This is a genomic window from Vibrio sp. JZG120 (genome assembly GCF_053890955.1).
The window spans coordinates 576,712-692,054 of record NZ_JBSRRK010000001.1 but is presented as its reverse complement, the minus strand read 5'-3'; the positions used below and the strand labels follow the sequence as shown (position 1 = coordinate 692,054).

Below are 115,343 nucleotides of genomic sequence, written 5' to 3'. Positions count from 1 at the left end.
CGTATTTTCTGTGTTGTTAGGCATCATTTTCTTCGGCGAAATCCCGCTCATCTGGACGTACATCGGTGGTGCACTAATTGTAGCGGGCGCACTCATTAACGTATTTGGCCACCATTTGCGATTGCCATTCGTTAAGCGCAGCGCTTAACCCTTCAGCCCCAAAGCGAGATAACACTAAAACGTAAAAAGCCAGAGTCGACTCTGGCTTTCTTTTTTATGTTTAACCTGACGTTAAGCGGATAATTTTAATCCAGCGATACCAGCTACAATAAGCAATAAACTCAGCAATTTTATTAGCGTCGCGGGCTCGTTAAATATGTAGATACTGACGATTGCCGTTCCAATCGCTCCTATACCTACCCAAACGCCGTAAGCGATACCGAGTGGTAGCGTCCTTAATGCAATTCCAAGTAACCAAAAGCTCAACACCATAAACGTAACGGTAAAGCCAGATGCCGCCAATTTGGTAAAACCTTGTGAGTATTTTAGTCCGACAGCCCATGCCACTTCGCATAAGCCAGCAATGAAGAGAATTCCCCAAGCCATGTCATATTTCCCAACGAGATGGGGTCGTCCCCGAGAAAAGATAGAGCGGTGAGGTCGTCCTCACTTCTTTGTAACTCGCTATTATATACAGAAAATTGAACGTAAAAAAATAAGGCCCTGATATTTCAGGGCCTCTTTACATAAAAATCGCTAGGGCTTAGCGATGATGAATACGGTACCATCCGTCAACGTAAAGCTAACCTCACTGGTTTTCTTTCCGATACCGGATAAACTGCACTCGTTATCGTTATCACACGGCGTATTTGAAATAACATTCCACACGCCATTCATCAAGCCAGAACCAGTAATAATCGCCGTCCATGTTTTACCATTGTTGATTGATTGTGTAGTAACTTCATCAGATGGTGGTGGCGCTTCTTGTCCTACATAACTTGCTTCCACATTCAAATTACTGTAACTGCTGTAAGCGTACACGCCAATGTGCCACGTTCCTTCATTCGGAGAAGTAATACTACATGCTTCATTACTGTTGCTACTGTATGAGCGACAATCGTAGCTGGTTAAACTTGGTTCACTTCCCAGCTTAACGTAAAGATCCGCATCGCCGTTTGCTCCCGATGTGGTAACAATAAAGTCTGAACTGTTGGTAGGCACATCAATCGTAAAACAATGCCACTCACCAGTAGATGAAGAGTCTATGTTGCTGGAAACACCATTGTTTAGGGCGATAGCCTCACACGTGCTAGATGGTGGCTCGACGACTCCGCCATCAACTGAAACACCGACCTGAGCAAAAGCGTCGGCTACATCATTCGCCGCCACGTTTAAGCTTTGGGCGGCCGCCAATACACCCGCAGCTGCAGAGTCAAACGTTTCGCTTGGCGTCCAGTAGTTCTGGTTAGCGTACGCAAAAACCTCGAACGCCTGTCGCGTTCCCCAATTGTACTCAACCGCCAATAGATAAAACGCTTTGTTAAACACACCACTTGAATAATGCACATCCATGCCACTCACATACTGAGACGCGTGATCAATTGAACGACCATCAAGGGGCGGATTATCCATGTAACGCAACGCCGCATTGGCAGCCTTTCTAATATCGTACCCAACTTTCCAGTCGTTAGAACCACGTGAATAGAATTCAGCCGCCTCACCTGCCATATCTGAGAAAGCCTCATTGATTCCGCCAGATTGCTCTGAATAAATCAGATCAGAGTTTTGTTCTGTAAATCCATGGCTAACCTCGTGCGCTGAGACATCTAAACTCACTAAAGGATAGAAATAACTCGCACCGTCGCCAAAAGTCATGCTTGAGCCATTCCAAAAGGCGTTTTCATAGCGTTTGCGGTAATGCACTCGCATTTGAAGCTGAAACGTTAAGGGAGCAGTATTCAGCCAATCTTTGTACATGTCGTATACCACTTTGCCAAAGTAATGCGCATCATTTAACGGGCTGTACGCTCCATTAATTTCTTTAACACTATTGGTTGGACAAACGAACGTATGTGTATTGCCAGACGTCCTACCATTCAAGTTAATGGTTTTGACCACGCCTGGAATATCCATCAAACACGTATCACCAGATTGCTGGACTAATAGAGACTCAAAATCCACACCATAGTGATAACGACCAATTTTTTGGTTTCCTCCCGGACCATTCGCTTCTACGTGCGCTAACCCCTCATATTGCAGCAAAATGTTTCCTGTTTTAGCATCAACAAGAAAGGTGGGACGCGTAGGCTTACCATCATGCTCATTATCAGCAAAAAACTGGACAATATAAGCTAAGTGCGCCACGTCACTTTTATCGACATAAATACGTAAACCTTGGCGCTGATTCTCTATTTGGTATCCGTTTTCTCGGTACGGCTTTTGCGTTGAAGACATTGCTTGAGAAAGCGACAATTTAGGCACCATATCATTGATGTCTCGGGCAATATCCTTTACGAGAGTGCCGTTGATATGCTTGATTTTGCCCTGTTTATCACGATGTACGACAATTTGCTTGCCCCAAATCGGGACGCCTTTAAACATCTGCTGATAACGACTATGCGTACCGCCGTTTTTACCTTGGTTGGTTTTCAGCTCTTGTAAACGATTTCCATTTTGTAAACCTAACACACGATCTATATTTTGCGTGGCTGCAAGGTTGCGTTTTTCTAAAGCAACAACAAGACCATGGTTTTGCTCTAGCCGTTCGGACTGAGCGGCGGATAAAGATGTTGAAAAAAGAAGTGGTGAAGCAAGCATTGCCGTGACAAATAGCCTGCTCTGATAGTTTGATACTGAACCCATCGGTTAGCCCCCTATTTTGCATCAATAGCAAAGCCAAACTGACCAGTTCTTATTTGTTTGTTTCTCACCCAAAAGTGAAGTCAAACTTATCGTAATCATCCCGCTCATTGATTTTAGCACACACAATCATACAGCTTATGTTTTAGTGCCATTTCATCTATTAAAAACGACACCGTTTTTTAACAATTTGCATATAACCTTTTGGTGTTGAAAGTGTTGCGTTTATTGCACAAATCACACAAAAACTAATTGAACATGTAAATATGAAAACGTTTGTGTGATTGATATCGCTTAAAACAATTACTGATGACTTTAATATTCAGCCGAATCAATTATAAGGTATGACGTACCCATGAAAACAATCAAAACCTCTATCGCTCTCCTTGTTGGCGCCGCTCTATTATCTGGATGTAATGACGACACTGAATACGTCAATGTTCAGCCTAAAGAAGTAAAAATAGCGACTTACAACCTCTCTTTTGACCGTGCAACTTTTGAAGCTTTAGTGAGTGAAATGCAAATTGAACCAGCGCAGCAAACTGTATTGGTTACTGCCTATTTAGACGGTTCTATCGCCGCTGAAGACAAAACCACTGCGGAAAAAGTCATTCAAATTCGGAACGTTGCTGCGATTATTCAGAAGAATCGCCCTGACGTTCTTATGATGGCGGAATACAACAACGACGGAACAGGCGAAAATAAAGCTGCCCTTGAAGGCTTCCAGAAGAACTACCTGTCTGTCGCGCAAAGCATCAATGGTGCAGGCGGTGAAGCGAACCTTGAACCTATCGAATATCCTTACGCGGAGTCTTACTCTACCAACACAGGTTTGCTAAGCGAGTTTGACCTCGACAACAATGGAACAGCAGGTCAAATGCCGGGCGATGCATGGGGCTTTGGCATGTACCACGGTCAATACGCCTTTGCCCTAATGTCTAAATACAAGATTGATACGGCAAATACGCGCACGTTCCAAGCGTTTAAATGGAAAGATATGGAAGGTGCGAAGATTCCAACCATTACTATCTGTGACGGCTCACAAAAAATTCCAGATGGCATGAAGTGTGGTGATGAGTGGTACTCTGCAGAAGAATGGGATCAAGTACGCCTATCTTCTAAAAACCACGTAGATGCACCAATTATCATTCCGACTCGCAATGGCGAGGAAGTTGTGCATCTACTGATGTCGCACCCTACTCCACCAGTATTCGACCCAGGTAAAAACAAAGCGCAAAACGCAGCCGAAGTAGAGTTCTGGCATCACTATATTCAAGGTAAAGACTATTTCTACGACGATGCTGGTAAGAAAGGCGGCTTAGCGAGCGGGGCTAAATTCGTAATGATGGGCGATCAAAACCTTGATCCAGTAGCCGGTGACGGTATTAGCTCTGTAATGCAAGAACTGCATAATGATCCATTGGTTAACCAAACCGTGATGAATGGCGAGCTTTATCCGACAAGCTTTGGGGCAGCCGAACACGCTGTTGACCGCAGCTCCACTCACCCATATCCGAATCGCATCACTTCGACGTTTGGCTTAGGTGTAGATTATGCCTTGCCTTCTGCAAACCTAAATGTGGTGGACTCTGGTGTATACTGGTCAGCTTCTTATGAAGAAGGTCGTAAGCTATTTAACGATGCGCGTATTGGTAAGTATGGTGATGGCAAAGATGTGTCTTCCGACCATCGCATGATCTGGATTAAAGCACAGTTCTAAACTGTGCCATTTAAATAAAAAAAAGCCAACCACAAGGATTCGTGATTGGCTGTATATATTTGTGAACAAAGTAGTTCACTAACAACGTCAGTTGGCTAGGTGACCCTCGGCTTAGAAAGGGTCACTCATACTAAAGCATGAGACGTGCCAACTTTGCAGCGCACAAAACAGGTTGTTATTTAACCACTTTCATTAAAACTTCACCAATAGCCACTGTTTGCTCGCGCAATGAATTGCAATTTGCAAATTATAATTGGCATTTCGCAATAGACTCTACCATTAACTTTTGTTCTATGGCTTCCTAGCCAAATCACGTGCGAGGATTAATGCGAGTCCGAATACTTGCAAGAAGAGCCCAATATTCTTGTACCAAGCGATCTTTTCATCTTGCTTTGCCATTACCTCATTGAGCTCTACATTCTCAATGTAATAGTCATCAATGCGATCTCTATACGAAGCTTGTGCTTGGTTTATCTTTGACATTAGCTGAGGGAGTTTATCTATTTGTATTTCATCCGATTCGTGATGAGTCCAAGAGGATAAGTGCCCTTCCAATATCTGTTCTATCTCCGAAGGTATCGCTGCGCTCTGACCTATGTGCAAGTGAAGCAGCAACGCCTCTCTTTTTCTTTCTAGAGTTTCAACGCTATTCCACGCGAGTTGGATGGAATACAAGTTTTCCGCCTTTTGCTCTGCGAGTTGCGAATACTGTTTGCCAAGCCTATCAAGGACCAAGCTAGTAAGAACGATAGCGCCAATATTCAGTACTAACCCAATCAGAACGAGTACCCATGACGGCGGGATATAGCTACGAAGACTTACCATAACTTATCGTACGGAAGATAAATCATATTCAGCACAACCAGAGAAAGTATCACTAGGAATGTCACCTGCATGCCCCTAACACGCCTTTTTAAGTCCTCTTTCAATATACCTCGAGCATGGATAATCCGACCGATCACGAAAATAATGCCTGTGAGATGTATCCAGGTTGGGTAAGTGCTATTGAATTCTAATAGTGCCATTAGAATCAGAGTAATGGGGATATATTCTGTCGCGTTACTCTGTGCACTACGAGCGATTTGGAGAGCCTCTACTCCTCCGTCAGCATAAGCAACCTGATTTAAGCGACGCTGCTTAATCACTTGAACGGCCAACCAAATAATCAGTATTGCAAGAATGCTAGCGTATAGAGCTGTGATCATATGTCGTCCTTTTTGATCCGGTTTTCATTATATAGCGTGTTACTTGGCTATAAATATAGCGGTATCCTAATGATAATGCGTCAGTTAACCTCAAATTATGCTTTGACTCGAATATAGAAAACGAGTAAGAGAATACTTTATGGAACTAAAAACGCCCTCGAATAGAGGGCGTCAGAGTGAAATCGTGAATATTCAAGAATGGTGCACTATAAAGGATGATTGGCCAGCTTTTTACGCTTATGCCCTTTGACAATACTTTCAAAGATTGTAAATAACAGCCCCACCCAAATAAAGGCAAAGGTCACTGCTTTAACTTCATCAAACAGTTCACCGAAAAACATCACAGCCAAAACAAATTGCAAGCTTGGTTCAATGTATTGCATTAAACCAACTGTCGATAAGTTTGTTATACGTATCGCGATAGAATAAAAAATCAGTGGTAAAAGCGTGATCGGTGCGCTGCCAAAGTACAAAAGCAATGTTGTGATATCTACGCCTGAAGCCAGCTCACCCACTGTCCATTGTTTGTAAAACAAATACGCTACGGCAACTGGAGTCAATAGTAGAGCTTCAACAAATAAGGTGGTGCTCCAGTCATATTTTATCTTCTTTTTGTACAACCCATACAAAGCAAAGAACAACCCCATCGTTAGTGCGATAACAGGCAACTGGCCATAATGAATCACTTGATACATCACACCAATTGTTGCTAGCACAATTGCGATGAGTTTGCCTTTTGATAGCTTATCTCCAAGAATAAACACGCCTAGTGCCACAGACACTAACGGTCCAATAAAAAAGCCTAAGCTTGCATCGATGACTCGATGGTGAGTCAAAGCCCAAGTGAACGCACTCCATGAAATACACATCAAGCTGCTCGCGACAAACGTGTACCACAAAGATTTTTTGTCACACCAGATTTCTTTCCAACTCGGTCCTCGACGGGTTATACCAAGCACAATTAAGAAACCGACAGGAACTGAGCCGATGATTCGCCATGCCAGCAACTCATCCATTGAAGCATTCGGTAAATAACGATAATAAATGGGTAGCAGCCCCCAAATTACAAAGGAGAATGCTGCCATAAAAGTGCCATAACGAGTGTTATTCATAAAACTATCGCTCATCTAAACGAATAAGTCAGCGCAAACAAATCGCGCTATGCATGATAAAAGGAACGCGATATCCCTGTGAATTTAAGATGCTGAGGGCATTATTGGTTCAACGCTTGTACTACTGCTGTAAACCCACTCACAAAACACAACATAAGTGCTCCAAATCGAATTTTTTCTTTTGGTAACGATTGGGTGGTTTTCATCGCGAGCCAATACCCAAGTGCTGCCGCAGGTAATAGCGGAATAGTAATCACCAAATGGTGTAATGTGAAGAAACCAGCGGGAATTTGAACAACGAGCGAAATGATGGAACTGAAAACAAAAAATGCCGATAGGTTACCACGTAACTGATTCGCTTCTTGATGTTGCAACAACAACGCCATCGGTGGGCCTCCAATCGCCGAACTGGTACCAAACAATCCAGAAAAGAATCCTGCTAATGTCATACGCGCAGGTGTGGGTTCAACCCGAAACGGTAAAACACTCACCACAACCGCGAATAACACCAAAAAACCAATCCAAAGTGTAAGGGCTTGAGTCGAGACAAAAAACAGTAGCAAGCCGCCAGCGACCGATCCGGGCACACGCCCAATCAATGCCATTTTTAAACCGCCGATTTCAACACTACTGCGGTGCTTCATCGCATTCATCAACGAAATAAATAACGCGACTAAACAGATTGGTGCAGGCACATACTCCGGCGCCCAAAGAATCAGTAAAGGTGCGGCAACAATTGCCAAGCCAAAGCCTATTGCGGTTTGTACATAAGAGCCAAGAAATATTAGCCCTATCGCAAGCAAGTTTATCGAATCGAATTCCATCTAGATTATTCTTATATTTGAAAGCCAAACACGAAAGCAAAGCACATTCGCACGATGAATGCGTCGAGTGTGTTGTGATATGAATCTCGCGTAGCATTCATCAAAGTGAACAAAAAGACAATCCATTTGTGCGGTTTGCCGTCACTTCTTTTCGTCTTTCATTCAGCCGATGTACGCGTATGCTTATATCTAGGCGAATTCATGCTCGACTGTTCATGCAGCATTTCTTCCACGGAATTAATGACTGCTCAAAAACGGCCGCATTAGATCTTTGAATCCTCCTCCCGCTCTATATAGGCGTAACCGATTCTCACTACGTCGGTATAGCACTTTATGACTCATCGCTTTATACTATTGATCATTTTGTCATTACCGTACTTATTTACACAACAACAAGTGTACGGTCAGTGTTACTTTTTCTACCTTTAACTTGCTGTGAAAATAATATGAGAAAACAAACTGGATTTACTCTAATAGAGTTAGTCGTAGTTATTGTCGTGCTTGGCATTCTTGCTGTCACTGCCGCACCACGCTTTTTAAACCTTCAAAGTGATGCGCGTGAAGCGCGTTTAGAAGGCATGAAGGGCGCGATTGCATCAGCGCTCGGTGTCGGTTATGGGAAAATGGCGATTGCAGGGTTGGAGAGCAAAGCATATGTTGCAAATTTTGATAATAAATTCACCAAAGCAGAGCTGCCTTTCGAAGGCTGTACTATTGGCGCCAACAAGCGATGCGTCTTCTTATACGGATACCCTGATGCAGATGAGACTGCTTTGGGGTTGCTTGTTCATGAACTTGAACATCAGTACGGTACAACAGATTGGAAAATTGAGGCTTTTGAAGATAAAAGGCTCGTAGCGATAATGGCAAGAGATGACAAGAGTGCGTCAAAAGAGAAGTGCAGTATCATTTATGGTCCACCACTTAGAGAAAACCAAGACTATACTCTAGTAATTAATCATTGTTCTTAAAACAACAGGGCTGCCCATCGGCAGCCTTATTTTTAATCTTATCGGGTTTGTTTACGCAAAGTTAAACACGTATTTATCCATCATATTCACCATACGGCCAATCTCTGGCTTGGTAATCGTATCATTTGCGCCAAGAGACAGTGCTTTGGCCCGGTTATCCTCACTCATCAATGATGAGAACATAATGATCGGCATTTCATGAAACGCTTCAGTATCGCGTAGTCTCTTCACTAAGTGCATACCATCCATTCGAGGCATTTCTACGTCTGTAACCACCGCATCTAACAGCTCTTTAACTGGCAAGTTTTCTTCTTTCGCGACCTCGATTAAGCTCATTAATTTCTCATGAGCCTCACCACCGTCTTTACAAGTGATCACATTGTAACCTGAAGAAGCTAATGTATCTTGAATCAAAGAGCGAATAAATGCTGAGTCATCCACCACCATGATCGTTTTAGCATTACGCTTACCCACCATTCTCTGGTTTAGATCTACCGACTTATCCCCTTTCACATCGTATTTTTCCATACTCAGCTCTGGGTTAATATCCGCGATGATTTTTTCAAAGTCGAGAATCATGATCAGGTTGCCTTCTTTGCGAACAACTGCCACTACACAATCTTGTTCGCCCGCTTCCAAAAACTGACTTGGTGATTCCACATCATTCCAAGAAATACGATGAATACGTGAAATACTATCAATCAGAAAGCCATTGGTCATTTTGTTGAAATCAGTAACGATAACAAACTTACGCTCTAGGTCCTGACGTGTTGGTACACCTAACCAACCAGCTAAATCAACTAAAGGCGTCAATACATCTCTGGACGAAAACACCCCGATCATGTGAGGTTGTGCGTTTGGATAATCGGTTGTCTCTGGTACGCGAATCACTTCTCGTACTTTCGCAACGTTGATGCCGTAATAACAAGTTTTTGTGCTGCCATCCGGCAATGTTTTTTCTAAATGAAACTCGATGATTTCAAGCTCATTGGTACCACTTTCTGTCAAAATGGTGCTGGTTACGTTACTCATAAAGCCAATTATCCAACCAAAATACGCATCAGAAAAAGTTTGATGCAAACGCCATGAGAAGCCATTCTCAGGCTAAAAATCCAAGAATCCTTTTTAGTCGTTACAACAAAGTTTGTAAACCACCAAAAGGACGGCCAACGCACATTTCCATATCAAACTGTGAAAAAATGTCTCATTTTTGAACAGGATAACATGAGTTAACTTAGTGCGAACTTACCTTCCCACTTTTAGCGGCCATTTCGATGAAAAGTTTAGGGTTAATATTGATGTTTTTCGTTGGCCTATCACTATACCCACACATATGAAATCCCTCGTGTATTGGCGTATTCGACAGTATCTTATTCAATTGTGCTCAGTGAATTTCAATTATAGAAAATGTCATTTTCCTTTCCATCAGAAAGGTTTTTCCTACAATCCCTCTTAATACAATCATATTGCGTTGGGCGGTATGACAGTTCGGATAGTAGTGAGGCTCCATTTGAATAGTGTTCTTATCATTGATGACCAACCACTTTACAGCGAAGCACTGACTTCTCTTGTTGAGAGCGTAATCAACACAGCCGAAGTCATTCAGTCGAAAGACAGCGCAGAAGTAATGGACTTAGTTCGAAATACAAAAATTGATTTTATTATTCTAGACGTTGTCCTTGGTGATCGAGATGGTATGCGTTTGGCGAAGAATATTTTAGCAACGGGCTATCAAGGTAAATTACTTTTCATTTCTTCACGCGACTATTCCAGCCTTTCTAAAGCGGCTTACGAGATGGGAGCTCATGGTTTCTTGAATAAAAACGAGACAAAAGAAGCGATTGCTGACGCGATTGTGAGTGTCTCACGTGGGTACTCTATGTTTAAGTCTACTCACGCTCCTTCTACTGGTGATGTCACGCTATCCAATCGCGAAGCCATGGTGTTCCACTACTTAGCTCAGGGCTATTCAAATAAACGTATTTCAGAACAACTATCGCTCAGCGCTAAAACCATCAGCACTTACAAAACTCGTATTTTGAAAAAATACCATGCAGATTCATTGATTGAATTACTGCATACGATCCCAAGCGCTGAAAACATTCAATGCGATCGTTAGTTCTTCATATATTTTGCAATGGCATCGGTTAATATCTGGTGCATTGCGTCGTGACGATGGCTTTGCTTCATCTGAAGTACAACCTTTGGCCAGCCATTGGGGTAATAAGATTCAGGAATACAAATAAAACGATATCCTTCGATTGGCGCCTGATACTCCAGAAAAACCGTCGCCGCCTTTTTTTGTTTGAGCAGCTTTAGCACACTGCTCACGTTATCTAGCGCTGCAATTCGATTGATCACCATACCGTGATTCTCCATTGCTCGTTTTGCAAGCTGCTCTTTCTCTTTCCAACCGATAATTTCAAGCATAATAAATGGCAGTTTGGCAGCCTCTTCAAGAGTGGTGATCCCAAGCTCTTCCGGAACAACAACCACAGCAGGCGCGTAGCCAATAAATTTCTGATGGATAGATTTTGGCAATTCATCATTGAAGTAATGAAGCTGGGCATCCACTTTGCCTAAAAGGATTTCGTCCACCGTATATTCCGTGATGGTTGCGACAGTAATATGAGCTTTAGGAAACAGCGTCATTAAATCCATCGCCAACAAGTGTCCAAATGAGTACTGAGCCGTTTGGGGTAAACAGACCGTTATATCCTTACTGTATTTTTCTGGTTTGAATTCTGATCGAACTAGGCATGTTTCTAAGTTATCTAATGCATCTGCAATTTTGGGTAGCTGACGCATCAGAAAGTTGGTGGGTTCTAAATGATGTGGGTGACGAATGAATAGTTCATCACCAAGCTGGATGCGTAAGCGAGCAAGATATTTACTGATCGACGCCTCACTCTTGCCCAAGGCTTTCGCTACGGGTTTAAGCTGACGATGCTTTTCTAGCAGAACCAGTATTTTTAATAGGTTTAGATCAAGGTCTTTGTTCACGATACAGTACCAGTTGGGTCTTATGCTAATCAGCAATCAAAGGAGCATTATGCATTGCTCGACTAATATAAAAGACCAAGGGTACTGCTTGGTCAAATTTATCAAACAGTTATGTCATGGTTATGTATTGTTGTCCTCAAACACGCTGTTTTTTCATTTCATATAACTCTTCATCTGCTCTCACGATCACCTCTTGCAGCGTTTCATCCTCTTCGCGCACAGCAACACCAGTACTAACGCTGATCTCTATATCTAATGTATTTAAACGATTGTGTTTAACAACGCCACGGAGCTTTTTCGCTAACATGGAAGCTTTGCTCATGCTGCATCCGGGCAAAATTACAATAAACTCATCACCACCAGTCCTGACTAAGTAGTCACTGTTCCGAAAAACCTTTCTCATTGAGTCTGCAATAATAACAATGACTTCATCGCCAACATGGTGTCCATAACGATCATTAATCTTCTTGATACGATTTCCGTCAATCGCAATGATAGAGTATGGTTCAACCTCCATTCGATGTTTAAACCGCTCTTCTTTAAATACTCGCCGATTTAATAATCCGGTCAAGTCATCTTGCGTTACATCACTCAGAGCATTTTCTAATTGAATTTTGCTCTGTTTAGATTCATTGGCTTTTCGATAATAGGCGAACGCTACGACAGAATAGATGACAAGAATAAAGCTGTAGTCCACCACTATTTTACTAAACGGATATTGGTAAATAACAAGATTATTATTGTCGGCAACATAGGATTGAGTGTAAGCAAAATGAGCTAAGGGGTAGCTCGGAAAGTAAATAATTATCTGCTTATTTCCGTTACTAACCTCTACGTCAACGGCTTTGCCTTCATTATAAAGCGATGATAAATACAGTTGTTCCGAGAATTCGCCGACAAGCTTCCCTCTATAGTAGACGGGACTCATGATACTTAATGCCATCTCATCTGAATACGTGGTTTTGAAGGGCTTAGAGATAAGAACTCGGTCGGAGAGCTGCTCTTTCCACGCGGCAAGAATACAAGCGGAATTCACTCTGCACCATTCTATATCAAACGTCTCTTTAGATCCCTCTAGAGCTGGGATTGGTCGTTCTAAGATGAGTTTGTCACTAGTGTAAGAACGAAAGTACAATATGGCGTCTTCTCTATCGTAGACATTGGACAAATGTGCTTCTGCTTGGTGTAGGGCTTTACGAGCAACAGTTTCTACATAATCTAGGTTTTTATACGGCCTTAAAGCATAAATTGCATCTTGAAAACTGAAGTCAGTCAGTACTTCTATTTGTTCGATGCTGAAGTTTTCATACTGCGCCAATTGAGCTTCGGTCAACAAGCCTAGCAGAATGACCTTCTGCTTTGTTTTTGCTAAATTGTTAGCGTACGTATTAAATTGCTTCTCCTCATAAGAGATGAGAACAGCACCAATCATGGTCACCGATACAATAAATAACAACATCGCAACCGCAAAAGAAGAAACAAAACTTCTTACATTCATAACACTTTATGTTCCTACTACTTTTGCAAGTTCAATAACATTATTCACATTAAACTTGTCTAGAAATCGACGTTTCTTGGTACTCACGGTTTTATCACTGATAGCCATACAGATAAGCATTTGATCATCAAAGATCAAACAGTTCAATTTTTTCATATCTTTACTTCAAAATAGTGATTACCTCTAACGGCATGGGCTTATCAATGTAAAAGCCTTGGCAGATGTCTATTCCACATTCGCGCATGGTTTTATAGGTTACTTCGTCTTCGACACCTTCGGCGACAATACGAATATTTAGGTTTTTCGCTAAAGCACAAATGGCGATGACAATGCTTTTCTTTTTCAGGTCTTCACTCGCTCCGTAGACAAAAGCGCGGTCAAGTTTGATCTCGTTAAAAGGTAACTTTGCCAACTTTTCAAATGTAGATGAGCCCGTACCAAAATCATCAATTGATACCGTGACACCTTTCATTCTGAGCTTGATGAGGTTTTTGTAGATAGATGTGCTAGCTTGGAAAGCTTCTCGCTCTGTAATCTCAATGGTGATTTGTGACGGGTCGACACCGCTCTCCGAGCATTGTTGAATAAAACGATGCGAGAAGTCAGGGTCGTTCAAGTTTTCGTGGTCGACATTAATCGAGACCTTTTGGGTTAATCCCCTATTTTTGATGTCATAGATTGTATTAATCAGCACTGATTGAAAAAGTTCAGAAGACAAATGGCATCGTTTTACGATCGGAAGAAAGTGGTTTGGTAACAACACGCCATAAATGGGATGCACCCAACGCGCTAACGCTTCATAACCTAAAAGCTCACCACTGTGTGCGTCTACCAAAGGTTGGTAATAATTCTTCACTCGCCCTTCACCCAAAGCAAATAAAAACTCCCGGTCTTGCAGTACGATAGGTTGAGCAAACGCTGTTTTTCGCGTTCTTTCATCTTTTATTTGGTTGAGGAGTTTAACCACTTGCATTTCGTCGTACGGCTTAGGCAGTTCTCCTAATATCTCAAAACTAAACCCTTCGCACATTTCTCGTACTGCCGAGATGATGCTCTGCTCCAACAAACTGACTAGCACGACTTGCCCGTGATACTGAATTTGGTCGAATACTTCCAAGATGTCGATACCGCCTTTTCCCGGCATCTGGAGATCGCAAAAGATCACATCAAAATATTGCTTTTGTGCACATTGAATAGCAGTGTCCACACAATTGAATGTACTGACTGACGCGCCACTATGACCCAATATTTGGGTAAGTATCTTGGTTTGTAGAGGATGACCATCAATCACCATCACATTAAGCTGTGTATTCATTTATCTCTATCCAGTAGTCTATATTTTCGATCTCCTGCTCGATTGGTTAAATTAATCCTGCCACTCGCTGATCAAAATCGACCAGCATTACTCAGCCTCAATGTAAAACTCCGTCCGCTTATCAGTTCTCAATAACTCTCACTATCAATGAGTTAAAAAAGAAACCACTGGCAAAAATGTGGCAACGGACAACGCTGTAATACGACTTATCGTACTGAGCATAAAGCCTTACTCAGATTGGGCAGTCAGATTAATTTGTGTCGGCTAAATGTCAAATTTCGACTAATAGCGAAATGAAATATAAATTACTGATATAAAGATAAAAATTTAAAATAAGTCAGAAAAAACCGACAAAACAATCCACCTTTGACTACACAATATTTGCGCTCAATATCTCACCAAAGTGAATACTTGTTGTAAGTCCGTTGGCGAGCATACTCAACAAATGTTTGCTTGCTCGTTTGTAAACCGTGGCTTTTTGTCTCCATCTTGAATGCTTCGCCTTCATTCCGTGATAAACTAGCTCATTAACACGAAAGAAACGCTCAACTTTGCGGTACAGAGCCACAAAAGTAAGTACGGTTTTAACACACTCTGTCTAAAACTATGCTGCTCGAAGCTCAAATTACTACTCGTACGCCCGTTGGAGCAGTAAGAAAATTAAGGTATTAAATTCAAATGGTTAATAACTCAATCCAGTGGTTTCCTGGCCACATGCACAAAGCACGTAAAGAGATCGAAGAAGCAATCCCACAAGTGGATGTGATCATCGAAGTACTGGATGCTCGTATTCCTTTCAGTAGTGAAAACCCTTTGATTTCTCAAATCCGTGGTGACAAGCCGGTCGTTAAAGTCTTGAATAAGCGTGATTTGGCCGATCCTGAGTTAACTCAATTATGGATTGAGCACTTGGAGCAAGAGCAACACGTAAAAGCAATGGCGATCACGACGTCAGAACCGCAAGAAGTGCATCGAATCATGGAGCTTTGCCGTAAACTTGCCCCACACCGTGAAGAGATCGGTAAAAACATTCGTACCATGATCATGGGGATCCCAAACGTTGGGAAATCGACAATCATCAATACTCTAGCTGGTCGAACGATCGCGGTGACTGGTAACCAGCCCGCGGTAACACGTCGTCAGCAGCGCATCAACCTGCAAAATGGCATCGTTTTATCAGATACTCCAGGGATTCTGTGGCCAAAAGTGGAAAACCCACACAGTGGCTTCCGTTTAGCTGCTACAGGCGCTGTAAAAGATACTGCGATGGAATACGACGAGGTTGCGTTTTACACCATTGAGTACCTAGCAGCCCACTATGCAGACAAGCTTAAAGAGCGTTACCAAATCGAAGAGCTTCCTGAATCAGATATCGAGATCATGGAAGAAATTGGTCGCCGCCGTGGCGCACTACGCGCAGGTGGACGTGTGGACTTGCACAAAGTATCCGAGATTTTGTTGCACGAACTTCGCCAAGGCACACTAGGCCAAATTACACTAGAGCGCCCAGAAATGATCACTCAAGAGCTGATTGAAGTCGAGATTGAAACCGCTCGTAAAGAAGAAGAAAAAGCGAAGCGTAAAGAAGAGCGCCGCAAGCGCTATCTACGTAATAAGCGATAAACTGATATTATCTTTTTCCAATCATATTTTAAGGCGCGATTTTCGCGCCTTTTTTGTTATCTAATGCGCCCATTTTTTCACTTTTCAAACTTTATATTCCTCATACAAAATCCAGATATGAAGCACGAAAAAAACACCGCAAAATCGCCGTATAAACTTTAAGCACAAACTAGTTTAGACCCCGGGCCCCTATAGAGTTACAGCCACCATCCAACCCTCAAATGTCGAGTTTGCAAGGGTCTGCAAACTTATGCAACCTGGTTAGTGACACTCTCCCCAAAATCCGCAATATGAATAAGTGTCAGCGCTGGCGTTTTTCCATATGAAGAAGAGATTTATTATGAGTGAAACTATACAAAGCAAACCACTTCCTTCCTTTATTGAGGAACGCCTAGATTTTCATATTCAAGATCTAATTGAACCGAACGAGAACAAAAAACACCTTGTTCTTGGTAAACGTCCACCATGTAATGCTATTGTTATGCAAAGCAATGATTACCTTGCACTGTCTCATAACAAGGAGATTCAAAACGCGCATCGTGATGCGATTTCTCAACACGATGACAACGTCGTGATGTCCGCGATTTTCTTGCAAGATGATGAGTCGAAACCTGCATTTGAAACTCAACTAGCCAGTTTTGTCGGCATGCCTAGCTGTCTGCTTTCCCAATCGGGATGGGCAGCGAATGTCGGTTTATTACAGACTATTTGTGCACCGAACATACCTGTGTATATCGACTTCTTTGCGCATATGTCTTTATGGGAAGGTGCACGTATCGCAGGAGCACAAATTCATCCGTTCATGCATAACAACACCAACCACTTGCGAAAACAGATTTCACGCCATGGTTCGGGAATTATTGTTGTGGATTCGGTTTACAGCACTATCGGAACCATTGCTCCTCTACGTGATATCTACGAAATAGCACAAGAGTTTGACTGCGGCTTAGTTGTGGATGAATCGCACTCGTTAGGTACGCACGGTCCGCAAGGCGCTGGGCTACTGCAAGAGCTGGATTTGACTCATATGGTGGATTTTGTAACCGTAAGTCTTGCAAAGACATTTGCTTATCGTGCTGGCGCAATTTTAGGGGCAGAAAAGCTGGCGAAGACGCTTCCATTTGTCGCGTATCCTGCCATTTTCAGTTCTACCGTGTTACCGCAAGAGATCATTCGGTTAGAAAAAACACTGGACGTCATAAAAAAAGCCGATGACAAACGGGAGATTTTGTTTAAAAGAGCGAAGTCTCTAGCCGTTGGTTTAAAACGTATTGGGTTTACTATTCGCAGTGAGTCGCAAATTATCGCGCTAGAATGTGGCAACGAAAGAAACACTGAGCGAGTTCGCGACTTTCTAGAAGAAAGGAATGTCTTTGGTGCAGTTTTCTGTCGCCCTGCAACAGGAAGAAACAAGAACATCATTCGTTTTTCTGTCAATGCGGACATGACTGCCGCCGAAGTCGATCACGTTCTTTCCGCCTGCCAAGAAGCGTTTGTTCATCCCGATCTAGAGTTTGTATAAGCTAGAGTGTAGGTAAAAATAAAGAGCTCAGCAGTTTTGCTGAGCTCTTTATCCGTATTCGCGTTATGATCAACTCGTCTCAAGATAACACAGTTGCGAGTGATTAAATCCAGTTTGCGATTTTGTCGAATAAGCGATTTTTATCCGCTGGTTTTACGATAAAGTCAGACATGCCAGAAGAGCCTATTTTGTCCAGCGTAACAGGTGAGCTATCCCCAGTATGCGCAATAATAGGTACCGACGCATAGTTTTTATCCGAGCTTCGAATTCGCCTTGAAGCTTCTACACCATCCATGATAGGCATCTCGATATCCATAAGAATGAGGTCAACGTTCTCTTGCTCTAATGTATCCAGTGCTTGCTGCCCGTCTTCTTTCTGAATCACTTCAAAGCCCTGCTTTTCGAGTAACATCGCGGTAAATTTTCGCAAAGATTCGTTATCATCCACGACCATAATTGTCCGCTTATTTGACGTATCCAAAGCCACTGAGGCCGTTGGTGTCGATACATAGCTTGAATCATACAAGAGACGGTCAATGGTTGGCTTAGTATTCAATAACCAGGCTTGAGTCTCGACCCAAATAGGCTCATATGCCGCTTTGCATGCTCTCTGTGTCGGGTGATGCTCAAAAAGATAAACGATACGAGCTTCCGTGAAAGACAAAAGAGATTCTAATCTATCCAATTGGTTTGCTCTTGCATCCAAGCTCTCAAGATCGATAAAAATCAGGTCGAATTCGAACTCATACTCTTTCTTTTTGAGCACTTGATTAACATCTAAGATCGTTGATTCAAAACCCATAAAACGGCTAATGTCCGTCACTTTCGACACAAGAATATCTTGATTAGTCACCGTTAGGATGGTTTTGAGTTTGGTCAAATCGTTTTTAATTTCAGTCACGATATCAGATGTGATCGGCGGGAAAGTTAACGTGAACTGAGACCACTCACCTAGCTGAGACTGGCATTCAATGTTACCTCCGAAAGAACGCATCACTTTTTTACAAAATGGCAAACCCAAACCATAGCTGCCTGACTTACCAGTTGTGTAAAAGTCCTGAAATATATTACGTAGGACATCAGGAGCAATGCCTGCACCATTATCGGTTACAACGATTTGGTTTGAGTGCTCCGTACTCGTCATGGAGACATGTATGTGGAAATCTTCAGATGTGCGATGATGGAAGGCGTTCTTGAAAAGGTTATACATAACGTATTTGAGTAAGGTATCGCTACCAAGAAAATCAAACTCACTTCTCGCATCTAGGGATATAGCAAAGCGATCCGTCGCACGCTTATAACTAAAGCTTTCAATCGCTTTTTCAACCACTGAGTGAGCAGAATGCTTTTGGAAACTGGATCGCGAGACACGGTTTTCGTCTATCGATGTCAGAAGTAAATCTATCGTCTCGTTGCCCGACTGGATGATGTTCATCGCATCCTCACTAACTTCGCGCAGCAGGGTGACATCCTCTCCGCTCATCAGATATTGGTCTTTCTCGGCTTCTTTTTTACTGGGTAAGACTGATTGGATAACATCGATTGACGTACAAAGGCCACTTAAAGGGTTACGCATTTCATGCGCAATTCCGGCCCCGAATGACTTGGCCAACGACACTTTCGCTTCGTGCTCTACTTGGTTCCGAAAGTAGAATAAATTGCCAAATACATAAATAAAGAGAAAGATTGGCACATGCGTCCAGTCCATTGTTAAATCGAGATGAAACCCTTTCGCTACCCAAGCAAAGAACGTCGCTAAACCTATTCCGGCAAAAGTTTGAGCGAACATAACTCTTGTGACATGAACCAATAGAATGTGCAAGAAAATCGCGGACATAAAGGACATGACCCAAACATTGGACCAGTCATTCATCAATAACATATAGAAAAAGAAAAACGGTAAGCAGATCGTTATCGTCACTTGGTAGTAAATATGGATATATTTTCGCCACGTTGACGACAAGCGGTTTCTAAAAATGATGCCAAAGAACAATAGTGAACAAAACAGTCTGAGCGGCAAGTTTTCATAAGCCTGTGGGAAAACAAAATCCCAAACAAAGTAGTACAGCGGAAAGCCAAGAAACCCCATCCAACCAACGAGAGTCAGGTTGGGTTCTGCATATTGATAAACCTTACGTATCGAGTCCATATTATCTATTTTGCCTACTCCGCCTGACGTCCCAATAGTGTGATTTGCATTCATTCTTATCGTTTTATTATTAAGTAATTATATATTACTTAACGCTTATAAGCAGCGCGAAATGGCGCAAATATTTCGCGACGCTTGTCTTTAATTTCAATCTTTTAAGATAGCGACACTTGATTTACAACCAAATAAATGAAGTTGCATATAGTTTAGTGTAATTTTGCGATAATCGCGTTGTATCCTAAGGGATGTTAATCTCATATACGTTCGAGACGTTTAAACAGCGCCTTTAGCTCGAACTTCCAAAGATTTAACGACAGCATTCACTGTGGATGTAACGCGGTGATGAACAATTGGCTTGGAGTGTGTTATGGAACCTTTACAAATAAAAAACGTAATTTTTGATGTGGGAAATGTATTAGTACGCTGGTCTCCGGTAGAGATTGTTCGCTTAACATTTGGTCACTCAGTAGAAGCGGAAAAAATGGCCCAGTTGCTGTTTTCATCACAAATCTGGAAAGACTTAAACAAAGGAATCATTTCCGAAGAGGAAGCCAAACTGTGCTATCAACGTGAGCACAAAGTGACAGCGGAAGAAATGGACCGCTTTTTTTACTACGTAAAACATACACAAATATTACTTTACGGCAGTGTCGAACTGCTAAAAAGAATAAAAAGTGCAGGATATCGCGTTTATGCGCTCACAGACAACGTCAACGAAATTGTTGAGCATCTTCGTGCTACCTATGAATTCTGGCCGCTGTTTGAAGGTGCAATCATCTCTTCTGAAGTGCAGTTACTAAAGCCACAAGCTGAGATCTACCAAGCCCTACTTTCAACATATCAGCTTCAGGCCGAGGAAACGGTATTTCTTGATGATATGCCATACAACGTCGAAGGGGCCCGAGCGGTAGGCATGGAAGCCATTCAATTTGAAAATGCTCAGCAATGCGAGTCAGAGCTAAAAGCCATGGGGCTTTGCTTTTGAGTCGCCCACTGAAACACAAAACTTTAGGGCAGGCACAAAAAAGAGCAGCGTTGATGCTGCTCTTATTGCTAAGCTAAAACGTCAGACTAGGAGTAAATAACGTTTTCTTCTATCCCACTGACTAGTGACTGAGCATTCTTCCAACGGAATACCTTCTCCAATACTTCTGTACCACCTGGCGCACGCCAAGTTCGCTCTTGACATTCTTGACCTCCAATATGGCGGTAGAATTCAATTGCAGAAATGTTTTGCGATACGACTTCTAGATAAAGACCAGTGTCTTTAAAATACTGTTGTTGCCATTCTGCGACAGCAAGTAATAGCTGCTTGCCAATACCACGACCGCGGTAGCTGTCATCAACATGCAGTGCGTCAATAAAGGTTCCACGCTCGAAATCATGGTTGCCAAACACACAAACGAAGCCGAGCAACAAACCACCCTCTTCCGCCAAGACAATGTGCTGGTTGAATGGTGGGTTGGTCAGACGGGTTTGCCAGATCAGTAGTTTGTCGTCAATCGCCTCTTTATCAAGATAGTTATCACTAAGAATGCCACGGTAATGACGCTTCCAACTATCCGCATGAAGATGCGCAATGCGCTCGTAGTCCTTATATTCCGCTAATCGTAAATCCATTACGTATTCCTATTTTCTTACATTTTTTGCTTCTTTATAGAGTCTCGGCATATTCCACCTTTATAACACTTGTTTCTTGGCAGATTTTATACACCTTAAGCCAGAGCTCATTTTTTAATACTACTCATTATTCAATTAAAAGCAAAATATCCCATCAAGTTCCTTAATGTACATCCAAAGGAACAGTCACATTTGTCTAACTTTAATTTGACTTACACGTGTACGCTGATATTCTGGCGAACAGTTGTTAGCTCAAAGTTAGGAATACACCTGTGACTCAAAACAAACCACCCATTATCTGGTTGAATACGTTGATATTTTCTTCCAGTTTTGTTCTGACTTTTATTGTAATGCCTTGGTATGCATATCATTTTGGACTGGGTTGGGAGCATCTAGTTTGGGGAGTGATGGCATTCAGTTTTACGAATCTTTCTATTACAGCAGGCTATCACCGACTCTGGAGCCACAAAACATACGAAGCTCATCCAATTTTACGTGCTATTTTTGCGATTGGAGGAGCATTTTCTTTGCAAAATAGTGCATTACACTGGTCTTCTGATCATCGTGTACACCACAAGCATGTCGACAATAACGACAAAGATCCTTACTCAGCGAAACGTGGCTTTTGGTATTCTCACATTGGCTGGATGTTACGCGTCTACAACAAATCGCAGGAAAACGAATACACCAACTGCCGCGATTTAAAACGTGACAAAATCGTCATGTGGCAACATAAGTACTATGTTCCACTTGCTCTACTCACCAATATTGGCTTTCCGGTCGCTCTTGGAATTATCTACGGCGATATTTGGGGTATGTTATTAGTAGTTGGTGCCGCTCGACTATTTATGAGCCACCACACGACCTTTTTCATTAACTCACTTGCGCATGTTTGGGGAAAGCAGACTTTCACGGACAAAAACACCGCTCGCGACAACGGCGTGTTAGCGTTTTTCACATTTGGTGAGGGCTACCACAATTTCCATCATATCTTCGAGAATGACTATCGTAATGGTGTGTATTGGTGGCATTACGACCCGACCAAGTGGTTGATTAAGTCTTGTTCTTGGCTTGGACTCACATCTAAGTTGCGCACAACGCCTACATTTAGAATTGAAAAAGCTCGCGCAACTCAACTCTTGAAGAAAGCAAAAGAAAAACTGGGAGCAAAACCGAATACGCAGACGATTCTCGATCAGTTACAACACGAGTTTGATGCGCTAGTTCATCACATGCAGGAATATTATGAGATGCGAAAGGAAGTACTCGGTGCAAAAACAGCCAGTGTGGTAAAAAAATACGAGTGCTCTGTGACAAAGATAAAGTATCAGCAAATCAAAGCGGAGTTCGAGCGGCAACAACGCAGTTGGAACCTCATGGTGCGCCGATACGCTTAACTTAACCCATCCTTACGATTTAGCTTCGCTTCGGCGAAGCTTTTTTGTTGCAAGGATTATTACCCTCTTCCAACTCACTGAGTTGTTTCTTTTTCTCATTTTGAATCAATTCCCTCACTATTTATTCAAATTTCTGGTCATATTTTCCTTCCTGCAAACAGCTTCAAACCAGCACATAACACTTAGAAAACCAAATTCCAACAATACAATCTAACGAAATTAATTATTAAATTATTATTTGTCTCAGATCATACAAGCCCCATATTTGTCTCGTGCCACAGTTAAGAATTCTGTAAATTCCTTGTCATAAACTGAAACAGTTTCTTTCTTTTTTTCATAACATTCGGAGATCCCTATGTTAGAGCTCTTAATTGGCTTAGTTGTCACCATTGCTGTGGGTTACTTTATCGTCAAAGGCTATAAAGCAGCGGGCGTGTTACTGACGGCTGGTATTGCTTTACTTCTTATGACTGGCGTATTGGGGCATGACGTGCTGCCCTCAAAAATCACCTCAACCGGTAACATGGTGACAGACGCGCTAGAATACGTGAAATACATGCTACAATACCGCGGCGGCGGCCTTGGTATGCAAATCATGTTGCTATGTGGCTTCGCTTCCTATATGACTCACATCGGCGCGAATAACGTTGTAGTGAAACAGTTCTCTAAACCGCTTTCTGTTATCAAGTCTCCTTATGTCCTTTTGGTAGCGGCTTACATTGTGGCGTGTTTGATGTCTCTTGCGGTAAGTTCTGCAACTGGCCTTGGCGTACTATTAATGGCGACATTGTTCCCAATGATGGTCGCGATGGGGATCTCTCGTCCAGCAGCGGTTGCAGTTTGTGCCTCTCCTGCGGCAATCATTCTTTCTCCAACCTCTGGTGATGTGGTGATCGCCGCCGAAAAATCTGGCTTGGCGCTTGATGTGTTTGCGGTACAAACAGTGTTGCCTGTTTCTATTTGCGCAATCATCGTGATGGCTGCCGCGGCTTTCTTCTGGAACAAATACTTAGATAAGAAAGAAAATACGCCAATGGAAAAAATTGACGTATCAGAGATCAAAGCCGATGCACCAGCGTTTTATGCGGCACTGCCATTTCTACCTATCATCGGCGTGTTCCTATTCAACGGTCGTACCATTCCAGGACTTAGCCTAGACATTTACACTATTGTGGTCGGTTCGATTTTCCTTGGCGCTCTGATCCATTACGTTGTAAATAAGTTTGATGGTAAGAAATCACTGGAAGATTTAGATTCTTGTTACGCTGGCATGGCTGACGCGTTCAAAGGCGTTGTGATGCTTTTGGTTGCAGCGGGGGTTTTTGCTCAAGGTCTAATGTCTATCGGCGCTATCGATAACCTACTTCACCTTGCAGACAATGCAGGTGCAGGCGGTGTTGCTTTAATGCTTATCCTTACTGCATTGACAGTTGCAGCAGCAATTGCAACGGGGTCTGGTAACGCGCCTTTCTATGCATTTGTAGAGTTGGCACCATCTTTGGCTGCGAAAATGGGACTAAACCCAGCGTTCCTAATTATCCCGATGCTTCAAGCATCAAACCTAGGTCGTACTATCTCACCAGTGTCTGGCGTAATCGTTGCGACATCCGGTATGGCGAACATCAGCCCGTTTGAGGTTGTAAAACGAACATCTGTTCCGGTTCTTGCTGGTCTTATCACAGTTATAATTGGTACTATGGTGCTTGTTCCAATGAGTGCCTAACGGCATCGCCAATATTGCTTATCGACAAGGCCCGGCTTCTAGCTGGGCCTATTTCTTTCATCTCTCCAGTGCCATTATTCTTTCTGTATTGCTTTGTAAATGCATTTTAATTGTTACTCAACTCGTGACATATTTCTCGGTTATTACATCGCTTCTTCAGAAGCATTTGCTTAATATCTCAACAGTTTATATAAGAACTGAATACATTAAGAAAATGGGATTTATTATGACTGCATTTATTGTCTTTATCGTTATTGTCCTGCTCATTGTGGTGTACGCCGTCAGTATCTACAACAAGCTCGTTACTCTACAAAACCGTTTCAAAAACAGCTTCGCTCAAATAGAAGTTCAATTAAAACGTCGATACGATTTGATTCCAAACTTAGTTAATACTGCAAAAGGCTATATGGAACACGAAAAAGAAACATTTGAACGTGTCATCCAAGCTCGTAATCAAGCAATTGCTGGCCTGAAAGCAGCCAGTGACGCGCCTGGTAGTGATGCGGCAATTAGCCAACTAAACCAAGCAGAAGGCATGCTGCAAAGTGCGTTGGGCAAACTGAATGTTGTAGTGGAAGCCTACCCTGAGCTTAAAGCGAATGAAACCATGAGTCAGCTTCAAGAAGAATTAACCAGCACTGAGAACAAAGTTGCGTTTGCTCGCCAAGCATTTAATGATGCGGTAACCAGCTACAACACATACAAACAAACGTTCCCGCCCGTGTTGTTTTCCAACGCATTCGGATTCCAAGATGGCAAACTGTTAGAATTTTCTGACAGTGCTGAAATACAAGCGGCCCCGAAGGTTGAGTTCTAATGAATTTCTTTGACCATCAAGATACCGCGCGTCAACGCACTGGGCTTTTGGTGTTCCTGTTTTCCTTAGCAGTTGTCACCATCACTGGTTTGGTAAGCGTATTATCGATTGGTATCTATTACGGAGTAACAGGCGAACACTTTGATCAAGAAACCGCACTTACCTACGTCTTGTTGTGCTTTGCCGGTGTATTGCTGGTTGTTGCGATAAGTTCAATGGTTCGCTTGTCCGCCCTCACCTCCAATGGAGGCCGAGGTGTTGCTGAGAGCATAGGCGGCAAGCTGATTTCCTCAAACACCTTAGATGCAAAACATAGACAACTGCTCAACGTTGTGGAAGAGATGGCAATTGCATCTGGTATTCCGGTTCCTCCCGTCTATGTGATGCAGGAAGAGCGCGGTATCAATGCTTTCGCAGCAGGCATGAGCATTGATGATGCCGTCATCGGCGTCACACAAGGCGCACTGGATAGCTTCACGCGAGATGAACTACAAGGTGTCATTGCTCATGAATTCAGCCATATCTTAAACGGAGATATGCGTTTGAATACGCGTCTTATCGGCGTACTGTTTGGCATCACTTGCATTGCACATTTTGGACACTTGGTCATAGATAACACTCATCATACGAGTCGCGTATCAAGAAGTTCTTCCGATTCCGATAAAGGCTTTGCGGTTATCATGTTGATTGCGATTATCTGTTTGGTTCTGGGCTGGATTGGCACCTTGTTTGGCTCGATGATCAAAGCTGCAATCTCTCGTCAACGTGAATTTCTCGCTGATGCCAGTGCCGTTCAATTTACTCGAAACGATCAAGGCATTGCTGGTGCACTCAAGAAAATTGGTAGTCATATTGCGGGTTCTTCATTGAATACAAAAGCAAGCGATGAGATGAGCCATATGATGTTTGGTCAAAGCAAACTCTCCGGCTTTTCTGGCCTATTTGCGACTCACCCTCCACTAGAAGAACGGATTCGCCGAATTGAACCTGGTTGGGATGGAAGTTTTTCTCAAAGTTCGCATCGTCCAACAACAAGCTTTGAGAATGATAACGTTAGTGGATTCTCATCAGGGACGTCGACACAACCTGAGAAACCAACCACCGCAGAACTCAGCGAAGTAGGTCAACAACTACTTAACCAACTTCCTTCCGAACTTGTCGACATCGCTCGTGAACCATACAGTGCGCGCTTTATTGCTTTTGCCTTGATATTTGATGGTAGTGAACTCCAGCGAGAGATGATAAAAAGTCATATCCCCAATGTGTCTCAAGCACAATTATTACCATGGCTGGATTATGATTTGCCTCTTCATCTACGCTTTCCATTACTCGAACTCTCCATCCCTGCCTTGAAATCGCTAAGTGAGGGTCAGAAAAACAGACTGTGCCAGGTGCTACGTGAACTCTCTCAAACTGATGACCACTACTCACTCGCAGAATGGTGTGTCATCAACTTATTGGAGAAGCAACTACTCGAATCGTATGGATGTACAAAACAGATCCAATCTTTAAAGCAATTAAAAGAGAGTGTGTTTTGGCTACTGCGCGAATTGGCTTGGGTTAGTCACTCTCAACCGGAAGACGCTCAACGTGCATTTAGCAGCGCCCTAACCTGTTTGGGCTTTAATGATGCAGAGTTACAACCCGCAAATAAGAACTGGGGCCTAAATCGCGCCGCTTTAGAGCTCCTACTGCAACTCAAACCGAAAAGTCGTCGCTTGTTCGTAAAAGCGTGTCGATTAGCGATTGAATCGGATGGAAAGGTTACCGTTGCGGAAGGAGAACTCTATAGAGTAATCGCCTGCTTCTTAGAAGTTCCAGAGCCGCCACTAACAGTATCAGTCAATACAGGACAAACCCTACCGAGCCAAACACAACAAGCTAACTGACTTAGCTTTAAACAAAAACGCCAGCACTTTTGCTGGCGTTTTTTCATTATGTTTTCTTATTTGACGATTTACGCTGACTTAAATCGATCAGGGATCTTAGTAATACTCTCTCGATAACTAAACCATAAGTAGGTCACGGCGAGGGAGAAGAATAAATACGAAAGTGCGAATACGATTGGAGACGTAATTAATTCAGCCGACATTCCCCACATCACACCAACAACCGTTATCGTCAACTTAGAAAGCATGCCGCAAATTAGTAAGAATAAAGCAAGCTGTGGAAAGCGCGAGCTACGGAATGCAAAGAAATAACAGCTCCCTACCGCTAGAGAAGCAATAGATAGACCCAACATAAATGAATGGATGTGGTCTGCAGATGCGACACCAGCAGATACCGAAGCCATGAGTAATAGGAACAGTTTCATAAGTCACCTCACAACAAGTCTAAAAAAGCATCCCTTCATAAATGAAATCTCATTTTTCGCTATATTCTGCTCCTATAATCTGCAATTACAAGTGACTTTTTTGTTCACTTAATGCACAAAAAACCTAATCAGCTCTAGTTATTACAAAAGGTTAACAATTTAAATTTAAGAAACCCTTTACATCCAATACTTACGGCGATAAGACGATATTTCAGTCATTTTTGTTACAGAGAGTTAACACGGTAACATTTTGAAATTTTTTATATGAAATGTGAGCTGTGCACCCAACTGCGCACTGAATTCTCTGTTTTGACTAGTTCCTCGTTCCTTACAACAAAAATCATCACTTTTTGATAACACTCCAACCACATACAAAACCATGAATTCACATCCGCTTTTAATGTTTCAAATTATTTTATCAGTAACGGTAAAAAGAGATTCCAATCACATATTTATTGGTTATAATCCGCGCTCATTGCGTTAATCGTTGAAAAACGCAAACTAATTTTGAGAAAAAACATCTTTAAACCAACCCTCTTTGCGGCATTGCCAACAAGAGGAAAAACTGAGAATGAAAATGAGCAAGATTGATAAAGCTATGCGCATCCTGTTAGCAGGGTTCTGTATCAACCTTTGTCTTGGCATCCTGTATGCTTGGAGTGTATTCAACAAGGCACTGGTAACTGAATCAGGCTGGAGTGCTGCAGAAGCTTCTGCACCTTATGCAACTGCAACCATCACTTTCTCTATCTGTCTTCTTGTTGCAGGTATTCTTCAAGACCGCATGGGTCCACGTATGATCCTTATCCTAGGTACTGTTCTTACAGGTCTAGGCATGATCGCGTCTGGCTTTGTTGACACTCCACTCATGCTGAACATTACCTTCGGTGTGATCACAGGTGCAGGTATCGGTTTTGGCTACGCATGCCTATCACCTTCTGCAATGAAATGGTTCCACGCTTCGAAGAAAGGCATGGTTAACGGCATTATTGCGGCTGGTTTCGGTCTAGCGGCTATCTACCTAGCACCAGTAACATCATCATTGATCGACAGCATGGGCATTCAAACGAGCTTTATGGTTCTTGGTGTTGGTATCCTAGCAATTGCAGTTCCTCTTGCAGCAACCATCAATAACCCACCAGCAGACTACACGCCTGCAGAGCCTAAAGTAAAAGAAGGTCAAGCACCTAAAGCGGTTAAAAAGTCAGATGACCTAACTTGGAAAGCAATGCTGAAGACGCCACAGTTCTACTCTCTATGGATCATGTACGCGTTCGCAGCTTCTGTTGGTCTAATGATCATCGGTAACATCACGACCATCGCAAGCGTTCAAGCAAACTTGCCAAACGCGGTTTACCTAGCGTCTATTCTTGCTGTATTTAACTCAGGCGGCCGTGTTGTTGCGGGTATGCTTGCAGATAAAATCGGCGGTGTTCGTACGCTCCTACTTGCGTTCGTCCTACAAGGCGTAAACATGGTGTTGTTCGCAACGTTCGACTCTGAGTTCACTCTGATCATTGGCACTGCGATCGCAGCGGTAGGTTACGGTACACTTCTAGCGGTATTCCCTACTCTAACGGCCGAGTTCTACGGTTTGAAAAACTACGGTACTAACTACGGCGTGCTTTACACAGCATGGGGTATCGGTGGTGCAATCGGCGCAGCAGTTGTTGGCTTCTCTATGACGAACGGCGAAGGCTACACCTTGGCTTACACTATTTCATCAGCAATGATGGCAGTATGTATCGTACTTGCGTTCATCACTAAGCCACTGTCTGAAGCGAAAGTAGCGCAGCTAAAAAACGCATAATTGCGAATTGATTTGATAGCGAAAAGGCTTAACCTATGGGTTAAGCCTTTTTTGTTACAGGTCGTTTATGGAAAGCCCTATCGAACTTGCACCAGACTACTATCTAGAAAACTTCTTTAAGCTGACTCACCACGCAGTAACCTGGTACAGCGATTTACTGGCCGAGGATGAACACGCTTGGCTTTGCTCGTTTGATTCCTTGAGCAAACACGCCCAATGCCTGTTGGTGCGTTTATACAGCCGAAAAGGGTGTTGGTTTCGAAGTGATAAGCTGAGTTATCAAGAAATACCTTCTATCAATGAAGCACTGGCAGAATTGAGTCAACATGAGTTTGTGGCCCTTTCCCCAACACTCTCTCATCAAGAGTTAGCGTCTAACTTACTGACGAAACCGGAGATCTCTGCACTTTACCCAGAGCTACCGAAGTCATTAAAGAAAGATGCCCTTGTAGAGCGTTTAAGCAACACGGAATTTGATCGTTTTGAGCAGCTTGAGTTTACGATCATCAAACTCAATTCAGCTCACATGATCGACGTATTACTCACCCTGTTTTTTGCCAACACTCATCAAGACTTAAGTCAGTTTGTGCTTGATGACTTAGGTCTACATCAGTTCGAGCAATACCAATTGAGTAAAGTGCGCCGTTTCTTTGATTCACGTGAGCAAATAGACCGCTTAATTGAACTAAGCCAACTGGCCAACCTGTACTGGCAATTTGATCGAAAAGACAAAGCGAACCTCGACTTATTAATTGAGGCAATGCCTCATCCAGTTAGTCACCATTACGTAGATCGTAAACGCGAACACATGTTAAATGACATTGCGCGAGACTATGAGCGTATTAATGAGCTAGAGACCGCCCTATCTCTATTTAGCCAAACTCAGCTCGCTCCGAGCCGAGAACGACGTGCACGTATCTATGATAAACTGAACCATGATGATTTATTTAGTGACATTGTCACAGAGATACTGCTGTCGCCAATTGATGTGTCTGAGCTCGAAGTCGCACAAAAACTTGAGCAACGGTTGAAGCGAAAACAAGGCGCGAAAGTACCAAGAGTAGCGAAGCCACTCTGCTCCGAATATCATATTGAACTGGATTTATCTCAACAACGAGTCGAGCTTGCCAGTAAAGCGTATTTTGAGTCCTTAGGCTGGAATGTGTTTTACGCTGAAAATGCGTTGCTCAACTCGCTACTGGGGCTTACATTCTGGGATGCGATTTTTGCTCCTATTGAAGGGGCATTCATTAACGCTTATCAACACCGTCCTTTAGATTTATATCACTCGGATTTTGTTACCAAGCGCCAAGCTTTGATAGACACCGCTTTTGCCGAGCTAGAAGCAGGCAACTCCCAGACGTTATTGACAAAATACGATGAGAAGTTTGGCATTAGTAATCCATTTGTACATTGGAATTTAATAAGTAAAGAGCTACTCGAAACAGCGCTCAACACTATCCCAACCAATATGCTGATGGCTCTGTTCAAAATACAATTGAGCGACCTTAAGCTTTACCGCAATGGGATGCCGGATCTCATTGCTTTTAAAGAAAATGAGTTCGAGTGGATTGAAGTGAAAGGCCCTGGCGATAAACTCCAGGATAACCAATGGCGTTGGATCAAAGAGTTTACTCGCCTTAATGTCCCGTTTGCGGTGTGTTACGTCGCAGCAACTTAACTTACTCTATATAAAGAACTTGGTGTTTGTTCACTCAAACCGCCCCTCGGTTATCGCCCCTTGCTCTTTTTTCTAAACATTTTTTCGTTTCTTCACGATCGCTTCACGCTTCTTCACACAAAATGCGCTTCTACTCACTAAGTTGATTTGAAGAGGCAAAATAAAATGAACAAAACACTTCTTGCGTTACTTGTTACCTGCTCAGTTTCGGTATCTGCGGCTCCTTATGTAGGTCTGGAATATGGACTAGGCACCACTGACCATGATTTGGAACCTCACTTTTCAACTGACAACGTAACACTCAACCCTGAGCTTGAAGACGGTATTTTCTCAGGTTTTATCGGTTACGCGTTCAATGACAACTGGGCGCTAGAGTTGGGCTACAGCCAATTTGACCTTGATGATAATCGTTCAAAGAACCTTGGTATCAAACAAATTGATGGCAAAGATTACCATCATGAAATGGATTGGGATGCGTCAATCAAAGCCAAGCAAGTGTCGTTGGCACCTGTGTTTAACTATGCATTAAATGACAAATGGACAACAAAATTCAAAGCGGGTCTAACGTACACGGAATACAACGCCAAGGTTTCTAAACATCAAGAATACGAGCTTGTCGCGAACGACGATGTGGAAATGAACAACACGCTTTTCCACAACACAGAGAAAAACAACGAGCTAGGCGCAATGTTCTCAGTGGGTGCGGAATACCGAATTTTCCCGCAGCTCACCATTGGTGCAAACGCAAAATATCAACTAGACAGCTACGCAAACACTGCATCCTTTAACGTAGGCACAACTTACTACTTCTAATTTAAGGAGACGATAATGAAAAAAATGATTTTAGCATCCATGTTTGCCCTACTTTCAAGCTCAGCTTTCGCCGCATTTAATGGTCCAGAAGTAAGCGTAATTAATTCGGTGAAAGAGGCGCACAACGCAACCGACGACAGCGCCGTCATGTTAACCGGGCACATTGTTCAATCTCTTGGTAACGAGACTTACTTGTTCAAAGATGAGACTGGTGAAATCGAAGTGGAAATCGACAATGAAGATTGGATGGGGCTAGACGTTGGTCCAAACGATAAAGTGACGATTCGAGGCGAAGTTGACTCAGAGTGGACAACCACGCAGATTGACGTAGAGACCATTCAAAAGCTTTAATTCGCCTGACACCTCAACACAAACAACACAGCCACATATTGGAGGCTGTGTTGTTTATGGGCCGTGAAACTACTCGTTTAGCTGGTCAAGCAAGGACAATCTTGCGGCAAGACTAATCGTATACTCTTAGGCTGAACATCAAACCGTATTGTTCTCGAATGATATGGTTCGCCATCTAAATTAAGCGGTAGTGGATTTGGGAAGTCTATCTCCAACCAGCTTGCTCTTGTGTGTTTTACAAACTCACCTTTCTCGCTAGGATTATTGATCTCTTCGATAACTTTTGGCAGCTCATGAGGTAAGAATGGACGCACCAATGTTAGATCCATCAAGCCATCATTAATCATCGCTTTCGATGCTAACTCTTGCCCACCTCCAGCTAAGCGACCATTACAGAAAGCGCCAAGCAACATTTCTCCCTGATAAGCCCCGCCTTCAATTGTTATTGTTCCGTCATAAGGTTTAAAGCCGAGCGCTTTTACAACACCAGTTAGTGTATAAGCGCCGCCACCAAGAAAGTTTTTGAGTTCAACAGGCGTTTCTGCCGTAACTTCTGCGCCAAACCCAGCTGTTGCCACGTTAATAAAGTAGCGATCGTTAGCCTTGACACAATCGACCAAAGCAGACTGCCCTTCTACGGCGAGAGATAAAGACGCCTTGATAGAAGCTGGCACTTGAATCGCGGTGGCAAAATCATTTGCGGTACCAAGAGGGATAATGGCTAACTCAGGGCGTTTTTCTTCTTCAATTTGGATAATCGCAGAAGCCGCCTCATTGACGGTCCCATCGCCACCAGCGACAACAATACGTTCAATCCCTTCATCAACCGCTTCTTTCACCAAGCGCGGCATGTCTTGAGATTCCCAAGTCACTCGCACTTGCACATCGACGCCCTTGTCTCTCATTTTCATGATTGCATCTCTTAACTCTGGGTTCCCAGCTTTTTTGCCGTTAAGGATGGCACGTATTGTCTTCTTCATTGCACTTCCTATTGGTTGATGACTTTCCCTGCTTGTTTAATCTGTGATCGCAACCATTGATGGGCACTGTCGTTTGTCCGACTAGGATGCCATATTGTGCAGAGCTCATAGGTTTGTTCATCAAATGGCATAGATAAAGATTTAACATGATAGGTGTGGTTGAACAAGTTGATCATCGACTCGGGCATTAAACCAATATATTCACTACCGCAGATAACAGGTAGCATTTCCAACACGCCAGAAGCTCGATACTTTATCTTTCTTTTGTCCAAGTCGACAATATCATCGGCGTTTAACAAGCTCTTACGACTCTGCCACTGCGAAACCACCACATGTTCTTCTTCAAAAAATTGTTCAGCCGTAATCTCGTCCTTTAAGCGTGGGTGCTCCTCGCTAGACACCACCACCAAGCGCTCAGTAAGCACAGTTTCAACTTTTAAAACCGTTCGTGCTCTTGGCGCGATATCAATGATCAAGTCGTAACGTTGCAAACGCAGATCGCTTTCAAAATCTTCTGTGAAGAGTGGATGAACCTCTAAAGCAATATGTGGTGCTAACTCACGGATCTGTTTCATGACTTGAGGGAGCAACTCAAAACTTGCAACAGAGACACAAGCAATGGAAAACACTCGATTCGACACTTTAGGGTCAAATTCGCTAGAAGCCGCCAGAGTTGAAGTAAAGTTTTGCACCGAAGTAAGCAGCGCAGGGTAAATATCCATAGCAAAAGAGGTAGGTTCTACCCCCTTGGTACAGCGATGAAATAAAGGTTCGTCATAAATATCACGAAGGCGTGCCAACGCTTTGCTGACTGCGGGCTGCGTGATGCTGAGACGTGCTGCTGCTTTAGATAAGTTCCCCTCTTCATAAATGGCAATAAAGATGGGGATAAGATTCAGATCGGTCGGTTTCATGCTATTAAATTTTTCGAAAATCACTTTCTCTATTTTAATCTAACAGCATGATAGTTAACGTAGCCAAGTACAAGAAATGGGCGGTACGACCTGTTTTAATGAGTTTTAACTCAATTTTGACGTGCTCCATTCACCTCATAAGTGAGCAGCTACCGTGCAAGCCAAAGCTTACATTAAGATTTGCCTAAATATGGGGTAAGAAACTCGCTGACTTCCTCGCCGCATAAACCAATTTCTACCTCAATACCGGCTTGTTTTAGAATCTCGATACCTCGACCACTGTTTCGCGGGTCGGGGTCCAATATGGCTACGACGACTTTGCTAATACCGGATTTTACTAATGTCAACGCGCACGCCGGCGTGCGACCTACAAACGAACACGGTTCGAGCGTAACGTATGCCGTCACCGCTTCTAACGAGCCTTGATATGCATTCAGCGCTTCTACTTCCGCGTGGTTGCCACCAATAGCTTGAGTATGACCTTCTGAAACGATTTGATTGTCTTTAACTAACACGCAGCCAACCGGCGGGTTGGGTTGACATTCAGGAAGCGCATTTTTGGACACTTCCAATGCGCGGCGCATAAACAATTGGCTCATTTGAACTCTATTCTCTAATAAAAACGAGGCGCTATATTAGCGCCCCGTTTTATTCATTGCCATCTCTTCCAATGACTTTGTCCAGTTCTGGTAACGCTCGCGGTATACGGAATTTAAAGCGTTGTTGTTTGGTCTGGATCTTGCGCCACATCGACTTCATTAAATGAGCGCTATTTTCACCATTTTGCATTCGCGACGCACTTTTTTGCCACGATTCACTCGTATCGGCTTTGGTCATTTCCAGCTCTGCCGTATTTAAACGCAATTGTTTGTACAATACGGTCCTTGCTTCAGGCCACCGTTTAGCCTTTAACAAACGGTGGAACGTCAACCATGCTGGTGTCGGTTTGTTGCGGTAGTAACGTTTAATGGCTACCAATGAAACAGTCACAAAACCCAGCAATACAAGCGTGGATACAATCCATGCAAAGTACGTTTTGATGAAGGATTTCAACGTGTGCTTCGCAGCAAATGTTTTGCCCTCTAACACCACCGTTTCCACTTGCTGAGTCTTACTGTTCCACCAACGGAACTCATAATCTGGCAGGGTTAATTCACCACCTTGTTGAATCACGTACACGCTCTCTTCTGTGCGTGTTGACTGGTAATCACCACGTGTTTGCGTATCTGTAAGACGGTGCGGTTGAGGATACGCTTGGTAACGGGTTGTTGATTCTCCTTTCAACAAGTCTGGTAGCAACACAGATAGCGAATCTTGAGCTGAAATAGTGATTTTACGCGTGATTGCATCCCCGACTTTGAGTGACTCAGTGGAGGTTTCCCACTCTTGTTTTACGTCTACGTGCGTTGCAGAAAACCAAGGCGTATCACCGCTCAACAATCCCGATGGCAAGACAGTTTTGAACTTAATCGGCTGCGTGTAAAGTGTGCCTGACACCTTCTCGCCGTCCGGCGCCGACACCTGAACGCCCACAGCGACATGTGGAATCACAAAATCACCAGATGCTTGCGGATACAAAGTCACTTCCCAGCGTTGACGCGACCAAGTTTGGCCGCCCTTGTGCTCCGTGAAGTTAGTGGCTAACTGATTACGCTGTTTGGCGATAACATTGGGCATTTCAATACTGCCAATTCGCGTCCCCCCCGTAAACCAGCGCGGCGTTGCCACTTCGATGGTTAAAATGACTTGCTCGTTGACACTAAAACTTGGCGTTTTACGCTTTTCCCCAGCCGTTGGTTGTTGACCAACCCACGCTTGCAACTCAACACCATGATTGCGTTGAAGATCGTAAATATCCTGAGCGGAAACGTGACGACTTACGAATAGACTCAAACAAACCACTAACCATGCCACTATCCGTACAGGAAGAGCAAAAGAGTTAACGCGATGGACATTCATCATCATTGGGCCGCCTCCTCTGTATTGTGTTCCGTTGTCGTAGTTGAGCTACCCGTTGTTGGCGAGCGTAATTGAATTTGAAATTTAGCGCGTAAGAAATACTTCGGGTCCGCTTCGACTCGCTTTAGCCACTTGTCGGCTAATTCTTGGCTACCTAAGATGTCGTCTGCGCTTAACGTCTCTTTAATCATCAACTCCGCTGACGTTTGTTCATCCGCTCCTTCTGCGGTTTGAGGGTTGTCGCCTAGCTCGGTTGACGCCTCTTGCTCTGTTCCGGCTTGACTTTCACTCATCTGATTTATCTCATCGACGATGCCAGCAATCACTTTCAAGTTGTGCTCAACATCAGGTCTTAACGACTCGCTCAACGTTGGCTTACTGGCTAGGGATTTTAACAAGTCACGTGCAGCCAAATATTCACGCTGGCGCGCCAATGCGCTCGCCGCATTGTAAAGACCGTAATCTCGAACCTCTTCAGACGGGTCGTTTTGCATTTCCAAAAACGCACTGTGCGCGAGCTCAAACTCGCTAGCGTAGTAGTATGCCGTGCCTTTGCGTAAAGGATCGACAAAATGCTTCGCAGCTTCTAAATACGCTTGTTGGTTGAACAAACGCTGTCCTTGTTGGTCTGGCGTCAGCCACAAATCCCACCACCATTGCGCTACCTTGTCGAAGGTCGTCACTTTTTGCACAACTTGTGGCTGTTCGGCTTTAACAGAAATGTTCTCCGCCATTGCACTGGTCGGCATCAACAGTGTACCGCTCACCATTGCAATCACGCACCACTGCACTAACCACCCTTTTCTAAACCACAGCATCATGATTAACGCGATTGGGAACAGCAGTTGATAACCCATGTCTTTCCAAGGCATTGAAGATTCGCCATTTAGCTGCATATTGCGCTCAACGTATCGATTCAGTTGTTCGATATCACTGTTATCGACCGTCACTTCCACCAATCGACCGTTGGTCTGACTGGCCAGTTTTTGCAGAGAATCCAAATCCATCGGGTTGTTACTCACGATGTCTGTATTCCCCGCAGCAAGAATTAACAGTTGATAAGGTTTACCTGCAAAATACGCTTGGTATTGCTTAATCGTGGCCGGGTTCACGCCGTCGCTCACCAACAAAACGGTGGAGCCTGGTTGACCTTGCAATTGTTGATCAATTAACGGCAAGGCTTTTTCAGCAAGCTTACCTTGCACGGGCATGATTTCTGGCGTAATGGCCGCCAAAAATGGGTCAAATACTTTGCTGTCTTGAGTCACAGGCATCGCCACATGAGCACTGCCCGCAAATACGACTAAACCCGTTTTTCCGCCTTTTCGCGCAGCTAATAAATCGCGTACTTTCTGTTTGGAACGCTCAAGGCGGCTTGGTGGGAGATCTTTTTGCAGCATCGAGTCGCTGTTATCAAGCACCACAAGCAGAGAGGCTTTATCTTCACCAAAGGGAGAAGATTCACGTTGCCACGTTGGGCCTGCACAAATCACAATGGCGATTAGCACAATCAGCATCAAGAGCTTAAGCGGCAGTTGCTTGCGCCAACCTCGCTCGCCTATCGTCAAAGCATTACGTAAATGTTCGGGAAGAATATCCTTCCAGCTTGGTTTGCTTTCTTCTCGCCAGCGCAACCACACCAAGAAAAACATAGGGATCAAAGCCAGTAACCACAGCGGTCGGATAAAATGAAACTGCGTAAAGAATTGCGTCCAACTAAGAGAATCAAACATCGCTCTCTCCTAATGATGATCGTGTTGCAGCCCTTCTTTTGAGTGTCGCGATGCTGAACGCGAGTAAATGCATGATGACCACTAACGCCATCAAGTAATGGTGAAGACTTTGTTTTGGGCGGTATGTGGTGCTTTCGTAAAGTTGAGGTTCCAGTTTGCCAATCTCGTCGTAGGCAGCCGACAGTTCATCACGGTTGAGTGCTTCAAACGCTTCACCGCCGGATTCTTTCGCAATGCGATGAATCGTGTCCATATCCAACGCGGTTTCACCTATCGTTTCCGGATCGCCCATCGCAATCACGTGCACTCGCACGCCTTTGGCTTTCGCAACTTTCGCCGCATCAATCGGTTCGACAAAGCTGCCCGTGTCGTTACCATCGGTTAATACAATCGCGACTTTTTCACGGTTTTGATCTTGTTCTAAAGCACCACGCGACTTATCGCTTTGCTCAAAAACTTTAATCGCTAGGCCAATCGCATCACCAAGATGGGTACTCTGCCCTGCCATCGCCACATCGGTTTGGTTAAGCAGTTCGAGCCACACTTTTTGGTCTGCGGTAAATGGCGTTTGCACAAAAGCGGCATCACCAAAAAGAACCAAGCCTAATCGGTCACCTTTACGAGACTGAACAAACTCCGTCAGCACTTCTTTTGCCGCATCCAGGCGAGAAATTTTTTCACCTGTACGAGACGTGAAGTCAGGCTCAGCCATGGAACCCGAAAGATCCACCACCACCATCACATCGCGCCCTAAACTCTCGCGAACTTGAGGCTCGCCTAACACGGTGGGTTTGGCCATCGCACACACCACCAAAAGCCATGAGAGAATTAACGTTGCTCGTTGCCACCAGCTTGGGGTTAACTGACTTGCACCTTCTGATGGCGTCTCGCCAATCGCTTCCACCAACTGACTAAAAAACGGCACTTTGATCGCCATTTGCTTAGTGCGATATGCAGGCACCAAGTAGTACACCACCAACGGCAAGGGCAAAATCAGAAACCACATTGGGTGAGCAAATTCAAAACCAGACAAACCAGTTAGCGATGCAAGAAGATCATTCATGTTGACCTCCCTGATTTGCTTTGCGTTTCAATAGTGGTGATTTCTTTGACGCGCTTTTTTGAACATCACAACGGTGTTCACTCACCCAGTTTTTCGCACGAGCAATAAGCGTTACTCGTTCTTCGTTGGTTAGCGTAACGCTTGGGTCAACAATACTTTGTAGCCAGCGCTTTGAAAGCTCATCGTTAAAGACCACTTGCGAGTTTGCTAGAGAATCTCCGGTTTGCGGATATAGCGCATCGAGCTTGCGCAAAAACGCGGTATCAAACAATTTCGCGTTACGGCTATCAACATGAATCAACACAATTTTAAGCACAGAGAACAATGCTTTAGGCATGCCTTTGTCGCTCGGTTTGATTTGCGAAATCGCCAACAGAGCTTCTTGTCGGTAGCGGTTACACCACCACTGTTGAGCCAAACGATACGCGACATACACCAATGCAATGAGCGCAACCGCCGCTAAAATCTTCCAGCCAATAGTTTGCGGATACCAACTCACGCTTGGTGGCACGGCCACATCATGTAGCTCTCTGAGTATGTAGGTACTCGGAGGCGTAGGAAGACCACTCATTTAACGCCCTCCTACCAGTTTTTGAAATTGTTTAATGTGCTCGCCTGTCGTATCGAGTTCGATGTGCGGAAGGTGTTTCATCGCCATAAGTTGAGAGAGTGATTGTCGCTGTAAGCTAGTTCGAGCCTCAAGCTTTGCGCTCGCGGCTTCTATCTTTGCTTTGCTGTCTAAATTGAGTTGATACTGCCCATCACCAACCACCCATTTCGATTTTGCCAAATCGTCTGGTAGCGCTTGTTCTAATGGGTCACTGACCATCACTGCAAGAACATCGTTGTGCTGTTGTAGCTGTTTAAGGTGATCAAGGTGGTGCTCCTCGCAGTCGCTCCAGTCGCTGATAAAAATCAATGTGGATTGTTTGAGCTTCATGCGTTTAATGAGCTCAATCCATTGACTGAACGTCACTTTTTCGGAATTGCGGGAGTCCACATTGAGCGATTGATTGGCTTTAGCGAGACGCTTAAGTTGAGCCAGAAGATCGTTTTGCGAACGCTGCGCCTTGCTGTGAAACAACGCCTGTTGGGATGCGATGACAAAACCAACTCGGTCGCCATCTTTTAACACGCGCCACCCGCACATGGCCGCGATTTCTGCCGCGACAACCGATTTCATTACTTGCGTCGAAGCAAAAAACATTGCGCTGCGCTGGTCGACACACACGATCACGTTGCGATCTTTTTCTTCGGTGTAGCTGCGCACGTGCGGCTTGCCTGTGCGCATCGTGACTTTCCAATCCAGGTTACGAATGTCGTCACCCAATTGATAATGGCGCAGCTCTTCGAAGTTCAATCCACGACCGCGAAACAGCGAATTGTGGCGGCCTGAGAGTACGCTACCCGCTTTTAGATGAGGAAGTAAACTGAATGATTCTGCTTGTGCTTGCAAGCGTACTAAGCGAGCGTAATCGCAGTACAAACGGGGATCCATCCCCTGTGATTTTGGCGCAAGAGTTGGCTTAGCCATAATGCCTCCCGCTTACCCAATTTCTACACAATCTAGCAGCTCTTGCACGACGCGTTGGTGATCGACTCCGTCTGCTAGTGCATCGTAGGTCAAAGAAAAACGGTGGCCCAGTACAGACGGAACCATGGCTCGCACATCATCAGGAGTGACATGGTCACGTCCTTGCATCCACGCATACGCACGAGCGCATTTGTCTAGTGCGATGGAAGCACGAGGACTAGAGCCAATCTCAATCCATTTTGCTAAGTTTGAATCGGCATAACGCTCTGGCTTACGAGTCGCCATCACTAACGCGACAATGTAGTTCTCCACTAGGTCTGATACCACGATGTTTGGTAACTGACGGCGCGCTTCTAGCACCACGTCTGGCTCGATGTGTTTTGGCGTAACAATTTCGCTGCTGGTTTCCGCACCTAATTCTTCACTGCGCACCAAACGAATGATGTCACGTTCAGCGTCGTCTTCTGGGTAATCGGCGGTAACCTTCATGATAAAACGGTCCATTTGCGCTTCTGGCAGCGGGTACGTGCCCTCTTGTTCTACTGGGTTTTGCGTTGCAAGCACCATAAACAAGTCTGGCAATACGTGAGTTTTATCGCCTACCGTGATTGTGCCTTCGGCCATGGCTTCAAGCAGTGCGGCTTGTACTTTGGCTGGCGCACGGTTGACCTCATCGGCAAGCACTATGCTGTTAAAAATTGGCCCTGGTTGAAAATGAAGTTGCGGCTTGCCATCCAACTCTTGATAAACCTCGGTCCCCGTCACGTCTGATGGTAAAAGGTCCGGCGTAAACTGGATTCGCCCAAAACTGGTGTTTAACAAGTTGGCCAACGATTTTACAGAACGTGTTTTTGCCGTTCCCGGCAAACCTTCTAGAAGAATGTGCCCGTTCGTTAATAACCCGATGACTAAAGCTCGAACCACGTGGCTTTGTCCAATGACGCTTTTTTCTGTTTGTTCGATGAGTTCTTTTATCGCTTGTTGTGCGTGGTTCATAGGGTACCTTTTCAGTGGTTTAAGCCGTCTTTTCAATAGTTAAGTATAAGAACAAATGAAATAACTTAAGGTTATATTCACTATGCTATCTTTGCGGTTCTTCAGATTGGAGAAGCTGTGCAAGACCAACCAACATCGGTAACGCGTAATCAAAGAACATTTTGATTCCCGAACACAGATAGTTTAGTCCAGCCTCGCCATTCGGCGTTTTGATCAGACGGTTTTTCGGACACTCGCCCCAGCAATAAGGCAAGTAGGGACACTGCTTACAATACGTCGGCAAAGATTCGCGTTTTGCCATGCCAAAGGTGTATTGTCGTGTAGAGAAGGCCATGTCATTCAATGAGTGTTCATGAATGTTGGCGAGCTTGTATTCTGGGTACACATAGTGGTCGCAACTGAACACGTCGCCATTGTGCTCAATCGCCAAGCCTTTGCCACAAAACTCAGCTGTCACGCAAAGCTGAGACGGTTTCCCCATTACTTGCGCTACCGCGGTTTCAAACAGGTTAACCAGTACACGGCCAAGATCGTTATTCACCCATTCTTCAAAGGTCGCCATTAAAAAGCGTCCCCAGTCTTCAGGATCGACCGACCAATCCGTCACAACAGACATTGGATGACCCGGTTTCGCCAGATCACTGCCTTTGGTTGGGATCATCTGTTCGTTCCAAAACTGCGGTGCGGTTGTTTGGAAGTCGTTCGCTTCAACCACCGGTGCAAACTGAATGTATGTCACACCCAATTCTTGGGTTAAAAATCGATACACTTCGAGCGGGTATTTCGCATTGTGACGATTCACCGTCACCAACGCGTTGAATTTCACGCCATGCGCTTTGAGCCTATCTACCGCTTTCATCACCAGATCAAACGTCGGCTTACCGCTGCGGGTTTTGCGATATTTGTCGTGCAGCTCTCGTGGCCCATCAATCGACAAGCCAACTAGGAAGTTGTGCTCTTTTAAAAACGCACACCACTCATCGTTTAGCAAAATGCCGTTGGTCTGAAGGTCGTTTTCAATGCGAACGCCTTTCGGCTGATGTTTCTTTTGCAGAGCTACGACATTGCGGAAATAGTCCAACCCAAGCAGCGTTGGCTCCCCACCCTGCCATGAGAACACAATTTCTTCGCCATCCTGACTTTCGATGTAGTTTTTCACGAACGCTTCCAATGTAGCGTCGTCCATTTTTGGCTGCTTTTCTTGGTGCAGTAGATTTTCTTTATGCAGATAAAAGCAGTACTGACAATCGATGTTGCATTTTGCTCCGCCCGGCTTTGCCATCACATGGAATCGACGGTCATACGCGCCCGAAACCGGTGCTTTAGAAGCCGTTTTAAGAGGAACAATAGGCATGGTAGTAGAATGGCGAGGGGAAATCTTACTCATACGTTTCTCACTATTAAATATACCCAAATAACCTCGTAAGCGTAGTGCAGTAAGCGGGAAGCTATTTGGGTATATAGCGCTCCGAAGAGCGCTATGGATTATCGATGTTCTTTATTACTTAGAAGACTTAGGTACGAATGAACCTGCTTCCATGCGAGGTGGGAACTCTTTAAACGTACCCATTACCTCTTTCACTTTCTCTACCGCTGGCATCATTAGGAATGAACGCTCGTACATCCAACGAGAGTAACCCATACCTTGGTCACCACGTTCGAATGGGTCGATGCTCAAGTCGAAGATCAATGGAACACGAAGTTTAGTGAATGGTTTACGCCATACATCCATACCCGTTTCATTCTCTTGAATCATAAAGTGGAACTTGTACTTTCCTTGGCGTAATGCCACAAGATCACCGTCATCGCTCCAGTAAACGAACTCATTACGAGCAGATTTGTCTGATTTACCTGTTAGATATGGCAGTTGGTTATAACCGTCTAGGTGAACTTTATAGTCCATATCACCAACTTTCTTACCTTTTAGTAATTCATCTTTAACTTTGGTGTCACCCGCAGCAGCAACCAATGTCGGGAAGAAATCCTCTAATGACATCATGCCGTTGAACGTTTTACCTGCTTCGATGTTTCCTGGCCATTTAATCAACATCGGCACACGGAAACTGCCTTCCCAACCAGTGTTTTTCTCTGAGCGGAATGGTGTCATCCCTGCATCAGGCCACAAATCAACCATAGGACCGTTGTCAGTGGTGTAAACAATGATTGTATTGTCATCTACACCCAACTCTTTGATCTTATTAAGTAGCTGACCGATTTGATCATCGTGCTGCTTGACACCATCCGCGTAGAAACCAGCACCTGTTTTACCTTGGTATTCTTCAGGAACATGCGTGAAGTTGTGCATGCGAGTGGTGTTAAACCAAGTAAAGAACGGCTTATCCGCTTTTACTTGTTTTTCTATGAAGGTTTCCGCGGCATCAAGGAATTCACCGTCAACATTTTCCATACGCTTACGCGTAAGTGGACCGGTATCTTCAATTTTGCCGTCAGCGTAAGAGTGGATTACGCCACGAGGGCCAAATTTCTTCTTGAACTCTGGATCTTTAGGATAATCCACGTTCTCTGGCTCTTCTTCCGCGTTCAAGTGATATAGGTTGCCGAAAAACTCATCAAAACCGTGGTTGGTAGGAAGGTGTTCGTCTCGGTCGCCTAAATGGTTCTTACCAAATTGTCCGGTTGCATAACCCATTTGCTTAAGCACGGTTGCAATCGTTGGATCTTTTTCCGAGATACCTTGCGGAGCGCCTGGTAAGCCCACTTTTGATAGACCAGTACGTTTTGGCATTTGACCAGTAATGAATGCAGAACGGCCTGCTGTCGAACTTTGCTGTGCGTAGAAGTTAGTGAACTTCGCACCTTCTTTAGCAATGCTATCGATGTTCGGCGTGTTGTACGCCATCATGCCTTGGTTGTAGGTACTAAGGTTCCAGTAACCAACATCATCACCAAAGATGACAAGAATGTTGGGTTTGTCCGCTGCGTGTGCAACTGCAGATGCAGCGCCTAATGCTAACGTACATGCGTTAAGTACGAGTTTTTTACTGCTCGTTTTGGTCGCATTTTTCATATTATCTCCAAGAGTTCGCTAGTGCGTAAAAATGGTATTCGCTTTTCAATACCATTGTTGATATAAGATAAAGCACTAATTTCAGGCGATAAATGCAGTCAGAATTAGTTAACCTATAAATTAAATTTATGAGTAACGTTATGGACTTGAATTTGATCCAAACTTTTCTTGTTGTCGCGGAGTTCCAATCTTATACGAAAGCCGCGGAACAATTGGGGCTGACACAACCCGCTGTGAGCGCTGCAATAAAGCGTTTAGAACAAGTGGTCGATAAGCAATTATTTGTCAAAAAAGGGCGAGGTATTGCACTAACATCCACCGCCTATCAACTGCTACCGCAATTCCAGCAAGCGGTTAATATCATTGATAATGCGATATCCGATAAGAATCATTTTGAAGTGTGTTGTTCCGAAATTTTATTGCACATTATGGACCCGATAAAGAACACTATTTTTTATGAATCGCCACCCGAAAAGTTCTTATTATTTGAGCTTCTAAGACAACAAAAAGTCGATCTTGTCATTGATACTGTTATCACAAAAGATGCCGCATTTATTATTGAAGATGCCTACGAAGAAGAGGCGGTGATTATCTGTCGTGAAAATCATCCCCGCGTGCAAGGCTCGCTCTCAAAAGAACAGTTTTATGAGGAAACTCACTGTTTGTTTTCAGGGAAATGGAACAACATGAGCGGTTTTGAACAGCTATCCCAAGAAACTATTCAAGAGAGAAAAGTCGATTTGATCACATCTTCGCTTGCTGGTATGGCGTTGTACGTCGCGCAACGCGATTGTTTAGGCTTAGTGTCTCAATCTTTTGCAAACAAATGGAGTAAAGCCCTTAAGCTTCAAGTTCTGCACTGCCCTATTTCTATATGCGCTATCCCTTACAAGTTTGTTTACCACAAGCGAGAAATGAACAACCCTGCTCATATTGCGCTACGTGAAAAAATTAAAGCGAACTTAACGGCTGCCCACTACGAGCCAGTTTCCTTGTAGACCTTATTGATTCGCATTTTCTTTGTCATTCGTTGCTCTTAAAGCTTCTATTAGACGGAAAAAAGAGGCTCATATGAGCCTCTTTTCTATATGGTTGCATCGTATTGCTTACGTAGCACTAGCCTACTTATTTGGGTTCTCTTTTAATTTCTCCATCACCTGATCGAGCGAGAAGCTTGCCGCTTTTTGCCTTGGTGGGAACTCTTTAAACGTTTCGAGGAATCGTCCTACGTAAGCTTGGGCAGGAACCAGCATATAAGCACGGTCTAGCATCCAATCATAGTAGGTGTTGGAAGTGATATCAGCGACTTCGTAAGGATCCATACGTAAGTTGAAGATCTTAGGAACTCGAAGTGTGGTGAATGGTTCTGCCCAAATGCGCAGCGTACCTTTTGCTCGTTGCTCCATGAAAACCAGTTTCCACTTGTTATAACGAAGTGCGGTTAAGTCTCCATCATCCGAGAAGTAAAAAATCTCTTCACGCGGTGCTTTCTCTTCTTTGCCAGTTAAATATGGCAGGAAGTTGTAACCATCGAGATGCACTTTGAATTTCTTACCATTCGCACTATAGCCTTTGAGTAATTTCTCTTTGATACTGTCATCACCCGCGGCAGCAACGAAAGTTGGCATCCAGTCCATATGGTGCATGATATCATTCGAGACAGAGCCAGCTTTAATTTTACCCGGCCAACGTACCATCGCAGGGACTCGATACGCACCTTCCCAGTTAGTATTTTTCTCTCCACGGAATGGCGTTGTGCCTGCATCTGGCCACGAGTTCATGTGTGGACCATTATCGGTTGAATAAAAGACTATCGTGTTGTCTTTTATGCCCAAATCGTCCACTTTTTTCAGTAGTTGGCCGACATGATTATCATGCTCAACCATACCATCTGCATACTCACTGATGCCTGTTTTTCCCGAATTCTCTTCTTTCACGTGGGTACGGAAATGCATACGCGTTGCGTTCCACCAGACGAAGAAAGGTTTTTCAGCTTTGACGGCACGATCCATAAAATCGAGAGCCGCATCCAACGTCTCTTCATCCACGGTTTCCATACGCTTGCGAGTCAGAGGCCCGGTGTCCTCAATTTTGCCGTCAGCGTACGAGCGAATAACACCTCGTGGACCAAATTTTTTACGAAATTCTGGATCTTTAGGGTAATCGACGTTTTCTGGTTCTTCCTCGGCGTTCAAGTGATAAAGGTTGCCAAAAAATTCATCGAAGCCGTGGTTAGTAGGCAGGTGTTCGTCTTTGTCGCCTAAATGATTTTTACCAAATTGACCCGTCATATAGCCCATCGGCTTCAACATTTCGGCAATGGTGGCATCTTCTTCCTTCAAGCCAAGATCTGCGCCAGGAAGCCCTACTTTACTTAAACCCGTTCTAAGGACGGTCTGGCCGGTGATAAAAGTAGAACGGCCCGCAGTACAAGATTGTTCACCGTAATAATCCGTGAACATCATGCCCTCTTTCGCGATGCTGTCTATGTTTGGTGTTTTGTATCCCATCAAACCGAAGGTGTAAGCACTGAGATTGGACTGGCCAATATCATCACCCCAAATGACGAGAATGTTAGGTTTCTCTGCCGCGATACTGCTACTTGTCGCGCTAATTAAGGCGGCGGCAAGAATCGCTAATCGACGTTTTACGCCATATTTCGCTGTCATATAAACCTCTGTGTGTATTAGAAAAGAGCTTCCTGCAACAGAATGTATAGTCTAGAAATAGTGGATAAGCGAATCTTAGAAATAAGAACTTTAGAGACATTAACAGCTGCTCTAGTCCCCAAAATAGCTGATTATTTACTTTAGAAATTGTGGTAGTACTTATTGATTTGGCGATTTAAATTGGTGCTCGTTCCCTCGTAGAGTTATTTCTTCCATATCAGAATTTTGATATGACTCCGACATATTGCATTACAAATAAAATACAGCATTGATTTCACATCAACATTAATGATAATAGTTTTTACTATCATTAATAATTAAAATGCCAATATGTTTGAGTCTACCCTTTCGTCTGCTCCTAAGACGGCAGCTTCCGATAACGGTCTCAATAATGAATATGAGCTCGTACTGGACAAGCACAGCCATACTGTGATGATAAATCGTCCGCCAGACAAAAAGTTAGTTCAGCTTACACGCGTTCAATTCGAGCTGCTCCGTACTCTGACTCATTATCAAGATCAAGTACTTAGCAAACCTTTCCTTTATGAAACGGTACTGAAGCGCACGTTCTCAGAGCATGACCGCGCACTCGATATGCACATTAGTAGAATAAGAAAACGACTGGCTAGCGAAGGGATTAAAGCGGATCGAATTCAGACCGTTCATCGACAAGGTTATGTATTTAAGCATGCGAAAAAGTAAAGAAATCGCGGCGAATTGCTCCAACTTTTGGTAATTGACCGCTTATTTTGCTTTAATTAATGCAAATTCTAATCACGTAAAATAACTCAATGAATTTGCGCTTAATTTTTATACTTTGCATTGCTACATTGTTTGCTGGCTGTGCAACCTATGCGGGCCTTAACTATGACCAACTGTTTGGTCCACAGCTCGTTCGTGAACGTACGGCGGACGTGGCTACACCTCAAGCAAACTTCTTCCAAAGCGAAGTCAAACCCATTATGGATAACCGCTGTGTCGTCTGTCATGCGTGCTACGATGCACCATGTCAGCTTAAGCTTTCTTCCGTTGAGGGTATTGACCGTGGCGCGAGCAAAGCACTGGTATATGAAGGAACAAGACTTACTGCCGCCGCGCCAACACGCTTATTCGAAGATGCAGAAACAACCCAAGAGTGGCGCGATGCGGGTTTTCATCCGGTACTTAACGAACGTGATCAGAGCATGGCGGCCAACATTGATGCAGGCCTCATTGCACGTTTGCTACAACAAAAAGAACGCCACCCGCTGCCTGATCAAGTCCAGTTAGAAGGTTTTGATTTTTCGATAGACCGAGAACAAACCTGTCCAACAATTGAAGAGTACGAACAGTACGAAAAAGATAACCCAACCTGGGGAATGCCTTTTGGTATGCCAAACCTATCAAACAGTGAATACCACACACTGATGACTTGGCTGGAAAACGGCGCGATAATGAACGTTCACCAACCAATTAGTGAACAAGAGCAAGCTCAAATTGACAAGTATGAGACTTTGCTCAATCGCGCTGATCTAAAAAATCAACTGATGGCTCGCTATATTTACGAGCATTTGTTTTTGTCTCACCTCTACTTTTCAGAACTCACTGAAGATCCTCGATTCTTTACGTTAGTTCGTTCTTCTACTCCACCGGGGCAACCAGTAAAACGTATTTCAACACGTCGCCCGTACGATGATCCCGGGGTTGAGCGCGTGTTTTATCGAATTATTCCAGAACAAGGGACGATTGTAGATAAAACGCACATGCCGTTCGCGTTAAACAAGCAACGTATTGAAAACTGGAACACATGGTTTATCGATGCTGATTACACAGTTAATCAACTACCGAGTTATGAACCTGAAGTTGCTGCAAACCCGATGACATCATTTATCGATCTTCCGGTTAAATCACGCTTCAAGTTTATGTTGGACAATGCACAAAACACGATCATGGCTTACATTAAAGGGCCTGTTTGTCGTGGCCAACTTGCATTGAATGTTATCAATGATCGCTTTTGGATATTCTTTCTAGATCCAGATAAAGCAGATATCCCTGAAGTAAATGAGTTTTACCGTTCTCAGGCTGATAACCTAAGACTGCCAGCAGAGCAGGAAAGCAACACGCTGCCTGTTACCAACTGGGTTAAATACGCCCGTCAGCAAGCTCGCTACCTAGAAGCCAAGTCTGAATTTACCAATAACTGGTTTAAGGAAGGCGAAAACCTATCCACCGACGTAATTTGGGACGGTAATGGTACCAACCACAATGCGGCATTAACGATTTTCCGCCACTTTGACAGCGCGTCAGTCGTACAAGGGTTAGTTGGCGAGCAGCCGAAAACGGTATGGATTCTTGACTACGCGTTACTAGAACGCATCCACTATTTGCTCGTTGCTGGGTTTGATGTGTACGGCAACTTCGGCCACCAACTCATGACACGAATGTTCATGGACTTCTTGCGTCTGGAAGGCGAAAGTAACTTTATCTCTTTGCTGCCAACCGACATGCGTCATGAACTGCAATCAAGCTGGTATAAAGATCAAAGTCCACAGTTAAGTGACTTTTTACAACGCAACGTGAAGCCATTTAACCAACCAACCAGCGTCGAGTACAAAACTGACGATCCAAAAACAGAGTTAGTCGAGTTGCTTAGAGAACGAGTTTCAGATGTTCTTCTTCCGCGCTACGAGGTTAAAGATACTGAGCTTTCTGCTCAAAGTGAAAAGCAGCTCCAACGTATTGGCCAAGTTCGTGGAGAAGGCCTGAAAACCGTTCCGCAAATCACCATGCTTATGGTGAGAAGCCAGTCTGGAAAAGATGAGTTATTCACCCTACTTCACAATAATGCGCACACGAATATTTCTAGCTTGTTTGATGAAGAAAGCAACCGCGACTTTGCTAACGATGATATGACCATCGTACGTGGCGTTGTGGGAAGCTACCCAGCGGCATTTTTCTCGATCAACGAAAATCAAGTAAAAGAATTTGTCGATCAATTTAGTGCCATCCAAAATGAATCCGATTACGTTAAGTTGTTGGATAATTTTGCGATTCGCAGAAGCTCAGAAAAATTCTGGCCGTTTAGCGATCGTCTGCACAATTGGTACCGTACAAAACAACCGATCGAATTTGGATTACTTGACTATAATCGTTTTGAGAATCGATGATGATTTAAGGGGGTTCTCATGGGTATCCGAGATAACATTGCCGCTCTTGAACAACAGATTTACGTTGCTTGTTCTGAGGGAGACTACGAAACGGTCAACATGCTTGAGCATCAACTCGAATACTTGCGTGGCAAAGTGGAGCATCCTTTTGATGACGACCCTTATGCCCTAGACACTCGATTCGAGTGGGAAGATGACATGACCGAATAGAAAAAACCTCCGGCTTGCCGGAGGTTTTTGTTTTTGGGATGCAATTTATTTACTTCGCCATCAACTCATCAAGAGCTTGAATTGATTCAGACACTTGAGACACCAATTGATCTTTAGTCGCCATGTAGGTATCTAAAGGTTGAGGCGCAGCTTCAATTTCTTGGCAAGAGTTCATTAATGCCGTAAGCCCTAAACTCCCTGCGCTGCCTTTTAGTTTGTGAGCAAGGTTCTTCACTTGTTTACTGTCATTACCACCAGCAGACGCTTGCAGCTTGCTTAGTACATCGGCACTGGTCGTTCTAAACAGATTAATGATGTGCAACATCTTCTCTCTGCCCAAGATTTTCATATCGGACTCAATCACGCTCGGGTTAATGATGACCACATCTGATTCCTCTGTTTTAGGGACTTGAACAACCTTTGATTGTATCGCTTGTTCTTGAGACGAAGTTTGATCAAACGGGGTACAGTCGGCATTTTGTGGCAATAACAACGGTTTTCCATCCAGCACATCCTGAATCAATGCCGCTAGTGCTTCTTTTGCCAATGGTTTAGGTAAATACCCGTCAAAACCTGCAGCTAAATAGCGCTCAACTTCTTCGGCAAAAACGTGCGCAGACACTGCGATCATAGGCGTAGCAGCAAGGGCTTTATTGGCTGGTTTGTTACATTCAATTTGTTTTAAACGTTGGATTAACTCGGTTCCATCACAGTCTGGCAAGTTGATGTCGACTAAAGCGATATCAAAATCCTGCGTGCTGATCAGTTGCTCTGCCTGTGAACCGTTTTCTGCCATCACGACCTGGTGGCCCATGCTTTCTAAAAAGCCTTCCGCAACCACTCGGTTTACTTCATTGTCTTCTACCAACAAGACTTTCGCTTTCACTTTGCAGCGCGCGGTTGCCACTGCACCGGTTTCAACAGGCTCACTTTCCTCTAATGGAATGGAGAACCAGAATCGACTGCCATCTCCTTCTTCAGAATCGACTTCTAAAATACCGCCCATCGCTTCAATAATTCGTTTACTGATGGCAAGGCCAAGCCCCGTTCCTCCAGTTTGACTCATCCCACCTTCGGCTTGCGTGAAGGCATCAAACAACGTTCTCTGATCTTTTTTGGCAATACCTATCCCGGTATCTGATACTTCGAATAGGACTTGCGACTCATCCTCTGGGTTGAGGCTCACATAGATATCAATTTCACCTTCGTCAGTAAATTTAATCGCGTTTCCGACGAGGTTGTTCAGAACCTGACTGATTCTGGTGACATCCCCTTTCCAATAGCGACTTACATCACTTTCAATATGATAGGAAAACAACAGCTTCTTCTCTTGAGCTCGGCTGTTCATTAACTGGAAAGTGTCTTCAACCATTTGGTGTAAATCGAAGCCCATGTGGCGAATCTTTAAATGCCCTGCTTCAATCTTGGAGTAGTCCAGCACATCATTCAGAATCGCGAGCAACGTTTTACCACTGCGGTTAATGATTTCCGCATAACGCTTTTGAATAGGGTTGAGGCCGGAGTCAATCAACAGACGTGCTGTTCCGAGCACTCCATTCATCGGCGTTCTGATCTCATGGCTCATGGTCGCCAAGAATGCTGATTTAGCTCGACTCGCTTGCTCTGCTTGCTTACGAGCTTTCGCGTGATTCAAAACCTCTTCATTCAAACGGCGGTTCGCTTGTTTTAACTGTGAAGTGCGTTGCTCAACGAGCTCTTCCAAATGCTCTTTGTGCTCTTCGAGCTCTCGCTTGGCTTGAGCTTCTCCCTCTGCGACCACTTTTAGCGCTTGCGCTGTATTTCGAGCCGTGATGATAGCTTGCCCCATATGTGCTAGCTCATCTTTGCCTTTTACTTCCAGCTCGACGGCTAAGTTACCCTGCGCCACAGAAAGCAGCGCGGCAGAGTACTCTGCCAATCGCTTAACCACAGAAAGGTATACAACACGCCATAAAATCAGCACCAACACAATCAAACCAACAATTGAAATCACCGTTAGAGACCACTGAGCGAATTTCAGCGTGCTCGTCAATTCATCCACAGCGACGGTCGTCGTTTTGTTTGAATCATCAACCAATTTATTTACGGTACCATTCAGTTCCGAAAACAATTCCAGTGTCTTTTGCATCAGTTGTTGAGATTGTTCATTATTCTCATACTGCTGCATCAAAATAGTGAACACGACTTGACGCTTACCGAGCTCTGTTAGTAGTTGGCTCATTTGTTTGGAGCGAGTGGGATCTTCTACGGCCAGAACACGGCGCTTCATGATTTTGAGATTACTTTCAAAATCACTTTGCACCTGCTGGATTCGCTCAATATTGGTTAATGTGCGAGCCTCTTCAATTTGATTCAGCATTTTAAAAGCCAATAAGTGCAGCTCATGCAATCGCTCCGTCAGATCTAGATCCACTTCCACCAGCGCATCTAGTGCCTGATAAACTTGCGATTTTTTATTCGATTCTAATAAGTCATAGATGTGTGTGACGTTAGCAACGGCAATGGTGCTCGTGTTCTGAACTTGCGTGCGAGTTAGCTGTTCCAACTCTTCACTCAGTAAGCGCATCTCTTCGACACGAGTATCAATCTCTTTTGCCAGCCACAGCTTTCTTTCAACCGAAACACCAAGTTCTGCCAAGTTGTCGATAACGTTCTGGACGTTATTCTCGAGATCTTCTAGCAATTGAGAATCAAACGACTCACTCCCCAGCTCTTTGATATGAGTAAGCAATGATTCGAGCTGTTCGAAAAGCACACGTCCAGACTCTTTTCTTTCCTGCTCGTTTCTTGCGTTTGATAACAGTTGTACAGACGAAATGATGCGAGTACTCAACTCAGAGACTTGCCTCGCTTCAATCATGGCGGGAATTGCAGAATCCACGACATTTCTTTCCGTCTTAGCAACTAAAGAAAATCCAGACACACCAATAAGTGCCGATAACATAACCAGCATTGCCATCGCAATGAAAGACAACAAGAGTTTACGACCGATGCTTGCGGTTGCTAGCAACATATTTTCATGACCTTAATGTTCGTGTTCAGCGACATATTACGTTATATTTTGCAGTGTTTACTTAATCTATGCCAACGAACTTCATTTCATGGTTAAAAATCAACACGCATTTCGCACAATTTTCAAACATTCAGCAGTCACATTAGCCCTTGTCGCTTCTTTACCAGTGGTTGCAGCAGAAAAAGTATGTGCCATTTACCCTCACCTAAAGGATTCATACTGGTTATCCGTAAACTATGGAATGGTGTCCGAAGCGAAAAAAGAAGGCGTCGAGCTGAGAGTCCTTGAAGCAGGCGGCTATCCAAACAAAACGCGTCAAGAGCAACAACTCGCACTGTGCAGCCAATGGGGAGCAGATGCGATTGTCCTTGGGACCGTGGACCCACAGGCCTATGAACATTCGCTTAAGAATTGGGTCGGAAACATTCCTGTCTTTGCTACTGTGAACCAACTCGATCTGGATGAAGAGCAAAGTGAGCTGTTAAAAGGTACGGTCGGTGTTGACTGGCACTGGATGGGATACGAAGCAGGAAAATATCTGGCTGCTCGCCATCCAAAGGGATCAGGAAAAACAAACATTGCCTTACTTTTGGGGCCGCGTACTCGTGGAGGTACGAAGCCCGTGACTGCCGGATTTTATGAAGCGATCCAAGGTAGTGATATCAACATCGTTGACTCGTTTTGGGCAGACAACGACAAAGAGTTACAGCGTAACTTGGTTCAACGTGTGATTGATATGGGAAATATAGATTATATCGTTGGCAGCGCGGTTGCGATTGAAGCCGCTATCAGTGAACTGCGTAGCGCAGGCAAAGCTGAGGAGATCAGTTTGGTTTCTGTATACTTAAGTCATGGTGTTTACCGAGGACTATTGCGTAACAAAGTGCTCTTCGCACCAACAGATAAAATGGTGCAGCAAGGCAGGCTTTCCGTCATGCAAGCAGCGCATTACTTAAGGGGTGAAGCGTATGACAAACATGCCTCACCAACGATCAAACCACTGACTCCGAAGACACTTCATGACGATACGATCGAAGAATCGTTATCTCCGTCAGAATATAGGCCGACATTCCGTGTTAAGGCTGTTGATTGAAAGACAAAAAACGTGTTCTATTGAATAACAACAATTTTAAAATCATACAAACGGAAACATCTTGATGCAAAAAACCATTCGTACCATGCCAACCCACAAACATGTGGCTTTGGTTGCCCATGACAACTGCAAACCTGAGCTACTTCGCTGGGTAAAAGAAAACAAAGAAAAACTGCAGAGTCACTTTCTTTACGCGACTGGCACAACCGGACACATGTTGAGCAAAGAAACTGGACTGGCCATTAAGAGCATGATCAGTGGCCCAATGGGCGGTGACCAACAACTTGGCGCTCTCATTTCAGAAGGCAAAATCGACGTTCTCGTTTTCTTCTGGGATCCGCTAAACGCCGTACCTCACGACCCAGACGTTAAAGCGCTTCTTCGTATTGCTAGCGTTTGGAATATTCCTGTGGCAACGAACCGAGCCACCGCTAAGTTCTTGTTTAACTCCCCTCTTCTTGAGCAAGAAGTGGATATTGAAGTACCGGATTACGAAGCGTATCTTGCTGAACGCATGTAAGCTTTGATGCCAACCGAATAACGTAAAGGCGATACTGAGTATCGCCTTTATTATTTCTAAAATTCAGAACTCTGCCTTCAACGCGAAGTGATGATCGGATAATCACCATTGACGAGCTCTTGAACAAATGCAGATCCGGCGCCAGTGTGCGTAATCCAAACCTTCTCTTTAGCACGCGTAATCGCCACGTAAAACAGCCTGCGCTCTTCTGCGTGAGGGAATTTGTCTTTGGACTCGGTCAATGCGCCATCAATGTGAATTTGCTTCTTCTTCGCAGGGAATTGCCCCTCATCCACAGAAAGAATAATGACAAAATCAGCCTCTCGCCCTTTACTCGCATGGCAAGTCATAAAACGAATATCGAGATTAGGAAAACGTCGCAACCAATCGTCATACAAGTCGGGCTTATGATAATGATTACGTCCTAACAATAAGACTGACTTGGTTTGCTTGGCTTGTTGATTCAATTGATCCAAGATCTTTTCAACTTGGTTACTCGGTGCGGTATGCACACTCTTCTGCTTACGTTGCTTGTGGCTATTGAGTGTTTTCGGCAATTGCGATGGGTTTTGCTGCACAAAAGTGTTTGCCACATCACCAATCTGATTGTTGAAACGATAAGTCGTATCTAGATGATGAACGGTAGAGTGAGCAAAGCGCTCTTTAAACCCAGTGATAAGATCGACGTCCGCACCAGCAAACTGATAGATGGCCTGCCAGTCATCACCAACCGCAAACAACGTCGCCCCCGCTTGTTTCTGTGTGGATTCACACAGTGCTTCAATCAGTGCTAAACGGTCTGGAGAGATATCTTGGTACTCATCGACCATAATGAAGCGCCATGGGGAGACAAATTTCCCTTTATTTACATAATCTGTCGCACGACTGATCATGGTAGGGAAATCCACTTGATTGCTTTCTTTAAGCATTTTCTGCCACGCCGTAAAACATGGCCAACACAAGGCGAGTTCGCTGTTTAAACGAGTATAGTCTTGGTGATTTACCAACTTTTCTTGCACTTGCTTTTTGGTTAGCCCTACCGCAGCTAAGTGAGACAACTGAGAGTCTAGCCACGCGATCAGTTTTGGGTTTTCTGAGTGACTTCCTAACTCATCGTCCCCTTTTAAATAGGCAATCGGCCATTTGTCTAAATGTTTTTGCCAACGTTTAAAGTTAGTAGGCGTCATCCAATGCTTTTTCAGCCAATCTACACACCATGCTGTTCGCTGGTTGTCATCTAACGCCAACGGACTGATCTCAACAGGCTGTTGCTCAACTTGATTGAGTATATATAAGCCTAGTTGATGGAACGTATTCACACGCACACCGTCTGCGGCCATGCCTACTTTATCCACTAAACGCTCTTTCATTTCAGTCGCGGCATCACGACCGAAAGCCAGCATAAGCAACTCTTCTGCTTGAGCCTGGTGGCTTTGCAACAAGTATGCAACTCGAGCCGTTAAAACACTGGTTTTGCCAGAGCCTGCGCCAGCAAGGACTAAGTTGTGATCATCGTTGAGCAACACCGCATATTGCTGGGATAAGTTTAAAGGCGAAGATTCTATGCGATTAAACAGCACTTCCCAATTCGGACGTTCTTCCTCAAGCCAATCACGATTACGCTCACCAAGCGTCGCAGACGTATCAATAAGCCAAGGTTCTATTTCCGCCATGCGATTCGGCATCCGCATTTTGGCTTCTTCTAGAGTGGTTTTCATTTCGCTTAACTCTTGGTTAAGACTTTCCACCCAGGAGACCACTTGAGAGTGCGATAGATAGGCAGGAAGATGCTTAAGTTTGTAGAGCTCTTCTTCCCACTTAGGTAGATACTCAGCCAGTTTTCGGCACTGAGTATTGTGCCATTCTTGATACTGACGAACAGCTTCAAGAGCAAACTTACGGCATTGTGGCCACGGTAGCCCTTGTACTAGCCAGCTTTGTTGTTTACCTTCGTGCTCATGAGCAAAAAACTGCAAAGAGCTCCATAACAACCCACGCTTTACGCTAACTTTGCCATTCCAGATCGTAAAAGGAATATGTTCTTCACTGCCTATTGAGCTTAATAAAACACTGTTCTCTTTTATTTCGACGTGATGGTACTCATTTTGAATAAAAAACTGTGCTTTGCTAGTGGCAGTGAGCTGCATGAAACGTGCGCCTTTTAATTTAGAAGTTGTCGATTTATATCATTTTAAGGCGCCAAATTGTAGCAATGGCGAGCACCTAAGTAAGCATCTTCTTTTATTCTTTAATAAAATTCACATTACTGTCGATTTAGTAACCTAAAGCTCATTCTATTTGAAGCTGACTTTACAATTATAGACACATTGCGTGGCTGCTTTAGTATAAGTCAATGACATCCCTGTTGATTTTATCAGCAACAACGAATTTTTCTTAAAGTAAATCATAAACGCGCTATAGTGGGTTTGGTAGTATTCCCCCGTTCTTCATCGGAAACATAAGGCGCATTGTGCAAGCAACTTCTAAATTTCGGCTCTACTGGGCAAACAAGACCATAAATTACAGCGTTCTTATCCTAATCACCTTACTGGGTGTGGTTATCCCGACTTGGTACTTCGAGCAAAACACGCTGATCACGCCGCTAATACTGGGCGTTATTGCTGCTGCTTTGGCAGAGAGTGATGATAGTTTCACTGGACGCATCAAGGCGCTGATTCTGACCTTTCTCTGTTTTGCGCTCGCCGCTTTCTCAATTGAAATCTTGTTCGACACCCCTTGGGCATTTGCATTAGGGTTATTTATCTCAACCTTTGGTTTTATCATTCTTGGAGCGATAGGTCCTAAATACGCGAGCATTGCTTTTGGCTCTTTGCTGATCGCCATTTACACCATGCTTGGTGCGCATGAAAGTACTAACATTTGGTTTCAGCCACTACTGCTTTTAACTGGTGCGGCTTGGTATTACTTCATGTCGATGATTTGGCAGATATTTTGGCCTCTTCAGCCTGTGCAACAAAGCTTAGCCAATGTGTTCTTTCAAATGGCAAATTATCTCGATGCGAAAGCCAAGCTTTTTCACCCTGTCACCAACCTAACGCCACAGCCACTTCGGATTGAAGCCGCAAAGTGCAACGCAGCGACGGTGATGGCGCTAAACGCTTGCAAAGCCACATTACTAAACCGCTCGAAACGCGGCCACATTGATGGTCCTAGTGACCGATTCTTAAATATCTACTTCATCGCTCAAGACATCCACGAACGAGTCAGCTCTAGCCATTACCGCTATCAAGATTTAGCAACTGAATTTGAACGTTTTGATGTGCTGTTTCGTTTTAAATATCTTTTGGAATCTCAAGCCCAAGCGTGTCGCGATATTGCATTAGCGATTCAGCTAGGGAATGAATACTCACATACCGATCAGTCCATCTTGGCCTTAGCTGAAGTGCAAAATTCACTTGCTTACTTAGAAGAACAAAAGCAAGGACACTGGAAACGTCTGCTAATGCAGTTAACATATTTATTCAATAACTTAGCGACGGTAGAAAAGCAACTGAATAACATTAACAACCCAGATGTTGAGGGCCTAGAGGAAGATACGCTCGCCGATACTAACCCGCACACATTAAAAGCCATGTGGCAGCGTATATCCGCGAATTTACACAAAGATTCGATGCTGTTTCGACACGCATTGCGTATGTCGATTGCTTTGACGATTGGTTATGGAATCATTCAAGTATTCAACATCGACCGAGGTTACTGGATACTCTTAACCACTCTCTTCGTGTGTCAGCCGAACTACAGCGCAACACGTCAAAAATTGACAGCGCGAGTCATAGGCACATTAGCTGGTTTGTTAATTGGCGTACCATTACTGACTTTCTTCCCTTCTCAAGAAAGCCAGTTAGTATTCATCGTTATTTCTGGCGTGATGTTTTTCGCCTTTCGGATGAACAATTACGGATACGCAACCGGTTTTATCACACTACTGGTCCTCTTCTTATTCAACCAGTTAGGTGAAGGTTACGCGGTTGTGCTTCCTCGACTAGCTGATACCCTCATCGGGTGTGTGCTTGCTGTAGGAGCCGTGCTGGTTATTTTGCCAGATTGGCAATCGAGAAGGCTGCACAAAGTCATGTCGGATGCGATAGATGCTAACAAACAGTATCTCGATCAGATCATTGGTCAGTATCGAATTGGTAAAAAGGACAACTTGAGCTATCGCATTGCTCGTCGTCAGGCCCATAACAGTGATGCCTCACTTTCTTCTGCCATCAGTACAATGCTTGCGGAACCTGGTAAATATCGTGCTGCCGTTGATGAGAGCTTCCGCTTCTTAACGTTAAATCACGCAATGCTGAACTATATTTCTGCTCTTGGCGCGCACCGAACTCGCATTGAAGATGAGTCTATTCATAAGCTCGTTTTAGATGCGCACCGCTGTATTCATCAGCATTTAGACGTTCTCCATAAACAGCTTCACCAGCATTGCGAAGAGTGCGATTTATCTAATATTGACGACGCGGGACTTGAGCAACGCTTAAATGAGTGGCGAGATGAAGATGATAGTTCCGCTCGCATGGTATTGCAGCAACTTCACCTTATCTATCGCATGCTCCCAGAGCTACATTCACTCGCCAGTAAGTTTGCAGTGAGGGTTAACTAGTAACACACGGATAGAAAAGGGAAGCGGATTGTCGCTTCCTTTTTTCTTTCTACTTTTCTATCTACCCCAAAGTGGGTAATTATGTACCTTCATAGGAAAAATCTGACGTATCACTTAACGCACCTTGACAATATTCGGACAAAAAGCAATCGATCAAATTCTAATCTATCTAGGTTGAATAAATATGTTGTATCCAAAGGACGAAGAATTTCGGGAAATGAAGGATAAACCGAATTACAACGAGGGTATTGAGATGAACGCACAACAATTTAATGAACTTAAACAAAAGCTCAGCGATTTAACGGCGAGTCAGTTGAAATCATTACAGGGTGAGATAAGCGTAAAGTTAAACAAAACGCAAAACCCAGTACTTTCTGTTGAAGAGCGAGAAATGCTTTCTAAACTGTTTGCTTAATCAAATCATTGATATAAAACACTTGAACGTTTTATAAACTCCACCTATGCTCTCATTAGCATAGTAATGGGAGTGGTGATATGCCTGTATCAGGAATTCAATCTGGGCACCAAATTGTTCAGATGTCACAGCAGATGGCTGAAAAAGCCGCGCATGGCATTAATGATAATTTAGGTAAAGTGAAAGAAGAGATCGCTTCTCACAACATCGATTTGGCTAAAGTGGCAGATGTCGCAATAACCGCTTCAACTCCTAGCCTCCCCTCTCAAAAAGTTGAATCACTCATCAACCTGACGCAAGCTGCAGGTTACAACAGAGTGGGTGCATCCGTCATTGAGAAAAACAATGAAGTCATTGGCAGCTTACTCGATATCCACGTCTAAAACTTCTTAGTTCCGACCTGTCACTACAAATCCGTAACAAGCCCTCTTTTGCTACCTAATGTTTTGATATTTCGATTCAATAAGTCTCGATAAAAACCAATAACTCCCAATAAAAACGGACGCCTTGTTAAAGCCGCCCGTTTTATGTTGAATCCAAACTTATCCGTTATCAATAACACCGTGATTCAGCAATGACTCTACAATCTCATTGGAGCTAAGACCGTTGAAGTCTATCGATGTACCTAAGTTTTCCACAACTATGGTTTGCTGGACATTTGCATCCGTCGTAATGTTCAGAGAAACATTTTCTGTTGATGCGTCGTAATCGGCTTGAATGTGCGCAAGTAAATCATCAATACCTGCCGTTGGATCATTCAAATCAGCGATCACGTCTTTGAGGTCAATGGTGTCCTCATTAACGCTAAAGTCAGTGATGGTGTCAATCGCACCATTATCCACCGTATCTTCTGTCCATTTAAAGATATCGCTACCCGCACCACCAGTCAGAATATCAGAGCCTAGTCCGCCGATAAGCACGTCATCTCCATCTCCTCCTAGGATATAATCATCTCCCGTACCTGCTGCTAAAGTAATGCCTGCATCACTACCAATAAGATAGCTGTCTTCACTTTCAGCAGACTGATCAATATCTTGACTATTTAGTGTAACGTTTAGATTAATATCTAATGGCGTTGAATACGCTTGGTCACCATTTGATGCAGTAGAAACCGCAGTCAATGTAATATCGTAATCTCCCGGGATCGCATTATTGATGTGTAGCGTATCAATTTCATCTTCTGGAACAGTCCATGTTGTACCATTAAAGCTGATATTCGATGTTGTAGCTTCACTCGTGATAGTGGCTCCTCTTGGCACGCCAGTGAGCTCTAAGGCCAGTACTTCATCGACATCGGTCAACGCCGCCATAATACCCACCAGCGCGATGCCTTGACGGCTTGCACTTTGACTCGCACTAATTCTTTGAATGTAACTAAAGTTCTGATCAATGCCTAGGTTTGGTACGTCAGCGACCGGCGTTACATTAATATCAAACGTTTCTGATGTTTGTAGTGAGGTACCCGTTAAGTTGTCATAGAAGATACCGTTGTCATTAGCGGTAACGGTAAGCGCAATAGAATTGCTGTTCACGTCACTGGCATCAATAAATACACCGGCATCCGGATCCGTCGAAGCGAAAAGACTATTAAGCTGAGACAAGGTCCCCATCAGTACAGTTTCACCTGCTAAACCAACGCCTTGAGTAATGCCACTCCCAGCCGGGACAAGAACACTTATATCACCCTCATCGATGCTGAGTGACACCGTCATGATTTCATTCTCATGAATACCTGCAAAATCAACATCGGTAATTTCGATACCTGAGATTTTTTGATCCGATGACTCCATAATCGTATTTGTGACCATTGAGCCATCAATCTCCGGAGCATCGTTAATCGCCTGCACTGTCATCACGGCTGAGCCACTGACGGTCTTCGGATCCGAGACGCCATTGGTCATGCCATCATCCGTAATATCGTAATTAAAGCTTACATCTCCGTAAAAATCAGGAGCAGGTTCAAAGCTCCACTCCGTTGAGCTCAGTTGAGTAAGCGTCCCTGTTGCAGGGTCGACAAGCGTAACATTGCTAACGGTTAAATTGTCCGACTCAATATCAACAGCATTAACCAGCAAATCCGCTGCGGTAACAATAACAGCGCCGCTGTCTTCATCAATACTTGTCAGCGTCACTTCCGATGTTGTTGGCGCATCGTTCACCTCTGTGACTTCAATTACAAATTGGCTGCTATTTGAATTGAGTGTTTCATCGACACCGCTAATCACGATACCTTCGTTGCCTTGGTCATCGACAGAGATGTCGACATTGACGTTACCAAAGAAGTTAAGCGCTGGGTTAAACTCCACTAAACCATCAGCGATAGCGGCGTTAAGGTCAGATACGGTTCCTTTCAGTTCAATTGAACCCGTGCCGTCTCCTGAAACCGTCAATCCGTAATTGGCAATAATCGATGGATTGAGCGCCAAGTAACCGCTATCGACAGCAATATTCAAGACATACTCTGCGGTAGGATCATCAAGTACCGCATCCATATCCGAAATACCAAATGTATCCAGCAGGATAGCGTTGTCTTCTGGTGTTTCAACGTCAATGACATTCACGAAGTCCGGTCGATCATTCACCGCTTCAACATCAACAGCTACGTCAAACTCCTCGGCTGAACCTAAATTTTGGCGACCATCGAGCCCGGTATCAACGGCTTGCACTTTGAAATGCAGTGACCCTCCCCATGAGTTATCGTTTCGATCACCAGAATTAAAGACCACTTGATCCAAATCTTGAGCATCGATTTCTAATACGAAGACGCCATTTCCTTGGTCAGTAAACACCGTTCCATCAGGTAATGAAACACTCGCCCCATCAGGGACATTTGAAATCTCAACTCTCAGCGTCTCTGGATCATTTTCCTGGTAGGTTGCGCCATCTCCGATGGACTCTTTGTTATCAACCACCAACGCATTGACGTTGATAACAATATCTTCTCCCTCATTCCCCGCAGCTGAAGTATCAGGATTCACATCAACATCATCGCCAATAGGATTCACAACCAGCGTAAAGTTATTAGTTCGCTCAGTTGGTACTTGTAACAATTCTTCTTGGATGAACACGGTAATGCCAATCTCTGCCTCGCCACTGAAGTTTTTCGGCGGTTTGATTTGGATGTCACTCAAATCAACGGATGTCTGAGTAAGGTCTTTTAGCTGAATACTCCATTCTCCTCCGCCGTTGTTCTTAACAACATAATCAGAGGAATTGGATTGCACGACAAAATCATCAGGGATCCCTGTTAACTTGAGTGAAACGAAACTTTCAGAGCCATCATTATCGTTTAAGCTGATCGAAACCCCAGAGCCTGATTGATTCAACGAAATTAAAGTATCTTCGTCACCAACCACGGTAATTGGCTTCGTAGGATCGGCACCTGTAATCGTAATATCGTCCACCACTGGCGTAACTTCGAATGTCACGTCATCAGTAAAAGTTCTTATATCGATATTATCGCCAGGGTTATTTAGGATAGACTGATCAAATACAGCCTCGTCCGTGATCTCTCCTTCGATATTAATCTTGACGGTGTTTTGTCCCCCACCTACGGGATAATTTTCTTTCGGCTTAAACAGAACATTATCAAGCGCACCCGCTAAAATCTCAGCTTCATTAAACTCAATACTTGTCCCTAAGCTATTGCCATTTGCGTCAACAAACTCCCCCAGTGTTGTGTCATCGAGTGCTAACTTAATATTCGTTAGCGTTTCCTGACCACCTTGGATATTGTTATAACGGTCGGCAAAATCGACATTCAGATTAAGCTGGATTAAACCATCTTCATAACCCACACCATCCGCCGTTGGTACATCGTTATTTAGGTCATCAACGGGTTGTTTGTTCGCGTCTAAACCGAGAGTACCTGTGATATCCACTGTCACATTTGGTGTAACATCACCATCTAATGGCTGATCACCCGCCGAACTCGGAACATCTGCAATCGGTAAAACTTGAACTGGAATTCGCACGTTGTTTTCTTTTTCGTCGCCAGACTCTGTGTCTTTGGTGACAAACCTCACAGGCAATTCGAAATCACCAGCGTAATCTTCTGCCAAGTGCATCGTTAAACCGTCCAAACCTGTGATATTGCCACTAGCATCAATATCTGCTTGGAAAACGTATTTACCATTGACAAAATCGATATCAGTGCCTGTTATCACCAAGCCTGGAGGAATACCGGGTGCAGATGGGTCAATAACAACAGTCAAAACATCTTCCACACCATCCGCATTAATCGCATCGACTTTCGACGTCAATTGAGTGCCAAGGTCGATCGCATTATCTTCCGATGCTTCAATTTGGACGTCATCAGCCACCTGAATTTCAGCGGCAACACTCGTTTGCGGCGTGAGAACCGTCGGAAACTCAAGTGTCACGTCAGTTTCTCTTACTACTGTTGCGTCTTTTTCAACGGCATCTTCACCTAAATCGTTGACCTCGGCATAAATGGTTAACCCAATTTGAGATAGACCGCCGTTGTCACCATCATCGCTGTCGTCGTTTGGCGTTAAATCAAGACCCGAAGGCGCTTTAATCGAGAAGTTTTCTTCGTCAATGACTGTCCATCGACCGCCGCCTTCGTTCAATGCACCAACAATGACCAATTGATTGAGAATCTCAGGGTCAACATTGTGGAACTGAACAACAAGCTGAGTCACCACTTCATCTGAAGAGGCGTCAAACTCTTGGTATTTGATGATATTCGCACCAGACTCCCCACCCGTTGAAGTATTGATCGTAAAATCAATGTTCCCTTGACCGTCTGACTTCACGATGTCAGTGACAACGCCAGTGCTTTCAGTAACAAGCAAACGTGTCTGGGCGTCTAGCGATCCTGTTGTATTTTCTGGCTCAACGATTGGATTGACTTGGACATGCACCATGCCATTGATGGTTTTTTCTGCAATTCCCTGCCCTGGATTAGAAGCATCGACATATTCGTGGTCAATCTCTTTCACCGTCACCGTAGTATTCAAATCAAAGTCAGTACTAGAGTCTTGCTCTAATTGCACCTGGACATACCCGCTTTGAGAGATTCGAGCAGAAAAGTCTTGCTCCGACTCGTTCGCTAGTGGCGAAAGTGTTAATGTTCCAGAAACCAATGTTTGTGCTACGCCATCGACATAAACCGTGCTGCCTGGAGGAAATCCAGAAATCGTCACCTCACTAAAGAACTCGTCTGTATCAGGGCTTTGAGCCAACGTTGGCTTCCAATCAATATTAAAGCGTGTATCTTCATCACCTTCTGATTGAACCGTGTAGTTATCTTGCGCATCAATGACAGGAGCGACAATAATTCGGATCTCACCCGATGAGGTTCGACTGTGACCATCATTCTCTGTGACGATCGTCGTCGCTGTAATATGAATGTTCTCCGTCGATGACGCTTCCGGTTTAATAACAATTCCAGAATTAATATTCGCCGTGGTGATATTGGCTTCATAGATTGGCTGATTTTGCGCGTCATAGCCTACAAAGGTCAGATCGACGGATGCACCATCGCTATCAAATACCTCGACACCTGCCGGAATATTGGACAGCAGAACCGTAACCGACTCTGAGTGATCATTCGGGTTATCTGGTAACTCGCCAGAGATGACACTAAAGCCCAACTCTACTTGACCATTCTCATCGATATTAGTCTCAATACCTCTTACATTGCCGTCATTAAACTCATGCCAGATCCCTGATTTATCATTAAGCTCAATAAATGGTATGTCAGCTACGCCTTTCACACCGACGATCACTGTTTTTCTGCCTAGTGACAACATATCTTCGGCAACCCCACTAGATAACGATGCCGTATCTTTTACGATACCTTCAACGTTGAAAGTAAAGTCATCATTGCTGTGCAACGGAGGAAGCACTTCGACGTTGGCTAACTCAGATTCTGGCACTTCGTAATAGAGTACATTGCCGCTTGAATCGGTCACTTCCACGATTTGGCTTGGGTTTGCTGAATCAAGCCACACTAACGTAACGCCATCAATTGAGAAGTCAGAAATACGCACAAACAGTGCTTCAGAACCATCTAAATCCGCAGACGGCTTCATGGTAATCACTTCACTTAACTGAAGTGGATCATGATCCGTGACAGGATTGACGGTGTCTTGAGTTCGAGCGTTATCCTCAAAGACATTGATTCGGTTGACCGTAAAACTACCTGGGTCCGCGATTGGGTTAACATCAATGATGATAGTTTCTGTCTCTGAACGTGCCGTTTCCTTTCCTGATAACGGATTATTGTTTTCTGTCGTAATCGCGGTTACATCAATCTTGATTTCGCCCGAGAAATTATCGATTGGATCAATTTGAACGTCACCAATTCGGCTGGCATCTACGAGATAAACACCACCAGTTTGTGGAATCGCACTACCATCCGAATATACTAACTCTGCGTTACCTTCCCCTTGTGTAAAGACGAGCTCGTACACTATATCTTCAGGATTACTAGTATCCTGAGTTTCCGCCGTGATATTAAGTGCGACGTTGTTTCCGTCTTCATCGACAGAATAGTTAAACTCGCTGCTTGTCGTCCAAGTCGCAATATCTGCAACGGCAGCAACTTCAATGTCTAAACGACCATTAATCGTATGATCTGGCGTACCATTGTTAAGAATTTCCACACGGATACGAGGATCGATACCAGAAGCATCGGTTGATGTATGACGATCTGGTACGAAGTACAAGTTATCTAACGAGACAAGCTCACCATTGAATGACTGCTCGACATTTGATGCGTCGAGAACAACCGTATTGCCCACAGATGTTAATTCAATGTAGTTGCCACTGCCGTCTCGGTAGTAGAACGTACCGTTGTGAGTATCAGCATCTCGAATAGTGATATCACCTAAGCTTTCGTTACGATCGATATCATGCAAATCGATAACCAAATCGACTTTCGCCGGCGTCACATCCAGCGTCGACAAGTTATCCTGAGTATTTGCAGAGTCAACGCCCACAACGACACCATCGCGCCCTTGGTCCTCGAACGCAGTAACGGTAGACGTGTCAATTTGCGCATTGCGGTCTCTTATCGAGATATCCACATCGGCATCTGCGATATCGCCATCACCATCGGTTGCAACAACGTTGATGGTGAAATCAATCGAGTCGGTTTCTGTATGGTCAAGATCGTCATTCGGACGGAATGACACACTGCCATCAGTTCGAACAACCAAACGACCGATTTCAGTATCCACTCCGTCAAGAACCTTGTGAACAAATACGACTTGGTCACTGCCGTTCAAATCGACAGAATCGGAATCAACACCGTTTTGCTTAAAGTAAATGCCTGAATCATCAGCCGAAAATGAAGTCACTTGTGCGCCGTCAGCACCAAGATCGTCATCACCTTCTACAGGGTCTTGGAATAAGTGAACCGTGCGGCTGCCTTGTCCCTCAACACGCGAAATAGATGCATCGTACAAGGTTGGAACATCATCGGTAATCGTCACTGGTAAGTTGATATCAGCCGTATCGCCATCAACATCGGTCGCGAAGACTGGGAGATCAAGTATAAGTGTATCTTCGCCTTGGATTGAGTGGTCTAGCACACCCTCAAGCGTAAACTTGTAAGAGCCGTCAGCGTTCAAGACTAGCGTGAATACTGAGTTTCCATCCGGAGTCTGCCCTTGATAAGTGTAGTTGTTGTTGCTTACTGCAGTTTGAACAAGTGTCACCGCTAACCCACCTGAAGTTACTCCAGGGATTGGGTTAGATGTCAGGTCCAGTTGGTAAGAGACAACGGTATCTGTCCCTTCCACCGTATCGAAATTACCCGTTGCTTCAAGGCTGTCTTTGTTGGTTGCCTGAGAGCCATTGGTGAGGTCGTCCTCATCAACAGCCAAAGCATCTGCTGATTTAATTTCGGGAATGTCATCAACCACGGTAATTGGAAGATTCAGTGAAGATGACGTGTCACCATCAAAGTCTGTTACTGTAATTGGGATATCAATGATAAGGTTGTTTTCACCTTGAACAGCATCATGGTCGATTGGTCCCAAAAGTTCAAATTGGTAACTGTCGTTATTCGCATCAAGAGACAGCGTGAAGATCTTAGTTGAGGTGCCAGCAATGACCGCTTGGTAACTGGTTACACCACCAACCGAGCTCACCACATTCAACTCGATGCTGTTGCCGTTTGAAGTTAAGCCAGACACAACCGCATTGAGGTCAGAAACTTGGTAGCTGACTATCTCATCCGCGCCATCAACGACTTCAAATCCACCAGTTAATACCGTTGAATCGCCACTTGTCGTGTCTGAGCCACCAGCAAGATCATCTTCATCAACGGTTTGTTGGCTAGAGTCTGTCACTTTCACAATCGCTGGAACATCGTCCACCACAGTGATCGGCAAGGTGATGTTATTGGACACATCGCCGTCAAAATCGGTCGCATTGACTGGGAAGTTGATGACTAACGAGTTTTCATCGTTACCCGCAGGATGATCAAGTGCACCCAACAGTTCAAATTCATAACTGTCTACTGAACCATTTAGCGTCAGTTTAAAGACGGTATCCGTCGTACCTTGTACATAAGCTCGGTACTCAATCACACCGTTTGAATTTGAAAACTCAACCAATTCAAGCGGCTGACCGCCTGAGGTAAGTCCTGATACAGGTGACGTTAAGCTATCCAACTGGAAGCTAACAATAGAATCAGCACCATCCGTAACGTCAAAGTTGCCACCAATGATATAAGGTTCTGGCGTGTCGTCCGAACCTTGGCTTGGAATATCATCCTCATCCACAGACAAGGTACTACCAGAGCTAATAGCATCAATGGTTGGCTTGTCATCTACGATGGTCACTGGCAAGGTCGCAGTGATGGTATCGTTGTCGCCATCTGTAATCTTCACAGGTAGATTCAACAAAATCTCATCAGAGTTAACCGCGTGATCTAACTGACCAGATAACTCAAAGTCGTATTTACCATCTTGATGAAGTGTCAACGTGAAGACAGTCACTCCACCCGGAGTTTGTCCCACGTAAACAAGCGCGTCAGCAGTTGAAGCACCAACGTCTTGAGAAAGTGTTACCTCTTCTCCACCCGATTTCAGATTCGGGATAGGATTTGAGCTCAGATCCAATTCGAACGCATCAATACCATCTGCGCTAGTAACGTCAAATTCACCTGATACCGTTAATGGCTCTTTAGTGCCATCAGAACCAAGAGGTAAATCATCTTCGTCGACACGTAAACTTTCAATGTTGGTAACAACCGGAACATCGTCCACAACGGTAATTGGCAATGTGAAGGCTGGTGACGTATCACCATCATTATCCGTCGCCGTCACAGGGAGGTTAATAATGATCTCGTTTTGCTGATTACCATCTGGGTGATCAAGCGGCTTCTGTAAATCGAACTCGTAGGAATTGTTTGTTGCATCCAACGTCAGTTCGAACACCACTTCAGCAGGATTGCCAGAGACACCTTGGTATACGTTCACGCCGTTTGCACTAGAAGACAAAACTAAGGTGATAGCATCACCATCTGAAGTCAGTGACGCAACAGGCGTGGTCAGGTCACTGAGCTGAATAGAAGCAACTTGGTCAGCACCTTCGGTGATATCAAAAGTACCTGAAATAACAGTATCTTCTGCACTTGCAGCATCAGTACCTGCTGGTAGGTCATCTTCATCAACGGTTTGTTCACTGCCTGCTAGTAAACCATCAATGGTCGGAACATCATCCACAACCGTAATTGGTAAGGTGATGTTGTTCGACACGTCTCCATCAAAGTCTGTCGCGTTTATCGGTAAATTGATGACTAGTTCATTTTGGCCATCAGCATTTGGATGATCGAGAGGAGCAAGCAAATCGAACGTGTAGCTATCATCAGAGGCATCGAGGGTCACTCGGAATACTGGTGTCGTCGTGCCATCAATACGAGCTTCGTAAACTGAAACGCCACCTGCGTTTGATACTTCAACCATAACCAATGATTGACCACCTGAGGTCAGGCCTTGTACTGACGTCGCTAGGTCAGAAACGCCGTACTCCACAATGCCATCAGAGCCATCAGTCGCGATGAAGTTACCAGCAATGCTGTTCGATTGCGTACCATCAGATCCGACTGTTGGGATATCGTCCTCGTCAACCGTTTGCACACTTGTTGCTTCGATGCCACCAAGTGTCGGTTTGTCATCAACGATCTTGACAGGGATTGTCTCAGCAGAGGTATCGCCATCAAAGTCTGTTGCGATGATTGGGAAGTTCAGTGTCAGCTCGTCACTATTAACAGCATGATCAATTGGACCTTCAAGCGTGAAGTTATAGCTTCCATCAGTATTCACTGTCAGTGTAAAGACCGCTTCACTCCCCGCCGTCGCCTCGTAAGTAAAGCTACCGTCGCCATTTGCGATTTCAGTCAGCGTGACGGCCACACCTTGTGATGTAAGGCCAGCTACTGGTGTTGCAGAAGCGTCAAGCTGATAACTCACCACTCGGTCCGAGCCTTGTGTGGTGGTAAAGTTGCCATCGATTGAAATCGGGTCAGTTTGGTCTGAGCCAATCGTGCCTAAGTCATCTTCATCAACGGTAATCGCATCAACATCGGTAATGGTCGGTTTATCATCCACGATGGTGACTGGGATCGTTTCTGTGGTGGTATCACCATCAAAATCTGTCGCGATGATTGGGAAGTTCAGCGTGAGCTCATCACTACCTGTTGCATGGTCAATTGGACCTTCAAGCGTGAAGTTGTAACTGCCGTCGCTGTTCACCGTCAAGGTAAATACGGCTTCTGATCCTGCGGTAGCGGTATAGGTGAAACTGCCATCCGCATTCTCGCTTTCCGTCATTGTCACCACTACCCCGTGTGAGGTTAAGCCATTAATAGGATTAGAGGACGCGTCTAACTGATAACTCACAACATGATCAGAACCCATCGTGACAAAGTGACCATCAATCGACACGGACTCGTTTTGATCAGAGCCAATCGTAGCCAAGTCATCTTCATCCACGCTGATCGCATCAACATTAGTGATGCTTGGCTGATCATCAACAATAGTGACAGGCAGTATTTTAGTTGAAGTGTCGCCATCAAAGTCTGTTGCGATAATCGGGAAATCGATTTGTAGGCTGTCGCTATTCATCGCATGGTCTAGTGGACCTAGCAGAGTAAAGGTGTAGCTGCCATCTGGCTTCAGCACTAATTCAAATACGGCATTGCCATCTGCTGTGGCAGTGTAAGTAAAGCTACCATCACCGTTTGCCGTCTCAGCAAGCACAACAGGTTCACCTTGAGAAGTTAACCCTGCTAGAGGATCCGCGGTTGCATCAAGCTGGTATTTAACAACGCTGTCCGAGCCTTCTGTCGTACTAAACGAACCAGACATAAACGCATCATCGTTTTGGTCTGAGCCAATTGTGGCGAGATCATCTTCGTCTACTGTCAGTGGAACAACGTTGTCGATGCTTGGAACGTCATCAGTAATGGTGACTGGAATGGTCGCAGTCGTCGTATCGCCATCAAAATCCGTCGCAATGATTGGGAAGTTCAGAACTAATTCATCGCTGTTTAACGCGTGATCGACTGGCCCTTCCAGACGGAAGTTGTATGTGCCATCAGCATTCACATTCATAGTGAAGACCGGATTGCCATCCGCGGTAGCAACGTAAGTAAAGCTGCCATCGGCATTCGCAGTCTCTACCAGAGTAACTGGCTCGCCTTGAGAAGTTAAGCCTGCAACAGGATCAGAAGTTGAATCAAGTTGGTAGCTCACCACACGGTCTGAACCTTGGGTGGTCGTAAACGCGCCTTCAACAAACACAGCGTCAGTTTGGTCTGAGCCAATACCTGATAAATCATCTTCGTCGACAGACAGAGGCACGACATTATCGATGATTGGTGCATCATCCGTGATCGTGACTGGAATAATTGCCGTGGCCGTATCACCATCAAAATCGGTGGCAATAATCGGGAAATCAATGGTTAGGCTGTCGCTGTTGGCCGCATGGTCGATTGGTCCTTGAAGCGTAAAGTCGTACGTACCATCCGTTGCGACGTTTAGGGTAAAAACAAGATTACCATCTGCGGTCGCGACATAGGTAAAGCTGCCGTCACCATTCGCGGTTTCCACCAAGGTAATCGCCTCACCTTGAGACGTCAGGCCCGCAACAGGATCGGCTGTTGAATCCAATTGATAGCTCACCACTCGGTCTGAGCCTTGAGTGGTGGTAAACGCCCCTTCAACGAACAGATCGCCGCCTGGGGCCGAGCCCACACCGCTAAGGTCGTCTTCGTCGACACTCAACGCATCCACCGCTGTGATGGTCGGTACATCATCAACAATTGTGACTGGAATGGTTTCAGTAACGGTGTCGCCATCAAAGTCGGTTGCGATAATTGGGAAGTTGAGTGTCAACTCGTCACTATCAACCGCGTGATCAATTGGACCTTCAAGTGTGAAGTTATAAGAGCCATCAGTATCTACTGTCAGAGTAAATACTGGGTTACCACCCGCAGTCGCTTCATAACTGAAACTACCATCACCATTTGCGGTTTCTGTTAGCGTTACCGCCACACCTTGAGATGTTAAACCGTCAACCGGTGTTGATGAAGCATCGAGTTGGTAGCTCACCACACGGTCTGAGCCTTGCGTGGTTATGAAGCTGCCATCAATAGAAATTGGATTACTTTGGTCTGAACCGATTGATGCTAGATCATCTTCATCAACCGTAATGGCATCTACGTCAGTAATCACTGGCTTATCGTCCACGATGGTGACAGGGATAGTCGCGTTTGTGGTATCACCATCAAAGTCGGTCGCGATGATTGGGAAGTTGAGCGTCAACTCGTCGCTATCGACAGCATGATCAATTGGCCCTTCTAGCGTGAAGTTATAAGAGCCATCAGTGTTCACTGTCAGTGTAAAGACCGACTCAGTACCTGCTGTTGCTTGGTAGGTAAAACTGCCATCACCGTTTGCGGTTTCAGTTAGCGTGACTGCAACGCCTTGTGATGTAAGGCCGTCAACTGGTGTTGCAGAAGCATCGAGCTGATAGCTCACTACTCGGTCCGAGCCTTGTGTGGTGGTGAAGTTGCCATCGATTGAAATCGGGTCTGTCTGATCTGAGCCAATCGTGCCTAAATCATCTTCATCAACAGTAATCGCATCAACATCGGTAATGGTCGGTTTATCATCCACGATGGTAACAGGCAGTACGATTTGGCTTGTGTCACCATCGAAGTCGGTAGCAATAACACTAAAATCAAGGGTTAAGCTGTCGCTATTTGCCGCATGGTCGATTGGACCTTGCAGCTCAAAACTGTACGAGCCGTCGGTATTCAAAATCAATGTGAAGACTGCACTGCCATTTGCCGTTGCGCTGTAAGTGTAACTGCCGTCTGCATTTTGCGTTTCGGCAATTGAGACGGTTTGCCCTTGAGATTGCAGGCCATTTAAAGGATCAGCGTTTACATCCAACTGATACTGTACGACGCCATCAGAACCCTGAGTCGTCGTGAACTGACCTTCAACCAGCGTTGGCTGTGATTGGTCAGAGCCTACCGAACTTAAGTCATCTTCATCGACGGTAAGAGCAACAACGTCGTTAATGGTTGGCACATCATCAGCAATGGTTACCGGTAGAACAAGTGAACTGGTGTCACCGTCAAAGTCCGTTGCGACAATCGTGAAGTCTAGAGTTAAGCTATCGCTACCCACAGCATGAGCGATTGGGCCTTCAAGACTAAATGAATAAGAACCATCAGGGTTCACTTGTAAGGTGAAGATAGCGTCCCCTTCTGCCGTTGCAGAATAGGTAAAGCTGCCATCTGAGTTGACAGTTTCCGTCAGAGAGATAGATCGACCCTGTGATTCCAACCCATTGAGTGGATCAGTGCCGCTCTCTAATTGATAACTTACAACACGGTCTGAGCCCTGAGTCGTCGTGAAACTGCCTTGCGCGAGCACAGAATCGCTTTGATCAGAGCCGATGCTTGATAAATCGTCTTCATCGACGGCTAGCGCATCAACGCCATCAATCGAAGGAACGTCATCTTGAACTTGAATGACAATTTGCGCCGCTTCTGGTGTGTTCGAACCGTCGGTAATCGAGGAGCGATCGCCATCCGCATCTACCGCGTAAACTGGCAGTGAGAAAGTGAGCGCATCATCATTAGCACCCGTATGGTCGAGTTGTTCATACAAGTTGAATTGATATTCGCCCAATGCAGGGGCATCGATCGCCACATCAAATACGGTAATACGCACGCCATCCAACTCGATGAAGCCTTCGTAAGTGCGCACGCCGTTACTCTCGGACGCTAGTTCCAGTTGAACAACCTGCCCTTGAGATTGGAGTTCTCCACCAACATTAAACTCTGTAGGTTCCAACTCATAGTGATCAATGATGTCACTACCGACCGATGTCGTGATCGACCCAGAGCCACTTGTTACTACCGCGCCTTCCTGTGAACCTTGGTCAACCCCCGCCTCGTCTAAAGACAATCCCGTCACGTTTTCAATCACCGGGTTATCGCCATCAAGGATGGTCATCGTAAAGGTGTTACTTGCCGTATCTTGGTCGAAATCGACGATTGTGGTTGGCAAAGAGAGCTCAATCGTATCTTCACCGTTTGTTTGTTCTAACGGCTTAAATTGCTCAAATTGGTAGGTACCATCAGTATTCAGACTGATGGTTAAAACGGTTTCATTAGAGCCTGCAATGGACAGGGTGATAGTGCTGCCGTCTTCAGAGAGTACCGCCTCTGTTGCCTGATTATCACTCAATAGGCCATCAAATTGACTAAGTCCTTCTTGATTAAATGTGACCGTTGCCAATTGATCACTACCAATATCAACAAAGGTGCCAGTAATCGGAGTAGAAGAAGATTCAACGTTTTCGAAAGTAACGTTTTGCGGCGCCGGATCATCGCCATCAATAACGGTTGTCGTGAAATCGATAGGTGCTTGAATACTGTTACCACCAATATCTGCGCCTGTAATGTCAAAAGCGATATTGATTTGATCACCGGAGATGGAAACTTGACCATCAGCAACAGAAGCGACATGGTCAATGCCCTGGCTAATCGTGGTAACGACCTCTAACTCTAAATCACGGCCTAAAGATGTCGCTTCGATCTCTATACGAAGCACTTCGTTACCTTCTTGAGTGCCGATAATGACATTTTGCGCTTCGTCATAAACGAACGCCACTGGCTGACCAGCAGAGGTAATATCACTATTTAGCTCGGTTAACAGAGACTCTAATGAGGACGTTTCAGGTACAAATGAAGCGGTATCAAGTGCGAGATCCCCTGCTTCAATCAGCACACTAGAAGAAATGGTTTGCGGGTAGCTTGATAGAGAAATTGAGCCTTCTGTTATGCTAGATTGCAGTGATTGTCCGCCATCGGCAAAGATAGTGACATCTAAATCATCAGCTTCATCGCGTTCTTCTACACCGCTACGAGTCGCTGACGTCTCAAAAAAGGTGGAGGCAAGTACTTCCGGATTATTATATTCAACGGTCACATAGCCAGCATTGGCTGAGCCTTCAGCGCCAGCACCAGCAGCCGTTGCTTCCAAAATAGCAGTCGGGTCAGCACCATCTAAAATGGCCTGTTGGATAGCCGCGACATCATTAGCGTCAAAGTTAGCACCTTCGATAGCTGTTGGATCGAAAGTAACTTGGCCATTAACTGGAGATTGCAGTAAGGTTTCTGGTTGTTCAAAAGAAGGTTCTGGAAGGCACGCGACACAATTAGCATCAACCAGATACAGCTCATTATGTATCTGTACATCAAGAGAAGCGTTATTTTCAGTAATGATCACTTCGCTAGATATTAACTCATCCCCCGCTTTTATAGACCTGACTTTTCCATCCAGACCTAAAACCAAGACTTCACCTTTAACAGCATTTACAATCGCGTTCTGCGGCACGGTTTGCGTACTCATCTGACCTCCGCTAATGGCCTACGTTTCCCATTAACCTTTTTAGATAGTTTTTAAATGATTTAGTGCGGCATACTGCACACCTTTAGACGATTAGACTAAGTATCAACTCATTAAACAATCAATAAATGGCGCACTAATGAGCAAAGTAAGTAAAACTTACTAGTAGTCACAGAAATGTGACACATGTCCTAACACCGCAATATCGATTAATTATATGAAATTGATGTCTTATTCCGTATAAGTGTAGTCGTTTTAAAAAAGAAGATAGATGAAAACGCTCAGCTAAACGCCAAACTACCGGTTGCAATCAATAATGGAAGAAAAGCAATAAGAATGTTGTATACACCTGAACGTGATGACAACTTAATCAATATTGGTGACGAGAAAAACGTGACGATTAAATATTGAATGACATAAATCGTTGGACAAAATATAACCATGAAAATGTGGCTCACAATATGAATTCCCGAGCACCACGAATTCGGCTTTGTCCTGATATACAGTAAAAAAAATACGAGCAAGCTAATAAGAAAATACATAAACATCACACTTGAAAATAATTATCATTTTCAATCATATGTAAATATTCCCCCACTTTCAATGATGTGAGAGCTATTAATACCATCGTTATTATCAATCAACACAATAAGTAAAATTATCAGTAATTCCCGTCCTAAACGTTTGCGTAATCGCTAACCTTCTCTTAACCTTGATTTGAGGCTTTTATCACGGTTTTTCCATTGATATAGTGCGTCCATACAACAAAAAAAGACCATTCGAGGCATGGAGCTTCCTCATTAATCTCAAGATGAGAAGAATTGGTACCGACAAAATTCGGCAGATTTTAAGAGGGTCAAAAAATGGACATGAATATGGTTGAGATTTTAGGTTATGCAGCTTCAATCATGGTCGCAATTTCGCTAACTATGAAAGATATTGTTAAGCTTCGTATCCTTAACTTTATTGGTTGTGCGCTATTTACTGCTTACGGACTAATGATTGATTCTTGGCCTGTAGTATTAACTAACGGCTTTATTGCTTGCGTTAATATCTACTTCCTAGCAAAAATGCAACAGGAAAAAAAAAGCCTAGAATCTAGAGCCTAAAAAGCAATAGCATTCGAACAATAAAAGCCCGCGAATGATAAGATCGCGGGCTTTTTGCTTTTAATGCGCTCTCATTTTCTGCACATTCATCAATAGCTCTAGCGAACCCAGTTAAGTGCTAATGTTTCTCTACGAGAGAACATGTCTACATGCGATGAGATTATCGCCTTCACTGTGCTCAATCTCTCTTCTGAATCTGCCTCACAAATAATGGTCAAGCTGGACTCGCAAAGAGCAAACTCCGCTTTTCCCGTCGGGAATGTCACCAAACCGCTGTTTTCATTCCAAGTAGCAGGAACCTTTCGTCCAAAATGCCGACAAAGCGTCACTAAGTATTTGTCAGCGTGTTCGCTATCTATTCGGGTGCTTTCTTTAATCATGAATTTACTCGTGTTTTGAAGCGCCCCCTCTCGGGAGCCCTATTAGAATTGATAAGCAGCAGAAAGTTTGAAGTTGCGACCCGGCTCGTAGTCATCAAGCGTGAAGCCACGTGCCGTACCCGAACGAGACGCATGAGAGCTGTATAACTCGTCAAATACATTATCAATACCAAAGGTCACCGACAGTCCATCAATATTAGACGGCACCCATTGAGCATATAGATTATGTACATCATAACTTGCTTTCTTTGGCTGACCATCAAAGACGTTGTCTTCCTCTAGAACAAACATTGAGTTCCACCCGAAGATCGTTTCTAAAGCGTCTGACTGGTAATCCAAAGTTAGAGCAATACTATCACCCATATCAATGCTACGCCCATTACCCCCAGCAACAGGGCCACCGGTATTCTTGTTTTTGGTGTCCGACTTAGAGTAAGAAAGTTTGCTGTTAAACTTGTCGTAGCCATAAGAAGCACTTGCCTCAAAGCCTTTAATCTCAACATCACCTAAGTTGTAAATCAGGTAAGTTTGAGTCGCGTTTTGGTACTGGTCTGCAATGTAATCATCAATTTCCGTTTGGAATGCCGTAATATTCGCTCCAAAGAAATGCTTATCAAAGGTTTTATCAAAACGGACACCACCCTGTGTGTTCAACCCCGTTTCTGGCTTTAGTCCATCCTCTAAAAATGCAACGTCTTGGTAAGCAATAAAGGTTTCCATCAGCTCAGGGCCTTTGAATAGAGAGCGTGCGCTCGCAAACAACGTCCAATCCTGAGTGACTGCCCATTCTGCTGCTAGGGCCCAGGTCACATCATCATAGTTACTCGTCCCCGTTTCAGCTTCACGTTTGTAATCATCAAAACGCATACCTGCGGTAACAAAGAAAGCATCAGAGAAGAAGAACTGGTCTTCTACAAACAATGCGGTTGAAATGGCCGATTCATCCATGAACTTACGACTACCGTAGTAACTTGAAGATGTCTTATCCATGTAGTCGAAACCATAGGTGATTCGATTATCAAACTCACCTAACATAACATCCGACTGGAACTTACCATTCAAACCAAAGTTTTGGTTTTTAGCGGTGTTCTTCGATAAACGGTTCGAAGGCCAGCGAGGAGCCATAACGCTCTCATCCCGTTTAATTTCTGTCTCGGTATTATAAAGTGTGACGTTACCTTTATGCTGTTCGCCTCGCAGCTCGTAACTCAAGGTAACGGTATCTCGGTCATAATCCGTAGGAATAAGTAACGTGCTCGATAAGCCATTGTTCGCACTACCCGACATATCAGGACGCGGACTGTAATCACCACTGTCTCGGTACATGTCATAAGAGAGCTCAAAACGATGGATGTCATTTAGTTCATACCCTAGCTTAGCCAGAATGTTGTAAACATCACCTGCAGCACCATAGGTTTTATTGCCATCACCATCTTCAAAATCATCACGCGTAACGTAATGGCCATAAACCATCGCATCAATGTTTTCGGACAAAAGCCCGTACAGTGTCAACGAGCCTTGTTGGTTGTCGTTGGATGCATAACCGCCATAAACACGAGCGCCAAACGTTTCATCGTAACGAAGTAAGTCACGAGCGTCTTTCGTTTCAAAATAAACCGAGCCGCCTAAGCCATTTTGAGTCACAGAGTTATTACCTACCTGGATATCGGCAGATTTGAGAATGTCAGGGTTTAGCGTCAAGTTACCAATGTGATGGAACATGCTCGCATGCTGAGAAGCACCATCAAGACGAATGTCCAAATCGGTTTCGCTCAAACCACGAATGGTAATACGTTGATTCACAGAGTGTGTTCCACCAACATCCACACCGGGAATATCGCGCAGTAAATCAGACATATGATCCGCTTGCTTCAGTGACATATCGTCTGCAAACATCGACTCGGTATTGCTAGAAACTTTTGTTCCCCATACAACGACTTCTTCAAAATGTGACTCGGTATCTTGAGCTAAAACAGGGTTTGATAGCGCCATTCCCACTGCAAGGCAAAGGCTTGAAAGCTTGATAGATGAACAAGCAGGGCTTTCCATAACTTCATTCCTAAATATTAATGATAATAATTCTCAGGTATAATAAGCATGAGTTTTATAAATACAAAGGCGATTTGATTATGCGAAATCGCACAAGTGTTATGAGGAAGTGTCAAATGCAGGAAGTCACACCAAAACGAACTAGAATTGCCAAGATCGCTTTAACCCAAAAACTGGAAGCCACAGAAAAGCAGTGGATCGTCACGCAAGGTCAACCTTGTCAAATTCAACTGGCAGAAGGCAAATTCCTATCATATCAGTACAATGATCAAATCTTTGTTCATGGTGGACGTTGCCTAGAGCTTGTTGATTCACATATTGTTTCTACTGCACACGCCTCACTGTTGGTCACTATTCTTTTAGAAGGTAAGCTCTCGTTTGGCTACGACGATTTGCAATTTGATTTAGACGCAAGCGACGGCCCTAAAGGTGTCGTGGTAAACCTACTCAAACCTGCAAACTTTCGTCGTTCACTGCTCAAAGATAACCTCATTAATAAGATCAACATATTGGTTAAGCCCCAGTGGCTAGAGGCTCGCCTTGACCAAACCTGTCGTCATCGGTCCTTTTTTAACTCTCATCAGGCGTTTCATCCTCTAGAGCTTAATCAGGCGTTATGCGAACTAGCTGAAACGCTGACAAGCCGAGAAACACCACAAGAATTCCAAGATAAGTTGGAAGTTGAAAGCTTGATCTATCAAATTTTGCATCAAGCGACTGAACAAATCCCCAAGCACTTCAGCGCTAATAAAAATAACCTTGAACGGCACACAGATGGTCGAATAGAGGATATTGTTAGCTATATAGAAACTCACCTTGAGCAAGAACTAGGCTTAGAAAAGTTGGCAAGCGTGTTTTCAATGAGCGTTTCAAACCTGCAGCGCCGATTTAAACAATCACTGAATATGACCGTAAATGGTTATATTCGCTTTCGTCGCCTTGAGATTGCGAGGCAACACTTGGAACGTGGCCTAGTGACGATCACGGAAGCGGCTTATGAAGCCGGATACCACCACCCTTCCAACTTCACCTGCGCTTTCAAAAAGGTATTTGGTGTACCACCGCATGAAGTGATAAAAGAGTAAAGAGGCCCCAGGTAACTGACTGTTATTTAGGAGTGTCTTATCCGCAACATCGGTATATACTCGCCTTAAACGTTATGGAGGTTAAACATGAATATTGGTGCTGTTGCAAAGCTTACTGGGCTTTCATCTAAGTCGATTCGATTGTATGAAGACAAAGGGATCATATCTCCACCAGCGCGCAGCGACTCTGGCTATCGAGAATATTCAGATAATCATATTCAAGAGCTTAACTTAGTATCACGCGCAAAAAACGCTGGCTTTTCACTGCAAGAATGCAAAGAGTTTGTGCAACTTGCCCATAATCCCAACCGAAAAAGCAGCGAAGTAAAAGCAAGAACCATGGATAAGCTAAGAGAAGTTGAAGAAAAAATCGCGCACCTTATGGAGATCAAAACGCAACTTGAGGGTTGGGTTTCTTCTTGTCCGGGAGACGCTGAAAGCCGATGCCCAATCATAGACGAGCTCACCAAGTAAACTCGCCTATCTATCCTCATTAAGGAATCGCTTTCATTAAGCCCAGTGGCTCGATCAGTGGTAAGTACACATGCGCTTGCCGTTTAATTCGATAATGTTAAACGGCGTTTCGTAGATATCCTCTAGCGTAGACGCCTGAATCACCTCTTCCACCGCACCACTTGCCACAACTTTGCCTTGCTTAAGCGCCAATATGACATCCGAGTAGCACGCTGCGAAATTAATATCATGAATAACCACCACCATGGCTTTGTTCATGTCATGAGCTAACCGCTGGACCACTTTCATGATCTGAAGAGAGTGTTTGATATCTAGATTGTTAAGTGGTTCATCAAGAAAAACGTAGTCTGTATCTTGTGCAATCACCATGGCAATAAACGCAAGCTGTCGCTGACCACCACTTAATTCATCCAAATATTTGTCTTGGATACCTTGTAAATCTAGATAGTCGATCGCTTGTTCAATCACCGCATGATCTTCTTTGGTCAGATTTCCTTTGGAGTATGGGAAACGGCCAAAAGAGACCAACTCCTTCACGGTAAATCGCATGGTAATCGAGTTGGCTTGACGAAGTACCGCCAGCTTTTTCGCTAACTCTTTAGTGTCCCATTCCGCAATTTCCTTGCAATCAATGACAACACTACCACCATCCCGCTCCGTTAAGCGCGAAGCCATAGATAACAGCGTGCTCTTTCCCGCGCCATTCGGGCCAATAATCGATGTTACCTTGCCCTTTTCAAACTGAGTATTGGCCTCATCAACCACTTTATTTGAACCGAAGGCCTTCGTTAATTTGTCTATCACTATCATATTTATACAACTTTGTTTTTCAGTAGTAGGTATAAGAAATACGCACCACCAATAAAGTTAATAACGACACTCAACGTCGTCTCAAAACTGAACACGTTCTCGATAATCCATTGCCCAGCCAGTAACGAGCTGATGGAGAGAAACGAACAACCAACCAGTAGCGTTTTGTGTTGGTAACTTCGGAACATTTCGCGGCTTAAGTTGGTCACCAGCAAACCAAAGAACATGATTGGTCCCACTAGAGCCGTAGAAATAGCAATCAGAACCGCCGAGATAATGAATACATTTCGCGTCACCTTAGGTACGTTGACGCCCAAACTTTTCGCATTGTCTTGGTCGAGCCAAAACACATCTAAAGTGCGATGCATACTAAATAGCAACCAACATGCAAACATCAAAGCTGGTGCACTAAAGTAAACCAAATTCACTTTGACATTATTAAAGCTGGCGTAAAGTTTCGATTGAACGATTGCAAACGTATTTGGATCCATCAGCAAAGAGAAAAATGACGCTGCATTGGAAAATAGCTGGCCAAAGATCAAGCCGACCAATAGCAACGTAATCAAGTTCTTGCTTCCTTTAGAAAAGTAAAAACCAAACAACAATAATGAAAACGACACCATTACAATTACGGCAATCGTGAAATTGACGTACAAGTTAAGAACTAAAGTACTCAAACCACCAAAAATCAGCACGATCAAAATTTGCGTCAACACATACAACGCATCAAACCCCATGATACTTGGCGTTAAAATTCGGTTGTGCGTAATGGTTTGAAATACAAGTGAAGACTGAGCAATAGCCACACCCGCTAGCACTATCGCCAATACTTTAGGAACTCTACGAGATAAAAAATACTGGTAGTTGTCAGCCGTTAGCCCAATACCAATAAACAAACATGCAAAAAGTACCGCAATGCCACCTAGCAGTAGGATTTTCGTTGAATCACGCATGTTGCTTACCTCGCAACAACATCGCGATGAATACCACACCACCCAATATGCTGATCACGATAGAGATTGGCATTTCATGAGGGAAGATAATCAAACGACTCACCAAGTCGCAACACAGCACTAAAGTCGCACCATACATGGCCGTAAGCGGAATGTTCTTTTTGAGGTTATCACCATAAAAGTGACTAACGAGGTTCGGCACAATCAGACCAAGGAATGGCAGCTGCCCCACAATCATCACGACACTTGCTGACATGATTGACACCAATAGAACGCCAATCGTGACAACCTGCTGATAATTTAACCCCAAGTTAACCGCGAAATCTTTTCCGATACCCACGGCTGAAATCCGTGCGGCAAAAAGATAGCTGAGAATAGCCATTGGTACCGCGATGTACAGCAGTTCAAAATCACCACGCAAGATGTTGGCGAAGTTTGCGACTGTCCAAGCATTCAGACTTTGAAGTGCATCGTATTTGTAAGCGATAAACGTGGTCATGGATTGGATGACATTGCCGAAAATAATCCCGACAAGAGGCACAAAAACCACACTCTTAAATTGAATGCGCTGAATAAAGAAAATAAACGCCAGCGTCCCAAATACCGAGATGCCGAATACGAGCCAAAGGTGATTGTCGTTGCCAAAGAAAACCACGCTCAGTACATAGCCCAGCATGGCGCATTCGATCGTACCGGTTGTAGAAGGTGCAGCAAATCGGTTCTGGCTGATTTGCTGCATAATAAGGCCTGCAATACTTAAGCCTGCACCAGCAAGCAGTATGGCGAATAAACGTGGTATACGGCTGGTAAAGAAAAGCTCTAACGCTTTCTCATCACCCGAAAATAACTGTTGGGGCATCATGTTTGCCACCCCAACAAACAACGAAACCGTGCTTAAAACCACAAGGGTTAGCAATAACTTTTTCAAAGTTAACCTCTGCTATCTTGGATTACAGTTCAACGGTTTGCTTGATCTCACTGACCATTTTTTCTGTTGCAGTCACACCAGACATCGACAAGTACCACGCGTCCACATCTAAATAAGTGATTTTGTGATTCTTATATGCGGCGGTTGCTTTGACTAAGTCGTTATCCATGGACTTACGAATATCGTTATCTGGCGTGCCTTTTAACGAATTGCGGTCAACTACGAGTATATTTTTCGGGTTAGCTTCACGAATAAATTCATAAGAAATAACATCTCCGTGAGTGCCCGTTTTCACGTGTTCAACCGTTTCCAAGAAACCGAAATCGTTATAAATCACACCAAATCGCGATTGAGATCCAAACGCACTGATGTTGTCACCCATGCTTAAAATCGTTAACGCATCATTGTTATTTGATTGGTTGTAGTCACGAATTGCTTTGAATTGAGCATCTAGCGCTTCAATTTTCTGCTCTACTTTTTCTTCGATATTGAAGATTTTACCAATATTGCGCCACTGTGCTTGCGTACCTTCCCAGTAACCTTGATTCTCTTTCGCAGCAAAAACGACCGTAGGAGCAATTTCACTCAGCTCTTCATATTTCGCAGACGCTCGCGGACCAACCAATATCAAATCTGGTTTTTGCATGTAAATGGTTTCAAAGTCAGGTTCAAACAAACTACCCGCAGAGGTGTAGTTATCTTTGCTGTATTTTGAAAGGTAGCTAGGCAGATTAGAAGAGTTAGAGACTGCAACAGGATCGATACCAAAGTTGTCCAGCGCATCTAGCGGACCAAAGCCAATCACAACCACGCGATCTGGTGATTGTTCTAGCTCGGTTTGACCCATGTAATGGTCAATCACAACCTTAGCAGCGAAAGAAGGAGAAACAGTAAATAGCGACAACATAGCCGCACCGACGAATTTTTTCATTTTGTTAAGCCTTAATGAGATCTATTATCATGCGCGTTCGCAATATAACGTTACTCTTTACTGCATTCAACAAAATTTAAGGTACTTTACATTAGTTACGCTTATTCGAGCTTCAACTATATCAAAGACTTATAAAAACCATTCATTGCAATATCTAGGTGTATCATTCATGCGCTTCGATAAATGCTTTAAGTGCAAGCTCATCAATAATCTCCAACCCGTTTTCCGTTTTTGCAATCAATCCCTTTTCAATCAAATCTTTAACTGCACGTCGATAAACACGACCAGAAGTACCAAATCGCTCAGCTTCTTGATTTACTTTGTCAAAGCCACCGAGCAATGTGTTGGTTTGATTACGGACGAAAAGATCATACGCAATATTATAAGTAATGGGATGCAATAACCGATTGGTATAGATATCCATAGAATCTTGATAATCTTCGGCCAACGCTGAAGCAAAGAACACCATCATTTCTGGATGCTTTTGTAGCGCTTCAGTTAGTTTTTGGATGCAGATGACATCAACCTGCATGTGCTCATCTGCAATCACATTCCATTGGCAAGGAGTCTGAGTGAAGTACTCCATTTCACCATAGATATGGTAGTCGCAGTTTGCCTCTCCTAATTGAAAGCGTCGCCCATTCGCGGCCAATATACTCATTGACACTCGACCTACCGGCACAACATATAAGTACTGAAGTTGCTCACCTTGGCGGAGAATTTCTTCCCCAGCATCAAAGTAACGCGTACTAATTTGACACTGATAGATCATCTCACGAAAGGCAACGCTCTTTTTTTCAAGGTATGTTTTGAAGCGGCCAGTTGGATACGGGCTGATTTTCATTCTCTGCTCTCTCAGAAAAGTTACTGATAACTATCTCAGGTGGATTGTACCCCGTAACACCAAATAAAAAAGCGACAGTGGCCTGTCGCTTTACATTCATTGATTTATAAGAGTTACTGAGGTTAGTACGGACTACCTCTGAGCGATCAGCGCTTCTAACGCCGTCATTGCAGCAAGCTTCTCACCTTGCATCATTACTTTCGCTTCATCAACGTACTGGCCAACCCCTTCTTTCACATCTTGTTGGTACAGAACGACGTTATTTAAGATCGAAGCCACATGAAGACCACGTAATCGGCCAACGGCAAACAAAGCTGAGGTTTCCATATCGGCACCTAAGACGCCCTTCTTGTTCCAGTATTGGCATATCGCATCTTCGTCATCGGTATAGAAACTGTCGTGAGAACGTACCACACCGAAATGATAACGCGCCTCTTGCACCGACAGGTAACGCTCAACTTCCTTTAATAAGGAAAAACTTGCGTACGCCGGATAAGCCGAATCCACATACGCTTTGGATCCGCCTTCATCTCTTACCGCACCTTCGGCAATGATTAGCTCGCCAAGCTGAATGCCTGATTGCATCGCACCTGCCGATCCAACACGTACTACATGAGTTACGCCGCACTGTTTTAGCTCTTCAACTGCGATGATCATCGATGGGGCGCCGATACCTGTGCTGCATACTGAAACAGGCTGGTCTTTGTATTTGCCAGTAAAAACACGGTACTCGCGATTTTCCGAGATCATTTCTGCATCATCCAATAATGCGGCAATACGATTAGCTCGGTCTGGCTCACCACATACAATGACGAGAGAAGCGACTTGTGTTTCATCAACACCGATATGAGGTTGTTTAGCCATTTTTCGTTCCTTATGCTGCAGCTTGAGCTAAGGTTTTATCGCCATTGCGCTTGGCGCTACGGGCCCATTCACGCGTACCATTGGCAGCAATGAACATCAAAATCGCATACTGAACGGACATCGCATAAACACCCTGTGTCGCGTAAATGCCAACACTGATGATGTTAATCACAACCCAAAGGATCCAGTTTTCCACATATTTACGTGTCATCAGAATTTGTGCAACAACAGAAAGTACTGTCATGGTTGCATCCCAAAACGGGAACGCATCAGGTTCAAGTACCGGATCAGCCAAACCTGCACCAAATAGATTCAAGCTATCAACAGCAATGTTTGCTAATGCAAAGAAAAAGGGGTCGATGTAGATGGTTAACAACGCGATAGACACAACGCTAATAGAAGCAGTGGCGATGAGTTTCTGTTTGTTTAACCAGCGTACTTCCAGCGTTTCACCTTCCGCGTTTGGACGAGTCCACGCATACCAACCGTAAATGTTCGCACAGAAGAAAAACAGTTGAAGAAGTAATAATCCGTATAACTGAATTTGGAAAAAGATAACGGCAAAAAGAGTGACATTCAGCAAACCGAATAAGTAGTTGATGGTTTTTTCTTGGCTAGCAAACCAAATGCAAAGCAATCCAAAAACCGTACCGAAAGCTTCGATCCAACTCATTGCGTAACCGCCGCCAATTGGAATGTTAACCAGGGTGTTGTTTATATCGAGTAAGGCAAGTAGGTCCATGTCGATGTCCTTTATTATTTTGTTTGGGAATATGCCTATATTAGGGCGTGACACCTAACAAAAAGGAGGACATTTGTCCCCCTCTTGATGCACTCGATCATAATTCAGTTCAATATTTGCTTGAAAGCAATAAATGACTCAATTGAACCGCTTGGAAATTAACGCGCCTAAGAATCCAAACCTAAATAGCGCTTTTTGAATGCGGAAGCTGATGCAAATAAAGCTGACGCCAAAAGTGTAATAACAAACCCAATTGCGTACTCGAATGCTTCATTCACCAAGAGCTGATAACAGCTCACAAAAAAAATCAGTATGACCGCAATAACATTAACTCGGTGAAACCAAGGATGCTTTACGGAGAACTTAGCGTAACCTTTTGATAACATTTAACTAATCCGCCAGACAACAATTAATATTTTTATTTATAATCAATGGTGATAGTAAGGCTTTATAGTATAAAGAGAAACGACTTTTTTGATTTTTTAGCTCAACATCACAGGTCATCTAGTGCTGCTTGACTTTAATATCTTGACACTTTTTCGTTCAACTAAGGTAGGTTCTAATTGCACGACTTGCGCTTCTGTTGATTTATCATCCAATTTTCGGACAAGCGTTTCCACGGCAGCTTGCCCAAGACGGTATTTAGGCTGGTGAATTGTGGTGAGTGATGGCGACATGAACTTCGCGATATGTATGTCATCGTAACCGATGATTGAAATCTGTTCCGGGACTTTAATATTGAGCTCATTTGCGGCGTTAATCACCCCCATCGCCATCATATCATTGGAAACGAAAATCGAGCTGGGTAAGGTGCCTCGCTGCGCCATTTTCATAAATGCTTGGTATCCGCCTTCACATTCGAAGTCCGATTCAATTATCCAGTTGGCATTAAATTCCAAGCCTGCTTCGTTCATCGCACGTTTGTAACCTTCGTATCGCATTTGCGCTTGGTGCTTAATCAAAGGGCCGGTGATACATCCTATTTCTGTGTGGCCACAATCAATCAGGTATTTCGCCGCTAGGTAACCGCCACGAAGCGAGTTATCTTGAATTTTATCGCTCGTAAACAGCATCGGCCCCCAATCCATCACCACGACAGGGATATCAGGATAACGCTCAAATACATCGATACGCTCCCCTTCTAGCGAGGAGCACATCAAGATCAAACCATCGACACGCTTTTGCAAAAGCGTATTAATGGATTGGCGCATGCGTTCATTATCACCTTCTGTGTTACATAGAATGAGACTATAGCCTTTGTGATAGCAACTGCGTTCGACGCCTTTTACGACTTCGCCAAAGAATGGGTTGGTTGAAGTTGTCACTAGCATACCAATGGTTTTGGTACGATTGACTTTGAGGCTACGCGCCAAAGCTGATGGCGCATAGTAGTTGAGTTCTTTTGCGGCATTATTGACGCGTTCGGAGATCTCTTCACTCACAAAACGCGTCTTGTTAATAACATGGCTCACTGTTGAAGTGGAAACCCCTGCCAGTTTTGCGATGTCTTTCATCGTCGCCATGTTATTACTCCTAATTGATGAGGCGTTTAAGCCCTATTGTGCTGCGAGAAACGCGTCCACCTCTTCGCGAGTTGGGATCGACGTCTGCGCGCCAAAGCGGGTCACAGAAATTGCAGCCGCCGCATGTGCAAACTTAATCGCTGATTCTAAAGGTAAATCCTCTAACAGGCCAGTGACGAATGCCCCATTAAACGTATCCCCTGCTGCGGTGGTATCAGTCGCGTCAACACGGAACCCCGGGATGAGCTCACCTCTACCATTTTGACTTAACCAAACACCCTTCGCACCGAGAGTGATCATGACAATTTCGATACCTTTGCTATGAAGCACATTCGCCGCTTCTTGCGCGCTGTCATTATCCGTTACCGTTACCCCCGTCAGGACTTCAGCTTCGGTTTCATTTGGTGTAATGACATCAATACAAGCAAGTAGTTCGTCTGACAGTTCACGAGCAGGGGCAGGGTTTAAAATGACGTTAGTTTTTGCATCTTTCGCCACTCGCGCGGCTTTCTCAATGCCGCACATCGGCGTTTCCAATTGCATCAGCAGGTAATCCGCTTGGCGAATGCGATCTAAATCTGGCTCAATCGCTTCTGCTGTCAATTTGGCATTCGCTTCTGCTGAAATACAAATGCTGTTTTCACCACTATCCGACACTTGAATCATCGCAATGCCAGTTGGGCAGTTTGGTTGCATCTTCACACCTGTGATGTCGATGCCGTCCATATTGAAGTTTTCACGAATATTGATGCCGAACGAGTCATCGCCTACACAAGCAATAAAGCCAATATCAGCCTTGAGTCGAGCTGCAGCAACAGCTTGGTTGGCACCTTTGCCACCTGGGATAACTTGATAGTTGCGACCATGTAGCGTTTCGCCAGGGCGAGGGAAAGAAGGCACTTGAAGAACATGGTCAGCGTTTACACTACCTAACACCACTAACTTATTCATACGGTTATCCTCGGTTCTGAATGAACCCTTTTTTTGAAAAACTATTTTGGAAAATACATTAGATGACTTTAACTTCTCTTCCTAACGAAGGAGTCACGATAAAAAGTCAAAGGCATCTATACCCTGCATTTTTAAGTCTCTTGGGTATGTTTGCCCTCTCCTCCTAAACGACAGATATAAACGGAGGAGAGAGCAAAAATTAGGACGCTTTATTGAACGTCAAACTTATTTAGTCACTACTTTTAGTGGCACCGGAATGTATTCTTCTACTTTTTCACCTTTCAAGACTTTGTCAGCCGTTTCAACACCTAAAGCACCAATAAGATCTGGTTGCTGTGCGATGGTTGCTGCTAGCTTGCCACGGTTAACTGCGGCAATGCCGTCTTCCGTGCCATCAAAACCAACGATAACGACGTCTTTGCCAGAAGCTTGAACGGCGCGAAGTGCACCTAGCGCCATTTCATCATTCTGTGCGAACACCGCTTGTACATCAGGGTTAGCCGCGAGTAGGTTTTCCATCACGTTTAGGCCTTTAGTACGGTCAAAGTCTGCTGGCTGGCTGGCAAGAAGATCCATATCGCTGCCCTTCACGGCATTCATGAAACCTTCACCACGCTCGCGCGCCGCCGATGTGCCCGCAATGCCTTCAAGCTGAATTACTTTTGCTTTTTCGCCAACTTTTTCCATGATGTAATGGCCTGCCATTTCACCACCGATCACGTTGTCGGACGCGATGTGACTCACGACTTCACCACGGCTTGCGCCACGGTCTAGTGTCAATACAGGGATCTTAGAACGGTTCGCCATACGAATCGCATTAGACACAGCATCAGAATCCGTTGGGTTGATAAGAATTGCTTTTACACCGCGAATACTTAAATCCTCGATGTTCGACAGTTCTTTGCTCGGGTCATTTTGCGAGTCCAGTACAATTAAGTCGTACCCCAATTCTTTCGCTTTAGCTTCCGCACCGTCTTTCATCGTTACGAAGAACGGGTTGTTTAGCGTCGAAACCACAATCGCCATCGTATCTTGGGCTTGTGCCGCTACTGATACAGTGGAAGAAAGAAGTGCAGCAGAGATAAGAGTTGCAAGTTTTTTCATCGTTCTAGTCCTTTGTGTAGGGTGAGCCAGCACACGCCCACTGGCTCGGTTTGTATTCAGGATTTAATGGTTATGGATTATTTGTTTTTGTTGTCTACCAGTACTGCGAGCAAGATAACCACTGCTTTGGCAATCATTTGGTAGTATGAGGAAACGTCTAGTAGGTTAAGAGCGTTGTTTAAGAAACCGATGATCAGCGCACCAATTAGCGTACCCATGATGCGTCCTTTGCCGCCCATCAAGCTGGTACCGCCAAGTACAACCGCAGCAATCGCATCTAACTCGTAACCCATACCCGCTGTTGGCTGCGCCGAAGACAGACGAGAAGTCACGATGATGCCTGCAAGCGCTGCCAGCATACCGCAGATTGCGTATACACCAATCTTCACTCGGTCTACATTGATACCAGATAGACGAGTCGCTGATTCGTTGCCACCTAGTGCGTAAACGTAGCGACCAAAGCGAGTGTGGTTAAGTAAGTACCAAGCCGCTGCGAACACAACCACCATTAACCAAACAGGTACTGGAATACCTAGCGCGTAGCCGGTACCAAACCATGCAAACGCATCAGCTGTGTCAGTAAAACCTGTCGAGATTGGACGACCTTCGGTGTACACCATAGTCACACCGCGTAGTAACGTCATGGTAACCAGCGTAGCGATAAAGGCCTGTACTTTGCCCTTAGCAATGATGATGCCGCTAATTGCACCTAACGCTGCACCTGCGACTAAAGCAGTCGGAACCGCCACCAGCACCGGGACTTCAAGCGCAATCATGCTTGCCGCAAAGGCACCACATAGCGCCAGTACGGAACCAACACTCAAGTCGATGCCTGCGGTTAAAATAACCAGTGTCATACCTACCGCGATAATGGCATTCACTGAGGTTTGACGAAGAATGTTGAGAATGTTGTCGACCGTAAAGAAGTTCGGGTTCAAAAATGACACAACAACAATCAAAAAAATCAGTGCTATCAGTGATTTTTGCTCAATCAACCACTCTTTTGTGAACAACTTCTTGTTGCTAGCTTCGGTTGGTTTGCTCATGGTATTAGTACTCATGCTGCTTCCTCATTGATCTTTTTGCCTACGGCACAGGCGAGTAATTTTTCTTGATCGGCGTCTTTCGCATCGAATTCGCCAGTAATACGACCTTCATGCATAACCAGAATGCGGTCACTCATACCGAGCACTTCTGGCATCTCGGAAGACACCAAGATGATGCTCATGCCTTCGGCTTTGAACTTGTTGATGAGTTGATAAATTTCTTTTTTCGCACCGACATCGACGCCACGTGTTGGCTCATCGAGAATCAGAACTTTAGGTTTGGTCATTAACCCTTTCGCGATCGCCACTTTTTGCTGGTTACCGCCGGATAAGTTACCAATGATTTGGTCGCGCGTAGGGGTTTTGATATTAAATAGCTTGATAAAATCTTCCACGGCAATCACTTCATCGCTATGTTGGATTTGGAAGCCTTTAGTCAACTGATTGAGTGAACAAAGTGACATATTCTCCTTAACCGAGAGACCTAACACCAAGCCATCGCCTTTGCGGTCTTCAGAGATATAAGCGATGCCATTTGCTAAGCCATCTTGTGGGCTAACCGGGTTAATGGTTTTGTTATCGAGGTTGATAACACCATGCTCACTTGGCAACGCGCCGTAAATCACTTTCATCAGTTCGGTGCGGCCTGCCCCCATCAAACCAGAAATACCCAATATCTCACCGCGTTTCAGCGTGAAGCTCACATCGTGAACGCCAGAGCCAGTCAGGCCAATCACTTCAAGGCAAGTTTCGCCATGTCGCACATCAATACGTGGGTATTGCTCTTCTAACTTACGACCAACCATCATTTCGATCAGGCCGTCTTCATCAGTGTCTGCTACTTTGCATTCACCGATAAATTTACCGTCACGAAGCACGGTAATGTCGTCACAGATTTCAAAGATTTCTTTAAGACGGTGTGAGATGTAAACGATGCCGCAGCCCTGCTCTCGAAGTTCGTTGATCACTTTAAATAGTGACTCCGTCTCGGTATCGGTCAGCGCGTCAGTTGGCTCATCCATAATGATGACTTTCGATTCAAACGAAAGCGCTTTCGCGATCTCCACCATTTGCTGTTCACCTAGGCTCAAATCACCAAGCAACGTTTTCGATGAGTGCTTTACGTTAAGGCGTTGAAGCAACTTGTCTGCTTCTTCATACATCTTGCCCCACTGAATACGCCCCATCGTGCCGGTAAATTCACGACCTAGATAGATGTTTTCAGCAATCGTTAGTTCAGGGATCAAGTTCAATTCTTGGTGAATGATGCTGATGCCCGCTTCCTGAGAGTCACGCGGCCCTGTAAACGCGGCAGGTTGGCCTTGATATTGGATGCTACCCGCATCCATGTGATAGATGCCAGTCAGCACCTTCATCAATGTTGACTTGCCTGCTCCATTTTCTCCCATGAGCGCCATGACACGGCCTGGGTAAACATTCAGGCTCGCTTTGTCCAGTGCTTTTACGCCCGGGAACGCTTTCTCAATGTCGCTCAGTTGTAGAATGGCTTGAGTCATAATCTGTCCTCAATATCTCTGGCTTAAAAAACCACGCCCGCTTGAAAGATAACGTTCGCGTATGGCGAGCATTCGCCAGTTCGAACGACAGCGCGGCTTTGTGCCGTGCGTGCTTTAAATGCTTCATGTGACACGTAGCTGATCTCGATAGATTTACCCGTTTCTTCGCTCTCTTTGCTCAGTTCGTTAAGCAATGCTTGATGCAAAACAGGGCTTACATCAGAAAACTCTTCCGCAATGATGACCCCTTCGATTTGCGACTCAGATAGAATCACGCGAACAGTATCAAGAAAACTTGGTACGCCATGCGTTAGCGCCAAATCAATTCGCTGTACATGCTCAGGGATTGGCAGGCCAGCGTCACATATCGTGATCTCATCGGTGTGGCCTAGCGTCGCCACCAAGTAAGAAATATCTGAGTTAATTAGGGTACTTTTTTTCATCTCATCGACCTTTCGGTTACACGTTCATACAACCATGAGCGCCTGTTTTAAAGTGTTTTCGTTATTAACAGAAAACTCATCGAAACGTTTCGATGAAATAATAATTCGTTGTGGTAATTTGACCAGAGTGAGATTGATAAGGTGTGAGAATGATCCGTAATTAACGGGTCATCGAATAGTAAAAAGGTACATGAGTCACACTTTACCATCGAAACGTTTCGATGACAGCTTAATCTACACTTGAAGTGAGGTTTTTAAAGACAGTTGAAAAAGAGATACGTCCCATTACTGAGAAACACTCTAGTTAATGAGATGGAAACCTTACACATCATCACAGTTCTTGGATGGTTGTCTGATTTTGGAGAACGCTCACCTTACAATCTGGTTACAATTTGCAAAACACATCATCCGTTCAGTACCTTATATGGTATGCGACGTTTGTAGGGACACAAACGGAAACTAAAAGCCATAATGAAGTTAAGCAATCGAGTCATCTTGCTTGTCGCGCCAGTGATCTTATTAAGCGCGCTGGTATCAAGTTATATTATTTACAGCATTCAAAAAGTAACGCTCATCAAGCGAGAAGACAGCTATATCCAATTGCAAATGGAAAAGCTCGCAGGGCAGTTCCGACAAGCCAACATATTCCTCAATAGTTATGCATACACATTAAGCAAAAGTGATGTATTGCAAGACTACTTGGTGAATCATAGCAATCCGTATCGTGAGCGCGTGTTATTTAACCGACTCGATGAAACCGCAGATGTGTTAAGCCATGGCTATACAGGCGATGCAAGCATGGCGATTCTCGACGGGAAACAAAACCTTCTTTATTACACAGAAAATAAATACTACGAATCTTCAGGTGTAGTCGACCCTAAGGTATTGGATTACATCTCGCGAAGCTTTAGTACGAGAGAAACGTTTAACCATACTGGCTTTATTTACAATTCCAGCGGGCAAAGTATTCTTCTGCAATACGAACTGATCGACAAACGAACAGGGACACAACCTCTAAGTTTTGATCCGCAAAATGTCTTTTTCGTGGTGGTATCGGTATCGCTCGAAGCCTTCAATGAGATCAAGCACGAAATCGAGTTCGACACGCATAGCGTGATAACTTTTGCCGACAAGCCTATTTATCTCGATATTCCTCTCGCTCAGACGATTGAACTATTGCCACACTTTTATGCGGTACTCTCCCCCGCTGAATATTTGATGTGGAATAAAGTCGATAAAGTGTGGCTAGAACTGGCCCTTTCCTTTGGTGTGGCGGCGTTTTGTACCATCACCTTAATGGTTTTGGTTTTGTATCGTTATGTATTACACCCCGTTTCTCGCCTCGATAAACAGCTACAAGAGCTGGAAACAAATCAACGCGGCAACATTGAAAAGCTAGAAACAAACGATGAAATAGGACGCTTATCCTCACGCTTTTTTGATATGTATGAAGAGCTCAACGTCATATATAAGAAGACAAAACGCCTGGCTGAAACGGATCACCTAACGCAACTCGCTAATCGCCATCGTTTCCATGAACTTGCAACTCGTGAACTCGTCTCCCCTTCGCAGCATTTGTGGGTCATTTATGTCGATCTCGATAACTTTAAGTACGTTAATGACTAATACGGGCATGAACTGGGAGACAACTTATTAAAGGTGTTTTCATCACACATCAAAAATGTCTGTCAAAAATTCTCGCACGACTACGATAGTCCCTGTTTTGCTGCAAGATTGTCTGGTGACGAATTTGCTATTTTATTGAGCTCAAATCAGGATGTACAACGCCTACCTGACTTGCTGGCCTCAGAGTTGCTAAAACCGATTAGCAATCTCAGTCCATCTTGGAGTAATTCATTCCCCGTGACTGCAAGCGTAGGTATCGCTCAGTACCCTCAAGACGGTACAGACGTCGCGAAATTACTCTCCAGTGCCGATGCGGCAATGTATCAAGCCAAACGAGCCGGGAAAAACCAGTACGCTTATTACTCAGCAGCTCTCAATGTTGAGTCTCAAAGACGCAGTCAGCTTGAGCGAGCGCTCAGAAAAAGCAACGTGGAAGAAGAATTCCATCTCGTTTTTCAACCCTATATGAATAATCGGGACAACGAGATTGAAGGACTAGAGGTATTATTGCGCTGGGAAGCGGAAGGCATTGGTCCCGTGCCTCCGAAAGAGTTTATCCCAATCGCGGAACAGGCGGGCTTATTTGATAAAATTGATCGCTGGGTTTTCGCCAACGCTACAGCGGAATATCACCAATTAAGAAATATTTTTGGTAAAGACATTGTCCTTTCGATCAACCTCTCTTCAGCAGAACTTAACTCCATCGAAATGGCGAATTATATTCACGACCAAGCAAGCAAAAACGGCGTGAAGCCAGAATGTATTGAGTTAGAAATAACAGAAACCTTTGCCGCAGAACAACAAGGTACAGCGTTACTTGATGAGCTGTCGAAGCGTGGCTATCGTCTCGCCATTGATGACTTTGGCTCTGGCTATACATCGCTGACTCAACTTGTTCAATATCCAGTTCAAAAGATCAAGTTTGACCGAGAGTTCCTCGTTACATTGATGAAAACCAACAACGGTCATGTGATCAAACCCATCATCGATCTATGCCACGCTCAAAATAAAACGGTCACCGCAGAAGGTATTGAGCACAATGTGATGCATGAATGGTTATCGTCCTACCGCTGTGACTATATGCAAGGCTATTTATTTGGTAAGCCAATGAGTAAGGAACAACTGAATTTGTGGTGGCAATCCGCAAATGACGATAGCCGCTTCGATGGTTCCATAGTAGGTTCAATTACTGTTCAAGGGACATCTTATTAAAGATTAAGTACAGAAGCCATGTATGTGGCTGCTGTACTTATATAATATAGAAACAAGACTTTACCCTTAGTTTCAATAATATAAGCAACCACATAAGTTCGTACGTTAATTTTTGGTATTATTATTTTTCGATGAAATCTCTCAGTTATTTAAATATTTAATCAAAACGATAGAATTACTTTTTGGTAAGTTTAGTTCTGTTTTTACTTCTTTAATTGAAGACATAAGGAAATAAGAAAATAAGTAAAAGCTGACAAACTTTACTTTTGTACTGCTGATCACCGACTTAAATGATTCGTGTAGAAGCTCATTTGTCGGCTCCACTTAGACTTAGCTTTATCACTTGTGAACAGGAAATGCCCTTCTTCTCGGTATTTCTCTACCTTTCTTATCCATCTTGTTGTTTACCCACTCACTTAAAATGCACTAACACACATAACGAGTTGACGTTACGATTTGTTACGAGTCAAATCACAAATCTAAACGCAGGCTGAATAGACGTACAAAAGACAAACACATTGAAATAAAAAGAGTTTCTAATCTAGAAAAAATAAAACGTCGTTTTTATAAATTCGCCACCTCACAAATATCCTTAAACACAGTTTTATTAATTACGCATATCAGATATTATTTATGCCGAAGTTTATCGAAACAATCGATTAACTTCATAATTTATTTGAGTTTCAAACAGTTAGTTTTTAACTTGAAAACTTATCGTTAACCCAATATTAAGTACCTAAGCGTACAATAAGAAACATTGGGAATAGAATTATATTGATGTGCATGTTGTTTTAACGAATGCATGAAGCAATCGGTAAATTTGTAACACCATAGAGTTTTATTTAGCCAAGATGAAAAAGTTAATTTTATTATTTATATGGACATTTCTGTCTGCCTCTCCTTTTGCCTTTGCAAAACAAGCAGATAACGAAGTCAAAAGTCACATACCACAGAATCAAATTGAACAAGTGTTCAAACAAGCAAAGTTAGATGGCGTAGTAGACTTTAAATTGTTTCGTGACGCTTACATCGCGTACCAAAAAACACCTGATAGAAAGAAATCAGTACTAACCATCATCGACTATAGTAAACCATCGACTGAAAAACGCTTTTATGTGGTTGATTTAGATAAAAAGAAGCTTATCTACAATACTTATGTTTCTCACGGTGTGAACAGTGGAAAGAAAACAGCGACGCAGTTTTCAAATGTGGTGAACTCGCGTAAAACATCACTGGGCACGTTTTTGACTGACACCACCTACTACGGCTCAAATGGCTATTCACTTCGACTTGATGGTCTAAGCTCAGGGTTGAACGATAAAGCTCGCGAGCGTTATATCGTTGTGCACGGTGCCGACTATGCTAACCCTTCTTTTATCAAGAAGAATGGTTACCTTGGGCGCAGTTGGGGTTGCCCTGCACTGCCAAAGAAGTTGTCTCGTGAGATCATTGACACCATAAAAGGCGGCAGTGTTATTTATGCAAGCGCATAACACGGTGCAAATTATGTGGGGAAGAATGCTCTATTTCTTCCCTAACAAATAATTGGATTGGCTCAAGCTTCCTTTTATCAAGACTCTCTTTACCTGTTTATCCAGTTTTCGCTTGCTTCAACGCTAAAGTTATTTAGGTATTAGCTTATACCCAAATAACATCAGAAAACTCTGTTCATCCCTCTTCCATCTCGTTAGTATACGCTGAGTTGGTCAGACACCGATTTTCATTGTTATCATAGTGTCACTAAGATTCCGTAGTCATAGTGATAGTCTATGACGTTATATGTTTAGGGTTACTTCTTGCGTTATCTACACCGTATATTATTGATGCTTTCATTGTCCCTATTTTCAGGGTTCATCGCTGCCTCATATGCGCATACGTATCACCACACTAAACATTACACCTCAGAACGCTTGCTTAAACTTGCGCAACAAGACGATTTTGAACTAGCACACAGCGAATTCCATACATTTGCCTCTCCAAGTTCTTGGGGCTCAGAAGGTTATTATCTGCACATAAAGCGCGAGTTGTTAGCGCTGGTTTCCTGCCGTCGAACATCCGCCACTGATGGTGTTTTATCATCAGATTTTACTCCTGATTATTTTTTACTTGTTGCTTTCTCTTCCCCGCCACTATTGGAATTGGCAAAACAAGCATCTCGCTTACCTCTTGATGGTTATGGCGGGCTGATGAGTAAACGCTCTCTCTATCGCCTCTCAGGAAGAAAAGAAGCCAATTTGATGTACGTCTTTACTCATGGTCGCAACGCCTTCCCTGTTGTTTAACTTTTTATGACATACAGAGAACACGGAAATGTAACGATGAGAACCAATACGCTCATTGTTACTAGAACCAATTTGAGGTCCATATAATGACAAAATTCACTACGACTATCGCACTAGCATTACTATTTGCAACGGGCTCTGCCTTCGCTAACACAGAAGCAAAGCCAGAAGAAATGAGCAATGAGACTCTGCTAGAGTGTGCCAATGTTTCTAATGCACGTATTGCGGTTCCTGAACACAGAGCGATGTTCAGACACTACCTAATGTCTGAAAGAAACTATAGTTTCAGCCAGTTATCTTCTGCTGAGCTTGAATTTAAAGCAGCAGATAAGAATGAATCCGAAGTAGAAAATATCTACAAGTCTCAGTGTAAAGAGGTTGGCGAGTATCTATATAGCATTGGCTATTAAACTCAAAACCCTAACGACACTCATAAAGAAAGGCGCATACATTGCGCCTTTCTTTTTACTGATAAAAACCAGCCGATTAGATGTCTAATCTGTATACAAGCTTAAAAGTGCAAATCAAAGTAAACTTACTGAGAAAACTCTGACACATCCTTGGATTTACAGAACGCTCGACGTGCTTTAACAAACAAGAAACTAAGCACCCCAATCATAAGAGTAATTATTGGGGCCGCCATTAATAGCATTGTGATCGCTTTGCTCATATTCTCTGGTAGCAAAGGAAGCAATAAACCAAAACCGCATAATATCAGCGTCCATAAAATCGCACTCAGCCATGCAAAGTAATGGAATTTACTAATACCTTTCACTCGCAACCCCATCATTAATGGCAATAGGGAACGAACAACCGGAATAAACCGCGCACAAAAAAGCGCAATCAATCCATGTTTACTGAGTAATACGTCGACCTGTTCCAAACGCTTTTGAGGAACCGCGCTCACCCAGCCTCGTACCTTAGGTAAGCAATTTAGCCACTTGCCTTGTAAGTAAGCCGCCCAACTTCCCAGCCCCGCACTAACAGCTATCACCAACATAATCATAATTGGATCAAGGACGCCAACCGCCGCCAGCGTACCGGATAATACGACGACACTGTCGCATGGGAATGGCGCAGCAGGAATAAAACCACTTTCCAAAAAGATAAGCGCAGCAACAACAAAATAAACCAATCCTGCACCGCCTGGCGCCATTAACGCCGTAAAATCTTGATGCCAAAAGGCACTCAAGACCTGAATTATCGAATCAAACATAAACCGCTCCTAAGCATAACTAACCAAAAATTGTAAAAACATGGAATGTGTTAGCGAGCATGTATAAAGCGGTATATGAGATTCGATTCTTTCCTCGCACCGATTCTGTATTTAGAATGAGTAAAAATACTTTCAACACAACGACCTAAAGCCTCATTGCCGATGCGTTTTAGCAGCCCCATCGAGTGAATTGCCGAACGATGTGTCCACCAAACTACAGCAAGCGTTTCAAACCATTCGAGTTCTACATCGTCGTTCGAGCTCGTTTCCTTAGAATGGCTAACCCTCAATATATTCCGGCTGTTTAAACTCGGATAGTCTTGTTGTATTGGAGAGACAGGGTATTCTGAAAAGTGCTTCGACTTAGCGTCAACAGCAATATTCTGGTTATGAAAGGAAAGAATATTTGGGTATGAGTGCGCCAGACTCATGCTCGGAGCCAACAAGCAGAAAAGTAGTCCGAGTAAAGCAATCAGAGTCGTACGCACAAAGGTAACCAAAACCAAAATAATAAGTTCTTTTAACCCTGTGCGTAACGATTGGCAATTAGTATTCTTAATCGTTAAGAATACTAATTATTTTTCACCGTAAGGGTAGTTTTCAAACATTTTCGCAATTTCTTCTTCAATCAGAGATTCTCTTTTCTCAGAGCTCATAGACTCAGATAGTTTCCTACTTGAAACACCTTTCCACACAATCTGATTAGCCTTTGCATCAACAAGCTCTACCACCAGTTTGCCATACTTACGTTCTTTGTATCGTTCCGGGCTTGAAGTGATCACGCCAAAGCTATTCCAACCATAACCGAAACTCACCGAAGACCCAGAAGAGACAAGCTCGGACTCTTCGACGATATCATGATGAACGTAAAGGTCCCCACCACTATTCACTTTAATTAGGCCCTTGTCTTCAAGCTGTTCAGCCAATCCTTGTTCAATACGTCGACCATCAATACTCGTAGGGGCTTCTGCTTGGGCACCGAAATCAAACGTTCTGTAAGCTGAAAAATCGGCTTGCTTATCAACATCCGTTGTTACGGTTGTACAAGCAGACACGAGCATCATCACCGCCCCTAATATCAAACCTTTCCACATGTTAAATCTCCTTTGGTTAAGCTGACTGTTTCAGCGGAATTACGCTAGTGCTATACATACGCTTCAGCAGTAAAAAGTAATCATTTCAATATCTAGTCTTGACCATGAAACCTGACTGTTCAATAAACGCGATTAACCTTTACACTGACAATCTTGAATATCATCAATGCCTAAACGCTAGTAGACAGTGTGTTTGCCCCTAATTAGCAGCCATCGATTTTAGAAGCGGAATCTCTGACCCTCCTGAAAAACAGAGACAATGAACACTTTAACACCAAGACGCTACTTTTTTAGGCATCTGACAAACAATTGATGAGAAAAGACTTTTCTTTTTCGTTCAGTGTGGCATATTAACTGCGTCCTATCGATGCGCGGGCATCGTATAATGGCTATTACCTCAGCCTTCCAAGCTGATGATGCGGGTTCGATTCCCGCTGCCCGCTCCAATCTCTTTTATCTCAATCTACTCAAAAGAATCCGATGGCGGAGCAAATAGACAGCGCCAACGTTGTTTCCACGTTAAATTTGGTCGTGTTACGTCATAAAACATATCTTTCCATTCTGCAAACGTCACACGAATGGGATTAAAGCTGTTTACAGGTTTAGAAATTCCATACCTAACGGTTTCCACTTCTGGTTCAAACGTTCCAAACATCCGATCCCAGATAATCAACACTCCCGCGTAATTTTTGTCGATGTACTGACGGTTTATACCATGATGAACACGATGATGAGATGGCGTATTAAATACCCACTCTAGCGGTCCAAGCGAGCGAATTGATTGAGTATGAACAAAAAACTGTAAGCCCAGATTAAACAGCACAACGAAGACGACCCACTTAGGATCAAAGCCAATAATCACCAAAGGCAACCAGAAAATCCACATCCCCGCTAACGGATACATCAAGCTTTGACGAAACGCGGTGCTGAAATTCATTCTCTCCGAGCTGTGATGGACCACGTGCGCAGCCCACATCCAACGAATACGGTGGCTAGCCCGATGAAACCAGTAATAGAAAAAGTCTTGCAGAACGACAAGTAACAAAAACGCTGAAACGCTCATTTCGATATCAAACAATCGCCAATCAAACCACCACAAATATAGCTGAGCAATCACTAAACCCGTGAGTATGTCTGTCGCTTGGTGTAAGCCCGCAAGCACAAAATTACATACAACTTCCGGAATATAATACGTCGCGCTTTCAGGTAAACGTCCCCTTCGTTGTCCAAACCAGTACTCTGCAACCATACATAAAAAGAAAACAGGCGCCAAAATCATCAGAAGTAATTCAGGGCGTTCCATCAACTGTGTCCAATCCATTGTGTTTCTACCATTTTGCATAGTGATCTTCAGTAAGACCTATGACTTCTTCTAACTGATGTTTGATACCATTCCCATCAACGATGTAGCCAGAGAAATAGCCGATATATTGACGAAAATTGCTTTTGAGAAACCAAAAGTTCTTCTTTTCTGAACGTCGATTTAAAGGCGTGAATACTAGGTCAATCCGTTTATCTTCCGACGTGATATGCCACCTTTGTCCTTCATCATTTCGTGAAAATTGAAACTGAACAGGCTGTAAAAAATGCCGTTCACCATTAATCCAGAATACATTTTCACAGTAGCCCGTTTCATTGACACCCGCAGCTAAGTTCAGCCCCAACCGTCTGCCGCTTTCAAAGCAATTAATACTCGCCCAGCGCCAGCTTGTCTCCCGTCGCATGTACCCAGTGGAAAAGTCGTAACCAGCAGCTACTTCTGAGAGATCTTGTTCCTTTCCTAATATGAATAAGTTGCCATCTACCGTTAACGCATTATGCTTCTGCGTATAAGTCCAACCCGCATAACCGGTTGGCGTACATAACATTAATGGCAAACTCATACTTTCTGGACGTAAGTAGAGATCAGCATTGACAGACTTTGTCACAAAGTGGACGTGCCAAATACCATTCTGAATAGAAAACTGAATACTTTTGTCAGCAATATGGGCATGACTAGACCAACTGGAAGGCTGAGTTTGATAATCAATATTAAAAGGCTTTAACCACTGCTGCTCCACTAACTCATTATTTTGAATGTCAAACAGATAGCAAAAACCAGATGCTAAATACCTAATATCCGCAATCGCAACCCCAATCACGTAGTTAGGTGTGACCAAATTAACGAACTGAAACTGCTTATAATCACAGTAACGGCGCCACTTAGACGCTGGCTTATCCATCTCATCAAGGTAGGTAAACTTATCTAACTGTAAAGATGTGGGAATCCCATCAAGATGGCCAAACACTGGTAGACCGTCTTGCTGCATAAACGAGTCCAGAGTCTTAAGCTCATGCATATTTTTATCTTTTTCGAGTCAACACGCTCAGATGTTAACACTGCGTTAACAAAAACAATTTGCGTGACAGCACAACAATATCGACTAATTTGGCTTCGGCTCGCTATATGTGAAACCGATCACTCAACTATCCACTCATGTCACTCACTTAATCTTCCTCATCAATACGAACAGAAGTTGGAAATTGAGCGTTCTAATCCACAGGAAAGACCATTATCGCCATTGAGAATTGGTCAAAATCACTATTTAATGGGAATAAATTCATATAAACTGATTGCTTATTCATATCAAGGAAGAGATCTATGTCACACATACACGATACTATTGTTGCGTTGCAACACAGTAGCCCGGCTCAAAAAGAGTTTTACCAAGCCGTAGAAGAAGTATTAACTTCTCTCGCTCCAGTCATAGAAAGCAATAATAAATATAAAGAACAAGCGATTATCCAAAGAATCGTAGAACCAGAACGTCAAATCATGTTTCGAGTTCCTTGGGTCGATGACGCAGGGAATGTGCAAGTAAACAAAGGCTACCGCGTCGAGTTTAACTCCGCGTTAGGTCCATACAAAGGCGGACTGAGGTTCCATCATTCAGTGAACGCGAGCATCATAAAGTTCCTCGGCTTTGAACAGATTTTTAAAAACGCGCTTACTGGCCTTCCAATTGGTGGTGGAAAAGGCGGTTCAAACTTCGATCCTAAAGGAAAATCTGACGGTGAAATCATGCGATTTTGCCAATCATTTATGAACGAGTTATACCGCCACATTGGCCCTGCTACCGATGTTCCTGCTGGCGATATCGGCGTCGGTGCGCGTGAAATTGGTTATATGTTTGGTCAATATAAGCGATTGACGGGCCGCTACGAAGGGGTACTTACAGGCAAGAGCCTTCTTTGGGGGGGCTCACTTGTTAGGAAAGAAGCAACGGGATATGGAACCGTATATTTTGCGGAATGCATGCTCAATGACCGTAATGATTCACTCAAAGGCAAAACTTGCCTCGTTTCTGGCGCAGGTAACGTCGCTATCTATGCAATTGAAAAGCTATACCACATGGGAGCAACCCCAGTAACATGCAGCGATTCTAGAGGCACGATCTATCATGAGCACGGTATTGACCTGCAGCTCCTCAAGCAACTTAAAGAAGTGAAAAGAGCAAGTTTAGAAGAGTATTTAGACACTTACCCTGAAGCAGAGTATACGCCGTTGGGTGACTATCCTAATGAAGGGCATGCTGTATGGCGATATCAAGCTGACGCCGCATTCCCTTGCGCGACCCAAAATGAACTAACGTCAAACGATGCTCTTGCTCTTATCGATAATGGGTGTGTTTTGATTAGTGAAGGCGCAAACATGCCAACCACTCGTGATGCGGCCAATATCATCGTGGATTCCGAAATGGCTTATGGGCCAGCGAAAGCAGCCAATGCAGGCGGCGTTGCAACCAGTCAGCTTGAAATGGCACAAAATGCCAGCATGCAAAACTGGACCTTTGAGCAAGTCGATAGCCAGTTACAGACCATCATGAAAAACATCTTTATTAATGCAAACGAAACCAGTCGAGAGTTTGGTCAACCTGGTAATTTAGTTTTAGGCGCAAACATTGCCGGCTTTAGAAGAGTCGCTGATGCGATGATCGAGCAAGGCATCGTTTAGTTCACAATAGCCAGCAGCCTGACTGCTGGCTTAACACTATTCGGCGATACACTGCGCTTTGACAAAGAGCTTCATTTAATCTGCAATAAGCGTCGTCACTTCAGTTTTAACCGAATTGGCGATAAAACAATTCTCATGAGCCATGTGGTGCATTTTTTCTAATTGAGATCGTGTCGGTTGATTATCACCAGCAAATGTTATCTTAGGGTTTAGTGTTACCTTAGACACCCATTCTTTTCCATTTTCACCTTTTTTCAGCTCCCCTACTGCTTCATCTAGGTAGCGATCCACAACGTAACGTCGTTTCGCCGCAATAGAAAGAAAAACAAGCATGTGACAACTGGAAAGTGCCGCAACAAATGCTTCTTCCGGATCAACGTTTTCTTCTACAGATAATGGCAACGGCACTACGTGTGGAGATGGTGACGCAGGGACTTGCAACCCGCCATCAAACTTCCAAATGTGCGCCCGACTATACTGGTTATCACTGAATACTTCGTCAGCTTCGCGATGCCATTCGATTAAAGCGGAATGCTTACTCATTCTAACTCCCTGATTTTCTCATTGACGAATCAACACATCCATTCACGTCATAGTAAACCATAACGAAACAAGGTAAGGAACGCATGAACTCAGAGAGGTTACAAAATTTGTTGAGGATCGACGTTTTTTTTCTGTATGTCATCCAGAAGTCGATTAGCCTGATGGATGTTAACTTGTAATCGGTTGATTAGCATCTGTAACCGCTCAATTTCAGGAGTTTGCTTCGCTTTGAGCGCGTTTTCTAGCGCCTCCGTTTGTCCAGCTAAAATCGGCAAACCAAGGTTCAATGCCATACCTTTTGTTTTATGCAACGTGTCTTCTAGAGACGCGAAATCTTCAGCCATAAAATAATCAATAAGTTCATCAACCGATGATTCAAAATCGACAATAATACTTTTTAGTAGCTCATCTATCGCTTCCGGCGCTTCTTGCAAAGAAATGAGCATCTCTGAACTGGATAACTCTTCTTCTGTCAGCCGTAACTTCTCTATTGGCTTGCGCTGCAACTGGAGAACATTGTTGTCATTCGTTAATGGTAAATTCTCTTTTGGTTCGAGCCTCGCAGCAAACTGTTTAAGAGCGTCCGAAAAGCTCTCTTGCTGTAGCGGTTTTGTAAGCACATGATCCGCTCCGGCTTCAATAAAGCTATCATGCGCCTCACGAAATACATCAGCCGTATACGCAAAGAGTAATGTCTTGATACCTAACTCTTGTCGAATCACACGCGTCGCTTCAACACCATTCATCTCAGGCATGTGATTGTCCATCAGAATCAGGTCATATTCGTTATCTCTCGCCTTTTTAACCGCCACCAATCCGTTTTCAGCAACATCCACCTCATGTCCCAACTTTTCGCAAAACCCTTTCGCCACAATGGCGTTCACTCGATTATCTTCAGCAAGCAATATCTGCAAATTGTGTGTTTTCTTGCGCGTTTTTGGTGGCTCTTGTGCCTTTGGAAGTTCGCATTCAACCCAAGGAATGGGCAGTTCGACGATGAATTGACTTCCGACGCCCTCCACACTTTTCAATGTAATCTTGCCATCCATCAAGCCAGTTAATTTTTTAACTATTGCCAAACCAAGCCCTGTGCCTCCAAATTTTCGGGTAGTTGAAGAATCGGCTTGCTCAAACGAGTTGAAAACATGTTCTTGCTTGTCTAGCGCGATACCAATACCAGTATCACTCACAATCATCACCAAGCAATGATTTACCTTATCAAGTTCTGTTCTGATTAACACATGCCCTTCACTGGTAAACTTCACCGCGTTGCCAGCAAGATTAAACAAGATCTGTCGTAAACGTGCGCAGTCTCCGGTAAATTCAACGTATTCAGGCACTTCATTTTCCACGATCAATTCGATATTTTTTTCATCGATGAGCGGTTTTATTGCGCTACACACAGGAGAAATGACTTGATCTAAATTGAACTTAGCCTGCTCAAATTCCAGTTTGTTTTCTTCAACTTTAGAGAAATCCAAAATATCGTTGAGAATCGTCATCAAGTGTTGGCCAGAATCAAGAATGACTTTCACGTACTCTTTAGTCGTCGGCTCTTTAGTTTCCTCTGCAATCATTTGAGAAAGGCCCAATACACCATTCATCGGCGTTCTTAATTCGTGACTCATTGCGGCGAGAAAACTTGATTTGGCTTTTGCTGCTCGCTCGGCTTTATTTCGCGCCTCCTCGATTTCGAGGTTTAATTGTTTCAAGTTGTACATTCGATATTGCGACTGATACAAGAATGCACTGACTAACAACATCACGGCAATAAAAACAAACAACCAAGTAAAACGCGCTTCACTTTGGGCAATATTGAGCAGCCGATGCTCCGCATCCTCGATAAAAACAAAGTATCCATGATCAAGCAGTTCATTCGTGAGTAGTTCTATCCTTTTATCGCTCGCTTGAAGCCGATCTAAGAAATTGGCTTCACTTTCACTCTCAACTACGTTTTGTGTCAAAAGCAGTTGGTTGAGAAACTCAAAATAGTGATGCCCACTCAACGTCTTTCGGGTATCGGTAGAAATATCTTGCTGATATAAGTTGAATAGCATTAATAACGCGTATTGATTCTCCACCTGAACGCCAATCAACATATCGAGCTTCAGCGTTGTATCAAGCACACGGTTTTTGAATAGATTGAGCGTATCCTCAACTTTTTTATGATTGGGCGTAACAGGGAACCAAACTGACTCCCTTGATGAATTTAGCAAGTTCTCAGCTGCGACTTCTATATCTACTAAAGATGTCGTCAGTTCATAATTCTTCCTATCTTCAACCGCATATCGATTCACGATAACATCGCGCTCTTCAATCAACTTGTGCCCAATATCCGTCAACTCCGCGTGGAATTCTTGTGCACTTTTTGAATTCACATGTGACATGTACGCCAATACACAACACGTCAGCATGGCAATAAAAAAGCAGAGATTAACCAGTTTGAATTTACTCATTTTCCAACACCTCTAAAATCACGGGTCTGGGTGCTGTCAAGGACTGTAAGAACGCTTCAATATCAGCGACACTTTCATCGCTCATCGTAATTCCGAGCTGCGTTTTCGCCATAATCTGTATCGCCTCAGATAACTGGTCAACTCGTCCGTTATGAAAATAAGGGCTTGTTAGGGCGACATTACGTAAACTGGCGACTCTAAAATAGAATTGTTCTTCACTTTCCGTCGTAATCAGGTGCCGTCCCGAATCCTCTACTACTGGCTTATCTTTGAAATAGGCGAACCTTTGTATCATCGCTCCGCCAATATTTTTGCCCTGATGACACTGTACGCAACCTGAAGACTGAAATGTTTTCCACCCCCTAATTTGCTGCTCACTGAGGACATGGGTGTAACCCAGTAAGTAGGCATCGAATGGTGCACCTGGAGTTTGGAGCCCTTCGACAAACTCCACAATGGCGGACTTAATATTGTTAATATTAATCGGTAGCTCACCATCACGACTAAATAGCGCTTGATAACGTTCGCTTCCTTTCACGTACTGCTCTATTGTTTGCCAGTTTGAGTCCATTTCTATTGGATTGTGGATTGGCCCATCAATCTGAGCCATCAAAGTGTTTTCGGTACCATCCCATAAAAAACGATAATTTAACGCTGCATTAAACACTGTGATGGAATTTCGAGTTCCATCACCTTTCACTCCTGTAGAGACGGGGGTATTTTCAGCGCCATTGGTTTGCAAGTTGTGGCACGTCGCACAACTGATGCTACCGTTTGAAGATAGCTGAGGATCACGAAAGAGATGCCAGCCAATTCTCGCCAGCTTAATATCTACGACAGGGTCACCTTCTATCGGCTGAACTAACGAAATATCACCTAGCACCTTAGCATTTCTTGCGATTGTTGCTTGGCTCAAAATGAGTGCCACAACAACTAATGTGATTATGCTGAATTGCCTCATCAACTGCATACCTTACACTTGCCATTAGTATGAAGTTAGTTGCATTTTTAGGTTTTTTCCATTAATGGAAAACGGTTACCAGAGCTGCACGCGGAGGGACTTTTATTTAAAGCTCACATAAGGAGCAAATGACGAAGGCGAGTAACGAAGAATTGACTCGCTTCGTGGAGTTATGTGTGCATATTTTAGCTTATAGAAGCCAGCAACCTTTGAACCCAAGTAATCTCACCATAGGAGATGAGATCGAAGATAGTAAAGAAAATGGCACAGATAATGGCCAGTTTGACCAAGCGTTGAACAATAAACATCATAATTACCCATCATTTTTTCGCAGTTTACTATTACAAAAGAAGTTTAGATACAGAAGAAAAGCACTAGTTACACTAATAGACTGTTTTATAAAAAGATTTATACCTTTACTAGCTGCACGATTAAACCGTAATTTGAATGCGCGGTACGTTATTGAGCATTTTAATTGCAAACACGAAAATCTAGTAATTAGGGCAAACGTTTCACTTACCATATCAGCTCAGCAAATCCTTCATTTTATCTCTATAATTTGAATCTATATCAACAATTTCTGTTAGAACATGTCGTACACTTTCAGTGAATTAACATCTATAACTATTTTTTAATGAAAACACTTCGCTTGTTTAACTTGAATCTTCGCTATAAAACCGCCTTATACTTTTCATTAGGACTGCTGGGCATGGTCATCAGCTTCCTTTTTATTAGCCGTTATTTTTTCCTGTATAGCTTAGATGAGCTCGAAGACATGGAAATTAACCATGCGAATCAGCAAGCACTCGCTGTCATCGACATGATGGTGAGCCAGCAAGAAAGCGCCTCATACGATTGGGCGTACTGGGACGAAACATACGATCTGTTTGTTGATCGTGATATTGCGAAATATACCGAGCGAAACCTTTACACAGAGAGCATTGATGCGTTAAACCTCGATATGATGGCGTTTATCACGACTAATGGGCAAACCCTGCTCTCCTTAACTCGTGAGGATAACCCCGACACTTCTTCAGAACTCACCGCTAAAATGGCGAATCAACCTACTCTTCAAGATTACATCAAGTCCATGAATCACAAGCTTGATATCCATAGAGAGAGCATCTCAGGGTTGTTTAAAATCAACGATACTATTTGGGGTCTTAGCCTCAGCCCAGTTAGAAATAGTGAAGGCGACCGCCCTTCTAACGGATGGATGCTTTGGGGAAGAAACCTATCTTTGCGCTTTCCTGGAGACTTTAAATCCATTTTAACTGCGGAAAACTCATTAGAGACGCAGATGGTAAGTGGATCAGACAGTAGTGAGATGCGAGATATAGAGAAGACCTCGCGGTCAATAACAAAATGGGCCTCACTCTCTGATTTATCTGGTGAACCAATCGCATGGCTAAAAACGAAAACACAGCGAGAGCATTATGCGAAAGGTAATACGCTATTCATGTACCTGTTTGCAACGGTTGGCGTTGTAGCATCAATCATCGCTGCCGGCACCTACATCACGTTTAAAAATAAGGTCGCCACTCGCTTTAATCATTTTGCTGAAGGAATAAGCGAAATCGCCTCTCAATACCAACTTGAAGGGCTGCATTCTGTAAAAGTAGACGAATTAGAGTTAGCGACAAAACTGGTACAAAAGCTCTCTGAAAATACATCGTTAACCCAACTGCAATTGAAAGACTCGATGGAAAAGTTTGGTGCTCTGTACCATAGCTCCTCACTAGGCATGCTAATTGTTATTGATCGTAAAATTGTCGATGTAAACCAACGAGCGTTAGATCTGTTGAGCTACAGCAAATCGCAATTGATAGATCGTCCTCTAGACACCTTGTGCCCATCGGAGGACGATGAATGTCGAGTTGACGCCATGTTCAGAGAGCTGAAAAACGGTAAAACACAATTCGAAGCGCAAGTGCTCGATAGCAATACAGAAGAAATCGACTGTTTGATAGAAGCCACGCTCATTCAACATCATGGTCAAAGTGCGCTGATGTTGTTGCTTCAGGATATGAGAGAGACAAAACAGCAAGCAGAAATGATCCAAAAACTCACCGACTTTGATCCGGTATCCGGTTTCTGTAATCGTCCTGTCATTCTCAATGCACTGCACGAGCTCGTAGAGACACGGCCAAACCATTTTTCGTTTGTGTACATTAACAGTAAGACTCTCAAGCAAATTGCAGGGGTATACGGTCACCTCATTTTTGATGAAGTGATTCAATACATCGCATCCGCAATACGCGAGCAATTAGGGGCATTCCAAATAGGCCGAATTAGTGAGCATGAATTTATCGTTTTGATTCCAGATATCGAGCACCACCAAAAAGCGATAGATGCTACCAATCGATTACTGAATCATTTGTCACATAAGGTCCAGCTCTCCGGGATCATGATGTCATTAGACAGTAAAGCGGTGATGATGGATCTAAACATTACTCACCAGTCTGTCGAGCATTTACTGCTTGCAGCACGTTTCTCATCACAATCCGCTAAGGGTCGTCACTCTCACGAAGTATTAGTGATTGATGAAGAACTATCAGAGCAGGCGGAAACATCTATGGTGATCAATCGCGATTTAGAAAATGCCATTAGACAAGATGCGATTAAACCGTTTTTCCAGCCTATCGTGGATGCTAAAACCACTGAAGTCATTAGCTTCGAAGCACTTGCTCGTTGGCAACATCCAACATTAGGGATGATTTCACCAGAAGTATTTATTCCGATGGCAGAACAAGGAAAACTTATCGTCGAATTGGGAGAGTCCATTCTCAAACAATCTTGCGAATTTATCAGTCGGCTCAATGGAGTTCGTCATGCGCAAGGCCTGTCGATGTTAAGCGTGCATGTGAACTTAAGCGCGCAGCACTTTTATCATTCAGGACTGATGCCCTACCTAAAAAAAGTGATGGCTCAATACAACCTCTCTGCTGGCCAGCTTGTGCTTGAAATTACCGAAAGTATGTTGATGGGCGGAGAAATAGAATCAATCCAAAGCATTCAAGACATCAAGCGACTTGGTGTTGGACTCGCTTTGGATGATTTTGGTACTGGATACGCATCATTCAGTAGCGTATGTAATTTTCCATTGGATATTGTGAAGCTGGATAAATCTTATATCGACGAGATTGAAACCAATGACAGAGCAAAAACACTGGTAAGAAACATTGCTAACATGTCTCAAGAACTAGGGTTAACTATTGTCGCCGAAGGTGTTGAAACCGCGAGCCAAGTACGCAAGCTTAAAGTTTGGAATATTGATGAGTTGCAAGGGTTTTACTTCCACAAACCGATGCCTGCCGAGCAAGCACTCGTTCAATTTTCTCGCCACGTAAACAGTTAGTCTCTCTCCTCTAAGACACATTAGGAAGGCAAAGTGATTACCGTCACTTTGCCTTTTTGTTGAACCTTTTCACACCAGACGCCCCACGATTAGTGACTACCGATATTCATATTAAGGCCCGTAGCCTCAGATGTGCCATGATAAATGCTGATATGACTAACTCGAGTGATCAATTACTTATTTGCACTAGTATTACTGCGTATATACTTGAATTAGGTTTTCAAAAAGTCCCTGTGACCGCACAAGGAGGACTGCATGAAACGACTATGGATATGGGTCTTACCTTTACTTTTGCTTGCCAGTCAAGCACTGGCCAATACTGTCTGGATTGTTCCCGTCAAAGGCGCTATAGGTCCTGCTACCAGCGACTATTTGTCTCGTGAGATAGAAGAAGCGCAACTAAACGGTGTCAGTTTAGTGATCTTAGAGATGGACACTCCTGGCGGCTTAGACAGCGCAATGAGAGATATTATTCACGCGATTACCACCTCCTCCACTCCAATTGCGACTTGGGTTGGCCCGTCAGGATCTAGAGCGGCTAGCGCAGGGACATACATTTTACTCGCCAGCCACGTTGCTGCCATGGCTGAAGCCACTAATCTTGGCGCGGCAACACCCGTCGCGTTAGGTGGTGCCCCTCAGCCCCCTTCATCAGATGATGGCAAAGATCAAAACGCGGAAGAAACGTCAGAAGGAACCAACGAAGGTTCAGAGAAAGTTCCCGCGAAAACCGCAATGGAGAAAAAGGTGATTAATGATGCTAGAGCCTATATTAAAGGCTTAGCAAAGCTTCATGGCCGAAATGCAGAGTGGGCAGAGAAAGCAGTGAGCGAAGCAGCGAGTTTGGACGCCACTGAGGCATTGGAATTAAACGTTATTGATTATATAGCCAACTCACCAGAGGATTTAGTCAAAGCCATTGATGGACAAACTGTTAAAGTTAATAATCGCGATGTGACATTGTCACTGGAAAATCCCGTATGGATTGAAAGAACACCCGATTGGCGAGCAGAAATGCTAGCCGTTATCACAAACCCAAACGTCGCCTACATCCTGATGCTCATTGGTATCTACGGTTTGCTTCTTGAGTTTTACAACCCAGGCATTGGCTTACCCGGCGTGTTGGGTGGTATTTGTTTGCTCCTCGCCATGTATGCATTACAAATGATGCCTGTGAACTACGCTGGGCTTGGTCTGCTGTTACTCGGAATTGCACTGATGATCGCGGAAGCATTCAGTCCGAGCTTTGGAATTTTGGGCTTAGGTGGTGTTGTCGCCTTTGTGCTCGGTTCCATCTTCCTCATGGACAGTGAGTTGCCAGGATTTCAGATCGCCCTTCCTTTAATTTTCGGTATTTCCATCTTTTCTGTCGCGCTGATCGTGTTGACTGTCGGCCTGCTGCTCAAAATACGCCGACGACGTGTGACAACAGGTTTAGAAACTTACCCTGGGAAAATCGCTGTCGTGAGCGATGACTTTATCGATGGCGAAGGGCGCGTTCAACTCGATGGTGCGCTATGGCGAGCCAAAACCAAAGACCATCAACAACTCAAACAAGGTGATCATGTCACCATTGTGAATGTGAAAGGGCTGACCTTAACCGTGATGCCTGATGACCGCCAAAATAAATAGGAGGCGCTTTATGATGCTCTATACCGTTGCGGTGATCGTGGTGCTATTGTTCGCACTTGCGACCCAAATGTTTAAGGTTTTGAGAGAGTATGAACGTGGGGTTGTATTCTTTCTTGGTCGCTTTCAAGAAGTAAAAGGCCCTGGCTTAATCATTCTTATCCCATTTATCCAACAAATGGTACGGGTGGATTTACGTACTGTCGTTTTGGATGTGCCGACACAAGACTTGATAACCAAAGATAACGTGTCTGTGCGCGTCAATGCGGTTGTTTATTTTCGCGTAGTCGATCCTCAAATGGCAATTAACAACATTGAAAGTTACAGCGATGCCACCAGCCAGTTAGCGCAAACCACGCTGCGATCAGTATTAGGTCAGCATGAACTGGATGAATTACTATCAGAACGCGAGCGTCTCAATAAGGATTTACAATCCATCCTCGATCAACAGACTGATGACTGGGGCATCAAGATTGCCACGGTTGAAGTCAAACATGTTGATTTAAATGACAGCATGGTCAGAGCGCTAGCGCGTCAGGCTGAGGCAGAACGTAACCGTCGTGCGAAAATCATTCACGCTACCGGTGAGTTAGAAGCTTCTAATAAATTAAAAGAGGCAGCTCAAATGCTCAACGAAGCGCCGAATGCGCTGCAATTGCGTTACATGCAGACACTCACGGAAATCACGACAGACAAAACATCGACTATTATCTTCCCTATGCCGATCAACCTTGTCGAAGCCGTCAGTGATATCGCCGAAGCGGTAAAAAAGAATAAAGAGACACAAGACAAATAAAAGCCATACTCAAGGAAGTAAGCTGTTTACACGTTACTTCCTTGCTTTAACTTGCTTGTTTTCGAAGAGCATTTAGTTTCTCTTTTAGTGTTTGGAGCACTCCCGCTTCATTACCGACAAACCTGTGTTAAAACAAGCTCTCCACGCTGTTTCGACATCATCGTCGTATTCAAAATCACACTCTTGAACCGTTTCGATAAGGCTTTCAAACCAAACATCAATATCCTGTGGTTCAATGCCAATATCGGAACTCGCATGCTTCTTACCATACTTTCTCTACCATCTTGTGCGCCTCGTTAGAGGTATCGGCCATCATAAAAAACACGATAGATCCTCTAAGCATTCGCA

Annotated in this window: 86 protein-coding genes, 1 tRNA gene and 2 pseudogenes (2 of these 89 only partly in view); 36 read left to right on the top strand and 53 right to left on the bottom strand. The window is 44.0% G+C overall.

Translation table 11 applies throughout. The features are described 5' to 3' along the window. Positions 1 to 148, top strand: partial view of a DMT family transporter gene (locus tag ACWPOD_RS02930; protein WP_167427442.1) — the final stretch only. The gene continues 758 nt to the left of window position 1, outside the view; the window shows 148 of its 906 coding nt (coding positions 759–906); its start codon lies beyond the left edge, outside the window; the stop codon is at positions 146 to 148. An 83-nt stretch (positions 149 to 231) separates the two neighbouring features. On the opposite strand, the gene ACWPOD_RS02925 is transcribed toward ACWPOD_RS02930, so the two are convergent. Both ACWPOD_RS02925 and ACWPOD_RS02920 read right to left on the bottom strand, forming a co-directional pair. Further along, positions 232 to 546: a DMT family transporter gene (locus tag ACWPOD_RS02925; RefSeq protein ID WP_005395239.1), complete on the bottom strand. Its 315-nt coding sequence runs from the start codon at positions 544 to 546 to the stop codon at positions 232 to 234. 150 nt (positions 547 to 696) lie between these two features. Then, the gene (locus tag ACWPOD_RS02920) at positions 697 to 2,802 is read right to left on the bottom strand and encodes a M4 family metallopeptidase (protein WP_456231547.1); all 2,106 of its coding nucleotides are present in this window, start codon (positions 2,800 to 2,802) and stop codon (positions 697 to 699) included. 352 nt (positions 2,803 to 3,154) lie between these two features. Between ACWPOD_RS02920 and ACWPOD_RS02915 the strand changes: the two genes are divergently transcribed. Further along, on the top strand, positions 3,155 to 4,519 hold the full coding sequence (locus tag ACWPOD_RS02915) for an endonuclease/exonuclease/phosphatase family protein (RefSeq protein ID WP_167427440.1): 1,365 nt from the start codon (positions 3,155 to 3,157) through the stop codon (positions 4,517 to 4,519). A 291-nt stretch (positions 4,520 to 4,810) separates the two neighbouring features. Here ACWPOD_RS02915 and ACWPOD_RS02910 read toward each other — a convergent pair whose 3' ends face one another. From ACWPOD_RS02910 to ACWPOD_RS02895, 4 genes are all read right to left on the bottom strand, one after another. Next, the gene (locus tag ACWPOD_RS02910) at positions 4,811 to 5,344 is read right to left on the bottom strand and encodes a DNA mismatch repair protein (RefSeq protein ID WP_167427439.1); all 534 of its coding nucleotides are present in this window, start codon (positions 5,342 to 5,344) and stop codon (positions 4,811 to 4,813) included. Further along, positions 5,338 to 5,724: an MAPEG family protein gene (locus ACWPOD_RS02905; RefSeq protein ID WP_167427438.1), complete on the bottom strand. Its 387-nt coding sequence runs from the start codon at positions 5,722 to 5,724 to the stop codon at positions 5,338 to 5,340. The genes ACWPOD_RS02910 and ACWPOD_RS02905 overlap by 7 nt, the downstream gene beginning before the upstream one ends. A 206-nt stretch (positions 5,725 to 5,930) precedes the next feature. Further along, positions 5,931 to 6,836 carry an EamA family transporter RarD gene (rarD, locus tag ACWPOD_RS02900; RefSeq protein ID WP_167427437.1) on the bottom strand — a complete coding sequence of 302 codons (906 nt, stop codon included), beginning with the start codon at positions 6,834 to 6,836 and terminating at the stop codon, positions 5,931 to 5,933. 101 nt (positions 6,837 to 6,937) lie between these two features. Further along, positions 6,938 to 7,660: a sulfite exporter TauE/SafE family protein gene (locus ACWPOD_RS02895; protein WP_005395248.1), complete on the bottom strand. Its 723-nt coding sequence runs from the start codon at positions 7,658 to 7,660 to the stop codon at positions 6,938 to 6,940. A gap of 446 nt (positions 7,661 to 8,106) precedes the next feature. On the opposite strand from ACWPOD_RS02895, the gene ACWPOD_RS02890 reads away from it, so the two are divergent. After that, positions 8,107 to 8,631, top strand: coding sequence for a prepilin-type N-terminal cleavage/methylation domain-containing protein (locus tag ACWPOD_RS02890; protein WP_074190600.1), 525 nt, complete (start codon positions 8,107 to 8,109; stop codon positions 8,629 to 8,631). A gap of 51 nt (positions 8,632 to 8,682) precedes the next feature. Here ACWPOD_RS02890 and ACWPOD_RS02885 read toward each other — a convergent pair whose 3' ends face one another. Next, on the bottom strand, positions 8,683 to 9,663 hold the full coding sequence (locus ACWPOD_RS02885; RefSeq protein ID WP_025998672.1) for a chemotaxis protein: 981 nt from the start codon (positions 9,661 to 9,663) through the stop codon (positions 8,683 to 8,685). A gap of 478 nt (positions 9,664 to 10,141) precedes the next feature. On the opposite strand from ACWPOD_RS02885, the gene ACWPOD_RS02880 reads away from it, so the two are divergent. Then, positions 10,142 to 10,750 carry a response regulator transcription factor gene (locus ACWPOD_RS02880; RefSeq protein ID WP_167427435.1) on the top strand — a complete coding sequence of 203 codons (609 nt, stop codon included), beginning with the start codon at positions 10,142 to 10,144 and terminating at the stop codon, positions 10,748 to 10,750. On the opposite strand, the gene ACWPOD_RS02875 is transcribed toward ACWPOD_RS02880, so the two are convergent. From ACWPOD_RS02875 to ACWPOD_RS02860, 4 genes are all read right to left on the bottom strand, one after another. After that, positions 10,747 to 11,634 carry a LysR family transcriptional regulator gene (locus ACWPOD_RS02875; RefSeq protein WP_134645616.1) on the bottom strand — a complete coding sequence of 296 codons (888 nt, stop codon included), beginning with the start codon at positions 11,632 to 11,634 and terminating at the stop codon, positions 10,747 to 10,749. The two genes, ACWPOD_RS02880 and ACWPOD_RS02875, sit on opposite strands and share 4 nt — an antisense overlap. A 136-nt stretch (positions 11,635 to 11,770) precedes the next feature. Then, on the bottom strand, positions 11,771 to 13,132 hold the full coding sequence (locus ACWPOD_RS02870; protein WP_258639712.1) for a GGDEF domain-containing protein: 1,362 nt from the start codon (positions 13,130 to 13,132) through the stop codon (positions 11,771 to 11,773). A gap of 6 nt (positions 13,133 to 13,138) precedes the next feature. Next, positions 13,139 to 13,288 (bottom strand): hypothetical protein, encoded by a 150-nt coding sequence (locus tag ACWPOD_RS02865; RefSeq protein ID WP_456231668.1) that lies wholly within the window; start codon positions 13,286 to 13,288, stop codon positions 13,139 to 13,141. A 4-nt stretch (positions 13,289 to 13,292) separates the two neighbouring features. After that, positions 13,293 to 14,447, bottom strand: coding sequence for an EAL domain-containing response regulator (locus ACWPOD_RS02860; RefSeq protein ID WP_456231546.1), 1,155 nt, complete (start codon positions 14,445 to 14,447; stop codon positions 13,293 to 13,295). Between the two features lie 678 nt (positions 14,448 to 15,125). On the opposite strand from ACWPOD_RS02860, the gene ylqF reads away from it, so the two are divergent. After that, positions 15,126 to 16,070, top strand: coding sequence for a ribosome biogenesis GTPase YlqF (gene ylqF / locus ACWPOD_RS02855; protein ID WP_005376521.1), 945 nt, complete (start codon positions 15,126 to 15,128; stop codon positions 16,068 to 16,070). Between the two features lie 340 nt (positions 16,071 to 16,410). Continuing rightward, the gene (cqsA, locus tag ACWPOD_RS02850; RefSeq protein WP_447820088.1) at positions 16,411 to 17,592 is read left to right on the top strand and encodes an alpha-hydroxyketone-type quorum-sensing autoinducer synthase; all 1,182 of its coding nucleotides are present in this window, start codon (positions 16,411 to 16,413) and stop codon (positions 17,590 to 17,592) included. A gap of 103 nt (positions 17,593 to 17,695) precedes the next feature. Here cqsA and ACWPOD_RS02845 read toward each other — a convergent pair whose 3' ends face one another. Continuing rightward, positions 17,696 to 19,741 carry a response regulator gene (locus ACWPOD_RS02845; protein ID WP_006742321.1) on the bottom strand — a complete coding sequence of 682 codons (2,046 nt, stop codon included), beginning with the start codon at positions 19,739 to 19,741 and terminating at the stop codon, positions 17,696 to 17,698. A gap of 367 nt (positions 19,742 to 20,108) precedes the next feature. On the opposite strand from ACWPOD_RS02845, the gene ACWPOD_RS02840 reads away from it, so the two are divergent. Next, positions 20,109 to 20,726 carry an HAD family hydrolase gene (locus ACWPOD_RS02840; RefSeq protein ID WP_074190595.1) on the top strand — a complete coding sequence of 206 codons (618 nt, stop codon included), beginning with the start codon at positions 20,109 to 20,111 and terminating at the stop codon, positions 20,724 to 20,726. A gap of 86 nt (positions 20,727 to 20,812) precedes the next feature. On the opposite strand, the gene ACWPOD_RS02835 is transcribed toward ACWPOD_RS02840, so the two are convergent. Continuing rightward, a complete protein-coding gene (locus ACWPOD_RS02835) occupies positions 20,813 to 21,361 on the bottom strand; it encodes a GNAT family N-acetyltransferase (protein ID WP_005398196.1) in 549 nt (182 codons plus the stop codon). 272 nt (positions 21,362 to 21,633) lie between these two features. On the opposite strand from ACWPOD_RS02835, the gene ACWPOD_RS02830 reads away from it, so the two are divergent. The 4 genes from ACWPOD_RS02830 (at position 21,634) to ACWPOD_RS02815 (ending at position 27,187) form a co-directional block, all read left to right on the top strand. After that, positions 21,634 to 22,758, top strand: a complete 1,125-nt coding sequence (locus tag ACWPOD_RS02830; protein ID WP_456231545.1) for an acyl-CoA desaturase — start codon at positions 21,634 to 21,636, stop codon at positions 22,756 to 22,758. Positions 22,759 to 23,113: 355 nt separating this feature from the next. Then, complete coding sequence (dcuC, locus tag ACWPOD_RS02825; RefSeq protein WP_005398199.1) at positions 23,114 to 24,481, top strand: anaerobic C4-dicarboxylate transporter DcuC; 1,368 nt, start codon at positions 23,114 to 23,116, stop codon at positions 24,479 to 24,481. Between the two features lie 226 nt (positions 24,482 to 24,707). Then, complete coding sequence (locus tag ACWPOD_RS02820; RefSeq protein ID WP_005398201.1) at positions 24,708 to 25,298, top strand: LemA family protein; 591 nt, start codon at positions 24,708 to 24,710, stop codon at positions 25,296 to 25,298. Further along, positions 25,298 to 27,187 carry a M48 family metallopeptidase gene (locus ACWPOD_RS02815; protein ID WP_167427432.1) on the top strand — a complete coding sequence of 630 codons (1,890 nt, stop codon included), beginning with the start codon at positions 25,298 to 25,300 and terminating at the stop codon, positions 27,185 to 27,187. Before ACWPOD_RS02820 ends, ACWPOD_RS02815 begins: the two co-directional genes overlap by 1 nt. A gap of 68 nt (positions 27,188 to 27,255) precedes the next feature. Here ACWPOD_RS02815 and ACWPOD_RS02810 read toward each other — a convergent pair whose 3' ends face one another. Further along, complete coding sequence (locus ACWPOD_RS02810; RefSeq protein WP_005398137.1) at positions 27,256 to 27,612, bottom strand: hypothetical protein; 357 nt, start codon at positions 27,610 to 27,612, stop codon at positions 27,256 to 27,258. Positions 27,613 to 28,189: 577 nt separating this feature from the next. Here ACWPOD_RS02810 and ACWPOD_RS02805 point away from each other — a divergent pair. From ACWPOD_RS02805 to ACWPOD_RS02790, 4 genes are all read left to right on the top strand, one after another. Then, a complete protein-coding gene (locus tag ACWPOD_RS02805) occupies positions 28,190 to 29,422 on the top strand; it encodes an L-lactate MFS transporter (protein ID WP_167427866.1) in 1,233 nt (410 codons plus the stop codon). 67 nt (positions 29,423 to 29,489) lie between these two features. Next, on the top strand, positions 29,490 to 31,103 hold the full coding sequence (locus ACWPOD_RS02800) for a VRR-NUC domain-containing protein (protein WP_167427431.1): 1,614 nt from the start codon (positions 29,490 to 29,492) through the stop codon (positions 31,101 to 31,103). Between the two features lie 165 nt (positions 31,104 to 31,268). Further along, positions 31,269 to 31,916, top strand: coding sequence for an AcfA family outer membrane beta-barrel protein (locus ACWPOD_RS02795; protein ID WP_046876005.1), 648 nt, complete (start codon positions 31,269 to 31,271; stop codon positions 31,914 to 31,916). A gap of 15 nt (positions 31,917 to 31,931) precedes the next feature. Then, positions 31,932 to 32,267, top strand: a complete 336-nt coding sequence (locus tag ACWPOD_RS02790) for a NirD/YgiW/YdeI family stress tolerance protein (protein WP_005398145.1) — start codon at positions 31,932 to 31,934, stop codon at positions 32,265 to 32,267. Between the two features lie 77 nt (positions 32,268 to 32,344). On the opposite strand, the gene yegS is transcribed toward ACWPOD_RS02790, so the two are convergent. The 11 genes from yegS to ACWPOD_RS02735 form a co-directional block, all read right to left on the bottom strand. Further along, positions 32,345 to 33,247: a lipid kinase YegS gene (gene yegS, locus ACWPOD_RS02785; protein WP_048624961.1), complete on the bottom strand. Its 903-nt coding sequence runs from the start codon at positions 33,245 to 33,247 to the stop codon at positions 32,345 to 32,347. An 8-nt stretch (positions 33,248 to 33,255) separates the two neighbouring features. Next, positions 33,256 to 34,161, bottom strand: coding sequence for a LysR family transcriptional regulator (locus ACWPOD_RS02780; RefSeq protein WP_047008274.1), 906 nt, complete (start codon positions 34,159 to 34,161; stop codon positions 33,256 to 33,258). A 173-nt stretch (positions 34,162 to 34,334) separates the two neighbouring features. After that, positions 34,335 to 34,760 (bottom strand): bifunctional diaminohydroxyphosphoribosylaminopyrimidine deaminase/5-amino-6-(5-phosphoribosylamino)uracil reductase RibD, encoded by a 426-nt coding sequence (locus ACWPOD_RS02775; protein WP_167427429.1) that lies wholly within the window; start codon positions 34,758 to 34,760, stop codon positions 34,335 to 34,337. Between the two features lie 49 nt (positions 34,761 to 34,809). After that, entirely contained in the window at positions 34,810 to 36,126 is a 1,317-nt protein-coding gene (locus ACWPOD_RS02770) for a BatD family protein (RefSeq protein ID WP_456231544.1), read from the bottom strand. Beyond that, positions 36,123 to 37,853: a vWA domain-containing protein gene (locus ACWPOD_RS02765; RefSeq protein ID WP_140264826.1), complete on the bottom strand. Its 1,731-nt coding sequence runs from the start codon at positions 37,851 to 37,853 to the stop codon at positions 36,123 to 36,125. Before ACWPOD_RS02765 ends, ACWPOD_RS02770 begins: the two co-directional genes overlap by 4 nt. Then, positions 37,846 to 38,916 carry a vWA domain-containing protein gene (locus ACWPOD_RS02760; RefSeq protein ID WP_456231543.1) on the bottom strand — a complete coding sequence of 357 codons (1,071 nt, stop codon included), beginning with the start codon at positions 38,914 to 38,916 and terminating at the stop codon, positions 37,846 to 37,848. Before ACWPOD_RS02760 ends, ACWPOD_RS02765 begins: the two co-directional genes overlap by 8 nt. After that, positions 38,909 to 39,487 carry a DUF4381 domain-containing protein gene (locus ACWPOD_RS02755; protein ID WP_025505516.1) on the bottom strand — a complete coding sequence of 193 codons (579 nt, stop codon included), beginning with the start codon at positions 39,485 to 39,487 and terminating at the stop codon, positions 38,909 to 38,911. Before ACWPOD_RS02755 ends, ACWPOD_RS02760 begins: the two co-directional genes overlap by 8 nt. Further along, positions 39,488 to 40,450 carry a DUF58 domain-containing protein gene (locus ACWPOD_RS02750; protein ID WP_167427427.1) on the bottom strand — a complete coding sequence of 321 codons (963 nt, stop codon included), beginning with the start codon at positions 40,448 to 40,450 and terminating at the stop codon, positions 39,488 to 39,490. A gap of 12 nt (positions 40,451 to 40,462) precedes the next feature. Continuing rightward, positions 40,463 to 41,446, bottom strand: coding sequence for an AAA family ATPase (locus ACWPOD_RS02745; protein ID WP_167427426.1), 984 nt, complete (start codon positions 41,444 to 41,446; stop codon positions 40,463 to 40,465). Positions 41,447 to 41,531: 85 nt separating this feature from the next. Next, positions 41,532 to 42,833: an anaerobic sulfatase maturase gene (locus ACWPOD_RS02740; protein ID WP_167427425.1), complete on the bottom strand. Its 1,302-nt coding sequence runs from the start codon at positions 42,831 to 42,833 to the stop codon at positions 41,532 to 41,534. A gap of 114 nt (positions 42,834 to 42,947) precedes the next feature. Then, positions 42,948 to 44,474 carry an arylsulfatase gene (locus ACWPOD_RS02735; RefSeq protein ID WP_006742790.1) on the bottom strand — a complete coding sequence of 509 codons (1,527 nt, stop codon included), beginning with the start codon at positions 44,472 to 44,474 and terminating at the stop codon, positions 42,948 to 42,950. Between the two features lie 140 nt (positions 44,475 to 44,614). On the opposite strand from ACWPOD_RS02735, the gene ACWPOD_RS02730 reads away from it, so the two are divergent. Further along, on the top strand, positions 44,615 to 45,472 hold the full coding sequence (locus ACWPOD_RS02730; protein WP_174856108.1) for a LysR family transcriptional regulator: 858 nt from the start codon (positions 44,615 to 44,617) through the stop codon (positions 45,470 to 45,472). Between the two features lie 123 nt (positions 45,473 to 45,595). Here the strand turns inward: ACWPOD_RS02730 and ACWPOD_RS02725 are convergent, their stop codons facing one another. After that, the gene (locus ACWPOD_RS02725; RefSeq protein WP_074190583.1) at positions 45,596 to 47,143 is read right to left on the bottom strand and encodes an arylsulfatase; all 1,548 of its coding nucleotides are present in this window, start codon (positions 47,141 to 47,143) and stop codon (positions 45,596 to 45,598) included. 330 nt (positions 47,144 to 47,473) lie between these two features. Between ACWPOD_RS02725 and ACWPOD_RS02720 the strand changes: the two genes are divergently transcribed. The 3 genes from ACWPOD_RS02720 to ACWPOD_RS02710 all read left to right on the top strand — a co-directional run bounded on the left by ACWPOD_RS02720 (position 47,474) and on the right by ACWPOD_RS02710 (position 50,499). Beyond that, positions 47,474 to 47,845, top strand: a complete 372-nt coding sequence (locus ACWPOD_RS02720) for a winged helix-turn-helix domain-containing protein (RefSeq protein ID WP_456231542.1) — start codon at positions 47,474 to 47,476, stop codon at positions 47,843 to 47,845. 89 nt (positions 47,846 to 47,934) lie between these two features. Continuing rightward, complete coding sequence (locus ACWPOD_RS02715; RefSeq protein WP_031780574.1) at positions 47,935 to 50,289, top strand: fatty acid cis/trans isomerase; 2,355 nt, start codon at positions 47,935 to 47,937, stop codon at positions 50,287 to 50,289. 18 nt (positions 50,290 to 50,307) lie between these two features. Beyond that, positions 50,308 to 50,499: a hypothetical protein gene (locus ACWPOD_RS02710; protein WP_005376565.1), complete on the top strand. Its 192-nt coding sequence runs from the start codon at positions 50,308 to 50,310 to the stop codon at positions 50,497 to 50,499. A gap of 49 nt (positions 50,500 to 50,548) precedes the next feature. On the opposite strand, the gene torS is transcribed toward ACWPOD_RS02710, so the two are convergent. After that, positions 50,549 to 53,512: a TMAO reductase system sensor histidine kinase/response regulator TorS gene (torS, locus tag ACWPOD_RS02705; RefSeq protein WP_456231541.1), complete on the bottom strand. Its 2,964-nt coding sequence runs from the start codon at positions 53,510 to 53,512 to the stop codon at positions 50,549 to 50,551. Positions 53,513 to 53,555: 43 nt separating this feature from the next. Here torS and torT point away from each other — a divergent pair, with 43 nt between their 5' ends. Next, entirely contained in the window at positions 53,556 to 54,605 is a 1,050-nt protein-coding gene (gene torT / locus ACWPOD_RS02700; RefSeq protein ID WP_456231663.1) for a TMAO reductase system periplasmic protein TorT, read from the top strand. Positions 54,606 to 54,669: 64 nt separating this feature from the next. Then, positions 54,670 to 55,125, top strand: coding sequence for a methylglyoxal synthase (locus tag ACWPOD_RS02695; RefSeq protein WP_005376571.1), 456 nt, complete (start codon positions 54,670 to 54,672; stop codon positions 55,123 to 55,125). A 77-nt stretch (positions 55,126 to 55,202) separates the two neighbouring features. On the opposite strand, the gene helD is transcribed toward ACWPOD_RS02695, so the two are convergent. Next, positions 55,203 to 57,272 carry a DNA helicase IV gene (helD, locus tag ACWPOD_RS02690; protein ID WP_006742784.1) on the bottom strand — a complete coding sequence of 690 codons (2,070 nt, stop codon included), beginning with the start codon at positions 57,270 to 57,272 and terminating at the stop codon, positions 55,203 to 55,205. Between the two features lie 323 nt (positions 57,273 to 57,595). Between helD and yccS the strand changes: the two genes are divergently transcribed. The 3 genes from yccS (at position 57,596) to ACWPOD_RS02675 (ending at position 60,547) form a co-directional block, all read left to right on the top strand. Then, the gene (gene yccS / locus ACWPOD_RS02685; RefSeq protein ID WP_167427421.1) at positions 57,596 to 59,749 is read left to right on the top strand and encodes a YccS family putative transporter; all 2,154 of its coding nucleotides are present in this window, start codon (positions 57,596 to 57,598) and stop codon (positions 59,747 to 59,749) included. A 184-nt stretch (positions 59,750 to 59,933) separates the two neighbouring features. Next, positions 59,934 to 60,164, top strand: coding sequence for a hypothetical protein (locus ACWPOD_RS02680; protein ID WP_041853076.1), 231 nt, complete (start codon positions 59,934 to 59,936; stop codon positions 60,162 to 60,164). Positions 60,165 to 60,244: 80 nt separating this feature from the next. Next, on the top strand, positions 60,245 to 60,547 hold the full coding sequence (locus tag ACWPOD_RS02675) for a hypothetical protein (RefSeq protein ID WP_005396673.1): 303 nt from the start codon (positions 60,245 to 60,247) through the stop codon (positions 60,545 to 60,547). 159 nt (positions 60,548 to 60,706) lie between these two features. Here ACWPOD_RS02675 and ACWPOD_RS02670 read toward each other — a convergent pair whose 3' ends face one another. Next, positions 60,707 to 76,078, bottom strand: a complete 15,372-nt coding sequence (locus tag ACWPOD_RS02670) for a retention module-containing protein (protein ID WP_456231540.1) — start codon at positions 76,076 to 76,078, stop codon at positions 60,707 to 60,709. 860 nt (positions 76,079 to 76,938) lie between these two features. Here ACWPOD_RS02670 and ACWPOD_RS02665 point away from each other — a divergent pair. Beyond that, positions 76,939 to 77,184: a YgjV family protein gene (locus tag ACWPOD_RS02665; RefSeq protein WP_005397186.1), complete on the top strand. Its 246-nt coding sequence runs from the start codon at positions 76,939 to 76,941 to the stop codon at positions 77,182 to 77,184. 98 nt (positions 77,185 to 77,282) lie between these two features. Here the strand turns inward: ACWPOD_RS02665 and ACWPOD_RS02660 are convergent, their stop codons facing one another. Together ACWPOD_RS02660 and ACWPOD_RS02655 are read right to left on the bottom strand one after the other, a co-directional pair. Beyond that, a complete protein-coding gene (locus ACWPOD_RS02660; RefSeq protein WP_006742780.1) occupies positions 77,283 to 77,564 on the bottom strand; it encodes a DUF2218 domain-containing protein in 282 nt (93 codons plus the stop codon). Positions 77,565 to 77,606: 42 nt separating this feature from the next. After that, positions 77,607 to 79,613, bottom strand: coding sequence for a TonB-dependent siderophore receptor (locus ACWPOD_RS02655; RefSeq protein ID WP_256950865.1), 2,007 nt, complete (start codon positions 79,611 to 79,613; stop codon positions 77,607 to 77,609). A gap of 116 nt (positions 79,614 to 79,729) precedes the next feature. On the opposite strand from ACWPOD_RS02655, the gene ACWPOD_RS02650 reads away from it, so the two are divergent. Both ACWPOD_RS02650 and cueR read left to right on the top strand, forming a co-directional pair. After that, positions 79,730 to 80,698 carry a helix-turn-helix domain-containing protein gene (locus ACWPOD_RS02650; protein ID WP_456231539.1) on the top strand — a complete coding sequence of 323 codons (969 nt, stop codon included), beginning with the start codon at positions 79,730 to 79,732 and terminating at the stop codon, positions 80,696 to 80,698. Between the two features lie 87 nt (positions 80,699 to 80,785). Next, positions 80,786 to 81,172 (top strand): Cu(I)-responsive transcriptional regulator, encoded by a 387-nt coding sequence (gene cueR, locus ACWPOD_RS02645; RefSeq protein ID WP_012842332.1) that lies wholly within the window; start codon positions 80,786 to 80,788, stop codon positions 81,170 to 81,172. Positions 81,173 to 81,226: 54 nt separating this feature from the next. Here cueR and vctC read toward each other — a convergent pair whose 3' ends face one another. From vctC to rbsD, 13 genes are all read right to left on the bottom strand, one after another. Next, positions 81,227 to 81,982 (bottom strand): iron chelate ABC transporter ATP-binding protein VctC, encoded by a 756-nt coding sequence (gene vctC, locus ACWPOD_RS02640; protein ID WP_395188993.1) that lies wholly within the window; start codon positions 81,980 to 81,982, stop codon positions 81,227 to 81,229. Positions 81,983 to 81,984: 2 nt separating this feature from the next. Further along, positions 81,985 to 82,935, bottom strand: a complete 951-nt coding sequence (gene vctG, locus ACWPOD_RS02635) for an iron chelate uptake ABC transporter permease subunit VctG (RefSeq protein ID WP_456231538.1) — start codon at positions 82,933 to 82,935, stop codon at positions 81,985 to 81,987. Then, positions 82,928 to 83,863, bottom strand: coding sequence for an iron chelate uptake ABC transporter permease subunit VctD (gene vctD, locus ACWPOD_RS02630; protein WP_456231537.1), 936 nt, complete (start codon positions 83,861 to 83,863; stop codon positions 82,928 to 82,930). Before vctD ends, vctG begins: the two co-directional genes overlap by 8 nt. A 22-nt stretch (positions 83,864 to 83,885) precedes the next feature. Continuing rightward, complete coding sequence (locus ACWPOD_RS02625; RefSeq protein ID WP_456231536.1) at positions 83,886 to 84,794, bottom strand: siderophore ABC transporter substrate-binding protein; 909 nt, start codon at positions 84,792 to 84,794, stop codon at positions 83,886 to 83,888. Between the two features lie 163 nt (positions 84,795 to 84,957). After that, a complete protein-coding gene (locus tag ACWPOD_RS02620) occupies positions 84,958 to 85,638 on the bottom strand; it encodes a Crp/Fnr family transcriptional regulator (protein ID WP_006741007.1) in 681 nt (226 codons plus the stop codon). 132 nt (positions 85,639 to 85,770) lie between these two features. After that, complete coding sequence (locus ACWPOD_RS02615) at positions 85,771 to 86,502, bottom strand: nucleoside phosphorylase (protein ID WP_243327918.1); 732 nt, start codon at positions 86,500 to 86,502, stop codon at positions 85,771 to 85,773. A 10-nt stretch (positions 86,503 to 86,512) separates the two neighbouring features. Beyond that, entirely contained in the window at positions 86,513 to 87,244 is a 732-nt protein-coding gene (gene pnuC / locus ACWPOD_RS02610; RefSeq protein ID WP_005397168.1) for a nicotinamide riboside transporter PnuC, read from the bottom strand. 500 nt (positions 87,245 to 87,744) lie between these two features. Then, positions 87,745 to 88,767, bottom strand: coding sequence for a substrate-binding domain-containing protein (locus tag ACWPOD_RS02605; protein ID WP_005397164.1), 1,023 nt, complete (start codon positions 88,765 to 88,767; stop codon positions 87,745 to 87,747). Positions 88,768 to 88,800: 33 nt separating this feature from the next. Next, on the bottom strand, positions 88,801 to 89,718 hold the full coding sequence (gene rbsK, locus ACWPOD_RS02600; RefSeq protein WP_005397162.1) for a ribokinase: 918 nt from the start codon (positions 89,716 to 89,718) through the stop codon (positions 88,801 to 88,803). A 225-nt stretch (positions 89,719 to 89,943) separates the two neighbouring features. Next, positions 89,944 to 90,822, bottom strand: coding sequence for a ribose ABC transporter substrate-binding protein RbsB (rbsB, locus tag ACWPOD_RS02595; protein ID WP_005397160.1), 879 nt, complete (start codon positions 90,820 to 90,822; stop codon positions 89,944 to 89,946). 77 nt (positions 90,823 to 90,899) lie between these two features. Further along, entirely contained in the window at positions 90,900 to 91,883 is a 984-nt protein-coding gene (gene rbsC / locus ACWPOD_RS02590) for a ribose ABC transporter permease (RefSeq protein ID WP_006741011.1), read from the bottom strand. Further along, positions 91,880 to 93,385, bottom strand: a complete 1,506-nt coding sequence (rbsA, locus tag ACWPOD_RS02585; protein WP_456231535.1) for a ribose ABC transporter ATP-binding protein RbsA — start codon at positions 93,383 to 93,385, stop codon at positions 91,880 to 91,882. The genes rbsC and rbsA overlap by 4 nt, the downstream gene beginning before the upstream one ends. A 23-nt stretch (positions 93,386 to 93,408) precedes the next feature. Beyond that, entirely contained in the window at positions 93,409 to 93,828 is a 420-nt protein-coding gene (rbsD, locus tag ACWPOD_RS02580; protein WP_005397153.1) for a D-ribose pyranase, read from the bottom strand. Positions 93,829 to 94,299: 471 nt separating this feature from the next. Between rbsD and ACWPOD_RS02575 the strand changes: the two are divergent. The 4 genes and pseudogenes from ACWPOD_RS02575 to ACWPOD_RS02560 all read left to right on the top strand — a co-directional run bounded on the left by ACWPOD_RS02575 (position 94,300) and on the right by ACWPOD_RS02560 (position 99,358). Then, positions 94,300 to 96,666: pseudogene (locus tag ACWPOD_RS02575) on the top strand (EAL domain-containing protein). A gap of 851 nt (positions 96,667 to 97,517) precedes the next feature. After that, positions 97,518 to 98,159, top strand: a complete 642-nt coding sequence (locus ACWPOD_RS02570) for a murein L,D-transpeptidase catalytic domain family protein (RefSeq protein WP_006741014.1) — start codon at positions 97,518 to 97,520, stop codon at positions 98,157 to 98,159. Between the two features lie 330 nt (positions 98,160 to 98,489). After that, entirely contained in the window at positions 98,490 to 98,948 is a 459-nt protein-coding gene (locus ACWPOD_RS02565; RefSeq protein ID WP_005397143.1) for a hypothetical protein, read from the top strand. 86 nt (positions 98,949 to 99,034) lie between these two features. Further along, the gene (locus tag ACWPOD_RS02560; protein WP_301615451.1) at positions 99,035 to 99,358 is read left to right on the top strand and encodes a hypothetical protein; all 324 of its coding nucleotides are present in this window, start codon (positions 99,035 to 99,037) and stop codon (positions 99,356 to 99,358) included. A 125-nt stretch (positions 99,359 to 99,483) separates the two neighbouring features. On the opposite strand, the gene ACWPOD_RS02555 is transcribed toward ACWPOD_RS02560, so the two are convergent. The 3 genes from ACWPOD_RS02555 to ACWPOD_RS02545 all read right to left on the bottom strand — a co-directional run bounded on the left by ACWPOD_RS02555 (position 99,484) and on the right by ACWPOD_RS02545 (position 101,258). Next, the gene (locus tag ACWPOD_RS02555) at positions 99,484 to 100,164 is read right to left on the bottom strand and encodes a DedA family protein (protein ID WP_237285008.1); all 681 of its coding nucleotides are present in this window, start codon (positions 100,162 to 100,164) and stop codon (positions 99,484 to 99,486) included. 50 nt (positions 100,165 to 100,214) lie between these two features. Further along, positions 100,215 to 100,652 carry a hypothetical protein gene (locus tag ACWPOD_RS02550; protein ID WP_301615452.1) on the bottom strand — a complete coding sequence of 146 codons (438 nt, stop codon included), beginning with the start codon at positions 100,650 to 100,652 and terminating at the stop codon, positions 100,215 to 100,217. Between the two features lie 87 nt (positions 100,653 to 100,739). After that, positions 100,740 to 101,258: a DUF4136 domain-containing protein gene (locus ACWPOD_RS02545; protein WP_150916790.1), complete on the bottom strand. Its 519-nt coding sequence runs from the start codon at positions 101,256 to 101,258 to the stop codon at positions 100,740 to 100,742. Positions 101,259 to 101,629: 371 nt separating this feature from the next. On the opposite strand from ACWPOD_RS02545, the gene ACWPOD_RS02540 reads away from it, so the two are divergent. After that, positions 101,630 to 101,704: transfer RNA gene (locus ACWPOD_RS02540), tRNA-Gly, on the top strand. A 17-nt stretch (positions 101,705 to 101,721) separates the two neighbouring features. Here ACWPOD_RS02540 and ACWPOD_RS02535 read toward each other — a convergent pair. Both ACWPOD_RS02535 and ACWPOD_RS02530 read right to left on the bottom strand, forming a co-directional pair. Beyond that, a complete protein-coding gene (locus ACWPOD_RS02535; protein WP_456231534.1) occupies positions 101,722 to 102,579 on the bottom strand; it encodes a sterol desaturase family protein in 858 nt (285 codons plus the stop codon). Positions 102,580 to 102,586: 7 nt separating this feature from the next. Beyond that, positions 102,587 to 103,597 carry a DUF2804 domain-containing protein gene (locus ACWPOD_RS02530; RefSeq protein ID WP_395216726.1) on the bottom strand — a complete coding sequence of 337 codons (1,011 nt, stop codon included), beginning with the start codon at positions 103,595 to 103,597 and terminating at the stop codon, positions 102,587 to 102,589. A 302-nt stretch (positions 103,598 to 103,899) separates the two neighbouring features. Here ACWPOD_RS02530 and gdhA point away from each other — a divergent pair, with 302 nt between their 5' ends. Next, positions 103,900 to 105,252 (top strand): NADP-specific glutamate dehydrogenase, encoded by a 1,353-nt coding sequence (gene gdhA / locus ACWPOD_RS02525; RefSeq protein WP_114323930.1) that lies wholly within the window; start codon positions 103,900 to 103,902, stop codon positions 105,250 to 105,252. A gap of 75 nt (positions 105,253 to 105,327) precedes the next feature. Here the strand turns inward: gdhA and ACWPOD_RS02520 are convergent, their stop codons facing one another. The 3 genes from ACWPOD_RS02520 to ACWPOD_RS02510 form a co-directional block, all read right to left on the bottom strand. Continuing rightward, positions 105,328 to 105,795: an OsmC family protein gene (locus ACWPOD_RS02520; protein ID WP_005392541.1), complete on the bottom strand. Its 468-nt coding sequence runs from the start codon at positions 105,793 to 105,795 to the stop codon at positions 105,328 to 105,330. 98 nt (positions 105,796 to 105,893) lie between these two features. Further along, positions 105,894 to 108,251 (bottom strand): ATP-binding protein, encoded by a 2,358-nt coding sequence (locus ACWPOD_RS02515; protein WP_456231533.1) that lies wholly within the window; start codon positions 108,249 to 108,251, stop codon positions 105,894 to 105,896. After that, positions 108,244 to 109,212: a cytochrome-c peroxidase gene (locus ACWPOD_RS02510; RefSeq protein WP_167394253.1), complete on the bottom strand. Its 969-nt coding sequence runs from the start codon at positions 109,210 to 109,212 to the stop codon at positions 108,244 to 108,246. Before ACWPOD_RS02510 ends, ACWPOD_RS02515 begins: the two co-directional genes overlap by 8 nt. Positions 109,213 to 109,846: 634 nt before the next feature. Here ACWPOD_RS02510 and ACWPOD_RS02505 point away from each other — a divergent pair. The 3 genes from ACWPOD_RS02505 (at position 109,847) to ACWPOD_RS02495 (ending at position 114,995) form a co-directional block, all read left to right on the top strand. Beyond that, on the top strand, positions 109,847 to 112,570 hold the full coding sequence (locus ACWPOD_RS02505) for an EAL domain-containing protein (RefSeq protein WP_101911934.1): 2,724 nt from the start codon (positions 109,847 to 109,849) through the stop codon (positions 112,568 to 112,570). A 255-nt stretch (positions 112,571 to 112,825) separates the two neighbouring features. Beyond that, the gene (locus ACWPOD_RS02500; protein WP_395218532.1) at positions 112,826 to 114,202 is read left to right on the top strand and encodes an NfeD family protein; all 1,377 of its coding nucleotides are present in this window, start codon (positions 112,826 to 112,828) and stop codon (positions 114,200 to 114,202) included. A 10-nt stretch (positions 114,203 to 114,212) separates the two neighbouring features. Then, complete coding sequence (locus ACWPOD_RS02495; protein ID WP_005373196.1) at positions 114,213 to 114,995, top strand: slipin family protein; 783 nt, start codon at positions 114,213 to 114,215, stop codon at positions 114,993 to 114,995. An 84-nt stretch (positions 114,996 to 115,079) separates the two neighbouring features. Here the strand turns inward: ACWPOD_RS02495 and ACWPOD_RS02490 are convergent. Next, positions 115,080 to 115,343: pseudogene (locus tag ACWPOD_RS02490) on the bottom strand (globin); it runs 142 nt beyond the window's last position.

What these genes read in the sequence shown, in the direction of transcription:
- ACWPOD_RS02535 (WP_456231534.1), bottom strand. Translation starts at nt 102,579, where the DNA reads ATGGATTGGACACAGTTGATGGAACGCCCTGAATTACTTCTGATGATT.
- ACWPOD_RS02820 (WP_005398201.1), top strand. Translation starts at nt 24,708, where the DNA reads ATGACTGCATTTATTGTCTTTATCGTTATTGTCCTGCTCATTGTGGTG.
- ACWPOD_RS02775 (WP_167427429.1), bottom strand. Translation starts at nt 34,760, where the DNA reads ATGAGCCAATTGTTTATGCGCCGCGCATTGGAAGTGTCCAAAAATGCG.
- yegS (WP_048624961.1), bottom strand. Translation starts at nt 33,247, where the DNA reads ATGAAGAAGACAATACGTGCCATCCTTAACGGCAAAAAAGCTGGGAAC.
- ACWPOD_RS02720 (WP_456231542.1), top strand. Translation starts at nt 47,474, where the DNA reads ATGTTTGAGTCTACCCTTTCGTCTGCTCCTAAGACGGCAGCTTCCGAT.
- torS (WP_456231541.1), bottom strand. Translation starts at nt 53,512, where the DNA reads ATGTTGCTAGCAACCGCAAGCATCGGTCGTAAACTCTTGTTGTCTTTC.
- ACWPOD_RS02885 (WP_025998672.1), bottom strand. Translation starts at nt 9,663, where the DNA reads ATGAGTAACGTAACCAGCACCATTTTGACAGAAAGTGGTACCAATGAG.
- ACWPOD_RS02680 (WP_041853076.1), top strand. Translation starts at nt 59,934, where the DNA reads ATGTTGTATCCAAAGGACGAAGAATTTCGGGAAATGAAGGATAAACCG.
- ACWPOD_RS02895 (WP_005395248.1), bottom strand. Translation starts at nt 7,660, where the DNA reads ATGGAATTCGATTCGATAAACTTGCTTGCGATAGGGCTAATATTTCTT.
- ACWPOD_RS02735 (WP_006742790.1), bottom strand. Translation starts at nt 44,474, where the DNA reads ATGAAAAATGCGACCAAAACGAGCAGTAAAAAACTCGTACTTAACGCA.
- ACWPOD_RS02780 (WP_047008274.1), bottom strand. Translation starts at nt 34,161, where the DNA reads ATGAAACCGACCGATCTGAATCTTATCCCCATCTTTATTGCCATTTAT.
- ACWPOD_RS02615 (WP_243327918.1), bottom strand. Translation starts at nt 86,502, where the DNA reads ATGGCTAAACAACCTCATATCGGTGTTGATGAAACACAAGTCGCTTCT.
- cqsA (WP_447820088.1), top strand. Translation starts at nt 16,411, where the DNA reads ATGAGTGAAACTATACAAAGCAAACCACTTCCTTCCTTTATTGAGGAA.
- ACWPOD_RS02505 (WP_101911934.1), top strand. Translation starts at nt 109,847, where the DNA reads ATGAAAACACTTCGCTTGTTTAACTTGAATCTTCGCTATAAAACCGCC.
- ACWPOD_RS02795 (WP_046876005.1), top strand. Translation starts at nt 31,269, where the DNA reads ATGAACAAAACACTTCTTGCGTTACTTGTTACCTGCTCAGTTTCGGTA.
- ACWPOD_RS02865 (WP_456231668.1), bottom strand. Translation starts at nt 13,288, where the DNA reads ATGAAAAAATTGAACTGTTTGATCTTTGATGATCAAATGCTTATCTGT.
- rbsB (WP_005397160.1), bottom strand. Translation starts at nt 90,822, where the DNA reads ATGAAAAAACTTGCAACTCTTATCTCTGCTGCACTTCTTTCTTCCACT.
- ACWPOD_RS02840 (WP_074190595.1), top strand. Translation starts at nt 20,109, where the DNA reads ATGGAACCTTTACAAATAAAAAACGTAATTTTTGATGTGGGAAATGTA.
- ACWPOD_RS02925 (WP_005395239.1), bottom strand. Translation starts at nt 546, where the DNA reads ATGGCTTGGGGAATTCTCTTCATTGCTGGCTTATGCGAAGTGGCATGG.
- ACWPOD_RS02495 (WP_005373196.1), top strand. Translation starts at nt 114,213, where the DNA reads ATGATGCTCTATACCGTTGCGGTGATCGTGGTGCTATTGTTCGCACTT.
- ACWPOD_RS02510 (WP_167394253.1), bottom strand. Translation starts at nt 109,212, where the DNA reads ATGAGGCAATTCAGCATAATCACATTAGTTGTTGTGGCACTCATTTTG.
- ACWPOD_RS02740 (WP_167427425.1), bottom strand. Translation starts at nt 42,833, where the DNA reads ATGAGTAAGATTTCCCCTCGCCATTCTACTACCATGCCTATTGTTCCT.
- ACWPOD_RS02745 (WP_167427426.1), bottom strand. Translation starts at nt 41,446, where the DNA reads ATGAACCACGCACAACAAGCGATAAAAGAACTCATCGAACAAACAGAA.
- ACWPOD_RS02920 (WP_456231547.1), bottom strand. Translation starts at nt 2,802, where the DNA reads ATGGGTTCAGTATCAAACTATCAGAGCAGGCTATTTGTCACGGCAATG.
- dcuC (WP_005398199.1), top strand. Translation starts at nt 23,114, where the DNA reads ATGTTAGAGCTCTTAATTGGCTTAGTTGTCACCATTGCTGTGGGTTAC.
- ACWPOD_RS02605 (WP_005397164.1), bottom strand. Translation starts at nt 88,767, where the DNA reads ATGGCGACGATGAAAGACATCGCAAAACTGGCAGGGGTTTCCACTTCA.
- ACWPOD_RS02905 (WP_167427438.1), bottom strand. Translation starts at nt 5,724, where the DNA reads ATGATCACAGCTCTATACGCTAGCATTCTTGCAATACTGATTATTTGG.
- ACWPOD_RS02655 (WP_256950865.1), bottom strand. Translation starts at nt 79,613, where the DNA reads ATGGAAAGCCCTGCTTGTTCATCTATCAAGCTTTCAAGCCTTTGCCTT.
- ACWPOD_RS02620 (WP_006741007.1), bottom strand. Translation starts at nt 85,638, where the DNA reads ATGAAAATCAGCCCGTATCCAACTGGCCGCTTCAAAACATACCTTGAA.
- ACWPOD_RS02695 (WP_005376571.1), top strand. Translation starts at nt 54,670, where the DNA reads ATGCAAAAAACCATTCGTACCATGCCAACCCACAAACATGTGGCTTTG.
- ACWPOD_RS02715 (WP_031780574.1), top strand. Translation starts at nt 47,935, where the DNA reads ATGAATTTGCGCTTAATTTTTATACTTTGCATTGCTACATTGTTTGCT.
- ACWPOD_RS02520 (WP_005392541.1), bottom strand. Translation starts at nt 105,795, where the DNA reads ATGAGTAAGCATTCCGCTTTAATCGAATGGCATCGCGAAGCTGACGAA.
- ACWPOD_RS02915 (WP_167427440.1), top strand. Translation starts at nt 3,155, where the DNA reads ATGAAAACAATCAAAACCTCTATCGCTCTCCTTGTTGGCGCCGCTCTA.
- ACWPOD_RS02890 (WP_074190600.1), top strand. Translation starts at nt 8,107, where the DNA reads ATGAGAAAACAAACTGGATTTACTCTAATAGAGTTAGTCGTAGTTATT.
- ACWPOD_RS02660 (WP_006742780.1), bottom strand. Translation starts at nt 77,564, where the DNA reads ATGATTAAAGAAAGCACCCGAATAGATAGCGAACACGCTGACAAATAC.
- rbsA (WP_456231535.1), bottom strand. Translation starts at nt 93,385, where the DNA reads ATGACTCAAGCCATTCTACAACTGAGCGACATTGAGAAAGCGTTCCCG.
- ACWPOD_RS02545 (WP_150916790.1), bottom strand. Translation starts at nt 101,258, where the DNA reads ATGTGGAAAGGTTTGATATTAGGGGCGGTGATGATGCTCGTGTCTGCT.
- ACWPOD_RS02755 (WP_025505516.1), bottom strand. Translation starts at nt 39,487, where the DNA reads ATGAGTGGTCTTCCTACGCCTCCGAGTACCTACATACTCAGAGAGCTA.
- ACWPOD_RS02515 (WP_456231533.1), bottom strand. Translation starts at nt 108,251, where the DNA reads ATGAGTAAATTCAAACTGGTTAATCTCTGCTTTTTTATTGCCATGCTG.
- ACWPOD_RS02870 (WP_258639712.1), bottom strand. Translation starts at nt 13,132, where the DNA reads ATGAATGTAAGAAGTTTTGTTTCTTCTTTTGCGGTTGCGATGTTGTTA.
- ACWPOD_RS02770 (WP_456231544.1), bottom strand. Translation starts at nt 36,126, where the DNA reads ATGATGATGAATGTCCATCGCGTTAACTCTTTTGCTCTTCCTGTACGG.
- rarD (WP_167427437.1), bottom strand. Translation starts at nt 6,836, where the DNA reads ATGAATAACACTCGTTATGGCACTTTTATGGCAGCATTCTCCTTTGTA.
- ACWPOD_RS02670 (WP_456231540.1), bottom strand. Translation starts at nt 76,078, where the DNA reads ATGAGTACGCAAACCGTGCCGCAGAACGCGATTGTAAATGCTGTTAAA.
- ACWPOD_RS02555 (WP_237285008.1), bottom strand. Translation starts at nt 100,164, where the DNA reads ATGTTTGATTCGATAATTCAGGTCTTGAGTGCCTTTTGGCATCAAGAT.
- vctC (WP_395188993.1), bottom strand. Translation starts at nt 81,982, where the DNA reads ATGATAGTGATAGACAAATTAACGAAGGCCTTCGGTTCAAATAAAGTG.
- ACWPOD_RS02765 (WP_140264826.1), bottom strand. Translation starts at nt 37,853, where the DNA reads ATGTTTGATTCTCTTAGTTGGACGCAATTCTTTACGCAGTTTCATTTT.
- ACWPOD_RS02560 (WP_301615451.1), top strand. Translation starts at nt 99,035, where the DNA reads ATGACAAAATTCACTACGACTATCGCACTAGCATTACTATTTGCAACG.
- gdhA (WP_114323930.1), top strand. Translation starts at nt 103,900, where the DNA reads ATGTCACACATACACGATACTATTGTTGCGTTGCAACACAGTAGCCCG.
- ACWPOD_RS02860 (WP_456231546.1), bottom strand. Translation starts at nt 14,447, where the DNA reads ATGAATACACAGCTTAATGTGATGGTGATTGATGGTCATCCTCTACAA.
- ACWPOD_RS02500 (WP_395218532.1), top strand. Translation starts at nt 112,826, where the DNA reads ATGAAACGACTATGGATATGGGTCTTACCTTTACTTTTGCTTGCCAGT.
- ACWPOD_RS02810 (WP_005398137.1), bottom strand. Translation starts at nt 27,612, where the DNA reads ATGAAACTGTTCCTATTACTCATGGCTTCGGTATCTGCTGGTGTCGCA.
- ACWPOD_RS02710 (WP_005376565.1), top strand. Translation starts at nt 50,308, where the DNA reads ATGGGTATCCGAGATAACATTGCCGCTCTTGAACAACAGATTTACGTT.
- pnuC (WP_005397168.1), bottom strand. Translation starts at nt 87,244, where the DNA reads ATGGACCTACTTGCCTTACTCGATATAAACAACACCCTGGTTAACATT.
- ACWPOD_RS02790 (WP_005398145.1), top strand. Translation starts at nt 31,932, where the DNA reads ATGAAAAAAATGATTTTAGCATCCATGTTTGCCCTACTTTCAAGCTCA.
- ACWPOD_RS02725 (WP_074190583.1), bottom strand. Translation starts at nt 47,143, where the DNA reads ATGACAGCGAAATATGGCGTAAAACGTCGATTAGCGATTCTTGCCGCC.
- vctG (WP_456231538.1), bottom strand. Translation starts at nt 82,935, where the DNA reads ATGCGTGATTCAACGAAAATCCTACTGCTAGGTGGCATTGCGGTACTT.
- ACWPOD_RS02910 (WP_167427439.1), bottom strand. Translation starts at nt 5,344, where the DNA reads ATGGTAAGTCTTCGTAGCTATATCCCGCCGTCATGGGTACTCGTTCTG.
- ACWPOD_RS02800 (WP_167427431.1), top strand. Translation starts at nt 29,490, where the DNA reads ATGGAAAGCCCTATCGAACTTGCACCAGACTACTATCTAGAAAACTTC.
- ACWPOD_RS02815 (WP_167427432.1), top strand. Translation starts at nt 25,298, where the DNA reads ATGAATTTCTTTGACCATCAAGATACCGCGCGTCAACGCACTGGGCTT.
- helD (WP_006742784.1), bottom strand. Translation starts at nt 57,272, where the DNA reads ATGCAGCTCACTGCCACTAGCAAAGCACAGTTTTTTATTCAAAATGAG.
- ACWPOD_RS02665 (WP_005397186.1), top strand. Translation starts at nt 76,939, where the DNA reads ATGGACATGAATATGGTTGAGATTTTAGGTTATGCAGCTTCAATCATG.
- ACWPOD_RS02750 (WP_167427427.1), bottom strand. Translation starts at nt 40,450, where the DNA reads ATGGCTAAGCCAACTCTTGCGCCAAAATCACAGGGGATGGATCCCCGT.
- ACWPOD_RS02650 (WP_456231539.1), top strand. Translation starts at nt 79,730, where the DNA reads ATGCAGGAAGTCACACCAAAACGAACTAGAATTGCCAAGATCGCTTTA.
- ACWPOD_RS02675 (WP_005396673.1), top strand. Translation starts at nt 60,245, where the DNA reads ATGCCTGTATCAGGAATTCAATCTGGGCACCAAATTGTTCAGATGTCA.
- ACWPOD_RS02835 (WP_005398196.1), bottom strand. Translation starts at nt 21,361, where the DNA reads ATGGATTTACGATTAGCGGAATATAAGGACTACGAGCGCATTGCGCAT.
- ylqF (WP_005376521.1), top strand. Translation starts at nt 15,126, where the DNA reads ATGGTTAATAACTCAATCCAGTGGTTTCCTGGCCACATGCACAAAGCA.
- cueR (WP_012842332.1), top strand. Translation starts at nt 80,786, where the DNA reads ATGAATATTGGTGCTGTTGCAAAGCTTACTGGGCTTTCATCTAAGTCG.
- rbsK (WP_005397162.1), bottom strand. Translation starts at nt 89,718, where the DNA reads ATGAATAAGTTAGTGGTGTTAGGTAGTGTAAACGCTGACCATGTTCTT.
- ACWPOD_RS02730 (WP_174856108.1), top strand. Translation starts at nt 44,615, where the DNA reads ATGGACTTGAATTTGATCCAAACTTTTCTTGTTGTCGCGGAGTTCCAA.
- ACWPOD_RS02760 (WP_456231543.1), bottom strand. Translation starts at nt 38,916, where the DNA reads ATGAATGATCTTCTTGCATCGCTAACTGGTTTGTCTGGTTTTGAATTT.
- ACWPOD_RS02845 (WP_006742321.1), bottom strand. Translation starts at nt 19,741, where the DNA reads ATGGACTCGATACGTAAGGTTTATCAATATGCAGAACCCAACCTGACT.
- ACWPOD_RS02565 (WP_005397143.1), top strand. Translation starts at nt 98,490, where the DNA reads ATGCTTTCATTGTCCCTATTTTCAGGGTTCATCGCTGCCTCATATGCG.
- rbsD (WP_005397153.1), bottom strand. Translation starts at nt 93,828, where the DNA reads ATGAAAAAAAGTACCCTAATTAACTCAGATATTTCTTACTTGGTGGCG.
- rbsC (WP_006741011.1), bottom strand. Translation starts at nt 91,883, where the DNA reads ATGAGTACTAATACCATGAGCAAACCAACCGAAGCTAGCAACAAGAAG.
- ACWPOD_RS02625 (WP_456231536.1), bottom strand. Translation starts at nt 84,794, where the DNA reads ATGAAAAAATTCGTCGGTGCGGCTATGTTGTCGCTATTTACTGTTTCT.
- ACWPOD_RS02805 (WP_167427866.1), top strand. Translation starts at nt 28,190, where the DNA reads ATGAGCAAGATTGATAAAGCTATGCGCATCCTGTTAGCAGGGTTCTGT.
- ACWPOD_RS02530 (WP_395216726.1), bottom strand. Translation starts at nt 103,597, where the DNA reads ATGCATGAGCTTAAGACTCTGGACTCGTTTATGCAGCAAGACGGTCTA.
- ACWPOD_RS02570 (WP_006741014.1), top strand. Translation starts at nt 97,518, where the DNA reads ATGAAAAAGTTAATTTTATTATTTATATGGACATTTCTGTCTGCCTCT.